This is a genomic window from Streptomyces sp. NPDC002676 (assembly GCF_053592455.1).
In genome coordinates this window covers 109,047-220,543 of the sequence record NZ_JBSFVT010000007.1, presented here as the reverse complement: position 1 = coordinate 220,543, position 111,497 = coordinate 109,047, and the positions used below count along the sequence as shown (strand labels likewise).

108 protein-coding genes and 1 tRNA gene (1 of these 109 only partly in view) are annotated in these 111,497 nt (G+C 71.4%); 33 read left to right on the top strand and 76 right to left on the bottom strand.

Annotated features, from left to right (window positions below; translation table 11 throughout):
• Nucleotides 1–282 carry the 3' portion of a serine/threonine-protein kinase gene (locus tag ACWD3E_RS21720; RefSeq protein WP_451389181.1) on the top strand. The gene continues 570 nt to the left of window position 1, outside the view, so the window shows 282 of its 852 coding nt (coding positions 571–852); its start codon lies off the left edge, out of view; it ends in the stop codon at nucleotides 280–282.
• 4 nt (nucleotides 283–286) lie between these two features.
• On the opposite strand, the gene ACWD3E_RS21715 is transcribed toward ACWD3E_RS21720, so the two are convergent.
• The 8 genes from ACWD3E_RS21715 to ACWD3E_RS21680 form a co-directional block, all read right to left on the bottom strand.
• Nucleotides 287–1,066, bottom strand: coding sequence for an anti-sigma factor family protein (locus ACWD3E_RS21715; protein ID WP_451389180.1), 780 nt, complete (start codon nucleotides 1,064–1,066; stop codon nucleotides 287–289).
• Nucleotides 1,056–1,643: an RNA polymerase sigma factor gene (locus ACWD3E_RS21710; protein ID WP_451389371.1), complete on the bottom strand. Its 588-nt coding sequence runs from the start codon at nucleotides 1,641–1,643 to the stop codon at nucleotides 1,056–1,058. The genes ACWD3E_RS21715 and ACWD3E_RS21710 overlap by 11 nt, the downstream gene beginning before the upstream one ends.
• A gap of 97 nt (nucleotides 1,644–1,740) precedes the next feature.
• Nucleotides 1,741–2,286, bottom strand: a complete 546-nt coding sequence (locus ACWD3E_RS21705) for an arginine repressor (protein ID WP_451389179.1) — start codon at nucleotides 2,284–2,286, stop codon at nucleotides 1,741–1,743.
• Nucleotides 2,287–2,293: 7 nt separating this feature from the next.
• Nucleotides 2,294–3,511, bottom strand: a complete 1,218-nt coding sequence (locus ACWD3E_RS21700) for an acetylornithine transaminase (protein WP_451389178.1) — start codon at nucleotides 3,509–3,511, stop codon at nucleotides 2,294–2,296.
• The gene (gene argB, locus ACWD3E_RS21695) at nucleotides 3,508–4,413 is read right to left on the bottom strand and encodes an acetylglutamate kinase (RefSeq protein WP_451389177.1); all 906 of its coding nucleotides are present in this window, start codon (nucleotides 4,411–4,413) and stop codon (nucleotides 3,508–3,510) included. Before argB ends, ACWD3E_RS21700 begins: the two co-directional genes overlap by 4 nt.
• Nucleotides 4,410–5,561 carry a bifunctional glutamate N-acetyltransferase/amino-acid acetyltransferase ArgJ gene (gene argJ, locus ACWD3E_RS21690; protein WP_451389176.1) on the bottom strand — a complete coding sequence of 384 codons (1,152 nt, stop codon included), beginning with the start codon at nucleotides 5,559–5,561 and terminating at the stop codon, nucleotides 4,410–4,412. The genes argB and argJ overlap by 4 nt, the downstream gene beginning before the upstream one ends.
• A complete protein-coding gene (gene argC / locus ACWD3E_RS21685) occupies nucleotides 5,558–6,586 on the bottom strand; it encodes an N-acetyl-gamma-glutamyl-phosphate reductase (protein WP_451389175.1) in 1,029 nt (342 codons plus the stop codon). The genes argJ and argC overlap by 4 nt, the downstream gene beginning before the upstream one ends.
• 268 nt (nucleotides 6,587–6,854) lie before the next feature.
• On the bottom strand, nucleotides 6,855–7,451 hold the full coding sequence (locus ACWD3E_RS21680) for an ABATE domain-containing protein (RefSeq protein WP_451389174.1): 597 nt from the start codon (nucleotides 7,449–7,451) through the stop codon (nucleotides 6,855–6,857).
• A 92-nt stretch (nucleotides 7,452–7,543) separates the two neighbouring features.
• Between ACWD3E_RS21680 and ACWD3E_RS21675 the strand changes: the two genes are divergently transcribed.
• Genes ACWD3E_RS21675 through ACWD3E_RS21665 form a run of 3 tightly spaced genes read left to right on the top strand, consistent with a single transcriptional unit; the run spans nucleotide 7,544 to nucleotide 9,501 of the window.
• A complete protein-coding gene (locus tag ACWD3E_RS21675; RefSeq protein WP_451389173.1) occupies nucleotides 7,544–8,776 on the top strand; it encodes a cysteine desulfurase in 1,233 nt (410 codons plus the stop codon).
• 30 nt (nucleotides 8,777–8,806) lie between these two features.
• The gene (locus ACWD3E_RS21670) at nucleotides 8,807–9,058 is read left to right on the top strand and encodes a hypothetical protein (protein WP_451389172.1); all 252 of its coding nucleotides are present in this window, start codon (nucleotides 8,807–8,809) and stop codon (nucleotides 9,056–9,058) included.
• Nucleotides 9,058–9,501 carry a DUF6314 family protein gene (locus ACWD3E_RS21665; protein ID WP_451389171.1) on the top strand — a complete coding sequence of 148 codons (444 nt, stop codon included), beginning with the start codon at nucleotides 9,058–9,060 and terminating at the stop codon, nucleotides 9,499–9,501. The genes ACWD3E_RS21670 and ACWD3E_RS21665 overlap by 1 nt, the downstream gene beginning before the upstream one ends.
• Here ACWD3E_RS21665 and ACWD3E_RS21660 read toward each other — a convergent pair.
• The 3 genes from ACWD3E_RS21660 to ACWD3E_RS21650 form a co-directional block, all read right to left on the bottom strand.
• Nucleotides 9,483–10,073 carry a histidine phosphatase family protein gene (locus ACWD3E_RS21660; protein WP_451389170.1) on the bottom strand — a complete coding sequence of 197 codons (591 nt, stop codon included), beginning with the start codon at nucleotides 10,071–10,073 and terminating at the stop codon, nucleotides 9,483–9,485. The two genes, ACWD3E_RS21665 and ACWD3E_RS21660, sit on opposite strands and share 19 nt — an antisense overlap.
• A 105-nt stretch (nucleotides 10,074–10,178) precedes the next feature.
• Nucleotides 10,179–10,616, bottom strand: coding sequence for a GNAT family N-acetyltransferase (locus ACWD3E_RS21655; protein WP_451389169.1), 438 nt, complete (start codon nucleotides 10,614–10,616; stop codon nucleotides 10,179–10,181).
• Between the two features lie 54 nt (nucleotides 10,617–10,670).
• Nucleotides 10,671–12,113, bottom strand: a complete 1,443-nt coding sequence (locus ACWD3E_RS21650) for an aminotransferase-like domain-containing protein (protein ID WP_451389168.1) — start codon at nucleotides 12,111–12,113, stop codon at nucleotides 10,671–10,673.
• Between ACWD3E_RS21650 and ACWD3E_RS21645 the strand changes: the two genes are divergently transcribed.
• Both ACWD3E_RS21645 and ACWD3E_RS21640 read left to right on the top strand, forming a co-directional pair.
• Nucleotides 12,112–13,029 carry a DMT family transporter gene (locus ACWD3E_RS21645; RefSeq protein WP_451389167.1) on the top strand — a complete coding sequence of 306 codons (918 nt, stop codon included), beginning with the start codon at nucleotides 12,112–12,114 and terminating at the stop codon, nucleotides 13,027–13,029. The genes ACWD3E_RS21650 and ACWD3E_RS21645 overlap by 2 nt on opposite strands.
• Before the next feature lie 19 nt (nucleotides 13,030–13,048).
• Complete coding sequence (locus ACWD3E_RS21640; protein WP_451389166.1) at nucleotides 13,049–13,246, top strand: DUF1918 domain-containing protein; 198 nt, start codon at nucleotides 13,049–13,051, stop codon at nucleotides 13,244–13,246.
• Nucleotides 13,247–13,248: 2 nt separating this feature from the next.
• On the opposite strand, the gene ACWD3E_RS21635 is transcribed toward ACWD3E_RS21640, so the two are convergent.
• Entirely contained in the window at nucleotides 13,249–14,481 is a 1,233-nt protein-coding gene (locus ACWD3E_RS21635; protein WP_451389165.1) for a glycoside hydrolase family 10 protein, read from the bottom strand.
• A gap of 167 nt (nucleotides 14,482–14,648) precedes the next feature.
• On the opposite strand from ACWD3E_RS21635, the gene ACWD3E_RS21630 reads away from it, so the two are divergent.
• Together ACWD3E_RS21630 and ACWD3E_RS21625 are read left to right on the top strand one after the other, a co-directional pair.
• A complete protein-coding gene (locus ACWD3E_RS21630) occupies nucleotides 14,649–15,509 on the top strand; it encodes a 3-hydroxybutyryl-CoA dehydrogenase (protein ID WP_451389164.1) in 861 nt (286 codons plus the stop codon).
• Between the two features lie 217 nt (nucleotides 15,510–15,726).
• On the top strand, nucleotides 15,727–15,984 hold the full coding sequence (locus ACWD3E_RS21625; RefSeq protein WP_451389163.1) for a hypothetical protein: 258 nt from the start codon (nucleotides 15,727–15,729) through the stop codon (nucleotides 15,982–15,984).
• Between the two features lie 28 nt (nucleotides 15,985–16,012).
• Here ACWD3E_RS21625 and ACWD3E_RS21620 read toward each other — a convergent pair whose 3' ends face one another.
• From ACWD3E_RS21620 to infC, 10 genes are all read right to left on the bottom strand, one after another.
• A complete protein-coding gene (locus ACWD3E_RS21620; RefSeq protein ID WP_451389162.1) occupies nucleotides 16,013–16,549 on the bottom strand; it encodes an NUDIX hydrolase in 537 nt (178 codons plus the stop codon).
• Between the two features lie 65 nt (nucleotides 16,550–16,614).
• A complete protein-coding gene (locus tag ACWD3E_RS21615) occupies nucleotides 16,615–17,955 on the bottom strand; it encodes a transcriptional regulator (protein WP_451389161.1) in 1,341 nt (446 codons plus the stop codon).
• A 209-nt stretch (nucleotides 17,956–18,164) separates the two neighbouring features.
• A complete protein-coding gene (locus tag ACWD3E_RS21610; RefSeq protein ID WP_451389160.1) occupies nucleotides 18,165–19,262 on the bottom strand; it encodes a PP2C family protein-serine/threonine phosphatase in 1,098 nt (365 codons plus the stop codon).
• A gap of 184 nt (nucleotides 19,263–19,446) precedes the next feature.
• Entirely contained in the window at nucleotides 19,447–21,969 is a 2,523-nt protein-coding gene (gene pheT / locus ACWD3E_RS21605; protein ID WP_451389159.1) for a phenylalanine--tRNA ligase subunit beta, read from the bottom strand.
• On the bottom strand, nucleotides 21,969–23,090 hold the full coding sequence (pheS, locus tag ACWD3E_RS21600; RefSeq protein ID WP_451389158.1) for a phenylalanine--tRNA ligase subunit alpha: 1,122 nt from the start codon (nucleotides 23,088–23,090) through the stop codon (nucleotides 21,969–21,971). The genes pheT and pheS overlap by 1 nt, the downstream gene beginning before the upstream one ends.
• Before the next feature lie 129 nt (nucleotides 23,091–23,219).
• On the bottom strand, nucleotides 23,220–24,401 hold the full coding sequence (locus tag ACWD3E_RS21595) for an ATP-binding protein (protein WP_451389157.1): 1,182 nt from the start codon (nucleotides 24,399–24,401) through the stop codon (nucleotides 23,220–23,222).
• A gap of 114 nt (nucleotides 24,402–24,515) precedes the next feature.
• Nucleotides 24,516–25,376, bottom strand: coding sequence for a TrmH family RNA methyltransferase (locus ACWD3E_RS21590; RefSeq protein WP_451389156.1), 861 nt, complete (start codon nucleotides 25,374–25,376; stop codon nucleotides 24,516–24,518).
• 92 nt (nucleotides 25,377–25,468) lie between these two features.
• Nucleotides 25,469–25,852: a 50S ribosomal protein L20 gene (gene rplT, locus ACWD3E_RS21585; protein ID WP_451349528.1), complete on the bottom strand. Its 384-nt coding sequence runs from the start codon at nucleotides 25,850–25,852 to the stop codon at nucleotides 25,469–25,471.
• Nucleotides 25,853–25,958: 106 nt separating this feature from the next.
• On the bottom strand, nucleotides 25,959–26,153 hold the full coding sequence (gene rpmI, locus ACWD3E_RS21580; RefSeq protein WP_004933563.1) for a 50S ribosomal protein L35: 195 nt from the start codon (nucleotides 26,151–26,153) through the stop codon (nucleotides 25,959–25,961).
• 137 nt (nucleotides 26,154–26,290) lie between these two features.
• Nucleotides 26,291–26,947 carry a translation initiation factor IF-3 gene (gene infC, locus ACWD3E_RS21575; RefSeq protein ID WP_451389370.1) on the bottom strand — a complete coding sequence of 219 codons (657 nt, stop codon included), beginning with the start codon at nucleotides 26,945–26,947 and terminating at the stop codon, nucleotides 26,291–26,293.
• Nucleotides 26,948–27,334: 387 nt separating this feature from the next.
• Here infC and ACWD3E_RS21570 point away from each other — a divergent pair, with 387 nt between their 5' ends.
• Complete coding sequence (locus ACWD3E_RS21570) at nucleotides 27,335–27,706, top strand: DUF1844 domain-containing protein (RefSeq protein WP_451389155.1); 372 nt, start codon at nucleotides 27,335–27,337, stop codon at nucleotides 27,704–27,706.
• A gap of 1 nt (nucleotide 27,707) precedes the next feature.
• On the opposite strand, the gene ACWD3E_RS21565 is transcribed toward ACWD3E_RS21570, so the two are convergent.
• From ACWD3E_RS21565 to ACWD3E_RS21555, 3 genes are read right to left on the bottom strand one after another with little or no spacing between them, the layout of a single operon-like run.
• On the bottom strand, nucleotides 27,708–28,439 hold the full coding sequence (locus tag ACWD3E_RS21565; protein WP_451389369.1) for an SseB family protein: 732 nt from the start codon (nucleotides 28,437–28,439) through the stop codon (nucleotides 27,708–27,710).
• Nucleotides 28,440–28,465: 26 nt separating this feature from the next.
• Nucleotides 28,466–29,653, bottom strand: coding sequence for a type VII secretion-associated serine protease mycosin (gene mycP / locus ACWD3E_RS21560; protein ID WP_451389154.1), 1,188 nt, complete (start codon nucleotides 29,651–29,653; stop codon nucleotides 28,466–28,468).
• A complete protein-coding gene (locus tag ACWD3E_RS21555; protein WP_451389153.1) occupies nucleotides 29,650–31,041 on the bottom strand; it encodes a hypothetical protein in 1,392 nt (463 codons plus the stop codon). Before ACWD3E_RS21555 ends, mycP begins: the two co-directional genes overlap by 4 nt.
• A gap of 295 nt (nucleotides 31,042–31,336) precedes the next feature.
• On the opposite strand from ACWD3E_RS21555, the gene ACWD3E_RS21550 reads away from it, so the two are divergent.
• Nucleotides 31,337–32,539: an amino acid deaminase/aldolase gene (locus ACWD3E_RS21550; protein WP_451389152.1), complete on the top strand. Its 1,203-nt coding sequence runs from the start codon at nucleotides 31,337–31,339 to the stop codon at nucleotides 32,537–32,539.
• A gap of 3 nt (nucleotides 32,540–32,542) precedes the next feature.
• Here the strand turns inward: ACWD3E_RS21550 and ACWD3E_RS21545 are convergent, their stop codons facing one another.
• From ACWD3E_RS21545 to ACWD3E_RS21535, 3 genes are read right to left on the bottom strand one after another with little or no spacing between them, the layout of a single operon-like run.
• Nucleotides 32,543–33,325 carry a 3-oxoacyl-ACP reductase gene (locus tag ACWD3E_RS21545; RefSeq protein WP_451389151.1) on the bottom strand — a complete coding sequence of 261 codons (783 nt, stop codon included), beginning with the start codon at nucleotides 33,323–33,325 and terminating at the stop codon, nucleotides 32,543–32,545.
• The gene (locus tag ACWD3E_RS21540; protein ID WP_451389150.1) at nucleotides 33,322–34,695 is read right to left on the bottom strand and encodes an aldehyde dehydrogenase family protein; all 1,374 of its coding nucleotides are present in this window, start codon (nucleotides 34,693–34,695) and stop codon (nucleotides 33,322–33,324) included. The genes ACWD3E_RS21545 and ACWD3E_RS21540 overlap by 4 nt, the downstream gene beginning before the upstream one ends.
• A 26-nt stretch (nucleotides 34,696–34,721) precedes the next feature.
• Nucleotides 34,722–36,086, bottom strand: a complete 1,365-nt coding sequence (locus ACWD3E_RS21535) for a glutamine synthetase family protein (protein WP_451389149.1) — start codon at nucleotides 36,084–36,086, stop codon at nucleotides 34,722–34,724.
• Between the two features lie 97 nt (nucleotides 36,087–36,183).
• Here ACWD3E_RS21535 and ACWD3E_RS21530 point away from each other — a divergent pair, with 97 nt between their 5' ends.
• Both ACWD3E_RS21530 and ACWD3E_RS21525 read left to right on the top strand, forming a co-directional pair.
• The gene (locus tag ACWD3E_RS21530; protein WP_451389148.1) at nucleotides 36,184–36,921 is read left to right on the top strand and encodes a FadR/GntR family transcriptional regulator; all 738 of its coding nucleotides are present in this window, start codon (nucleotides 36,184–36,186) and stop codon (nucleotides 36,919–36,921) included.
• A 53-nt stretch (nucleotides 36,922–36,974) separates the two neighbouring features.
• Nucleotides 36,975–37,661 (top strand): gamma-glutamyl-gamma-aminobutyrate hydrolase family protein, encoded by a 687-nt coding sequence (locus tag ACWD3E_RS21525; RefSeq protein WP_451389147.1) that lies wholly within the window; start codon nucleotides 36,975–36,977, stop codon nucleotides 37,659–37,661.
• A 9-nt stretch (nucleotides 37,662–37,670) separates the two neighbouring features.
• On the opposite strand, the gene ACWD3E_RS21520 is transcribed toward ACWD3E_RS21525, so the two are convergent.
• The 3 genes from ACWD3E_RS21520 to ACWD3E_RS21510 form a co-directional block, all read right to left on the bottom strand.
• Complete coding sequence (locus ACWD3E_RS21520; RefSeq protein ID WP_451389146.1) at nucleotides 37,671–38,594, bottom strand: LysR family transcriptional regulator; 924 nt, start codon at nucleotides 38,592–38,594, stop codon at nucleotides 37,671–37,673.
• A gap of 129 nt (nucleotides 38,595–38,723) precedes the next feature.
• A complete protein-coding gene (locus ACWD3E_RS21515; RefSeq protein ID WP_451389145.1) occupies nucleotides 38,724–39,443 on the bottom strand; it encodes a helical backbone metal receptor in 720 nt (239 codons plus the stop codon).
• On the bottom strand, nucleotides 39,443–40,015 hold the full coding sequence (locus tag ACWD3E_RS21510; RefSeq protein WP_451389144.1) for a helix-turn-helix domain-containing protein: 573 nt from the start codon (nucleotides 40,013–40,015) through the stop codon (nucleotides 39,443–39,445). Before ACWD3E_RS21510 ends, ACWD3E_RS21515 begins: the two co-directional genes overlap by 1 nt.
• Nucleotides 40,016–40,398: 383 nt before the next feature.
• On the opposite strand from ACWD3E_RS21510, the gene ACWD3E_RS21505 reads away from it, so the two are divergent.
• From ACWD3E_RS21505 to ACWD3E_RS21495, 3 genes are all read left to right on the top strand, one after another.
• Nucleotides 40,399–41,319, top strand: a complete 921-nt coding sequence (locus ACWD3E_RS21505) for a 5'-3' exonuclease (protein ID WP_451389143.1) — start codon at nucleotides 40,399–40,401, stop codon at nucleotides 41,317–41,319.
• 192 nt (nucleotides 41,320–41,511) lie between these two features.
• Complete coding sequence (locus ACWD3E_RS21500; RefSeq protein WP_451389142.1) at nucleotides 41,512–42,357, top strand: siderophore-interacting protein; 846 nt, start codon at nucleotides 41,512–41,514, stop codon at nucleotides 42,355–42,357.
• Nucleotides 42,358–42,454: 97 nt separating this feature from the next.
• Nucleotides 42,455–43,411, top strand: coding sequence for a pseudouridine synthase (locus tag ACWD3E_RS21495; protein WP_451389141.1), 957 nt, complete (start codon nucleotides 42,455–42,457; stop codon nucleotides 43,409–43,411).
• Nucleotides 43,412–43,423: 12 nt separating this feature from the next.
• On the opposite strand, the gene ACWD3E_RS21490 is transcribed toward ACWD3E_RS21495, so the two are convergent.
• The 16 genes from ACWD3E_RS21490 to ACWD3E_RS21415 form a co-directional block, all read right to left on the bottom strand.
• Nucleotides 43,424–44,923 (bottom strand): cytochrome P450, encoded by a 1,500-nt coding sequence (locus ACWD3E_RS21490; protein WP_451389140.1) that lies wholly within the window; start codon nucleotides 44,921–44,923, stop codon nucleotides 43,424–43,426.
• A 51-nt stretch (nucleotides 44,924–44,974) separates the two neighbouring features.
• A complete protein-coding gene (locus ACWD3E_RS21485; protein ID WP_451389139.1) occupies nucleotides 44,975–45,595 on the bottom strand; it encodes a GTP-binding protein in 621 nt (206 codons plus the stop codon).
• Nucleotides 45,576–45,992 (bottom strand): DUF742 domain-containing protein, encoded by a 417-nt coding sequence (locus ACWD3E_RS21480; protein ID WP_451389138.1) that lies wholly within the window; start codon nucleotides 45,990–45,992, stop codon nucleotides 45,576–45,578. The genes ACWD3E_RS21485 and ACWD3E_RS21480 overlap by 20 nt, the downstream gene beginning before the upstream one ends.
• Entirely contained in the window at nucleotides 45,989–46,393 is a 405-nt protein-coding gene (locus ACWD3E_RS21475) for a roadblock/LC7 domain-containing protein (RefSeq protein ID WP_451389137.1), read from the bottom strand. Before ACWD3E_RS21475 ends, ACWD3E_RS21480 begins: the two co-directional genes overlap by 4 nt.
• The gene (locus ACWD3E_RS21470) at nucleotides 46,390–48,060 is read right to left on the bottom strand and encodes a sensor histidine kinase (RefSeq protein WP_451389136.1); all 1,671 of its coding nucleotides are present in this window, start codon (nucleotides 48,058–48,060) and stop codon (nucleotides 46,390–46,392) included. The genes ACWD3E_RS21475 and ACWD3E_RS21470 overlap by 4 nt, the downstream gene beginning before the upstream one ends.
• Before the next feature lie 335 nt (nucleotides 48,061–48,395).
• Nucleotides 48,396–51,248, bottom strand: a complete 2,853-nt coding sequence (locus ACWD3E_RS21465) for a DEAD/DEAH box helicase (RefSeq protein WP_451389135.1) — start codon at nucleotides 51,246–51,248, stop codon at nucleotides 48,396–48,398.
• 105 nt (nucleotides 51,249–51,353) lie between these two features.
• The gene (gene tatC / locus ACWD3E_RS21460; protein WP_451389134.1) at nucleotides 51,354–52,295 is read right to left on the bottom strand and encodes a twin-arginine translocase subunit TatC; all 942 of its coding nucleotides are present in this window, start codon (nucleotides 52,293–52,295) and stop codon (nucleotides 51,354–51,356) included.
• Nucleotides 52,296–52,343: 48 nt separating this feature from the next.
• Nucleotides 52,344–52,628 carry a Sec-independent protein translocase subunit TatA gene (tatA, locus tag ACWD3E_RS21455; RefSeq protein WP_451389133.1) on the bottom strand — a complete coding sequence of 95 codons (285 nt, stop codon included), beginning with the start codon at nucleotides 52,626–52,628 and terminating at the stop codon, nucleotides 52,344–52,346.
• A 243-nt stretch (nucleotides 52,629–52,871) separates the two neighbouring features.
• Nucleotides 52,872–53,066 carry a hypothetical protein gene (locus ACWD3E_RS21450; protein ID WP_451389132.1) on the bottom strand — a complete coding sequence of 65 codons (195 nt, stop codon included), beginning with the start codon at nucleotides 53,064–53,066 and terminating at the stop codon, nucleotides 52,872–52,874.
• Nucleotides 53,067–53,108: 42 nt separating this feature from the next.
• Nucleotides 53,109–53,369: a hypothetical protein gene (locus tag ACWD3E_RS21445; protein ID WP_451389368.1), complete on the bottom strand. Its 261-nt coding sequence runs from the start codon at nucleotides 53,367–53,369 to the stop codon at nucleotides 53,109–53,111.
• A gap of 29 nt (nucleotides 53,370–53,398) precedes the next feature.
• Nucleotides 53,399–54,406, bottom strand: a complete 1,008-nt coding sequence (locus ACWD3E_RS21440; RefSeq protein ID WP_451389131.1) for a helix-turn-helix transcriptional regulator — start codon at nucleotides 54,404–54,406, stop codon at nucleotides 53,399–53,401.
• Nucleotides 54,407–54,424: 18 nt separating this feature from the next.
• Nucleotides 54,425–55,402: a helix-turn-helix transcriptional regulator gene (locus ACWD3E_RS21435; RefSeq protein WP_451389130.1), complete on the bottom strand. Its 978-nt coding sequence runs from the start codon at nucleotides 55,400–55,402 to the stop codon at nucleotides 54,425–54,427.
• Between the two features lie 140 nt (nucleotides 55,403–55,542).
• A complete protein-coding gene (locus ACWD3E_RS21430) occupies nucleotides 55,543–55,923 on the bottom strand; it encodes an FKBP-type peptidyl-prolyl cis-trans isomerase (RefSeq protein ID WP_451349556.1) in 381 nt (126 codons plus the stop codon).
• Nucleotides 55,924–56,038: 115 nt separating this feature from the next.
• Nucleotides 56,039–57,043, bottom strand: coding sequence for an FKBP-type peptidyl-prolyl cis-trans isomerase (locus ACWD3E_RS21425; protein ID WP_451389129.1), 1,005 nt, complete (start codon nucleotides 57,041–57,043; stop codon nucleotides 56,039–56,041).
• 144 nt (nucleotides 57,044–57,187) lie between these two features.
• Nucleotides 57,188–58,549 carry a Pup--protein ligase gene (gene pafA / locus ACWD3E_RS21420; protein ID WP_067050517.1) on the bottom strand — a complete coding sequence of 454 codons (1,362 nt, stop codon included), beginning with the start codon at nucleotides 58,547–58,549 and terminating at the stop codon, nucleotides 57,188–57,190.
• Between the two features lie 9 nt (nucleotides 58,550–58,558).
• Complete coding sequence (locus tag ACWD3E_RS21415; RefSeq protein ID WP_451389128.1) at nucleotides 58,559–59,818, bottom strand: MFS transporter; 1,260 nt, start codon at nucleotides 59,816–59,818, stop codon at nucleotides 58,559–58,561.
• A 117-nt stretch (nucleotides 59,819–59,935) separates the two neighbouring features.
• Here ACWD3E_RS21415 and ACWD3E_RS21410 point away from each other — a divergent pair, with 117 nt between their 5' ends.
• Complete coding sequence (locus tag ACWD3E_RS21410) at nucleotides 59,936–60,952, top strand: LacI family DNA-binding transcriptional regulator (protein ID WP_451389127.1); 1,017 nt, start codon at nucleotides 59,936–59,938, stop codon at nucleotides 60,950–60,952.
• Between the two features lie 62 nt (nucleotides 60,953–61,014).
• Here ACWD3E_RS21410 and prcA read toward each other — a convergent pair whose 3' ends face one another.
• The 6 genes from prcA to arc form a co-directional block, all read right to left on the bottom strand.
• Nucleotides 61,015–61,761: a proteasome subunit alpha gene (prcA, locus tag ACWD3E_RS21405; protein ID WP_451349561.1), complete on the bottom strand. Its 747-nt coding sequence runs from the start codon at nucleotides 61,759–61,761 to the stop codon at nucleotides 61,015–61,017.
• 61 nt (nucleotides 61,762–61,822) lie between these two features.
• Nucleotides 61,823–62,665: a proteasome subunit beta gene (gene prcB / locus ACWD3E_RS21400; RefSeq protein ID WP_451389126.1), complete on the bottom strand. Its 843-nt coding sequence runs from the start codon at nucleotides 62,663–62,665 to the stop codon at nucleotides 61,823–61,825.
• Nucleotides 62,617–63,210, bottom strand: a complete 594-nt coding sequence (locus ACWD3E_RS21395) for an endonuclease VII domain-containing protein (RefSeq protein ID WP_451389125.1) — start codon at nucleotides 63,208–63,210, stop codon at nucleotides 62,617–62,619. Before ACWD3E_RS21395 ends, prcB begins: the two co-directional genes overlap by 49 nt.
• Nucleotides 63,211–63,242: 32 nt before the next feature.
• Nucleotides 63,243–63,461, bottom strand: a complete 219-nt coding sequence (locus ACWD3E_RS21390) for a ubiquitin-like protein Pup (protein WP_030608326.1) — start codon at nucleotides 63,459–63,461, stop codon at nucleotides 63,243–63,245.
• Nucleotides 63,462–63,633: 172 nt separating this feature from the next.
• Complete coding sequence (dop, locus tag ACWD3E_RS21385; protein WP_451389124.1) at nucleotides 63,634–65,145, bottom strand: depupylase/deamidase Dop; 1,512 nt, start codon at nucleotides 65,143–65,145, stop codon at nucleotides 63,634–63,636.
• Nucleotides 65,146–65,376: 231 nt separating this feature from the next.
• Nucleotides 65,377–67,143 (bottom strand): proteasome ATPase, encoded by a 1,767-nt coding sequence (gene arc, locus ACWD3E_RS21380; RefSeq protein ID WP_451389123.1) that lies wholly within the window; start codon nucleotides 67,141–67,143, stop codon nucleotides 65,377–65,379.
• A gap of 624 nt (nucleotides 67,144–67,767) precedes the next feature.
• Between arc and ACWD3E_RS21375 the strand changes: the two genes are divergently transcribed.
• Complete coding sequence (locus ACWD3E_RS21375; RefSeq protein WP_451389122.1) at nucleotides 67,768–68,070, top strand: ferredoxin; 303 nt, start codon at nucleotides 67,768–67,770, stop codon at nucleotides 68,068–68,070.
• Between the two features lie 30 nt (nucleotides 68,071–68,100).
• Here the strand turns inward: ACWD3E_RS21375 and ACWD3E_RS21370 are convergent, their stop codons facing one another.
• From ACWD3E_RS21370 to ACWD3E_RS21360, 3 genes are all read right to left on the bottom strand, one after another.
• On the bottom strand, nucleotides 68,101–68,682 hold the full coding sequence (locus tag ACWD3E_RS21370) for a hypothetical protein (protein ID WP_451389121.1): 582 nt from the start codon (nucleotides 68,680–68,682) through the stop codon (nucleotides 68,101–68,103).
• Nucleotides 68,683–68,927: 245 nt separating this feature from the next.
• Complete coding sequence (locus ACWD3E_RS21365; RefSeq protein WP_451349568.1) at nucleotides 68,928–69,830, bottom strand: tRNA (adenine-N1)-methyltransferase; 903 nt, start codon at nucleotides 69,828–69,830, stop codon at nucleotides 68,928–68,930.
• 61 nt (nucleotides 69,831–69,891) lie between these two features.
• The gene (locus ACWD3E_RS21360; protein ID WP_451389120.1) at nucleotides 69,892–71,358 is read right to left on the bottom strand and encodes a site-2 protease family protein; all 1,467 of its coding nucleotides are present in this window, start codon (nucleotides 71,356–71,358) and stop codon (nucleotides 69,892–69,894) included.
• A gap of 179 nt (nucleotides 71,359–71,537) precedes the next feature.
• Between ACWD3E_RS21360 and ACWD3E_RS21355 the strand changes: the two genes are divergently transcribed.
• On the top strand, nucleotides 71,538–72,452 hold the full coding sequence (locus ACWD3E_RS21355) for a RecB family exonuclease (protein WP_451389119.1): 915 nt from the start codon (nucleotides 71,538–71,540) through the stop codon (nucleotides 72,450–72,452).
• Between the two features lie 14 nt (nucleotides 72,453–72,466).
• Nucleotides 72,467–73,138, top strand: a complete 672-nt coding sequence (locus ACWD3E_RS21350; protein ID WP_010045368.1) for a response regulator — start codon at nucleotides 72,467–72,469, stop codon at nucleotides 73,136–73,138.
• Between the two features lie 64 nt (nucleotides 73,139–73,202).
• On the opposite strand, the gene ACWD3E_RS21345 is transcribed toward ACWD3E_RS21350, so the two are convergent.
• The 4 genes from ACWD3E_RS21345 to metH all read right to left on the bottom strand — a co-directional run bounded on the left by ACWD3E_RS21345 (nucleotide 73,203) and on the right by metH (nucleotide 81,328).
• A complete protein-coding gene (locus tag ACWD3E_RS21345; RefSeq protein ID WP_451389118.1) occupies nucleotides 73,203–74,783 on the bottom strand; it encodes an ABC transporter substrate-binding protein in 1,581 nt (526 codons plus the stop codon).
• A 65-nt stretch (nucleotides 74,784–74,848) separates the two neighbouring features.
• Nucleotides 74,849–76,453: an ABC transporter substrate-binding protein gene (locus ACWD3E_RS21340; RefSeq protein ID WP_451389117.1), complete on the bottom strand. Its 1,605-nt coding sequence runs from the start codon at nucleotides 76,451–76,453 to the stop codon at nucleotides 74,849–74,851.
• A 399-nt stretch (nucleotides 76,454–76,852) separates the two neighbouring features.
• Nucleotides 76,853–77,593 (bottom strand): HAD family hydrolase, encoded by a 741-nt coding sequence (locus tag ACWD3E_RS21335; RefSeq protein WP_451389116.1) that lies wholly within the window; start codon nucleotides 77,591–77,593, stop codon nucleotides 76,853–76,855.
• Nucleotides 77,594–77,809: 216 nt separating this feature from the next.
• Nucleotides 77,810–81,328 (bottom strand): methionine synthase, encoded by a 3,519-nt coding sequence (metH, locus tag ACWD3E_RS21330; protein ID WP_451389115.1) that lies wholly within the window; start codon nucleotides 81,326–81,328, stop codon nucleotides 77,810–77,812.
• A gap of 294 nt (nucleotides 81,329–81,622) precedes the next feature.
• Here metH and ACWD3E_RS21325 point away from each other — a divergent pair, with 294 nt between their 5' ends.
• The 5 genes from ACWD3E_RS21325 (at nucleotide 81,623) to ACWD3E_RS21305 (ending at nucleotide 88,143) form a co-directional block, all read left to right on the top strand.
• Entirely contained in the window at nucleotides 81,623–82,387 is a 765-nt protein-coding gene (locus ACWD3E_RS21325; protein ID WP_451389114.1) for an IclR family transcriptional regulator, read from the top strand.
• Between the two features lie 365 nt (nucleotides 82,388–82,752).
• Complete coding sequence (locus tag ACWD3E_RS21320; RefSeq protein WP_451389113.1) at nucleotides 82,753–83,547, top strand: MIP/aquaporin family protein; 795 nt, start codon at nucleotides 82,753–82,755, stop codon at nucleotides 83,545–83,547.
• 98 nt (nucleotides 83,548–83,645) lie between these two features.
• Nucleotides 83,646–85,184, top strand: coding sequence for a glycerol kinase GlpK (gene glpK, locus ACWD3E_RS21315; RefSeq protein WP_451389112.1), 1,539 nt, complete (start codon nucleotides 83,646–83,648; stop codon nucleotides 85,182–85,184).
• 47 nt (nucleotides 85,185–85,231) lie between these two features.
• Nucleotides 85,232–86,848: an FAD-dependent oxidoreductase gene (locus tag ACWD3E_RS21310; protein WP_451389111.1), complete on the top strand. Its 1,617-nt coding sequence runs from the start codon at nucleotides 85,232–85,234 to the stop codon at nucleotides 86,846–86,848.
• 287 nt (nucleotides 86,849–87,135) lie between these two features.
• A complete protein-coding gene (locus tag ACWD3E_RS21305) occupies nucleotides 87,136–88,143 on the top strand; it encodes a PAC2 family protein (RefSeq protein WP_451389110.1) in 1,008 nt (335 codons plus the stop codon).
• 58 nt (nucleotides 88,144–88,201) lie between these two features.
• On the opposite strand, the gene mshC is transcribed toward ACWD3E_RS21305, so the two are convergent.
• The 4 genes from mshC to ACWD3E_RS21285 form a co-directional block, all read right to left on the bottom strand.
• Complete coding sequence (gene mshC / locus ACWD3E_RS21300) at nucleotides 88,202–89,431, bottom strand: cysteine--1-D-myo-inosityl 2-amino-2-deoxy-alpha-D-glucopyranoside ligase (RefSeq protein ID WP_451389109.1); 1,230 nt, start codon at nucleotides 89,429–89,431, stop codon at nucleotides 88,202–88,204.
• Between the two features lie 178 nt (nucleotides 89,432–89,609).
• Entirely contained in the window at nucleotides 89,610–90,467 is an 858-nt protein-coding gene (locus ACWD3E_RS21295) for an SCO1664 family protein (RefSeq protein ID WP_451389108.1), read from the bottom strand.
• Entirely contained in the window at nucleotides 90,431–91,021 is a 591-nt protein-coding gene (locus ACWD3E_RS21290) for a DUF3090 domain-containing protein (RefSeq protein ID WP_451389107.1), read from the bottom strand. Before ACWD3E_RS21290 ends, ACWD3E_RS21295 begins: the two co-directional genes overlap by 37 nt.
• Before the next feature lie 125 nt (nucleotides 91,022–91,146).
• Nucleotides 91,147–91,836 carry a histidine phosphatase family protein gene (locus tag ACWD3E_RS21285; RefSeq protein ID WP_451389106.1) on the bottom strand — a complete coding sequence of 230 codons (690 nt, stop codon included), beginning with the start codon at nucleotides 91,834–91,836 and terminating at the stop codon, nucleotides 91,147–91,149.
• Nucleotides 91,837–91,898: 62 nt separating this feature from the next.
• Here ACWD3E_RS21285 and corA point away from each other — a divergent pair, with 62 nt between their 5' ends.
• Nucleotides 91,899–92,894 (top strand): magnesium/cobalt transporter CorA, encoded by a 996-nt coding sequence (corA, locus tag ACWD3E_RS21280; RefSeq protein ID WP_451389105.1) that lies wholly within the window; start codon nucleotides 91,899–91,901, stop codon nucleotides 92,892–92,894.
• Between the two features lie 13 nt (nucleotides 92,895–92,907).
• On the opposite strand, the gene ACWD3E_RS21275 is transcribed toward corA, so the two are convergent.
• Together ACWD3E_RS21275 and ACWD3E_RS21270 are read right to left on the bottom strand one after the other, a co-directional pair.
• A complete protein-coding gene (locus ACWD3E_RS21275; protein ID WP_451389104.1) occupies nucleotides 92,908–93,696 on the bottom strand; it encodes a ferritin-like domain-containing protein in 789 nt (262 codons plus the stop codon).
• Nucleotides 93,697–93,943: 247 nt separating this feature from the next.
• Nucleotides 93,944–94,999 carry an LLM class F420-dependent oxidoreductase gene (locus ACWD3E_RS21270; protein WP_451389103.1) on the bottom strand — a complete coding sequence of 352 codons (1,056 nt, stop codon included), beginning with the start codon at nucleotides 94,997–94,999 and terminating at the stop codon, nucleotides 93,944–93,946.
• 150 nt (nucleotides 95,000–95,149) lie between these two features.
• Between ACWD3E_RS21270 and ACWD3E_RS21265 the strand changes: the two genes are divergently transcribed.
• Nucleotides 95,150–96,133: an aldo/keto reductase gene (locus tag ACWD3E_RS21265; RefSeq protein ID WP_451389102.1), complete on the top strand. Its 984-nt coding sequence runs from the start codon at nucleotides 95,150–95,152 to the stop codon at nucleotides 96,131–96,133.
• A complete protein-coding gene (locus ACWD3E_RS21260) occupies nucleotides 96,130–98,355 on the top strand; it encodes a helix-hairpin-helix domain-containing protein (protein WP_451389101.1) in 2,226 nt (741 codons plus the stop codon). Before ACWD3E_RS21265 ends, ACWD3E_RS21260 begins: the two co-directional genes overlap by 4 nt.
• A gap of 97 nt (nucleotides 98,356–98,452) precedes the next feature.
• Here ACWD3E_RS21260 and ACWD3E_RS21255 read toward each other — a convergent pair whose 3' ends face one another.
• Nucleotides 98,453–99,166, bottom strand: coding sequence for a hypothetical protein (locus tag ACWD3E_RS21255; RefSeq protein WP_451389100.1), 714 nt, complete (start codon nucleotides 99,164–99,166; stop codon nucleotides 98,453–98,455).
• 47 nt (nucleotides 99,167–99,213) lie between these two features.
• On the opposite strand from ACWD3E_RS21255, the gene ACWD3E_RS21250 reads away from it, so the two are divergent.
• A complete protein-coding gene (locus tag ACWD3E_RS21250) occupies nucleotides 99,214–99,402 on the top strand; it encodes a DUF5703 family protein (protein WP_043407302.1) in 189 nt (62 codons plus the stop codon).
• Nucleotides 99,403–99,471: 69 nt separating this feature from the next.
• On the opposite strand, the gene ACWD3E_RS21245 is transcribed toward ACWD3E_RS21250, so the two are convergent.
• The 3 genes from ACWD3E_RS21245 to ACWD3E_RS21235 form a co-directional block, all read right to left on the bottom strand.
• Nucleotides 99,472–100,278 carry a chaplin gene (locus ACWD3E_RS21245; protein ID WP_451389099.1) on the bottom strand — a complete coding sequence of 269 codons (807 nt, stop codon included), beginning with the start codon at nucleotides 100,276–100,278 and terminating at the stop codon, nucleotides 99,472–99,474.
• 114 nt (nucleotides 100,279–100,392) lie between these two features.
• Entirely contained in the window at nucleotides 100,393–100,626 is a 234-nt protein-coding gene (gene chpH, locus ACWD3E_RS21240; RefSeq protein ID WP_451349591.1) for a chaplin ChpH, read from the bottom strand.
• Nucleotides 100,627–100,773: 147 nt separating this feature from the next.
• Nucleotides 100,774–102,099 carry a M20/M25/M40 family metallo-hydrolase gene (locus ACWD3E_RS21235; RefSeq protein WP_451389098.1) on the bottom strand — a complete coding sequence of 442 codons (1,326 nt, stop codon included), beginning with the start codon at nucleotides 102,097–102,099 and terminating at the stop codon, nucleotides 100,774–100,776.
• Between the two features lie 216 nt (nucleotides 102,100–102,315).
• On the opposite strand from ACWD3E_RS21235, the gene ACWD3E_RS21230 reads away from it, so the two are divergent.
• Nucleotides 102,316–102,403, top strand: a tRNA-Leu gene (locus ACWD3E_RS21230).
• A 19-nt stretch (nucleotides 102,404–102,422) separates the two neighbouring features.
• On the opposite strand, the gene ACWD3E_RS21225 is transcribed toward ACWD3E_RS21230, so the two are convergent.
• On the bottom strand, nucleotides 102,423–103,559 hold the full coding sequence (locus ACWD3E_RS21225; protein WP_451389097.1) for a CapA family protein: 1,137 nt from the start codon (nucleotides 103,557–103,559) through the stop codon (nucleotides 102,423–102,425).
• 38 nt (nucleotides 103,560–103,597) lie between these two features.
• Nucleotides 103,598–103,882, bottom strand: a complete 285-nt coding sequence (locus ACWD3E_RS21220; protein ID WP_451389096.1) for a dsRBD fold-containing protein — start codon at nucleotides 103,880–103,882, stop codon at nucleotides 103,598–103,600.
• 157 nt (nucleotides 103,883–104,039) lie between these two features.
• Here ACWD3E_RS21220 and ACWD3E_RS21215 point away from each other — a divergent pair, with 157 nt between their 5' ends.
• Nucleotides 104,040–104,414: a YchJ family protein gene (locus ACWD3E_RS21215; protein ID WP_451389095.1), complete on the top strand. Its 375-nt coding sequence runs from the start codon at nucleotides 104,040–104,042 to the stop codon at nucleotides 104,412–104,414.
• Nucleotides 104,415–104,460: 46 nt separating this feature from the next.
• Here ACWD3E_RS21215 and ACWD3E_RS21210 read toward each other — a convergent pair whose 3' ends face one another.
• On the bottom strand, nucleotides 104,461–105,162 hold the full coding sequence (locus ACWD3E_RS21210; RefSeq protein ID WP_451389094.1) for a FadR/GntR family transcriptional regulator: 702 nt from the start codon (nucleotides 105,160–105,162) through the stop codon (nucleotides 104,461–104,463).
• A 143-nt stretch (nucleotides 105,163–105,305) separates the two neighbouring features.
• On the opposite strand from ACWD3E_RS21210, the gene ACWD3E_RS21205 reads away from it, so the two are divergent.
• Entirely contained in the window at nucleotides 105,306–105,824 is a 519-nt protein-coding gene (locus ACWD3E_RS21205) for a gluconokinase (RefSeq protein ID WP_451389093.1), read from the top strand.
• A gap of 59 nt (nucleotides 105,825–105,883) precedes the next feature.
• The gene (locus tag ACWD3E_RS21200) at nucleotides 105,884–107,281 is read left to right on the top strand and encodes a GntP family permease (RefSeq protein ID WP_451389092.1); all 1,398 of its coding nucleotides are present in this window, start codon (nucleotides 105,884–105,886) and stop codon (nucleotides 107,279–107,281) included.
• An 85-nt stretch (nucleotides 107,282–107,366) separates the two neighbouring features.
• On the opposite strand, the gene ACWD3E_RS21195 is transcribed toward ACWD3E_RS21200, so the two are convergent.
• The 3 genes from ACWD3E_RS21195 to ACWD3E_RS21185 form a co-directional block, all read right to left on the bottom strand.
• Nucleotides 107,367–107,993 carry a cytochrome b/b6 domain-containing protein gene (locus ACWD3E_RS21195; RefSeq protein ID WP_451389091.1) on the bottom strand — a complete coding sequence of 209 codons (627 nt, stop codon included), beginning with the start codon at nucleotides 107,991–107,993 and terminating at the stop codon, nucleotides 107,367–107,369.
• Nucleotides 107,977–108,711, bottom strand: coding sequence for a molybdopterin-dependent oxidoreductase (locus ACWD3E_RS21190; RefSeq protein WP_451389090.1), 735 nt, complete (start codon nucleotides 108,709–108,711; stop codon nucleotides 107,977–107,979). Before ACWD3E_RS21190 ends, ACWD3E_RS21195 begins: the two co-directional genes overlap by 17 nt.
• 112 nt (nucleotides 108,712–108,823) lie before the next feature.
• Nucleotides 108,824–109,846 carry a hypothetical protein gene (locus ACWD3E_RS21185; RefSeq protein WP_451389089.1) on the bottom strand — a complete coding sequence of 341 codons (1,023 nt, stop codon included), beginning with the start codon at nucleotides 109,844–109,846 and terminating at the stop codon, nucleotides 108,824–108,826.
• A 321-nt stretch (nucleotides 109,847–110,167) separates the two neighbouring features.
• On the opposite strand from ACWD3E_RS21185, the gene ACWD3E_RS21180 reads away from it, so the two are divergent.
• Nucleotides 110,168–111,061, top strand: a complete 894-nt coding sequence (locus ACWD3E_RS21180) for a DMT family transporter (protein ID WP_451389088.1) — start codon at nucleotides 110,168–110,170, stop codon at nucleotides 111,059–111,061.
• Nucleotides 111,062–111,497: the final 436 nt, after the last annotated feature.

Below are 111,497 nucleotides of genomic sequence, written 5' to 3'. Positions count from 1 at the left end.
CTCACGGCAGCCGCCGACGTGTGGGGCATCGGCATCACGTTGTACGAAGTCGCCTGCGGTGACGTGCCGTTCGACTGCGCTGGGACCGCGGAGGGGTCGGACGAGGCGGACCCGCCGGACAGCCGGTACCGGCAGCTGGAGCGCAGCGCCCCGCCGATCGCCTCCCGGCGGCGCCTGCCGCCCGCTCTCGCCGCCGCCGTCGACAGCTGCCTGCGGGCCGACGCCTCGTCCCGGCCGACGGTCGCCGAACTGACCGCGGCCCTCGCCGCGACCCCCCGTTGAGTCCCTACGCCGGGGTCACGACCTGGCCGAGCTCCAGGCGGGCCGTGGCGAGGACGGTGCCGTCGGGGGAGGTCAGGCGGGCGCCGGAGAGCCACGCGGAATCGACGGGGGCCGCCACGCCCCAGTTGCCCTGTCCGTCGCGCAGGGCGAAGTCGCCGAGGCGCATGGCTGTGCCGTCGGAGCGCTCCAGGAAGCAGGTGACCGTCCCGGTGTACCTGGTGGCGGGGCCGGTGAGAGCGACGGACACGAAGACCCAGCCGGGGGCGCCCGGACCGGTGCGCGGGTGGGCGTAGACCTCGCCGACGGGCTGCTTGCCGCCCGCGGCCGGCATCATGTCGCCGACCACCACGGGCTCGGTCTCGACGGCGGCCGGGGGCGAGGCCGTGATCGCCTGGACGGCGGTGCCGATCCCCCAGCCGGCGAACCCGCAGGCGATGGCGAACGCGGACGCGACGGCCGCGATCCGCAGCCGGGCCCGGCGGGCACGGCCGCGGAAGCCCTGGTACGCGAGGCCCGGCGTGCGGGCCCGCCGGTGTGCCTCCGCCGTCGCGTCCTGCGCCAGCTTGCGTGCCACCCTGGCGTCGAACCCGGCCGGCGGCTCGCTGTCCGGCAGCAGGCCGATCAGGCTGTCGCCGACGAGGGTCAGCTGCTCGACGTACTCCCGGCAGTCCGCGCACCCGTCCAGATGCGCGACCGCCTCTGCCCGCTCCCGGCCCGGCAGCACGCCCAGGGCCAGCTCGGCGCCGATCTCCCGCAGCTTCTCGCAGGTCATGTCACCGGACATGGTCGCCTCGCTTCGGAGCCGCGAGCGAGGTCCGCAGTTTGGCCATGGCCGCCCTGACCCGCGTCTTGGCGGTACCCAGCGGGATGTTCTCCGTGTCGGCGATCTGCTGGGCCGTCATGCCGTAGATGCCCGCCATCACCAGCGCACGGGCCTGTTCCCGCGGCAGCCGCGCCAGGGCGGCCCGGAGCTGGGACGAGGCCTCGTCGGCCAGCGCCCACTGCTCGGGGGTCTCGGTGACGACGCCGACGAGCGCGTCGAGGTCCTCGGGTGCCACGGGCTGCGTCCGGCGTGCGCGGACGGCGTCGATGGCGAGGTTGTGCGCGATGGTCGTCAGCCAGGTCGTCACCGAACCGCGGCGCGAGTCGTAGATCTGGGCATGCCGCCACGCTCGCTCGAACGTCTGCTGGGCGATGTCCTCGGCGAGCTGTGGATCCCTGGTAACGGCCATGGCGACCCCGTAGACCCTGTGCTGGAACCTCCGTACGAAGGTGGCGGCGAGCTCCGGATCGCCGGTCGCCAGCCCGGACAGCAGTGCTTCGTCCGGGAGGCGGCCGACGGGTGACCGGAAGCCCGACACACCTCTGTATACGGCCGGCCGCCGCCAGGAGATTGCCCGCCCAAAGCGGAAGATCACATTCCTATTCTCCGCCGCCGGGCCGGGCCCCGCACGCGGGTCAGTGACCGTTCTGCGCCAGCCGCAGCAGATGGTCCGCCAGGGCCTGCCCGCCCGTCGGGTTCCGGCTGATCAGCAGCAGCGTGTCGTCACCGGCGATCGTCCCCAGGATGTCGTGCAGCTCGGCCTGGTCGATGGCCGAGGCCAGGAACTGCGCGGCCCCGGGAGGGGTGCGCAGGACCACCAGGTTGGCGGAGGCCTCCGCGGAGATCAGCAGCTCCTGCGACAGCCGCCCCATCCGCTCCTCCTTCGCCGACTCCCCCAGCGGAGCGCGCGGCGTACGGAAACCGCCCTCGCTCGGCACCGCGTAGATGAGTTCGCCGTCGGTGTTGCGGATCTTCACCGCGTTCAGCTCGTCGAGGTCGCGGGAGAGCGTCGCCTGGGTGACGTTCAGCCCGTCGTCGGCGAGCAGCTTCGCCAGCTGGCTCTGCGACCGCACCGGCTGCCGGTTGAGGATGTCCACGATCCGGCGGTGCCGTGCGGTGCGGGTCTGCGGCACGGCGGGTCCCGCACCCGCCGCCTGCTCGTGGTCCTGCGCCTCGCTCATCGTCGTCTCATTCTCCGGATCGTCCGTCCCCATTCGCTGGGTTCGCTGCGTCGAGGATGCCGGGCAGCGCCCGGAGCAAGGCGCCTGCCTCGTCGTCGTCCAGGTTCAGCGGCGGCATGAGCCGTACGACGTCGGGGGCGGGCGCGTTCACCAGGAACCCGGCCTCCTGGGCCGCCTGCTGCACCTGCGGCGCGTGCGGCCCGGTGAGCACGATACCCAGCAGCAGGCCCGCACCCCGGACATAGTCGATCAACGGGTGGCCCAGCGCTTCGATTCCGTCCCGCAACGCCCCGCTCTGCCGCTTGACGTTCTCGAGCAACCCCTCGTTCGCGATCGTGTCGAGGACGGCGAGTCCGGCCGCGCAGGCGACCGGGTTGCCGCCGAAGGTCGTGCCGTGGTGGCCGGGCCGGAGCAGCTCGGCGGCCCGGCCGAAGGCGACGGTGGCGCCGAGCGGCAGCCCGCCGCCGAGCCCCTTGGCGAGCGTGACGACGTCGGGCAGCACGCCCTCGTGGGCCTGGTACTCGAACCAGGTCCCGGTACGGCCGATGCCGGTCTGCACCTCGTCCAGGACGAGCAGCGCACCCGTGGCGGCGGTGATCGCGCGGGCGGCCTTCAGATAGCCGGCCGGCGGCACGACGACGCCGTTCTCGCCCTGGATCGGCTCGATGACGACGAGGGCCGTCTCCTCGGTCACGGCGGCGGCCAGTGCCTGCGCGTCGCCGTACGGGACGTGGGTGACGTCGCCGGGCAGCGGCTGGAAGGGCGCCTGCTTGCCGGGCTGGCCGGTCAGGGCGAGGGCACCCATCGTGCGGCCGTGGAAGCCGCCGGTGGTCGCGACCATGTGGGTGCGACCGGTCAGCCGGCCGATCTTGAAGGCGCCCTCGTTGGCCTCGGCCCCCGAGTTGCAGAAGAAGACCCTGCCGTCCCGGCCGAAGAGCTGGAGCAGCCGCTCGGCGAGCGCGACGGGCGGCTCCGCGATGAACAGGTTGGAGACGTGCCCGAGGGAGGCGATCTGCGTGCTGACGGCCTCGACGACGGCCGGGTGGGCGTGGCCGAGCGCGTTGACCGCGATGCCGCCGACGAAGTCGAGGTACTCCTTGCCGTCGGCGTCCCAGAGCTTCGCGCCCGCCCCGCGCACCAGCGGCAGCCGCGGGGTGCCGTAGTTGTTCATGAGCGCGCCCTGCCAGCGCGCGGTCAGCTCCTGGTTGCCCGTCACGCCTGTCATGACTGCTCCCCCTCGGCTTCGTCGGGCACGACCATGGTGCCGATGCCCTCGTCGGTGAAGATCTCCAGCAGGATCGAGTGCTGGACCCGGCCGTCGATGACGCGGGCGGTGTTCACGCCGTTGCGCACGGCGTGCAGACAGCCCTCCATCTTCGGCACCATGCCCAAGGACAGCTCCGGCAGCAGCTTCTCCAGCTGGGAAGCGGTGAGGCGGCTGATCACCTCGTCGGAGTGGGGCCAGTCCTCGTAGAGGCCCTCGACGTCGGTGAGGACCATGAGGGTTTCGGCGCCCAGAGCAGCAGCGAGTGCCGCAGCCGCCGTATCAGCATTGACGTTGTAGACATGTCCGTCATCCTGGGAGCGGGCGATCGACGACACGACCGGGATGCGGCCGTCGGCCAGCAGGGCCTCGATCGCGCCCGTGTCGATCTTCGTGATCTCACCGACCCGGCCGATGTCCACCGGCTCGCCGTCGATCTCGGGCTGGTGCCTGGTCGCGGTGATGGTGTGCGCGTCCTCGCCGGTGAGGCCGACCGCGAGCGGGCCGTGCTGGTTGAGCAGTCCGACCAGCTCACGCTGCACCTGTCCGGCCAGCACCATCCGTACGACGTCCATGGCGTCCTCGGTGGTGACCCTCAGGCCCGCCTTGAACTCGCTGACGATGCCGTGCTTGTCGAGGGCGGCGCTGATCTGCGGGCCGCCGCCGTGCACGACGACCGGCTTGAGGCCGGCGTGCCGCAGGAAGACGACGTCCTGGGCGAAGGCGGCCTTCAGCTCCTCGTTCACCATGGCGTTGCCGCCGAACTTGATGACGATCGTCCTGCCGTGGTGCCGGGTCAGCCAGGGCAGCGCCTCGATGAGGATCTGGGCTTTCGGGAGGGCGGTGTGCTTACGAGTGCTCATGACGAATACGCGCTGTTCTCGTGGACGTAGTCGGCGGTGAGGTCGTTGGTCCAGATGGTGGCGGTCCCGGAGCCCGCGGCGAGGTCGGCGACGATGTGCACCTCGCGGTAGCGCATGTCCACCAGCTCGCGGTCCTCGCCGACCGAGCCGTTCTTGCACACCCAGACGCCGTTGATGGCGACGTTGAGCTGGTCGGGCTCGAAGGCGGCCTTCGTCGTGCCGATGGCGGACAGGACACGGCCCCAGTTGGGGTCCTCGCCGTGGATCGCGCACTTGAGGAGGTTGTTGCGGGCGATGGAGCGGCCCACCTCGACGGCGTCCTCCTCGGTCGCGGCGTTGATCACCTCGACCTTGATGTCCTTGCTGGCGCCCTCGGCGTCCCGGATGAGCTGCTGTCCGAGGTCGTCGCAGACGGCCCGCACGGCCTCGGCGAACTCCTCGAACCCGGGGGTGATGCCGGAGGAGCCGGAGGAGAGCAGCAGCACGGTGTCATTGGTGGACATGCAGCCGTCGGAGTCGACCCGGTCGAAGGTGACCTTGGTGGCCGCGCGCAGCGCCTGGTCGAGCACCTCGCCGTCCAGGTCGGCGTCGGTGGTGAGGACGACCAGCATGGTGGCGAGGCCGGGGGCGAGCATGCCGGCGCCCTTGGCCATGCCGCCGACGGTCCAGCCGTCCTTGGTGACGACAGAGGTCTTGTGGACGGTGTCGGTGGTCTTGATGGCGATGGCGGCCTTCTCGCCGCCGTGCTCGCTCAGGGCCGCTGCGGCCGTCTCGACTCCCTTGAGCACCTTGTCCATCGGCAGCAGCACGCCGATCAGGCCGGTGGAGCAGACGGCGACCTCGACGGCGCCCCGGCCGAGGACCTCGGCGACCTTCTCGGCGGTGGCGTGGGTGTCCTGGAAGCCCTTGGGACCCGTACAGGCGTTGGCGCCGCCGGAGTTGAGGACGACGGCGGTGACCTGGCCGCTCTTGAGGACCTGCTCGGACCACAGCACCGGGGCGGCCTTCACACGGTTGGAGGTGAAGACGCCCGCGGCGGCACGGCGGGGCCCGTCGTTGACCACGAGGGCCAGGTCGGGGTTGCCGTTCTCCTTGATCCCGGCAGCGATGCCCGCCGCCGTGAATCCCTTGGCTGCCGTGACGCTCACGGTGCGACTCCGATCGTGGAAAGCCCGGTGCTCTCGTCGAGTCCGAGGGCGAGGTTCATGCTCTGGACGGCACCGCCCGCGGTGCCCTTGGTCAGGTTGTCGATGGCGCTGATCGCGATGAGGCGGCCGGCCGCGGCGTCGTACGCGACCTGCACCTGTACGGCGTTGGAGCCGTAGACGGACGCGGTCGCGGGCCACCGCCCCTCGGGGAGCAGGTGGACGAAGGGCTCGTCGGCGTAGGCCTTCTCGTACGCGGCGCGCACGGACTCCTCCGTGACCCCCGCGACCGCCTTGGCGCTGCACGTGGCGAGGATGCCGCGCGGCATCGGCGCGAGGGTCGGCGTGAAGGAGACGGAGATCCGCTGCCCGGCCACCACGCTGAGGTTCTGGATCATCTCGGGGGTGTGCCGGTGGCTGCCGCCGACGCCGTACGGCGTCATGGAGCCCATGACCTCGCTGCCCAGCAGGTGGGGCTTCGGCGCCTTGCCCGCGCCGGAGGTGCCGGAGGCGGCGACGATCACGGCCTCCGGCTCGGCGAGCCGGGCGGCGTAGGCCGGGAACAGGGCGAGGGTGGCGGCGGTCGGGTAGCAACCGGGCACCGCGATGCGCTTGGACCCCTCCAGCGCGGCGCGGGCGCCTGGAAGTTCGGGGAGGCCGTAGGGCCAGGTGCCGGCGTGCGGGGAACCGTAGAACGTCTCCCAGTCGGCCGGGTCCGTGAGCCGGAAGTCGGCGCCCATGTCGACCACGAGGACGTCCGGGCCGAGCTGCTCGGCGACGGCGGCGGACTGGCCGTGCGGCAGCGCGAGGAAGACGACGTCGTGCCCGGCGAGGGCCTCGGCCGTGGTCTCGGCCAGCACGCGGCCGGCGAGTGGCAGCAGGTGCGGCTGGAGCGCGCCGAGCCGCCGGCCGGCGTTGGAGTTTCCGGTCAGGGCACCGATCTCGACCTCGGGATGCGCGAGGAGCAGGCGCAGAAGTTCTCCGCCCGCGTACCCGCTCGCTCCGGCCACCGCCGCACGTACCGCCATGTCCACCCTCCTCTTGATGGCATGACTATACGTATCGCTGCACGTTTATGCAATGTAGCCGTGGGGCTTCTCTGGCGATGCGCGCCTTGGGCATGGGTGCCCCTCCCCGGGACGTGAGTAGTTGATCAAGTGCCGATCTGCACAGCCTCAACTCGCCGCTTTCCCCTTGACGACCGGGATTCCGGACGGCTCACCGGGCGAAAATGAACCACATCAGCTGGGTCGAGGAACACCTGTACCGGCTCGTACGGGCCGTACAGGGGGAGGGTCAGCTGCCCTTGCGTGCCGCATACGCACGGGCCGCCCGAACCCGGTTGCCGCACTTGGTCGTGCACCAGCGGCGGGCGCCGTGGGAGCGCAGGAACCAGCGGGCGCAGCCCTGGGCGGCGCACTCGGTGAGCTGGTCGGCGTCGGGGCCGGTGAGCAGGTCGGTGGCGTCCTCGGCGACGAGGGAGAGCGCGGCGGCGGCCGGGTTGCCGGTGTCGGGGACGTCGGCGCGCCGGGGTCCGTCGGCCGTCCAGGCGAGGCGGGGTGTCGAGGGGGCGGCGGCGAGCGTGGTGTTGAGCGTGTCGAGAGCGTCGGCAGGCGGCAGCTGCCCGGCGCCGCGCGCCTCGAACAGGGCGCGCAGCACCTCCCGGAGAGTGCGCAGCCGGCCGGTCTGCCTGCCGTTGAAGGTCACCCGGTCCGGCAGCAGCTCGTGCCGGACGAGCCACAGGTGCGCGGCCTCGGTGTCGTCGAGCAGGTCGACCGGGCCGTGACTGACCGCGAAACGGGTGTTGACCAGCGCCAGCGAGACATAGCGGTCCTCTCCCGGGACCGGGAGCCGGTGCAGGTAGACGGGGGCCTCGTGATCCACGGCACTCATGGTAATCCTTGCGGTTCTCCGTGAGGAAGGCTTAGCGTGCCTCACGGAGAACCAACGAAAAAACCGTGAGAACCGCTGAGAGGTGAGACGTCGTGGCCTTCGACGTGGACGCACTGCGCGAGGACTTCCCGATCCTGCGACGCACGGTGGACAGCGGCGCCCCGCTCGTTTACCTGGACTCCGGGGCGACCACCCAGAAACCGCTCCGGGTCCTCGACGCCGAGCGGGACTTCTACCTGACGAAGAACGCGGCCGTGCACCGCGGCGCGCACCAGCTGGCCGGCGAGGCGACGGAGGCGTACGAGGACGCGCGGCACACGATCGCCCGGTTCATCGGCGCCGCCGACGACGAGGTGGTCTTCACCAAGAACACCACCGAGGGCATCAACCTCGTCACCCACTCCCTGGGCCACGGCCGCCGGCTCGGGCCCGGCGACCGGATCGTGGTCACCGAGATGGAGCACCACGCCAACCTCGTGCCCTGGCAGCAGCTTGCCGAGCGGACCGGGGCCACGCTGGACTGGTTCGGTCTCACCGACGACGGCCGGCTGGACCTGACCCGCACGGACGAACTCCTGGACGAGCGCACCAAGGTGCTCGCGCTCACCCACCAGTCCAACGTCCTCGGCACGATCAACCCGGTGCGTGAACTCGCCGACCGCGCCCATGAGTTCGGCACGCTCGTCGTCGTGGACGGCGCCCAGTCCGTGCCGCACCGGCCGGTCGACGTGACCGAACTGGGCGCGGACTTCCTCGCCTTCTCCGGGCACAAGATGCTCGGCCCGAACGGCATCGGCGTGCTGTGGGGTCGCGCGGAACTCCTCGCGGACCTGCCGCCGTTCCTCACCGGCGGCTCGATGATCGAGGTCGTGGAGATGGACCGCAGCACCTTCCTGCCGCCGCCGCAGCGCTTCGAGGCGGGCGTGCCGATGACGGCCCAGGCGGTGGGGCTCGCGGCAGCGGTCGAGTACCTGGAGGCCCTGGGTATGGCGGAGGTTGCGGCCCACGAGGACGCGCTCACCGCCCGCGCGCTGGAGCTGCTCACCGAGGTGCCCGGGGTACGGATCGTCGGCCCGCGCGAGCTCACCGACCGGGGCTCGGCGGTCTCGTTCACGGTCGACGGCATCCATCCGCACGACGTCGGGCAGGTGCTGGACGAGCGGGGCGTGGCCGTCCGCGTCGGCCATCACTGCGCCCGGCCGATCATGCGCCGGTACGACATCCCGGCGACCACCCGGGCGAGCTTCTACGTGTACAACACCCTGGCCGAGATCGACGCCCTCGTGGACGGCGTCCGTGCAGCTCAGAAGTACTTCGGCAGATAGGGGCGAACACCGGATCGTAAGCTCTATGCCATGGATGCCCTGCCGCCGTACCTGATCGTGTTCGGCTTCTTCGCCCTCACGCTGGGACTCCTCACCTGGCTCGCGCGCGCCATCCGACGCCGGGGAGCCGCCGGCGGCATGGGGGCGGCGCTGGCGGCCTACGAGGAGGCCTTCCGGGCCACCGGTCATGCCGCGCACCAGGAGCTCAGGGCGCAGGCGGAGCGCAAGTCGCCCACGGAGTCCCCGGACGGTCCGCATCGCCGGGAGGGAAGGGCGCGGTGATGGGCGAGTTCTGGCCCGTGCCTGACGCGCTGGCCTACCTCGCCGGGCGGTGGCGGGTCGAGCGGAGCGTGCGGGATCTGGCGGGCGGGGACGAGGGCGGCTTCGAGGGAGTCACCGTCTTCGGCCCGCTCGACGGCGGCGGGCTGCTGCACGAGGAGTCCGGGACCTTCACCTGGCAGGGCGTGGTGCGCCCCGCGACCCGGACGCTGTGCTTTCTGCCGGGCACTACGCCGGGCACGGCGGACGTGAGGTTCGCGGACGGGCGGCCCTTCCACGAGCTGGATCTCACGACGGGCCGGTACGTCGCCGAGCACCCGTGCGCGGCCGACCTCTACCGGGGCGAGTTCACCGCCCTGGACGCCGACCACTGGCGCTCGGTGTGGCGGGTCGGCGGCCCGGCGAAGGACCTGGTGCTCACCACGGACTACGTGCGCGAGGGCTGAGAGACGCCGTCCAGGCGGAGGTTCCAGCGGCCCGAGCGGCCCGTGACGGTGATCGTCGACAGCGGGCGGACGTCGATGTTCCAGTAGGTCGCGGGCGGGGCCTTCAGGGTGTAGACGAGGGCGGCGCGTATCACCGAGGGCTCGGCGACGGCGACGATCCGGCCGGCGTCCCCCGCCGGCCGCGTGTCGAGCCAGCCGCCGACCCGGGTGATGAAGGCCAGCAGCGACTCGCCGCCGTGCGGGGTGGAGCGCGGATCGGCGAGCCAGGCGTCCACCGCGTCGGGCTCGCGGGCCATCGCCTCGCCCAGCGTCAGCCCGCGCCAGCGGCCCATGTCGCAGTCGCGCAGGGCGAGTTGGACCAGCGGGGCATACCCGAGGACGTCGCCGGTGACCCGGCTGCGCGGGGTCGGCGAGCAGTAGCGCAGCTCGGCAGCCGCCAGCGGCAGCAGGTCCCCGGCGACGCGCTGCACCTCGTCCCAGCCCGCCTGGTCCAGCGGCCGGTCGTCCTCGAAGCGCTCCGCCAGCCGCGGGGAGCTGCGCGCCGCGGCCACGAACGTCACCCTCAGTGGCATGCGGTGATGGTGGGCCCCAGGTGTCCGCCGGTCAAGGGGTGTCACCTGTCGGTCACCTGGGGCGCACGCCCGGTGAGCGCAGGGTGCGGGAGTTGCGCGTCAGAGTTACTCGTAGTGGTGGATCATCCACTCCCCGGGACGGTCGAGCGGCCGGAAGCCGAGCTTCTGGTACACCCCGTGCGCGTCCGCCGTGGCGAGCAGGATGCGGCGCAGCCCGTACGGCCGCAGGTACTCGCGGATCTCGCCCACGAGCGCCGTGCCGAGGCCCTTGCCGCGCGCCGACGGGTCGACGTACACGTCGGCGAGCCAGGCGAACAGCGCCAGGTCGGTCACCACGCGCGCGTACGCCACCTGCTCCCCCGAGGCGGTGGCGTAGACGCCGAAGTTGATCGAGGAGGCCATCGCGCGCTCGTGCTTGTCGCGGGGCCGGTCGATCGCCCAGTACGCGTCGTTCGACAGCCAGCCGTGGACGCGTTCGACGTCGACGCGGTCGGCGTCGGCGGAGAACTCGTAGCCGTCGGGAAGGCCCGGTGCATCGCTCATGGCGTGATCATCACAGGTCGTGGACGCCGGAGTCGAGCGAGTACTCACGTCCGGTCACGGCGTCCCCAGCACCTCGTCGCACGCCTGGCGCAGCCGTCGTACGCCCTCCGCGATCTCCCCGGTGCCGGCGACCGCCGCGAAGCTCAACCGGAGGTGGGGGGCGGGGGGTTCGGCGCTGAAGTAGGGGCGGCCGGGGGTGAGGGCGACGCCCGCGCGCAGGCCGGCGGCGGTCAGGGCAGCCTCGTCCGTGCCCTCGGGGAGGCGCACCCAGAGCTGGTACCCGCCGGACGGCACGTGCGGGACGGCGAGTTCGGGCAGGTGCAGCGCGAGCGCGGCCGTCATGGCGTCGCGGCGGGCCTTCAACTCGGCCGAGAGCGCCCGCAGATGGCGGGGCCAGGCCGGGGAGCCGACGAGTTCCAGGGCCGCTTCCTGGAGTGGCCGGGGGACGAAGAAGCTGTCCACGACCTGGATGGCGCGCAGGCGTTCCAGTACGGGACCGCGCGCGGCCAGCGCGCTCACCCGGAAGCTGGGCGAGGTCGCCTTGGTCAGCGAGCCGACGTGGACGACGACGCCATCGGGGTCGTCGGCGGCCAGCGGGCGGGGCAGCCGGCCGCAGTCCGCGTGGACGAGGCGGCGTACGAAGTCGTCCTCGATGACGAAGGCACCGGCCGCGCGGGCGATGCGCAGCACCTCGGCGCGCCGGTCGGGGGCGAGCACGGCGCCGGTCGGGTTCTGGAACAGCGGCTGGCAGACGAACACCCGGGCGCCGCTGGCCTTGAAGGCGTCCGCGAGCAGCTGCGGCTTCACACCCTCGGAGTCGACCGGCACCGGCACCGGGCGCAGGCCGGCCGCGCGGGCGAGGGCGAGCATGCCCGGGTAGGTGGGCGACTCCACGAGCACCGGCGCGCCGGGCGGGGCGAGCGCGCGCAGGGCGGTGGCCAGCGCCGACTGGCCGCCGGCGGCGATCAGCACCTCGGCGGCGCTGACGGCCCCGCCGATGCCGCGCGCGAACCACTCGCGCAGCTCGGGCAGCCCCTCCAGGGGCGGCCTGCCCCAGGCGCCGGGCCGCCGTCCGGCGCGGGCCAGGGCCGCCGCCATCGCCCGCTCGGGCTGCAGGGACGGGTGCAGATAGCCGCCGCTGAACTCCAGCACGCCGGGCGGCGGCGCGGCGAGCGAGACGGTGACCCCGGAGGCGTCCACCGTGCGCGGTACGAGGTCGGGGGTGCCGTCGGCGCTCAGCGCGACCTCCTGCCAGGAGGTGTCCCCGGCGGGCGCGGGCGTCTCCTGTGGCCGGGCGCGGAAGGCGCCGGCGCCGGGCCGGGTGACCACCAGCCCCTCGGCGGCCAGCTGGGCGAGCGCCCGCGAGACGGTCACCGGGCTCACCCGGAACCGCTCGACCAGGGCCCGGCTCGACGGGAGCTTTCCACCTGGCGAGTAGCGGTCCAGCTCTCTCCGCAGCTGTTCCGCGAGCTCACCCACACTGCTACGCTCATGCATGAGAGCACAGAGTAGCGCTACTACCGCGAAGCCGATAGCAGTCACCACTCCCCGCGAGCACCGGGCCGCCGGCCTGGGCACCGTCCAGGCCGCCCTCGGTGTGACCGCCTTCTCGCTGACCTTCCCGTCGACCGCCTGGGGCCTGGAGAGCTTCGGCCCCTGGTCCCTGGTGGCCGTGCGCAGCGTGCTCGCCGCGCTCGTCGCGGGCAGTTGTCTGCTGGCCCTGCGGGTGCCGCTGCCCGCGCGGCGCCATCTGCCGGGTCTCGCCGTCGTCGCCGCCGGAGTGGTGCTCGGCTTCCCGATGCTGACCACGCTCGCCCTGCAGACCTCCACCACCGCGCACGCCGCCGTCGTCGTGGGCCTGCTGCCGCTGACCACCGCCGCCTTCTCCGCCCTGCGCATGGGCCACCGGCCCTCGCGCCGGTTCTGGCTGGCGGCCGTGGCGGGCGCGGCAGCCGTGCTCGCCTTCACGATCGGCCAGAGCGGCGGCGCGCTCACGGCGGCCGACGGCTATCTGTCCGCGGCGCTGCTGGTGTGCGCGGCCGGGTACACCGAGGGCGGCCGGCTGGCCCGGGTCATGCCGGGCTGGCAGGTCGTCGGCTGGGCGCTGGTGCTGTGCCTGCCGCTGACCGCGCCGGCCGCCGCGCTGGGGCTGTCGTTCGAGCCGGTGCACCTGACCGTCCACGGGGTGGTGGGCGTGCTGTGGGTGTCCGTGGGCTCGACCTTCCTCGGCCTGCTGGTCTGGTACCGGGGGATGGCGGCCATCGGCATCCCGCGCGCCAGCCAGTTGCAGTTGGCTCAGCCGCTGCTCACACTGGTGTGGTCGGCGCTGCTGCTGGGCGAGCACTTCACGGCGGCTGCTCCGCTGACCGCCGTCGCGGTGCTCGTGTGCATCGCCGTCACTCAGCGGTCGTGATCGTGAGGAGGGCCTCCAGATGCGCGCACGCAAGGGCGACCAGCTGATCCAGCACGGCAGGGTGGTCGGCCAACACGACAAGGTCGGCGAGATCGTCGAAGTGATGGGCCAAGAGGGCAACCCGCCGTTCCGCGTCCGCTTCCAGGACGGGCACGAGGGCGTCTGCTCGCCCGGTCCCGACACCGAGATCCGGCACACGGAAATCCGGCGGAAGTAGCCTCAGCGCGGTGGCGTCGCCGGCTTCCGGTAGTGGTCGGCGACCAGCCGCGCCAGCGCCCCGATCGGGTCCGCCGCCACGTCCCCGGCGGCGAAGAACACATGCCCGCGCACCTCGGGATATCGGGCGGCGAGCGTGAGGTGCCGGGACAGCTCGACCGGGTCCTGCCAGGCCGAGGGCTGTCCTGCGGCCCCTGCCTTGTACAGCGCCTCGCCCAGGTAGAGGTGTGTCTTCGTGCCCTTGGCGACCGACGCCCACCAGGCGGTCAGGGTCTCGTAGTCGGCGGGGCCGAAGCCGATGTGCCAGTACAGCTGCGGGACGATGTAGTCGATCCAGTGGTTGCGGACCCATTTCCGGGTGTCCGCGTGCAGGTCGTCGTACGTCTGTACGCCCGCGCGTGTGCTGGAGCCCCGCGAGTCGGTCGAGGCGTTGCGCCACACCCCGAAGGGGCTGATCCCGAACCGGGTGCCGGGCCGGACCCGCTTGATCCCGGCGGCCATCTCCTTCACCAGCTTGTCGATGTTGTCGCGCCGCCAGGCGGCCCGGCTGGAGAAGGCACCGCCGTAGGTGTCGTACGCCACGTCGTCGTCGAAGGTCTGTCCGGCGACCGGATACGGATAGAAGTAGTCGTCGAAGTGCACCGCGTCGACCGGGTACCGGGCGACCGCGTCGAGCATGGCCTTCTGCACGAAGGCACGGACTTTCGGCAGGCCGGGGTTGTAGTAGAGCCTGCCGCCGTAGGGCACCGCCCAGTCCGGGTGCCTGCGGGCCGGGTGCGCGGGGGCGAGGCGCTTCGGGTCGGTGTGCATCGCGATCCGGTACGGGTTGAACCAGGCGTGCAGCTGCAGGCCGCGCGCGTGGGCCTCCTTCACCGCCGTGCCGAGCGGGTCCCAGCCGGGACTCTTCCCCTGGGTGCCGGTCAGGTAGTGCGACCAGGGCTCGTACGGCGAGGGCCACAGCGCGTCCGCGCTGGGCCGCACCTGGAGGATCACCGTGTTGAGCCGGCTGCGGACGGCCCTGTCGAGGTGGGCGATCAGCTCCTGGCGCTGGACCGCGGCCGTGAGGCCGGGCCGCGAGGGCCAGTCCCGGTTGACGACGGTCGCGAGCCACACGCCCCGCATCTCGGCGGTCGCCCGCGGCCGGTCCGGCTCCCCGGCCATCCCCTGGGCTGCCGCGCCCGTGGCCAGCGTGGACAGCGCCGTCAGCGTGAAGGCCCGCCGTGACATGCGCCCCATCAGCACACCCCATACGCTCCGGACCCGCTCCATCACGGATCGTTTTCGGCCCTAGGATGCCTCCACCCGGACGATCGATCATCGATACTTGGCGGTAACGTGCACGTTTGGAGCAGGCGCCCACCCGGAGGTCCTGCCAGAGCCGGCAAACCAGCGAAGGGAACGATGTGACCGACATCGAGCGCGTCGGAGTCGTGGGCTGCGGCCAGATGGGCGCGGGCATCGCCGAGGTGTGCGCCCGCGCGGGACTGGACGTCAAGGTCGCCGAGACCACCGGCGAGGCCCTGGAGATCGGCCGTACCCGGCTGTTCAACTCCTTGGCCAAGGCTGCCGAGCGCGGCAAGATCAGCGAGGAGGAGCGGGACGCCACGCAGGCGCGGCTCAGCTTCACCACGGACCTCGGCGAGTTCGCCGACCGTGACCTGGTGATCGAGGCCGTGGTGGAGAGCGAGGCCGTGAAGACCGAGATCTTCCAGGTCCTCGACCAGGTGGTGACCCGGCCGGACGCGATCCTGGCCTCCAACACCTCCTCGATCCCGCTGGTGAAGCTGGCGGTCGCCACCTCCCGCCCCGACCATGTCGTGGGCATCCACTTCTTCAACCCGGCCCCGGTGCAGCAGCTCGTCGAGCTGATCCCGGCGCTCACCACCTCCGAGGGCACCCTCAGCCGCGCCCAGATGTTCGCCGAGAAGGTGCTCGGCAAGCACGCCATCCGCGCCCAGGACCGCTCCGGCTTCGTGGTCAACGCGCTGCTCGTGCCCTACCTGCTGTCCGCGATCCGCATGTTCGAGTCGGGCATCGCGAGCCGCGAGGACATCGACAACGGCATGGAGATGGGCTGCGCCCACCCGATGGGCCCGCTGAAGCTGTCCGACCTGATCGGCCTGGACACCATCGTCTCCATCGCCAACTCGATGTACGCCGAGTACAAGGAGCCGCTGTACGCCGCTCCCCCGCTGCTCCAGCGCATGGTCGAGGCGGGCCGGCTCGGCCGGAAGACCGGCTCGGGGTTCTACGTCTACAACTGATCAACGACCGACCAGCTGTCTGACTACAGGGAGCGACGTCCTGCGGGCCCGGCACCGGATGCGGTGCCGGGCCCGTCTGTTTCACACGCCGTGTGCGTGCCGGGCACGCATATGCCCGTCGCACACGCTCCCCACGCGCCCACCAGGCGAGTTCACTCATCATGCCCATGCAAGGGATGGGGAACGACCTCGTCCGGCTACAGAGGGGAACGAAACCGTGACCACCGATTCCGATCATTCCGTGGCCCAGGAGGAACTCGCAGAGTTACGTCGCCGCCTCGATGTGGCGTACGCCCGCGTCGAGGGCGGGCTGGCGCTGCTCAGTCACCGCACCAAGGAGACCGCCAAGGAAGTGGACGAGCTGAACTCCCGCATGATCTCCCTGGAACACGCACGCTGGCCGCTGCCGTCGGTCGCCGCGCTCGCGGCCCTGGGAGCGCTCGCCGTCACGGTCTGGCAGACGCTGGCCCACTAGCTCTCCGGCCTTCTCGCCCTCTGGCCCGTCAGCCCTCGGCGAGCCTGAGGTGATGCAGCAGGAGTAACGCAGCCGCCATGTTGGCGGCCGGTACCTCCCCACGGGCGATCAGGTCGGGGATGACTTTGAGGGGGACCCATTCCCGGCGGTCCGACTCGAAGTCGTCCACGGGATGCCCGACGTACTCACCCCGGTCGGACCAGTAGATGTGGTGCCGGGCGTCGGTGAGACCGTTGGACGGCTCCACGGTCATGAGGTGGTGCAGGGGCCCCGGCCGCCAGCCGGTCTCCTCCTCCAGTTCCCTGGCGGCGGCGCTCGCTATGTCCTCGCCGTCCTCCACGACGCCCGCGGCCAGTTCCCACCCCCAGCTGTCGGTGATGAAGCGGTGGCGCCACAACAGCAGGACTTCGCCCGCCTCGTTGACCACCGTGGCCACGGCCACAGGCCGCAGCCGGATCAGGAAGTGGTCGAGGTGCCGGCCGTCCGGCAGCTCGACATCTGCGAGATTGACGCTGAACCAGCGGTTTTCATACACAGTTTGTTCGTTCTGTTTCGTCCACTGCACGGTTCTGCCACCTTCCGCCGAGTAAGTGGCAATATCGCAGCAGGGACGGTGCAGTCACAGTGCGTCTACAGCGGCACGCGCAGTGCGCCGTCGATGAGTTCGGCGGCTTCGGCGGTTCCGGCGGAGCCGCTGCACACCAGGTGCTCGCGTACCGCGCGCAGTCTGTCGCGCAGCCGCTGGGACTCCATCCCGCGGGCCTGCTCGGCCATCTGCACGGCCGTGGCCACCGCCTTGTCGGCATGACCCTGGCGCAGTTCGATGGTGCTGAGCATGGCGAGCCGGTGCACCCGCCCCCGGTCGTGGGCCGGGTTGTCCACCGCCGCCGCGGCATGCTCCCCGGCGGCGGCCAGCTCACCGAGGCTGAGCAGCGCCTCGGCCACCTGGACGTTGACGAGGCCGGGCTGGACGTAGCCGGTCTCGTCGGGCTCGTACCCGCGCCGGATGCGCTCGGCTGCCGTCTCGGCCCGGCGGATGCAGGACAGGGCGCTGCCGGAGTCGCCGAGGTGGGCGTACGCCTTCGCCTGCATCGCGTACAGGTCGGAGGCGAGCGCCGGGGTGATGTGCTTTCCGGCGGCGCGCAGCGCGGCCTCCGCGAAGGCGACGGCCTGCCGGAACTCCCGCATGTACAGCGCCTGGTTGACCAGCAGCGCGATCACGTACGCACCAAGTCCCCGGTCGCCGCTGGCCTTTGCCAGCCTGAGCGCCTGGTGGAAGTAGCGCTGCGCGAGTCCGTGCGCGTCGGAGTCGTACGCGCAGATGCCGACGATCGCCACCAACCCGCCCGTGGCCCGGTGCAGTTGGCGGCCGGTGGCATCGGTGTAGCTGCCGCGCAGCAACGGCGCCGCCTCGGCGTTGAGGAAGCCGACGATGCGGGTGCGGGTCGCGATGCCGCCCGCCTTGCGGTACATCTGCTCGTAGTGGGTGCGGGCGGAGCGCAGCATCTCGATGTCGGCCGTCGTGACGCGGTGCCGGCCGCCCCGGGAGACGTCCACGTCCTCGGGCGGGTTCTCCCACTCCCACACCGGCATCACGGCCGGGGTGCCGGTGACGGCCGGGGCGCCCAGCACATGAGGCCGCTGCTGTTCGTCGGAGCGCCACAGCGCGGTGGCCCGCTCCACGAAGCCGGACAGCGAACCGGCGTGCGTGCTGCTCGGCTCACCGGGCACGCCGAGCCCGATGTCGTCCAGGGTGACGGACCGCTGCAGCCGGACCGCGAGCACCTCGCAGATCAGGTCGGGCACCTGACCTCGGGGCCGCTGCCCCTTCAACCACCGGGCGACAGCGGTGTGTTCGTACCGCAGTGTCAGCCCTCTCCTGCGGCCGGCCTGGTTGACGTGGGCGGCGAGACCGGCGTGCGAGATCCCCGCCTCGTCCAGGATCGCGTCGAGCAGAGTGTTGGGCTGCATGGGATGCCCCCCAAGTGGCGTGGTGGCAGTCAGACTAGTGCGGGTCCGTTCACACGGGGTGTGTACCGAGTGCGCGCATCCAGGGTGTGTGCACGCTGTTGCGGAGCGTGGTGGGTCGGTTGACTGGGGTGCCTCGCAAGAGACTGGCCAAGCCGCCGGCTCCCCCTCGAACAGCGGCGGCTTGGCCGGGGGCGGCCAAGAGGCTGCGGCTAACGGTTCGCTGTCGGCTGCGAGCCTGTGGGGGCTGATCGCGCCCCCGCGGCGGAGCCGTTGATGTCACCGTCCCGCGCCTTTGGGGAGTTGGACAGCGCCCGGCTCCGGTCGTTTCGGAGGACCAGTACCGCCACGTCGTCCGTGGGTCTGCCCGCTGTGTGGTGCAGGAGAGCCGTGAAAAAGGTGCGCAGGACCGTCTGGGGTGAGACCGGGGCCTCGCGCACGGCCTCGCGCAGCACTGTCGGCAGGGAGAAGAACCGGCCTCGGGCATCTCTCGCGTCCTCCGCGCCGTCCGTGTACAGGACCAGGGAGTCACCCGGCAGCAGCCGCCCGCAGGGGCAGTCCGTCAGCTCCGTCGGCAGGGGGAACGGGCCCAGTGGCGGGAGCGGATCCGCGAGGCTCAGCAGCTGCACGCTGGTGCCGCGGAGCAGATACGGCCACGGATGGCCGCAGTTGAGGGTGCGCAGCTCGCCGTCGTTGCCGATTTCCAGCAGCAGGAGGGTGACGAACTCCTCGGCGACCGGGTTGTCGGGGTCCGGGGCGCCGTTCGAGGGGTGTTCGGCGCGGGCCCGTTCACGCAGGTGCCGGGCCAGGGCACGCTCCAGTCTCCGGAGCACGAGCCCGAGTTCGGGCTCGTCGTGGGCCGCCTCGCGGAAGCTGCCGAGGACGGCGGCGACGGTGCCGAGCGCGCCGAGCCCGTGGCCTCGCACATCCCCCATGACGACCCGGACGCCGTACTCGGTGGCGACCGCCTCGTACAGGTCCCCGCCGATGCTCGCGCCCCGGTCGGCGGAGAGCTGGGCGGCGGCGAGATTCAGGCCGGCGAGCCGGGGCGGCGGGGGCCGTAGCACCACGCTCTGCGCGGCGCCCGCGACCCGTCGGGCCTGCCGGAGTTCGCGCAGCAGCGTGCGGCGGACGTGGAACATCAGCCCGGCGCCGACGGCGAAGAACACGGCGTACGTCACGATGCGCGCGCCGAGCCCGTTCTGCTGGGCGAGGGGGCAGCCGAACTTGTAGGCGACCGCCGCGGCTCCCCAGACCGTGGGCAGTACGGCTCCCCTCGCGGTGGGTGCCCGTGCCTTGATGCGGATCATGCCTCTGGTCCCCCATGTGGGCTCTGACAGAGCAGACGGACCGACCCCGAAAGGCCGGTCCGATTCTGTCGACGGCATGCCCCGGGGGCACCAGTTCACCCCGAGTTCCCACCCAAAAGAGTGATCCCACCCGGGTCAACCTGCATTTATGCAGGTTGACCCGGGTGGGATACCCCTACGGCGATCAGCCCCGAAGCACAGCCCCGGTCCGCTCGCCGGCGAGGGCCACAGCCGCATCCCGAGCGGCCGACGCCTCATCAACCGTCAGCGTCCGGTCCCCGGCCCGGAAGCGGAGCGCATACGCCAGGGACTTCTTGCCCTCGCCCAGGTGCTCGGCGTTCTCATACACGTCGAACAGCCGGATGGACTCCAGGAGTTCACCTGCTCCCTCGCGCAGCGCCGCCTCGACCTCCGTGGCCGGGATCGGCTTGTCGACGACGAGGGCGACGTCCTGCGTGGCGACCGGGAACGTGGAGATCCTCGGCGCCTGCGGGACACCGTCGCCCACCGCCTCGAGGGCGTCCAGGTCCAGCTCCATCGCGCAGGTGCGCTCAGGCAGACCCAGGGCCTTCACCACACGCGGGTGCAGTTCGCCGGCGTGGCCCACGACGCGCTCCGCACCGTCGGCGACGACCACCAGCTCGGCGCAGCGACCGGGGTGCCACGGGCCGTACTGACCCTTGCGGACGACCAGGTCGGCACCGGTCTCGCGGGCGACGGCACGCGCCGCCTCGATCGCGTCGGCCCAGCCGGCCGGGCGGCCTGCGCCCCACCAGCCGGCCTGCTCGCGGGCGCCCGTGAGGACGACGGCCACGTGCCGCGGCTGGTCGGGCAGCGCGGCGTTCAGCCGCGCGATCTCCTCGTCGGTGGGACGGCGGTCGACGGGCAGGTGCCCGGCGACGCGCTGCTCCTCGCGCGGCAGGAAGACCAGACCGGTCTCGAAGAGGGCCAGGTCGTGCGAGCCCCGGCCGTCGTTGCGCCGCAGGGCACCGAGCAGGCCCGGCAGCAGCGTCGTACGGAGCGCGGGCTCCTCGTCGTTGAGCGGGTTGACGAGCTTGACGACGCGGCGCTTCGGGTCGTCGGACTCCAGGCCGAGCTGGTCGAAGACCTGCTCGCCGAGGAACGGGTAGTTCGGCGCCTCGACGTAGCCGGCGCCGGCCAGTGCCCGGCCGACGCGGCGGTGCAGCCGCTGCCGGTGGGTGAGGCCGCGGCCCGAGGGGAGCTTGGGCAGCGTGGAGGGCAGGTTCTCGTAGCCCTCCAGGCGGATGACCTCTTCGGCCAGGTCGTTGGGATCGGCCAGGTCGGGACGCCAGGACGGGACGGTGACGACCAGCTCGTCCTGCCCGTCGACATGGCAGCCGACCTCCTGGAGACGGCGCACGACCGTCTCACGGCCGTAGTCGACACCCGCGACCTTGTCCGGGTGGTTGGCCGGGATGGTGACGGTCTGCGGCGCGGACGGAGCGACGACCTCGGTGACACCGGCCTCGGCGGTGCCGCCCGCGAGCAGCACCAGCAGGTCCACCGTGCGCTGGGCGGCGGCGGCCGCGGCCTGCGGGTCGACGCCGCGCTCGAAGCGGCGGGACGCCTCGGACAGCAGCTTGTGGCGGCGGGCCGTGCGGGCGATCGAGATCGCGTCGAAGTGGGCGGCCTCGATGACCACGTCCGTCGAGGCGTTCGCCCCGTTCTCGGTGGCATCGTGGTCGGCGATCTCCGTGTTGGCGCCGCCCATGACGCCGGCGAGGCCGATCGGGCCGCGCTCGTCGGTGATGACCAGGTCCTCGGCGTGCAGCTTGCGCTCGACGCCGTCGAGGGTGACGAGCTTCTCGCCCTCCGCGGCACGGCGGACGCCGATCGTGCCCTGGACCAGCGTGCGGTCGTAGGCGTGCAGGGGCTGGCCCAGCTCCATCATCACGTAGTTCGTGACGTCGACGGCGAGCGAGATCGGGCGCATGCCGACCTTCTGCAGGCGGCGCTGCAGCCAGATCGGGGAGCGCGCCTCGGGGCTCAGGCCGGTCACCGTGCGGACGGTGAAGCGGTCGCAGCCGTGGGCGTCGGAGACCTGGACCGGGTAGCCGAAGGCGTTCGGGGCCGGTACGTCGATCAGGGCCGGGTCGCGCAGCGGCAGGCCGTAGGCGATGGCGGTCTCGCGGGCCACGCCGCGGATGGACAGGCAGTCGCCGCGGTTGGCGGTGACGGCGATGTCCAGGACCTCGTCGACCAGCTCCAGCAGCTCGATGGCGTTCTTGCCGACCTCGGTCTCCGGCGGCAGCACGATGATGCCGTGGTTGCCGTCGTCGCCCATGCCCAGCTCGTCGCTGGAGCAGATCATGCCGTGGGAGGTCTTGCCGTACGTCTTGCGCGCGGCGATCGAGAAACCGCCCGGCAGCGTGGCGCCGGGGAGGACCACGACGACCTTGTCGCCGACCGCGAAGTTGCGGGCGCCGCAGACGATCTCCTGGGGCTCGCCGGTGCCGTTGGCCTGGCCGACGTCGACGGTGCAGAAGCGGATCGGCTTCTTGAAGCCCTCCAGCTCCTCGATGGTCAGCACCTGGCCGACGACCAGCGGACCCTTGAGGTCGGCGCCGAGCTGCTCGACGGTCTCGACCTCCAGACCTGCCGAAATGAGCTTGGCCTGGACGTCACGGCCGGTTTCGGTAGCCGGCAGGTCGACGTACTCCCGCAGCCAAGAAAGCGGGACCCGCATCAGATCTCCATCCCGAACGGCCGGGTGAAGCGGACGTCACCCTCGACCATGTCTCGCATGTCTTCGACGTTGTGGCGGAACATCAGCATCCGCTCGATGCCGAACCCGAAGGCGAAGCCGCTGTACTTCTCCGGGTCGACGCCGCAGGCGGTCAGCACCTTCGGGTTGACCATGCCGCAGCCGCCCAGCTCGATCCAGCCCTCGCTGGAGCAGGTGCGGCAGGGGCGGTCGGGGTTGCCGACGGACTCGCCCTTGCACACGTAGCAGAGCATGTCCATCTCGGCGCTCGGCTCGGTGAAGGGGAAGAAGTTCGGCCGCAGCCGGGTCTTCATGCCCTCACCGAACAGGGACTGGACCATGTGGTCCAGGGTTCCCTTGAGGTCGGCCATGGTCAGGCCCTCGTCCACCGCGAGCAGCTCGACCTGGTGGAAGACCGGGGTGTGGGTGGCGTCCAGCTCGTCGGTGCGGTACACGCGGCCGGGGCAGATCACGTAGACCGGCAGCTCGCGGTCGAGGAGGGAGCGGATCTGGACGGGCGAGGTGTGGGTGCGCAGCACGACACCGGACTCGGTGCCGCCGTCAGGGCCCTGCACGAAGAAGGTGTCGGCCTCGCCGCGGGCCGGGTGGTCCGGGCCGATGTTCAGGGCGTCGAAGTTGAACCACTCCGCCTCGACCTGCGGGCCCTCGGCGACCTCGTAGCCCATGGCCACGAAGATGTCCTCGATCCGCTCGGAGAGCGTGGTCAGGGGGTGGCGGGCGCCGGCCGGGACACGGTCGTGGGACAGCGTGACGTCGACGTCCTCCTCCACCAGCACTCGGGCGTCGCGCTCGGCCTCCAGCTCGCTCTGGCGGGCGGCGAGGCCCTTGTTCACCGCGCCGCGGGCCATGCCGACGCGCTTGCCGGCCTCGGCCTTGGCGTGCGGGGGCAGGGCGCCGATCTCGCGGTTGGCGAGGGCCAGCGGGGAGGCCGGGCCGGTGTGGGCGATCTTGGCCTCGTGGAGCGCATCGAGGGAGTCCGCGGCGGCGAAGGCGGCGAGCGCCTCGTCCCGCATGCGCTCGATCTCTTCCGGTTTCAACGCCTCGACCTCGACAGGGTCGTACGACTTATTCGGTGCCGACATCTCTTCCCGTGCTTCCGATTGGCTGGCTGAATGGTCCCCATGACCGGCGCTGAGGGCCGCGTGCAGGACACAAAGGTGCCAAAGGCCGAGTCTAACGGGGTTGGGGAATGCGAATGCGCCCGTGGCCCACTAGGCGAGATACGCCGGTGCGCTCACGGGCAGCGTAAATCGGAATTCCGCGCCGCCGCCGGGGGCGCGGCCGACCGTGATGAGGCCGCCGTGGGCCTCGACGATGCCCTTGACGATGTAGAGCCCGAGGCCCGTGCCACCGCGCTTGCTGCCCCGCCAGAAGCGGGTGAAGACGCGGTTCATGGACTCCTCCGGGATGCCGGGCCCCTCGTCGCTCACCGTGACCGACGTGCCGGTTTCCTCGCCCTCGCGGGGGGACGCCGTGGGCGTGATGTCAATGGTGACGGTTCCCTCGCCGTGCCGCACGGCATTTTCGATGAGGTTGCTCAGCACCTGGTCGACCTTGTCGGGGTCGGCCCACAGGTCGGGCAGCGGCTGGTCGATGCGGAGCAGGAAGCGGCCGGCGGGCTGGCCGGCGGCGACGTAGGCCTGGATGTGCCGGGAGACGGCCGCGCCTATGTCGACGGGCTGCCGGCGCACCTCCAGCCGGCCGCTGTCGATCCGGGAGATGTCGAGCAGCTCGGCGATGAGCCGGGTGACGCGGTCGGCATCGGCGTCGACGGTCTCCAGCATCAGCCGCTTCTGGTCGTCGGTGAAACGTTCCCACTTGGCGAGGAGGGTGGCGGTGAACCCCTTGACGGAGGTCAGCGGGGAACGCAGCTCGTGGGCGACGGTGGCGATCAGCTCGGCGTGGCTGCGCTCGGTGCGCCGGCGGGCCTCGGTGTCGCGCAGCGAGACGACGACGCGCCGTACGGGCCCCAGGGGCTCGGCGCGCACGTACCGGGCGGAGACCAGCACCTCCCGGCCTCCGGGCAGCAGCAGGTTGCGCTCGGGCTGCCGTACCCGGATCGCGAGCCCGCCGTACGGGTCGGTGAGCTGCCACCAGCGCCGTCCCTCCAGGTCCTCTAAGGGCAGGACCCGCTCCAGGGGCCTGCCGAGGGCCTCGGCGGCCGGTACGGCGGTGATGCGCTGGGCGGCGGCGTTGAAGCAGACGATCCGGCCGTGCTCGTCGGCGACGACGAGGCCGTCGGGCAGCTGGTCGGGGTCGATGCCGAGCCGGATCTCGGTGCGGTCCCCGACATCGGCGGGGCCGTCTGTCCCGGTGGGGGCAGCGGGCCGGGGCGCGGGCGTGCGGCGCATGTCCCGCCCTTCCGGCGCAGTGCTCGTGCCGACCACACTCATCCCCGTAGCCCACCTCTCAGACGGCGCAGGGCCCCGAGCCCGTCACCCTACAGGGCCCAGGGCCTCTCGTTCGGATCATGCCGGGCTCGCGAGGCCTGATCCGAACGGAAGACACTAGCTCCCGGTGACGGCGCGGCACCCTCCGTCGGCGCGCTGCGCACGGGCCGAGGCGTAGAGACATACGGCGGCGGCCGTGGCGAGGTTCAGGCTCTCGGCCATTCCGTGGATCGGGACGCGTACGACGGCGTCGGCGAGCGCGCGGGTCTCCTCCGGGAGCCCCCAGGCCTCGTTGCCGAACACCCAGGCGGTCGGCCCGCCCATGCTCCCCTTGTCCAGTTCCTCGTCCAGGTCGCGGTCCCCGGCCCCGTCGGCGGCGAGAATCCGCACCCCGGCGTCCTTCAGCCCGGCCACGGCCCGCTCGACGGGCACGCCCACGGCGACGGGCAGATGGAACAGCGAGCCCACGGAGGCGCGGACGGCCTTGGGGTTGTACAGGTCGACGGAGGCGTCGGTGAGGACCACGGCCTCGGCACCGGCGGCGTCGGCGCAGCGCAGCACGGTCCCGGCGTTGCCGGGGTCCCGCACGTGCGCGAGCACGGCGACCAGCTTGGGCCGGGCGGCGAGGATCTCCTCGAACGGGGTGTCCAGGAACCGGCACACTCCGACGAGGCCCTGCGGGGTGACGGTGGTGGAGATGTCGGCGATGACCTCTTCGGAGGCGAGGTGCACCCGGGCGCCCGCGGCGCGCGCCTCCCCGATGATGTCGGCGTACCGCTCCGCGGCCTCGACGGTGGCGAACAGCTCGACGAGCGTCGCCTCCCCACCGGCCCGATGCCCGGCCGCCTCCCGCACGGCCTGCGGCCCCTCCGCGAGAAACAGCCGGTCCTTGCCCCGGAAGTTCCGCTTGGCAAGCCGCCGGGCAGCGGCGACACGGGCGGACCGGGGGGAGATCAGCTCGGGGCTGACGGGGGGCATCGAAAGTCACCTCAATTTTTGTCCACACATAAACGGACCCGCAGGCACCAGCCCGCGGGTCCGAATCACGTCGGCCTAAAGCCGGCGCGGCGTCACGCAGCCTTGGGCGCGTTGACGTCCGCCGGCAGCGCCTTCTGCGCGACCTCGACGAGGGCGGCGAAGGCACCCGCGTCGTTGACGGCCAGCTCGGCCAGGATCTTGCGGTCGACCTCGACGTTCGCGGCCTTCAGACCCTGGACGAAGCGGTTGTAGGTCATGCCGTTGGCGCGGGCAGCGGCGTTGATGCGCTGGATCCACAGCTGACGGAAGTCGCCCTTGCGCTTCTTGCGGTCGTTGTAGTTGTAGACCAGCGAGTGGGTGACCTGCTCCTTGGCCTTGCGGTACAGGCGCGAGCGCTGACCGCGGTAGCCGGAGGCCTGCTCGAGGATCGCCCGGCGCTTCTTGTGGGCGTTGACTGCCCGCTTGACGCGTGCCACTTGTTAACTCCTTGTAGCGGGGCCGCGGTTGTCCTCACGCGGCCCGGAAACGATTGGGTCCCGGTCCTGACGTACGGCGCTCAGAGAAGGGCGAGCGCCGGGTGCGTCACTTGCCGAGAAGCTTCTTGATCTTCGCGGCGTCGCCCGGGGCCATCTCGGCGTTGCCGGTCAGGCGACGCGTCACGCGGGACGACTTGTGCTCGAGCAGGTGGCGCTTGCCGGCGCGCTCACGGAGCACCTTGCCGGAGCCGGTGACCTTGAAGCGCTTGCTGGCACCGCTGTGCGACTTGTTCTTCGGCATAGCGCCGTTCTCTCCTCGTCGGTGGCGCTCCGGTGCCCGGTCACGAAAACCGGGCACGGTGGAGCGTCGCTCTTGTTTCGGTTACATCCTGGGACTCGCGTCCCGGGTCTTGCGCCCGGGGCAAGCACACCCCGGGATCACGCCTCGGCGGGCTCCTCGGCGGGCACCTCGGCCTCGGCGGGCGCCTCAGCCTCGGCAGGGTTCTGCGAGCGACCGGGGTTGGCCTTCGCTTCGGCCTTGCGGGCCTCCTGCGCCTGACGGGCCTCGGCCATCGCCTCGGTCTTCTTCTTGTGCGGACCGAGGACCATGATCATGTTCCGGCCGTCCTGCTTCGGGTTCGACTCCACGAAGCCGAGGTCCTGGACGTCCTCCGCGAGACGCTGCAGCAGCCGATAGCCCAGCTCGGGCCGGGACTGCTCGCGACCACGGAACATGATCGTGATCTTGACCTTGTCGCCCTGCTTGAGGAACCGTACGACGTGACCCTTCTTGGTGTCATAGTCGTGCGGGTCGATCTTCGGCCGGAGCTTCATCTCCTTGATGACCGTGTGCGCCTGGTTCTTGCGCGCCTCACGGGCCTTCATGGCCGACTCGTACTTGAACTTCCCGTAGTCCATGAGCTTGCACACGGGCGGACGGGCGTTCGCCGCGACCTCGACCAGGTCCAGGTCGTACTCCTGCGCAAGCTCCAGGGCCTTGGCAAGCGGCACGATGCCGACCTGCTCGCCGCTGGGACCGACAAGTCGCACCTCGGGAACGCGAATCCGGTCGTTGATGCGGGGCTCGGCGCTGATGGATCCTCCTCGGTAGCACCACGCGGCGGTCTGGCGGACAGCCGCGTAACGTCTCTAGTTCGTTAGACCTAACCGCGCCGAAGCACAAAAAATGCCCCGGACGATCACAGGCGGGGCTCCTCGAACTACCGGAACACCGCCGCGATGCCGCGGGGCGCACTATCGGACGGATCCACGCCGCAAGGGGCGACGGAGCCGTCTGACCGGTGACCCGCCGCCCCGAGGGGCGGTCAGGTGGGAGTTCGAAGCCTCCACTTGTGGGCCGGTACGCTCACCGCAAGGCATGCGTCTCCGGCCGGTCGTCACACAAGGTTAGCAGCTCCGCGCAGGAAGGGCTAACCGAGGCCAACTGGGGCCCGGCCCCCGTCGCCGCCTATCGTGTGGGGCATGAGTGAGACCCCTCCTGAGCACCCCGGCCCCGTGAACGCCGACTACGACGCGATGACCCGGGACATCGCCGAGGTCCCCGCCGTCGAGGTGATCGTGACGGTCGCCGTCAACCTGATGAGCGCCGCCGCCGTGAAGCTCGGGCTGAGCGAGGAGGGCGAGAAGTACAAGGACCTCGACGAGGCCCGCAAGCTGATCTCCGCGCTCGCCGGTCTGCTGGACGCGAGCACGACCGAGGTCAGCTCCTTCCACGCGGCGCCGCTGCGCGACGGCCTGAAGTCGCTGCAGCTGGCGTTCCGCGAGGCGTCGATCGTCCCGGACGAGCCGGGCCAGGGGCCGGGCGAGAAGTACACCGGCCCGGTCTACGGCTGATCTATTCCTTCACGTACAGGGGCTCGCCCGGAGGGGTGGTCCCGGCCGGCAGCAGTGCCAGGTCGAGGCCGCGCACCAGGCGGGCCCTCAGTGTTTCGTCGGCGGCGAGCCGCGCGGCGACCGCGCGGGCGGCCTCGGCGGGCGCGGCGGCCGGGTCGAGCACGAGGGCGAGGGTGCCGTCGGCCTGTCCGGGCCCCAGGTGGGCGCGCAGCACGGCGGGCTCCGCCGCCACGGCCGTACGGACGGCCTCGACGACGGCCGGGTCGGTGAGCGGGTCGGTGCTGACGCGGCCCTCGGCGAGGGCGAGCAGCACCGGGCCGGTCAGCTCGAAGGGCACGGGCCCGGCCAGGTCCAGCACGACCGTGTCCGCCTTCTCGTGCGCGGCGGCCTGCAGCGCCTGGTGCAGGGGTACGGCGACCGGGCGGGCCTCGGGGTCCCAGCGGGCGAGGGAGTCGGTGGAGGTGAAGGCGGGCAGGGCGGTGCGCGGGCCGGCCTTCAGGGTGGGTACGGCCATGTCGCTGGTCTTCTCGCGGCGCAGCCCGTTCTCGTCCTCCTCGACCTCACCGAGCACGGCGACGACGGGGACGAGCAGGCGGGCGCCCTTGAGCGCCTCCAGCACGGGCCCGAGCGCGCTGCGGTCCTCGGCCCAGGCGGCGAGCGCGGCGCTCAGCCTCGGGTCGGCGGAGCCGTCGTCGTCGGAGAAGCCGGGGTCGGGAATGTTCTTGTTCGCCACGGTCACCGACCCTATCGTCACCGCTTTCAGAGGCCGGCCCTGCGGCCCCTCCACAGAACCACGGCCGCGACGAGCAGGACCGCCCCGGTGCTGCCCGCGAGGGGGCCCGCCCAGGCCGACGTACCCGCTGTCGACTTGGCCGCGTCCGGGCCCGGACCGAAGTACTCCTTGCCGTACGACGCCGGGCGCAGGCCCTTCGGCTTCAGTCGGCCGGCTGCCCTGAGGGCCGCCGCGGGGTCGATCATGCCGAAGCCCCGGGAGTCGTCCCGGCCGCCGACGGGGGCGTTACGGGCCGTGTCCTCCAGGAGTTTCTTGATCTGGGCCGGGGTGAGCGCGGGGTGGGCCGCCCTGATCAGGGCCACCGCTCCGGAGACGAAGGCGGAGGCCGCACTCGTGCCCCAGCCCGCGTAGTACTTGTGGTCGGGGTCGGCGATGACGACGTCGACGCCGGGCGCGCTGACCGTGGCGTACCAGCGGCGGGTGGAGAAGGAGGCGCGGGTGCCGTAGCGGTCGACTGCGGTGGCGGCGATGACGCCGGGGTAGGCGGCCGGGTAGGAGACGTGGTCGCCCTTGTCGCCGCCGTTGCCCGCGGAGGCCACGACGACCACGCCCTTCTTCAGGGCGTACTGCACCGCCTCGTCCTCGCTGGGCTCGGGGTGCGCGGAGGCGGAGTCGTCGCCGAGGGAGAGGTTGATGACGTCGGCGCCGTGGTCGGCGGCCCAGCGGATGCCGTCGGCGAGGGCGTTGCCGCGGGTGGTGCGGGCCTTGGCGCGGGCCGGGTCACTGTCCTCCAGGATGACCCGGACGGGCAGGATCTTCGCCTCGGGGGCGACGCCCATGACGCCGCCGGTGTCGCCGGGGCCGTGGCCGTGTCCCGCGATGATGCCGGCCATGGCGGTGCCGTGCCGGGCCCAGGTGCGGTCGCCGGGGCCCGAGCCGAAGCCGATCAGGTCCTTGGCGGGCAGGACGTTGCCGGCCAGGTCGGGGTGGTCGGCCTCGACTCCGGTGTCCAGGACGGCGACGGTGACGCCCCGGCCCTTGGTGGTCTGCCAGGCCTCGTCGAGGTGGAGGGCGGTCAGGCCCCACTGCTGTGCGCGGATGCCGTCGGCGTGGGCGGCGGCGGAGGGCAGCAGGACGAGGGAGCCGGTGAGCAGGAGGCTCACCGCGGCTCCGGCAGCGCGCCTGCGGCGGGGGCCGCTTGTCGATCGCCTCATGAGGGCTTCTCCGTGGCCGTGCCGACGGTCTGGCGCAGGCGTCGTTCGATGCGGTCGGCCAGGCCCTGGGCCTCGTTGCCGACGCCGGACTGGGCGGCGGGGGTGGTGGCGCCGGACCGTACGGCGTCCGCGGCGGGCTGGGGCGTGTCGACGGTGCGGGCGTCGGCCCAGCCGGAGACGGCGTAGGCGACGACGGGGGCGTCCGTCAGGACGGAGACGGTCCAGGAGGCGCGCTGCCGGTCGCCGAAGCCGGCCGCGGCGGTGCCCTTGGCCGGGTACGGGCGGGGCATCAGGTCGGCACGGCGGTCCAGGTGCTCGTCGCGGAAGCGGGCGGCGAGCGCGGCCATGCCGGCCGGGTCGGCCTTGGTGAACAGCAGGCCGACGGTGGTGACGTAGCTCTGGGTGGCGTCGGTGTAGGTGGCGCGCAGCAGCCGCTGGCAGCCGACAGGGGCGAGGGCCTTGTGCAGCAGCGGGTCGAAGGCGTGGGCGCAGCCCGTGTCGGGGGCGACGGCGATCCGCGTCCAGGTGCGGTCGGCGCCGCCGGGTCCGGCACCGGTGCCCTGGACGGTGGGCGGGAAGAGCTGGTCGACGGGCACGTTGTGCCACAGCGTCCCGGCGGTGGCGAACCCCTGCCGGGCGCCCCCGTCCCCGCCGTCTCCGGTGAGCCAGCTCCCGGTCACGGCACCGCCGATGAGCCCGAGCCCGAGCACGAGACAGACACCGGCAGCGGCGGTACGGGACCGCGCGCGGCTGCGCGGACCACGCGTCTCCGGCTCCGCGAACGACACGATGGGCCGCGCCGCCGCGGCGGCACTCCAGGACAGGGTGGGGTCCAAGACGACGGCGGCGGGCGGCAGGGGTCCGGGGTGGGCAGGAGCCGGGGCAGCCGGCCGCGCGGGCGCGGACATGGGGGGCCGCGGTGCGGGTGCCGAGGGCACGGGGCGCAGCCGGGTCGTCGTCTCCGACGGGGCTTCCGGCGGTGCCGTGGGGCGGCGGGTCTGCGGCCCCTGGCGGTGGGAGGGGCGCGGTGGCGCGTCGGGGAAGCGGGCCGAGGCGGGCGGCGGAGGCGGGCTCGCGGGGGCACCGGCCTCGGGCACGGCGGAGGGCTGCGAGGTCCGCGAAGCGCGCGGGGCGAAGACGGAGGGCTCCTCGTCGGCGTCGAGATCGAGAGCGGGATCGGGGGCGAGGTCGGGGGCCACCGGGGGCTGGGCGGGAGCGGGAACGCCGCGCCGGGCGGGCTCGGGCCCGGCTCCGACCGGCGGGAAGCTCGCGCCCGCTGCGGTGGGGTTCCCCGTCTCCCCCGGGCCCGAGGGCGCCGCAGGGATGTTGCTCGGGGGTGGAGTCGACGGGCGCGGCGGGACCGGGGCGCGGCGCGCTTCCGTGCTCATGCACCCCCCGTTTCCTCGTGCCCGGGCCGTTTCCTCGTACGCGGGCCGTCCTGCTGCTCGGCCGCACCCGGTGTGCAGACTCCGTCCGGGCACGCATACCCGTACGGCCGGACCGGCATCCCGGTTCACCGGACCGGCAGGCCGGTGCAGGTGATGCGGTGGGGCGCGTTCCGCCGTACGTGCGCGTCACTCTACGGGTTGTCGGGCGCCTACAGGGAACCAGTCCGCACCCCCGGTGGCATCTGCCCGGAACGTCCCCCTACCCTGCGGTAATCGGGTCTGGCACGCTTCGTTCATGACTGCGCGCGCCGCTGACAGGGCCCGTTACGACCGGGCCACCGCCCCTCTCGACGCCCCGCTCGCGATCGTGGATCTGGAGGCCTTCGACGCCAACGCGGCCGATCTGGTCCGCCGCGCCGCCGGCAAGCCGGTCCGGGTCGCCAGCAAGTCCGTGCGCTGCCGGGCCCTGCTGGAACGCGTGCTGGCGAAGGACGGCTTCCAGGGGATCATGTCGTTCACCCTGGCCGAGTCGCTGTGGCTCGCGCGCTCCGGCTTCGAGGACGTCCTGCTCGCCTATCCGTCCGCCGACCGGTCCGGCTTCGCGGAGCTGGCCGCCGATCCCAAGCTCGCCGCCGCGGTCACGGTGATGGTGGACGACGTCGCCCAGCTCGAACTCATCGACGCGTCCCGCGCCGGAGGACGCGAAGTGGTGCGCGTCTGCCTGGAGTTGGACACCGCGCTGAAGCTGCTCGGCGGCCGGGTGCGGGTCGGCGCGCGCCGGTCGCCACTGCACTCCCCCGCCCAAGTCGCCGACCTGGCCCGGGCGGTGGCCCGGCGACCGGGGTTCAGGCTGGTGGGGATCATGGCGTACGAGGGGCACATCGCCGGGGTCGGGGACGCGGTCGCCGGGCGCCCGCTGCGCTCGCGCGCCATCCGGCTGATGCAGGCCGCCGCGCGCCGTGAACTGGCCGAGCGGCGGGCCGCGGTGGTCCGGGCGGTGCGGGCTGTCGCCCCGGACCTGGAGTTCGTCAACGGCGGCGGCACGGGCAGCGTGCAGCACACCGCGGCCGAGGACGCGGTCACCGAGATCGCGGCCGGTTCCGGGCTGTACGTCCCCCGTCTCTTCGACAACTACACGTCCTTCAGCGGCCGTCCGGCCGCGCTCTTCGCGCTGCCGGTCGTACGGCGGCCGGGCGTCGGTGTCGTCACCGTGCTCGGCGGCGGCTACCCGGCCTCCGGCGCCGCCGGCCCCGACCGGCTGCCGGTGCCGTACCTGCCGGAGGGGCTGGCGTACGACCCCCAGGAGGGCCCCGGCGAGGTGCAGACCCCGCTGCTCGGCTCGCCCGCCGACGATCTGCTGATCGGCGACAAGGTGTGGTTCCGGCACGCCAAGGCGGGCGAGCTGTGCGAGCGCTTCGAGAAGCTGCACCTCGTCGAGGGGGACACGGTCACGGCGACTGTGCCCACCTACCGCGGCGAGGGGCAGACGTTCCTCTAGGGCCTACAGCGGGGTGACGTAGGCCCCGGAGATCCCGCCGTCCACCAGGAAGTCGGTGGCGTTGACGAAGGAGGAGTCGTCGCTGGCCAGGAAGGCGACGGCGGCGGCGATCTCCTCGGCCTCGGCGAACCGGCCCAGCGGGATGTGCACCAGGCGGCGGGCGGCCCGCTCGGGGTCCTTGGCGAACAGCTCCTGCAGCAGCGGGGTGTTGACCGGGCCCGGGCACAGGGCGTTGACCCGGATGCCCTCGCGCGCGAACTGCACGCCCAGCTCGCGGGACATCGCGAGGACGCCGCCCTTGGACGCGGTGTAGGAGATCTGGGACGTCGCCGCGCCCATCCGCGCCACGAAGGACGCCGTGTTGATGATGGAGCCCTTGCCCTGGCGGCGCATGTAGGGGATGGCGGCCTTGCAGCACAGGTAGACGGAGGTGAGGTTGACCTCCTGGACGCGCTTCCAGGCCTCCAGGCCGGTCTCCAGGATGGAGTCGTCGTCGGGCGGGGAGATGCCGGCGTTGTTGAAGGCGACGTCGACGCTGCCGTAGGTGTCGTACGCCGTCCTGAACAGCGCCTCGACCTGCTCCGGGTCGGTGACGTCGACCTTCACGAACAGTCCGCCGACCTCGTCGGCGACGGCCTTGCCGCGGGCCTCGTCCACGTCGGCGCAGACCACGTGGGCGCCCTCGGAGGCGAGCCGGCGGGCGGTGGCGAGGCCGATGCCGCTGCCGGCTCCGGTGACGACGGCGGTACGGCCGACCAGGCGGCGGCAAACATTGGTGTCGGTCACTGTGCGGTGCCCTCCGTGCTGATGAAGACGTTCTTGGTTTCGGTGAAGGCGGTCAGTGCGTCGGGGCCCAGTTCACGGCCGAGGCCGGACTGCTTGAAGCCCCCGAACGGGGTCCAGTAGCGGACGCTGGAGTGGGAGTTGACGGACAGGTTGCCCGCGCGGACGGCCTGGGAGACGCGCAGGGCGCGCCCGAGGTCCCGGGTCCAGACGGAGCCGGAGAGGCCGTAGGGGGTGTCGTTGGCGAGGCGGATCGCGTCCGCCTCGTCGGTGAAGGGGAGCAGGACGGCGACGGGGCCGAAGATCTCCTCGCGGGCCGCCGCGCTGCCCGGCCCCTCCCCCGTCAGGACGGTCGGCGGGAACCAGAAGCCGGGTCCGTCGGGGGCGCTGCCGCGCAGGGCGGGGGCGTCCTCGGGGACGAACGACCGTACGCGGTCGAGCTGCTGACGGGAGATCAGCGGACCCATCTGGGTCTTCTCGTCCGCCGGGTCGCCGACGACGACGGCGGCCAGCGCGTCGGCGAGGAAGGCGCGGGCCTCCTCGAACACCGACTCCTGGACGAGGATGCGGGTGCGGGCGCAGCAGTCCTGGCCGGAGTTGTCCAGGAAGGAGAAGGGGTCGAGGGCGGCCTTGAGGTCGGCGTCGGCGAAGACGAGGTTGGGGCTCTTGCCACCGAGTTCGAGGGTGACCGGCTTGACCAGCCGGGCGCAGCGCTCCATGACCTCACGGCCGGTGCGGGTGGAGCCGGTGAACACGAGCTTGGCGACATCGGGGTGGTCCACCAGGGCCCGGCCCGCGATGTGGCCGTAGCCGGGGAGAACCTGGAACAACCCCTGCGGCAGGCCCGCCTCCAGGGCGAGTTCGGCCAGGCGCAGGGCCGTCAGCGGGGTGGTCTCGGCGGGCTTGAGGACGACGGCGTTGCCCGCGGCCAGCGCCGGGAAGGAGCCCCAGGCGGCGATCGGCATCGGGAAGTTCCAGGGGGCGATCACACCGACGACCCCGAGGGGTTCCTGGAAGGTGACGTCCCAGCCGCCGGGGACCGGGATCTGCTTGCCGAGCAGGCGCTCGGCGCCGCCGGCCGCGTACAGCAGCAGGTCGCGGACGTTGCCGGCCTCCCAGCGGGCGTTGCCCACGGTGTGGCCGGCCTCGCGGACCTCCAGCTGGGCCAGTTCCTCGATGTGGGCGTCGACGGTGTCGGCGAAGCGGCGCAGCAGCCGGGCACGGTCGGCGGGCGGGAGGGCTGCCCAGGCCGTCTGGGCGCGCAAGGCCCGTACTACGGCGGCGTCCACGTCCTCGGCGGTGGCGGCGGGGACGGTGGCGACGACTTCCTCGGTGGCGGGGTTGAGGACAATCAGCTCGTGCGGGTCGGACACGTGATGACCTTTCACAGGCGTACGAATCACAGGCGTTCGAAGGAGCGGCGCAGCTCCCAGTCGGTGACCGCGGCGTCGAAGGCCTCCAGTTCGACGCGCGCCATGTTGCGGTAGTGCGCGACGACCTCGTCGCCGAAGGCGGCCTTGGCGATGGGGCTGTTCTCCCAGAGTTCGGCGGCCTCGCGCAGGGTGGTCGGCACGTGCTCGAAGCCGGCGGTGTAGGCGTTGCCGGGGCAGGCCTCGGGCAGTTCCAGCTGCTGCTCGATGCCGTACAGGCCCGCCGCGACCAGGCCGGCGACGGCGAGGTGCGGGTTCACGTCTCCGCCGGGCAGGCGGTTCTCGAAGCGCAGCGAGCGGCCGTGGCCGACCACGCGCAGCGCACAGGTGCGGTTGTCGTGCCCCCAGGCGACGGCGGTGGGGGCGAAGGAGCCCGGCTGGAACCGCTTGTAGGAGTTGATGTTCGGGGCGTAGAGGAGGGAGAAGTCACGCAGGGCGGCGAGCTGTCCGGCGAGGAAGTGCCGCATGACCGGCGACATCCCGCCGTCCAGGTCCCCGGCCATGGCGTTGTTGCCGTCGGCGTCCGCGAGCGAGAGGTGGATGTGGCAGGAGTTGCCCTCGCGCTCGTTGTACTTGGCCATGAAGGTGAGGGACACGCCCTCCTGGGCGGCGATCTCCTTGGCGCCGGTCTTGTACAGGGCGTGCTGGTCGCAGGTGACCAGGGCCTCGTCGTAGCGGAAGGCGATCTCGTGCTGGCCCGGGTTGCACTCGCCCTTGGCGGACTCGACGGTGAGGCCGGCGCCGGCCATGTCGTTGCGCAGGCGGCGCAGCAGGGGCTCGATGCGGCCGGTGCCGAGGACGGAGTAGTCGATGTTGTACTGGTTGACCGGGGTGAGGCCGCGGTAGTTGGCGTCCCAGGCCTGTTCGTAGGTGTCCTTGAAGACGATGAACTCCAGCTCGGTGCCGACCTGGGCGGTGTAGCCGAGTTCGGCGAGCCGGTCGAGCTGGCGGCGCAGGATCTGGCGGGGGGCGGCGACGACCGGGGAGCCGTCGTTCCAGGCGAGGTCGGCGACCAGCAGGGCGGTGCCGGGGTGCCAGGGCACGCGGCGCAGGGTGGACAGGTCGGGGTGCATGGCGAAGTCGCCGTAGCCGCGGTCCCAGGAGGACATCGCGTAGCCGTCGACCGTGTTCATCTCGGTGTCCACGGCGAGCAGGTAGTTGCAGCCCTCGGTGCCGTGGTCCAGGACCTCGTCGAGGAAGAAACGGGCGGCGAACCGCTTGCCCTGGAGCCGCCCTTGCATATCTGGGAAGGCCAGGACGACAGTGTCGATCTCACCGCTCGCGACGAGGGTATGGAGTTCCTCGACGCTCAGCGGGGGTGTGCGGTCTGCCACGGGAGAGCCTCCTTCGGCGTCCTCGGCGCTTTCTCGGCCGGGCCGGGAGCCATAAGGTATTGCCGAGAACCATTGCTTGGGAAGGGGGTACGGCCGGATGTCGCAGGACGCGGGTGCGCAGGAGGTCGACAGCCGGCTCGCTCCGGTGTTGCGGCCGGTGCGCGCCGGGAACGGCTTCGAGGAGGCACTGGAGCAGATCCTCCAGGTCGTACGGCTCGGCCTGGTGCCGGGCGGCGAGCGGCTGCCCGCCGAGCGGGAGCTGGCGGACCGGCTCGGGATCAGCCGGGTGACGCTGCGCGAGGTGCTGAAGGTGCTCCAGGACCAGGGCCTGGTGGAGTCGCGGCGCGGGCGCTACGGCGGAACGTTCGTGCTGCCGCGCGCGGACGCGGGCGGCGAGGACGAGCTGCGGCGGCGGATCGCCGAGGTCGACATCGAGGACGTACTGCGCTTCCGCGAGGTGCTGGAGGTGGGCGCGGCCGGGCTGTGCGCGGCACACGGGCTGACGGACGAGCAGGCGGAGCGGCTGCGCGAGGCGCTGGCCCGCACGCACGACGCGCCGCTCGCCGACTACCGGCGCCTGGACACGATGCTGCATCTGACGCTGGCCGAGCTGTGCGGGTCGCCGTCGCTGACCGCGCAGTACGCGGCGGTCCGGGCCACGGTGAACGAGCTGCTCGACTGCATCCCGCTGCTGGTGCGCAACCTGGAGCACTCGCAGCGTCAGCACATCGCGCTGGTGGAGGCGGTGCTGGACGGGGACGCGGACGGGGCGCGGGAGATGATGCGCGAGCACTGCGCCGGTACGGCGGCACTGCTGCGGGGCTTCCTGGCGTGAGCCTTATCTGCAAAGGTATGTTTCCACACCATTGAAGTCGAGGGGAGGCCCGAGTGACCGTACGACCGCTGATCGGGGTCAGCAGCTACCTGGAGGCCGGAACGCGCTGGGGCGTGTGGGAGCTGGACGCGGCGCTGCTGCCGGCCGGGTATCCGCGGCTGGTGCAGCGGGCCGGGGCGCTGGCCGCGCTGCTCCCGCCGGACGCGCCGGAACACGCGGCTGAGGCCGTGGCCCGGCTGGACGGGCTGGTGATCGCGGGCGGGCCGGACGTGGAGCCGGTGCGCTACGGCGCCGAGCGCGAGCCCCGCACGGGGCCGCCGGCGCGGGAGCGGGACACCTGGGAACTCGCCCTGATCGAGGCCGCGCTGGCCGCGGGGGTGCCGCTGCTGGGGATCTGCCGCGGCATGCAACTGCTGAACGTGGCCCTCGGCGGGACGCTCGTGCAGCACATCGAGGGGCACGTGGAGGTCCCCGGCGTCTTCGGGCGGCATGCGGTCAAGCCGGTGCCGGGGACCTTGTACGCCGGGATCGTGCCGGAGAAGACCTCCGTACCCACCCATCACCACCAGGCGGTGGAGCGGCTCGGCTCGGGGCTCGTGCCGTCGGCCTACGCGGAGGACGGGACCGTGGAGGCGATCGAACTGCCGCGGAGCGAGGGGTGGGTGCTCGGGGTGCAGTGGCATCCGGAGATGGGCGAGGACGTACGGGTCATGCGGGCACTGGTGGAGGCAGCGGCCTGACCGGTTCGCTCACCCCCGCGTGAGCGACAGCAGCTCCCGCGCCGGCCCCGCAGGGCGGTGTCCCGTCGGCCACACCGCCCGCAGGTCGCGGCGCAGGGACACGTCCTCCACCGGGATGCCGACCAGGCGACGCATCGCCAGCTCCTCCCCCACCGCCAGTTCACTCAGGACCGAGGGGCCCGCGCCGCTCACCGCGGAGGCCTTCACGGCCGTCGTCGAGGACAGCTCGATCAGCGGGCGGGCGAGGCCGCCCAGGGCCGCGTCCAGGACCTGGCGGGTGCCGGACCCGCGCTCGCGCAGGATCAGAGGCGTGGCCGCCAGCTCCTGCGCCGTCACCGGGCGCCTGCGGCGCGCCCAGGGATGGCCGGGGGCAGTGACCACGATCAGGCGGTCGTGGGCGATGACCACGGAGTCCAGGCCGGTGGGGACCGTCAGGCCCTCCACGAAGCCGAGGTCCGCCTCGTCCTGAAGCAGCAGCTCCGCGACCTTCGCCGAGTTGCCCGCGAGCAGCGACACCGCCGTGTCCGGACGTTCGGCGCGCAGCGCCAGCAGCCAGCCGGGCAGCAGGTACTCGGCGATGGTCATGCTCGCCGCGACCCGCAGCCGCGAGTCCCGCCGGTCCCGCAGGGCCTGTGCCCCCGCGTCGAAGGCCTCCGCGGCCTCCACCACCCGGCGGGCCCAGTCGGTCACGAGGGCGCCCGCGTCCGTGAGCCGGGAGCCGCGCGGGGAGCGGTCGACCAGGGCCACGCCCAGCTGTCGTTCCATGGAGCGGATCCGGCTGCTGGCGGCGGGCTGGGTGATGCCGACCTCCCGTGCCGCCGCGCCGAGGCTGCCCAGCCGCGCGACCGCCAGCAGCAGCTCCAGCGCGGCCAGATCGGGCACCCGGTGCGCCAGTGATCCCGCTGTGCCTCGCTGTCCCTCGACCTCGCTCATAAGACCAGCTTATGCCCTTCATAGAAGCGAAGTCCCTGGTCAGGGGCGGATGGATACGGGGGACGGTGGGACTCATGGTCACCGCAGCCCCTTCCCGCACGGCGGCCTGGGGCACGGTACGCGGGCTGCTCAGCGGTGAGCTGCCCGCAGGGCCCGCGCCAGCACCCGTGGCGCCTTTGCGAGCGAAGGGCCGTACCAAGTCAGGTACCGTCCGCTGACCAGAGCGCAGGGCAGCCCCGGGAACGCCTCCGGGCCGTCGTCGGCGGTGAACCGGTACGGCTCGTCCGGGAGGACGACGAGGTCCGGGGCCGCCGCGCGCAGCTCGTCGAGGGGGACGCGGGGATAGCGGTCGGGGTGGCCGGCGTAGAGGTGGTCCACGCCCAGCCGGGCCAGGACGTCACCGGCGAAGGTGTCCCGGCCCAGCACCATCCAGGGGCGCCGCCAGACGGGTACGACCGCCGTGCGCCGCTCGGCGGGTTCAGGGAGCGCGGACCAGGCCGCCTCCGCCTCGTCCAGCCAGCGGGGCCGCGCGGGCGCACCGCACGCGGCCAGCACCCGCTCCAGCTCGGCGAAGGCCTGCGGGACGGTACGCACCTCGGTGACCAGCACCTGAAAGCCCGCCGCCCGCAGGGCGTCGAGGTCGGGGGCGCGGTTCTCCTCCTCGTTGGCGAGCACCAGGTCGGGCGCGAGCGAGACGATCCGCTCCACGTCGGGGTTCTTGGTGCCACCGATCCGGGTGACAGCGAGGCTTTCGGGATGACTGCACCAGTCCGTGGCACCGGCCAGCGCCCCGGGCAGCGAGACGGCCACCGCCTCCGTCAGCGACGGGACGAGCGAGACGACCCGCACTAGCGCGCCCGGTCCTGGACGGCCTCGATGTGCTCGGCGACCGCGACCACGATCACCCGGGTGTCCGGGACCGTGGCGCGCCAGCGGTGGCGGACCCCGCCGGTCAGGTAGAGGGTGTCGCCACGGCCGAGGCGGTACGCACGGCCCTCGGCCTCGATCTCCACCGCGCCGTCCGCGACGTACATCAGCTCGTCGTTGCGGTGCTGGAACTCGCGGCCCGCGTCATGGTCGCCGGTGAACTCGGAGGCGTGCAGCTGGTGGTGGCCGCGGACCAGGGAGCGGGTGCGCTGGGCGAAGTCGTCCTCGGCACCGGGCTCGGCGCGCACGACGTCCACGGTGGCCGCCGGGTCGGCGGCGGCGAGGAGTTCCACCGCGGTGGTGCGCAGGGCGTCGGCCACCTTCTCCAGGGAGGTGCGGCTGGGGCGGGCCCGGTCGTTCTCGACCTGGCTGAGGAAGGGCACGGACAGTCCGCTGCGCTCGGCCACCGCGGCGAGGGTCAGTTCCAGCGCACGGCGGCGCCGCCGGACGGCCGCGCCCACCCGTACGGGCTGCTGCTCTTTGTGGTCGCCCATCGCTCCGGCTCCCTCCCTCACTCGTCGTACGGCCGTCCGGGTGCCCGGCGCCGGGCACACCTCGTCTTGTGACTTCTCTGCACCCTATGCATGTTCGTCAAACCGTTTCAGGCACCTGTCACATCCCTGTCATACCCAGGGACCGGCACCACCGGGGTTCGCGCCAGTGCGCCGGCGGGCCGCACGGCGGGGATGTCCCCTGGTTCAAGGCGCCGACGGGCTCCGGTGTTCCCCGCCCGACGCGCGTCCGTGGCGGTCTGTGGTTGGCCGGATCCGTTCCGTAGGGGTGAATACGCCAGGAGGGGCCGCCATCCTCCTTGGCTACCGGAGCCCTCTTTCGTTGACAAGGCGGTCGGGCAGCGGCCGTGCGGCATGATGCGATCGTGACCGGACGACTCATGCTTCTCGACACCGCCTCGCTCTACTTCCGCGCCTACTTCGGCGTCCCGGACTCCGTGCGGGCGCCGGACGGCTCCCCGGTGAACGCCGTGCGCGGGCTGCTGGACTTCATCGACCGGCTGGTCAAGGACCACCGGCCGACGCGGCTGGTGGCCTGCATGGACGCCGACTGGCGTCCGCAGTGGCGGGTGGACCTCATCCCCACCTACAAGGCCCACCGGGTCGCCGAGGAGCACGAGGGCGCGCCGGACGAGGAGGAGGTGCCGGACACGCTCTCCCCGCAGGTGCCGGTCATCGAGGCCGTGCTGGACGCTCTCGGCATCGCGCGCGTCGGCGTCGCGGGGTACGAGGCGGACGACGTGATCGGCACGTTCACGGCGCGCGCCGACGGCCCGGTCGACATCGTCACCGGTGACCGCGATCTGTATCAGCTGGTCGACGACGAGCGCGACGTCCGCGTGCTGTACCCGCTGAAGGGGGTCGGAACGCTCCAGCTGACCGACGAGGCGGTGCTGCGCGAGAAGTACGGGGTGGACGGGCGGGGTTACGCGGACCTGGCGCTGCTGCGCGGCGACCCGAGCGACGGTCTGCCGGGCGTGCCCGGGATCGGCGAGAAGACGGCCGCCAAGCTGCTCGCCGAGTTCGGCGACCTGGCCGGGATCATGGCGGCGGTGGACGACCCGGGTGCCAGGCTCACGCCCTCGCAGCGCAAGCGGCTGACGGAGGCGCGGCCGTATCTCGCGGTCGCGCCGAAGGTGGTGCGCGTGGCCGGCGACGTGCCGCTGCCGGACGTCGACACCACCCTGCCGCGCATCCCGCGGGACCCGGCCGGGCTGGACGCGCTGGCCGTGCGCTGGGGACTGGGCGGCTCGCTGCACCGGCTGCTGACCACGCTCGGAGAATGACGGCGGCGCAGGGCTGACGAGGGACCGACGAGGAACTGACGCGGGACTGACGCAGGACCGACGCGGGACTACCGTGAAGCAGGACCGGCAATTTTCCGGCAAAGCACAGAGCCGTGTCGCCGCGACGAAGATCCGGCACAGGAGCGGGATGGTAACTTAGGTAAACCTAACCAATGTCGCAGGAGGCCCGCGATGGCAGTGCGTCCGGAACGAAAGCCGCGTAAGCCCTACACCGCCCAGGTCGTGCGCACCGAGCGGCTGACACCGCACATGCAGCGCGTGGTGCTCGGCGGTGACGGCCTTCGCGGTTTCGCGGCGGACTCCTGCACCGACCACTACGTGAAGCTGCTGTTCAGCCCCGCGGGCGTGACCTACCCGGAGCCCTTCGACCTGGAGCGGATCCGCGCCGAGTTCCCGCGCGAGCAGTGGCCGGTGACGCGGACGTACACCGTGCGGGCCTGGGATCCCGAACGCCTCGAACTGGCCCTGGACTTCGTCATCCACGGCGACGAGGGCCTGGCCGGGCCGTGGTCCCTGCGGGCCCAGCCCGGCGACTCCGTGCGCTTCATGGGTCCCGGCGGCGCCTACGCGCCCGACCCGGGCGCCGACTGGCATCTGCTGGTCGGCGACGAGAGCGCGCTGCCCGCGATCGCCCGCGCCCTGGAGACGCTGCCGCGGGGCGCCAGGGCCCATGCCCTCGTGGAGGTGTCCGGCCCCGAGGAGGAGCAGAAGGTCGACTCCGACGTGGAGATCGCCTGGGTGCACCGCGGGGACCGGCCGGTCGGCGAGGCCCTGCTGGAGGCCGTCCGCGCGCTGGGGTTCCCCGAGGGCCGGCTGCACGCGTTCGTGCACGGCGAGGCGGGCTTCGTGAAGGAGCTGCGCCGGATGCTGCGGGTCGAAATGGAGATCCCGCGCGAGGACCTGTCCATCTCGGGCTACTGGCGGCTCGGCCACAACGAGGACGGCTGGCAGGCCTCCAAGCGCGAGTGGAACGCCCGCATCGAGTCCGAACAGGAGGGCACGCCGGCAGCCGCCTGAGCGAGCGCGGCGGCGGACCCTGACCGCGGCGGCACCCTCGGGCGCCGCCGCTTTCGCATGCTCACGTCGTGCCTGTGCCGCCGTACCCTTGACCCCGATGAGACGCCGTACCCCTCCCCCACCCGCCCCGCTCCCGCAGCGCGCCGGCGTCGACCCGGTGCGGGTGCGGCTGCCGTACGACGGCGCGTGGGCCACCGTGCGGGAGCATCTGGTGGCGCGGCTGACGGGGGCCGGTCCCGGGGTCGTCGAGGAGCTGTTCGCGCAGGGGCTGGTCGTGGGCGCCGACGGCCGCGCGGTGGCGCCGGACGCACCGTACGAACCGGGGATGTTCGTGTGGTTCCACCGCGAGCTCGCCCCGGAGGTGCCGGTGCCGTTCCCGGTGGAGGTGGTGTACCGGGACGAGCACATCGTCGTGGCCGACAAGCCGCACTTCCTCGCCACCACCCCGCGCGGCAGCCACGTCGCCCAGACCGCGCTGGCCCGGCTGCGACATGAGCTGGGCGTGCCGACGCTGACCGCCGCGCACCGCCTGGACCGGCTCACCGCCGGACTGGTGCTGTTCACGGTGCGGCCCGAGGAACGCGGCGCGTACCAGACGCTGTTCTCGGAGCGGCGGGTCCGCAAGGAGTACGCGGCGGTCGCGCCGTACGAGCCCTCACTCGCCCTGCCCCGGACCGTGCGCAGCCGGATCGTGAAGGAGCGCGGGGTGCAGGCCGCGCGGGAGGTCGAGGGCGAGCCGAACGCGGTGACCGGGGTCGAACTGGCGGAGTTCCGCGAGGGGTTGGGCCGCTACCGGCTGGTGCCGGAGACCGGGCAGACCCACCAGCTGCGGGTGCATCTGAACGCACTCGGCATACCCATCCTCGGCGATCCGCTGTACCCGGAGGTGACCGCTCCCGTGTCGGCCGGCGACTTCCGGCGTCCGCTGCAACTGCTCGCGCGGAGGCTGGAGTTCACCGACCCGGTCACGGGCACGGAGCACGCCTTCGTCAGCGGACGCACGCTCCAGGCGTGGTCCTCGTACGACGAGTGGGCCGCCGGACAGGAGCCGTAGCCCGCTTCCCGTTCACTCCCCGCGCCACCAGAGCAGCAGACGCCGCCACACACCCTTGCGGCCGGCCGGCGCCGGGGCCGTCGGCAGGGGGGCGTGGGCGGGCTGCGGGGGCTGGTGGGCGGGCATCGGCTGCGATTCGCCGGCCGGCATCGAGCCGGGGCGCCGGGTGCCGATGTGCCAGGCGGGCCGCGGCGGCGGGACCGGCATGGGGCTGGGCGAGACCTGCACGTCCTGTTGCGGCTTCGGTTCGAAGCACACCGGGAGCGCGACCAGGTGCCGGGAGGCGATGGAGGAGCGCCAGCTCAGCTCCTCCTCGGCGCAGTCGAGCCGGAGGTCCGGCAGCCGCGTCAGCAACGCGTCGACGCCGACGTCGGCGATGGCGCGGCCGATGTCCTGGCCGGGGCACTCGTGCGGGCCGCCGCCGAAGGCGAGGTGCGAGCGGTTGCCCTGCATGTGGGCGGACAGATCGGGCCGCACCCGCGGGTCGACGTTGCCGGGGGCGGGCGCGAACAGCAGCCCGTCACCCTTGCGAATGCGCTGGCCGCCCAGCTCCGTGTCCTGCTTGGCGAAGTAGCCGAGGACCGTGCTGAACGGCGGCTCGTCCCACAGGGACTGCTCGATCGCCTCGGGCACGGTCATCTGGCCGCCGTTGAGCTGGGCCCGGAAGCCCGGCTCGGTGAGGACCATGCGCAGCGCGTTGGCGAGGAGGTTCGCGGTGGCCTCGTAGGCGGCGAAGAGGACAAGCCGCAGGTGTTCGCGGACCTCGTCGTCGGTGAGCCGCGCCGGATGGGTGATGAGGTGGCTGGAGAAGTCCTCCTCGGGCCGGGCACGGCGGCGGGTGGTGAGCCGGCTCAGCGCGTCCATCACGTAGGCGTGGCTCTGGATGGCGGTCTCGGTGCCCTTCAGCGCGTCGCGGGCGGCCTGCACCATGCGGTCGTTGTACTCCTCCGGCATGCCGAGGATCTCGCACAGCACGGCCATCGGCAGATGCTCGGCGAACTGGGAGACCAGGTCGGCCCGGCCCCGCTCGCAGAAGCTGTTGACCAGCCCCTGCGTGTAGCGGCCGATGTCGCGGCGGACGCTGCGGTGGTCGATGGTCGACATGGCGCCGGTGACCGCCGCGCGCAGCCGCTGGTGCTCGTCGCCCTCGGCGTGCGAGCAGATGGGCTGCCAGGCGATGTGCGGCATGAGCGGGTGGTCGGGCTTGACCATGCCCTCCAGCAGCGGGGTCCAGACGCGGCTGTCGCGGGTGTACTGCGAGGGGCTGCGCACCAGGTGCAGGTTCTCGGCGTGCCCGAGGACCACCCACATCGGTACGTCGTCGTGGAGCAGGACGGGCGCCACCGAGCCGTGTTCCTCGCGCAGCCGCTCGTACAGGTCGCCGAGATCGTCCGCGTCGAGGCCGTAGAGCCGGTGCAGTCCCCCGGGGCCGAGGCCGTGTGCCGGGCAACCGGGGGGCGGGACGGGCGAGGGGTCGTGTGTGCCGGTCAGGGATGAGTGTTCAGGCGTCACAGTGGTCGCTCCGAAGCGGAAAAAGTGTGCGGTGAGTCGGTGGGCTGCGGGTCAGGTGAGAGCGCCGCTCATGGCGAGCGAGTGCAGGAAGCGCATCAGGGTCATCAGCACGTCCTTGCTGGAGGCCCGGCGGCGCACGTCGCACTCGACGATCGGGATGTCCGGGGCGAGGTCCAGCGCGGTGCGCAGCTCCTCGGCGGGGTAACGGGGCGCGTCCGGGAAGGAGTTGACGGCGACGACGAAGGGCACGCCGCGCTCCTCCAGGCGCCCCATGACGTCGAAGCTGACCTCCAGGCGCCGGGTGTCGACGAGGACGACCGCGCCGAGCGCTCCTTCGAACAGGCCGTTCCACAGGAACCAGAAGCGTTCCTGGCCGGGGGTGCCGAAGAGGTAGAGCACCAGCTTGTCGGTGATGCTGATGCGGCCGAAGTCCATGGCCACGGTGGTGGCCGTCTTGGACTCGGACCCGTAGTCGTCGTCCACGCCGATGCCGGCCTGGGTCATGGTCTCCTCGGTGGTCAGCGGTCTGATCTCGCTGACCGAACCGACCATGGTGGTCTTGCCGACGCCGAAGCCGCCCACGATCACGATCTTCACCGCGGCCTGGGCCGAGTGCGGAAGATGGTCCTCGGTGCGCGGGCCGGGGATGGTGTCAGAGCCTTTGAAGTCCATGCATCACCGCTTCGAGGAGTGAACGGTCGGGGAGCGCCTGGCGGACGATCGGGGCGCGCGCCTGCACCAGTTCGGCCGTGATCAGCTCGGTGATCAGTACGGTCATCACGCTGAACGGCAGATTGAGGTAGGCCGAGAGTTCGGCCACGGACAGGGGGGTCTGGCAGAGCCGGAGCAGCGCGGCCTGCTCGGGGCCGGCCGACGGCGACGGCGACGAGCGCGCCACGATCAAGGTCACCAGGTCGAGTTCGGCGCGCCCTCCGTCGGCGGCTCCGGTGATGGCGTACAGCCGTTCCGGGTTCTTGATCTCACCCTCGCCGCCCGGCTCCTGGGGAGGCGGGGGCGGCGGAGGCGGCAGGGGTTCGGGGTGGCGCCGTCGGCGTTGCGGAGGAGTCATACGGTCTGCCCGTTCCGCCGGGGCGGACTGGTCAGATGGGCGCCGATCCGGACGACGAGGTCGCGCATCATGCCGCTCATCCGGCCCGGTTCGCAGGTGACGTCGGCGAGCACGGCGAGGTAGGCGTTGGCGCCGGCGTTCATGAGGTAGAAGTAGCCGCCGTGGATCTCGAAGACGACGAGCTTCATCTCTCCGGCGCCTTTCATCTCCTGGATGATGGCACCGGCCAGGCTCTGGACTCCCGCGCAGGCGGCGGCCACCCGGTCGGCGGCGTCCGGCTCGCCGCCGTAGCGGGCGATGCGGAGGCCGTCGGCGGAGAGGACGACGATCATCTGGATGCCGGGTACGCCGTCGTTCAGCTGCTTGAGCATCCAGTCGAAGTTGCCTCGCTGCTGGATCACTTGAGGTCTCCCTGGTCGTCGGCGCCGGTGGCGGCCTCGGTGGCGGTGTCCGAATCGTTGAGCAGGTGCAGGTACTTGGTCGGGTTGAGCGTGAAGTCCGTCAGTTCGCTCGCGGTGGCGTCCTCGGGCATGCCCTTGCGCAGGCCGTCCCAGAAGGCCTCGACCCACATGCCCGGCGGCCGGTCCCGCAGCTTCTGGATCTCGGGGTCGGTCTCCGGCTCGGGCTCGGGTTCGGGCTTGGTCTGCGACCAGATGGTCGGCTTGCCCTCGCGCTCGGCGCGCTCGATGGCGGCCTGTTCGGCGATCCGCTGGCTGAGCGGGGTCTTCACGCGGCTGCGACGCTGCGGCAGCCCGTTCGCCGTCCACTCGGTGACCTCGGGGACGTCGTCCTCCATGGAGATCCCGGCGGGGATCTTGGGGCTGGTGGGGCGGCGCTTCTTGGGCGGGCGCTTGGGGCCTTCCACCGCGCCGAGTTCGGGCATCGGGGAGCCGGTGGCGCCGATGCCGTGGGCGGCGCCGACACCGGGCTCGGTGGTCGTCATGACGCGCGGCACGACGAGGATGGCGCGGACGCCGCCGTAGGCGGAGGCGCGCAGCGAGACCTCCATGTCGAACTGCTTGCACAGACGGCCGACGACGGCGAGGCCGAGGCGGGGCTGTTCGCCGAGGTTCTGCTCGTCGTCGCCCGCCTTGGCGTCCTCGATCATCTTCTCGATGCGGGCGCGGGACTCCTCGTTGAGGCTGACACCGGCGTCCTCGATCTCGATGGCGATGCCGGTCTGCACCTCGGCCGCGGTGACGTGCACCTTGGTCGACGGGGGCGAGTAGCGGGTGGCGTTGTCGAGGAGTTCGGCGGCGGCGTGGATGACCGGCTCGACGGCGGTGCCCTTGATGTTGATGTTGACGATGGAGTTCAGCTCGATGCGCCGGTACTCCAGGATCCGCGACATGGCGCCGCGCAGCACGCTGTACAGGGAGACGGGCAGCGGCCACTGGCGGCCGGGGCGCCCGCCGCCGAGCACGGAGATGGAGTCGGCGAGGCGGCCGATCAGCGCGGTGCCGTGGTCGAGCCGCAGCAGGTCGTCGAAGACCTCGGGGTTGCGGCCGTGGTCCTCCTCCATCTCCCGCAGTTCGTTGTTCTGCTGGTTGACGATCGCCTGGACGCGGCGGGCGATGCTCACGAAGGAGCGCTCCGTGGCGTCGCGCATCGAGATCTGCTGGTCGACGCCGCGCAGCGCGACGCGCATCAACTCGCGGTAGGACTCGGGGAGATGACGCAGCTCGGGGTCGGCGTCGTAGACGTTGCGCAGGACGTCTCGGAGCGGTTCACCCGCGCGCAGCCGGAACACTCCGGTGGGCAGGACCTGGCTGCCGAGGCGGGTGATCTCCGCGTCGTGGGCGGCGAGCCTGTGCTCCAGGTACGCGGTGTGCCGGTCGTGCTCGGCCTTGGCCGCCCGGAGCTGCCGGCCGCGGCGGACGACCTCCGTGGCGGTGCCGAGGACCAGCAGCACCGCCGCGGCCCCGAAGCCGGCGGCGGCCGTCCGGGCGTGGGCCGGGACCAGGGCCACAGCGGCTGCGGTGGCCGCCGCCAGCGCTATGGCGGGCAGCAACAGCACGCGCGCATAGGGACGTTCACGGCCACCGGGAGGCTTCTGAACACTCACCATGGATGCCTTCTGGGACGAATCGGCTGGGTGTCGGGAGAGCTTGCGAGGGGAAGGTTCATGGAACAGACGGGATTTTCCGCATGTTTGGGAACAGGCGCGCGAATTCATCTCAACTCGCTGCGCCGCGGGCGAGCTTAGTCCGACCGGATCATCGCCGTGTCATATTCGGCAAGCACCTGAAATCCCCCCTGCAACGGGAGTACGCTCGGCTCCATTTGTACGCTCAGCGGCTCTTCGCACACGTTCGGTGACGGCGTACGGGCATGCGAAAGGGCCCGGACGAACTCGTAGGACCGAGACCGTCCGGGCCCTCAGGGCGTGGGTGTGGTGCCGGTTCAGCCCACCGACGAGTAGGCCACCACTCCGCGCAGCAGTGCGTCGACCGCCTTGCGGGCGTTCTTCGCGACCGTGGAACCCTCGACGGGCGCCGCGGCGGAGATCTGCCCGAGGACGTCGATGACCTGCTTGCACCAGCGCACGAAGTCACCGGCCGGCATCTCCGCCTCGCGCAGCACCTCGTCGAGGCCCTTGCCGGAGGCCCACATGTACGCGGCCCACGCGAAGCCGAGGTCGGGCTCGCGCTGGCCCACGCCCTCGGTCTGGTTGATCCGGAACTCCTCCTCCAGCGCGTCCAGCCGGCCCCAGATGCGGACCATCTCGCCGAGCGCGGCCTTCGCCTTGCCGGAGGGCAGCTTCGGCGCCATCGCGTCGTCGCTGAGCCGGGCCTCGTACACCAACGCCGAGACACAGGCGGCCAGTTCGGCCGGGCCGAGGCCCTCCCAGACGCCCTCGCGCAGGCATTCGCTGGCCAGCAGGTCGAGTTCGCCATAGAGCCGGGCGAGCCGCCTGCCGTGCTCGGTGACCTCGTCGGCGCGCAGGTAGTCCAGCTCGGTCAGCAGCGCCACGATCCGGTCGAAGGTGCGGGCGATGGTGTTCGTCCGGCCCTCGATGCGGCGCTCCAGCTGCGAGGTGTCGCGCAGCAGCCGGTGGTAGCGCTCGGCCCAGCGGGCGTGGTCCTCGCGCTCGTCGCAGCCGTGACAGGGGTGCGCGCGGATGGCGGTGCGCAGCCGGGCGATCTCACGGTCGTCGGCGGCCTGCGAGCGCTTCTTGCGGGCCCGCTCCGGCGGGATGTGCCCGGCCTTGGTGCGCAGCGCGGAGGCGAGGTCCCGGCGGGACTGCGGGGAGCGCGGGTTGAAGGACTTCGGGATCCGCATCCGGTCCAGCGGCTCGACCGGTACCGGGAAGTCGATCGACGCCAGCCGCTTGACCTGCCGCTCGGCGGTGAGCACCAGCGGGCGCGGCCCGTCGTGCTGGTCGAAGCCGCGGTGGCCGTTGGAGCGGCCGGCGGGCAGGCCCGGGTCGAGGACCAGGGCGAGGCCCGCGTACTTGCCTGTGGGCACGTGGATGACGTCGCCCGGCTTCAGCTTCTCCAGGGCCACGGCGGCCTCGGCTCGGCGCTGGTTCGCGCCCTGCCGGGCCAGCTCGGTCTCGCGGTCCTTCAGCTCGCGGCGCAGCCGCGCGTACTCCTCGAAGTCGCCGAGGTGGCAGGTCATGGAGGCCTTGTAGCCCTCCAGGCCCTCCTCGTTGCGCTGCACCTGCCGGGAGATCCCGACGACCGACTTGTCGGCCTGGAACTGCGCGAAGGAGGTCTCCAGCAGCTCGCGCGAGCGGTGCCGGCCGAACTGCTCGACCAGGTTGACCGCCATGTTGTACGACGGCTTGAAGCTGGAGCGCAGCGGGTACGTACGCGTGCCCGCGAGACCGCCCAGGTGCTCCGGGCTCATCCCGCGCTGCCACAGCACGACCGCGTGGCCCTCGACGTCGATGCCGCGGCGCCCGGCACGGCCGGTGAGCTGCGTGTACTCGCCGGGGGTGATGTCGGCGTGCTGCTCGCCGTTCCACTTGACGAGCTTCTCCAGGACCACCGAGCGGGCCGGCATGTTGATGCCGAGCGCGAGCGTCTCGGTGGCGAACACGGCCTTGACCAGGCCGCGCACGAACAGCTCCTCGACGACCTCCTTGAAGGTCGGCAGCATGCCCGCGTGGTGGGCGGCGATACCGCGCTCCAGCCCCTCCAGCCACTCGTAGTAGCCGAGGACGTGCAGGTCCTCGGACGGGATGGCGGCGGTGCGCTCCTCGACGAGCGCGCGGACCCGTTCCCGCGCCTCCTCGTCGTTGAGCCTGAGGCCCGCGTACAGACACTGCTGTACGGCGGCCTCGCAGCCGGCACGGCTGAAGATGAACGTGATCGCGGGCAGCAGGCCCTCGGAGTCGAGCCGCTCGATCACCTCGGGCCGGCCCGGCGTCCACACGCGCGAGCGCTGCCGGCGCTCCCGCTCCCGGTCGGCCTCGCGCATGGCCCGGCCGCGCCGCCGGTCCTGGTACGACGGCCTGGTGGCCTCCATGCGGGCGAGGCGGACGAGGTCGGGGTTGACGGCCTTCTTGTGGCCCTCGCCCTCCTCGAACAGGTCGTACATCCGGCGCCCGGCGAGCACGTGCTGGAACAGCGGGACCGGCCGGTGCTCGGAGACGATCACCTCGGTGTCGCCACGGACGGTGTCCAGCCAGTCACCGAACTCCTCGGCGTTGGACACGGTCGCCGACAGCGACACCAGGGTCACGGACTCGGGAAGGTGGATGATCACCTCCTCCCAGACGGCGCCACGGAAGCGGTCGGAGAGGTAGTGCACCTCGTCCATGACCACATAGCCGAGGCCGAGGAGGGTCTGCGAGCCCGCGTACAGCATGTTCCGCAGGACCTCGGTGGTCATCACGACCACCGGGGCGTCGGAGTTGATGCTGTTGTCGCCGGTGAGGAGGCCGACCATGCCGTCCCCGTAGCGGCGGCACAGGTCGGCGTACTTCTGGTTCGACAGCGCCTTGATGGGTGTCGTGTAGAAGCACTTCTTGCCCTGCCTCAGGGCGAGGTGGACGGCGAACTCGCCCACGATCGTCTTGCCCGAGCCGGTGGGGGCGGCCACCAGCACGCCCTTCCCCTCTTCGAGCGCCTCGCAGGCCTCGATCTGGAAGGGGTCGAGGCCGAAGTCGTACATCTCGCGGAAGGACGCGAGCGCGGTGGCCTGCTCGGCTGCCCGTCTGCGGGCTGCCGCGTACCGCTCGGCCGGAGAGAGGTCCTCTGTCATCGTGCTTTCGAGCGTACCGGGCCGCACTGACAACAGGACGATCATTATCCGGAACGTGGACCGATCGACGGCCGGCGCCCCCCGGACACGAAAGACCCCGGCCCGGAAAAGCCACCCGGGCCGGGGTATCGCATGTCCGCGCGGTGACGGTCAGGTCACGTCGTCGTAGCCGTTGACCCGGTCCGTACCGGACAGTTCGGGGGTAGCGCTCGCGGTCACGGCCTCCACCTCGCCGATCTCCTCGGGCGTGAGGTCCAGCTCGGACGCCTCGTCGTCCCCGGGGCCGTCGGCCTCGCGGCGGGCCCGGCGCCGGTCGTTGAGCAGCGCGATGGCCACGGCGATGAAGTACAGCGCCCAGATCGGCGCCGCCAGCGCCAGCATCGTCATCGGGTCCGGGCTGGGCGTGGCCACGGCCGCGAAGGCGGTGATGCCGACGATCATGCCGCGCCACCAGCCCAGCATGCGCCGTCCCGACAGGACACCGGTGAGGTTGAGCATGACCAGCAGCAACGGCATCTCGAAGGCGAGGCCGAAAACGACGATCATGCGGGTGACCAGGTCCAGCAGGTCGTCCAGCGGCAACAGGTTCTCAGCACCGTTGGGTGTGAGGTCGATCATCACCTTCGCCGTGGTGGGCAGCACGTGGAACGCGAGGTAGCCGCCGCCGAGGAAGAGCGGGAAGCCGAAGCCGACGAAGGCGTACGCGTACTTCTTCTCGCTGCGGTGCAGGCCCGGCGCGACGAACGCCCACAACTGGTAGAGCCAGACCGGCGACGCCAGCACGACACCGGCCATCAAGGCGACCTTCAGGGCCAGGGTGAACGGCGCCAGCAGGCCGCTGACGGTGATGTGCGCGCAGTGGACGTTCTTGGCCTTGGCCAGCTCCCCGAAGGACTGGTGGCAGCCGATCTCGTCGAGCACCGGCTGGGTGATGACGTTGATGATGTCTCTGTAGAAGAAGGCCGCGATGATCGTGACGGCAAGGATCGCCAGGACACCCTTCGCGAGCCGGTTACGCAGCTCACGCAAGTGATCCACGAGCGGCATCCGCCCCTCGGGATCCCTCTCCTTCTTGCGGGCAGACTCGAGCAACCCACATCCTCATCTCGTGCAGCGGACCGGATGCCCCCGGCCCTCGCGTCAGCGCTGGGTCGTGTCCGTCGGCTCGTTGACCGGGCGGGAGCTGGTCACGTCGCCGGGGGCGGCCTGGATCGTGCGCTGAGCCGGAGCGGGCTCCTCGGAGGACTGGGCGGTTTCGGCGGACTGCTTGCCGTCGTCCTTCATCGCCTTCGCCTCGCTCTTCAGGATGCGCGCGGACTTGCCGAGCGAGCGCGCCATGTCCGGGAGCTTCTTGGAGCCGAACACGAGGAGGATCACGAGAGCGAGCAGCAGCAGGTGCCACGGCTCAAGTCCGTTGCGGAACATAAGTTTCACCTTCTCACTGAGGCGGGCGGCGGAGCGTGCAGCGATCGTATCGCCCCGGGATGAACGTGGGACAAGCCCGGTGCGTACTCCTGCTCTGCGGACCGCGCCTCGTTATCCGGGCCGCGATCAGAGCGTACCTGGCCCGACCGGCAAGGTGACAGGGCGAAGTGACCCAATGCGCATCACAGAAAAGCGCACCACAAGCGGGGCCCGAGCGCGGCACAAGCGCAGCACGGACGAGACTCACAGGGTGTCCACGGCCCGGGCCGCGCTCACCGCCGCCCGCTCCAGATCCTCGGCCGCCCTGTTGATACGGCGCGCGGAGACCGCGACCTGCTGCCCCAGCCGCCGCGCCTCCAGGAACACCCGGACGGCGAGCACCCCCAGGACAGCGAGACCCAGGAAACCCACGGCTACCGCGAACATCGGCCAGAACATGACGTCGAGACTAGACCGTCCCGCTCCGTGGAACGCAGCCGCCTACACCGTGGAGTGCAGCCGCAAGGTCCGGACCCCGCCGCCGGTGAGCAGCTCGACGATCCGCTCCCCCGCGGGCTTGCGCACCGAGGCCCCGCACTCGGGGCAGGTGAAGGAGTAGAACGTCGTCCGGCTGGTCGCGCCGATGGCCAGCCGCAGGGCGCTCGCCGCGAGTTCGAAGCGGCCCCGGCAGTCCGGGCAGCCGGCCTTGAACACCACGGGGACCACCCGCTTCATCCCGGCGAAGGCCGCCGCCACCGTCATCTGACCCGCACCGGACACCGGAGACTCGCTCAACGCTCCTGCTCCTGCCTGTCGTGGACCCTGTCGTACGCCGCCAGCGCCTCGCGGGCCGCCCGGCGGGCACTGTCGGCCAGATCGGGCGGCGAGACGATCCGGCCGTCACCGCCGAGCCGCAGCGCGAGCCGCCTCAGCGAGGCCGGATCGGGGGTGCGCAGGGTGATGCGCAGCCCGCCGTCGGGAAGCTCGTCGGCACTGTCGTGCGGGTAGTACTCGGCGACCCAGCGGCCGGCGGGACCCACCTCGACCACCACCTCAGGGTCCTCGGCGGCCGGCTGCACCAGGCCCTCCGACAGGTCACGCGGCTCTATCTCGGGCGGCGCGGACGGCTCGTCCAGGATCCTGATCTCGGCGACCCGGTCCAGCCGGAACGTGCGCCGGGCCTCGGAGCGACGGCACCACGCCTCCACGTACGTGTGCCCGACGCTGACCAGGCGGATCGGGTCGATCTCGCGCTCGGTCAGCTCGTCCCGCGCGGGCGAGTAGTAGCGGATCCACAGCCGGCGGCGCTCGGAGATCGCCCGGTCGACGTCGGCGAAGACACCGCCCTCGGACTCGAAGGTCACGGACAGCCGGGAGCTGGCGCCCGCGGCCTCGCCGGCCGCGGTCTCCACCTTGGCCGTGGCCCGCAGCAGCGCCTGCCGGTCGCCTTCCCTGAGGCCGGGCAGCGTCGACACCGCGCGGGCCGCCACCAGCAGCGCGGTCGCCTCGTCGGCGGCCAGCCGCAGCGGCTCGGCCGCCTCCTCGCCGAGCGCGGCCGGGTTGTGCCACCAGATGCACTCGCCGTCGGTGTCGATGTCCAGCAGGTCGCCGCCCCGGAAGCTGGTGCCGCACATGGGCAGCAGATCCAGGTCGGAGACCAGCTCGTCCTCGGTGATGCCGAAGGCGCGCGCCACGTCCGCGATCCGCGCGCCGGGCCGCTCCCGCAGATACGTCACCAGGGACAGCATCCGCCGGGTCTGGTCGATGGCGTTCACGGGCCTCGCCGGTTTGCCTGCCATGATCGTGCTCCGCTCCCCTCAGCCCTTGGCCACGGCCCGTAGCCGGTCCACCACGTCGGCCCGCAGCTCGGCCGGCTCCAGGACCACCACGTCCGGCCCGAACTCCACCAGCCAGGCGTCCAGACCGTGCCCGTACGGGATCTCCAACTCGTCCCAGCCGTCGCCGAGTTCCCTGACGCGGGTGGCCTTCGCCCGAAGGGGGTAACCGGCGCCGGAACGCAGCCGGATCAGCGCCGAACGGTCCGCTATCTCGCCGGCCCAGCCCGCGACCGTCTCACGCACGGTGACGACGTCCGGCACGGGCGCGGTGAAACCGGTGCCCCGGGAACGGACCCGGCCGGTGATCCGGGAGAGCCGGAAGACCCGCTCGGCACCCCGGTCGCGGTCCCAGCCCGCCAGGTACCAGTGGCCGCGCCAGCACTCCAGCGCCCACGGCTCGACATGCCGGGTCTCGGGGTGCGCGGCGGTGGCCTTGCGGTAGTCGAAGACGACCGGGCGGCGGTCGCGGCACGCCAGCATCAGCGGTTCGAAGGCCGCCTCGTGCACCGGGATGTGCGGCTCCAGCGCGCCGTGCGCCTCGTACGGGTCGACGTCCTCGGGCAGTCCCGCGGCGCGCAGCTTCTGCAGAGCACCGCTGGCGGCGCCCGCGAGCCGGGCCTGCTGCCACACCTTCGCGGCGAGCCCGAGGGCGGCAGCCTCCTCGGCGTCCAGGGTGATGGGCGGAAGACGGTTGCTGTCCCGGCGGGCCAGGTAGCCGACCTCGCCGTCGATGTTCTCGACGGTCTCGATCACCAGGCCCAGCTCGCGCAGGTCGTCCTTGTCCCGCTCGAACATGCGGTTGAAGGAGTCGTCGCTGCCTGCTGCGCCGCTTTCCGGCCTGAAGGCCTCGACGTACGCCTCGATGGACTCGCGCAGCTCGCGCTTGCTGAGCGGACGCCGCGTCCCCAGCAGACACAGCGCCAGGTTCATCAGCCGCTCGGCCTTGGCAATGGCCATCGACGCCCTTCGCCTCCCTATGGTGCTTACGACCGATGACCGTACCGCTCCGGGGTGTCGAGGCAAAAGCCGGAGCAAAGATGGGCGCAAACAAGAAGGGCCCATGCGGACAGCATGGGCCCTTTCCCGACCGGAACCGGTCAGCGCTTGGCAACGCCCTCGAGGTCGCAGACGAAGATCAGCGTCTCGCCCGGGGCGATCGCGTTACCGGCGCCACGGTCGCCGTAGGCCAGGTGCGCCGGGATGGTCAGCTGGCGACGGCCGCCGACCTTCATGCCCTGCACGCCCTTGTCCCAGCCCTGGATGACCTGGCCGACACCGAGCTGGAAGTCCAGCGGCCGACCCCGGTTCCAGGAGGCGTCGAACTCCTCACCCGTGGAGAACGCGACACCCACGTAGTGGACCTTGACGAAGTCGCCGGCCTCGGCCACCTCGCCGTCGCCCTCCCAGATGTCCTTGATCTCAAGGTCCGCCGGGGGCTCGCCGCCCGGGAAGTCGATCTCGGGCTTGTCCTTGTTCACGTCACTTGCTCCTGCATGTGTACGACACGAAACACGAACAGTCTTTCATCCCCGCAGGCCTCCCGCCCGCCACCGGCCACCCCACGCGCGCGCCACGGCGCGTCCACCGCGCGGGCTACATCGTCGCGAGGATGTCCACCGTGAACACCAGCGTGGAGCCCTTCTTGATCACACCGCCGCTCGGCGGGGTGTTGCCGTAGCCCAGGTCCGGCGGCACGACGATCAGGACCCGGCTGCCCACCTTCTTGCCGGTCAGTCCCTGGGCCAGGCCCTTGACGGCCTGCTGCATCTGCGCGATCGAGAACTGGCTGAGCCGGCCCGAGCCGTACGTCCGCTGGAACGTCTTGCCGCTGTCCCACACCAGGCCCTGGAACTGGCACAGGATCGCCTGCTCGGCCGTGACCTCGGGCCCGTCGCCCTCCAGGACGTACTCCGACACGAGCTTGGTCGGCGGGGCCACCTTGGGCACGGTGACCTTGGGCACCAGACCGTCGGTGTTGGTGGCGACCTTGGGCAGCGCCGCGTCGCTCTGCGCGACCGGCTTGCCCTGCGCGGAGCTCTTGGAGTCGTAGACCTCCATCAGGTCGATGACGAAGACCAGCGTGTCGTCGCCCTTGATGCCCGCCTGCGGGTTGCCCGCCTTGCCGTACCCCAGGTTCGGCGGGACCGAGATCAGGACCCGGCTGCCCACTTTCTTGCCCATGAGGGCATACCGCCAGCCGTCGATGATGCTGCCCTGCGCGAGCTGCATCAGCAGGGGCTTCTTGCGGTCGTAGGAGTTGTCGAAGACCTTGCCGCTGCTCCAGATCTGGCCCAGGTAGTTCGCCTGGATGAAGACGTTCTCCGCGACCGCACGGCCACTGCCCGCGATCACCGTCTTCACCGCCAGGTTCTTCGACGGCTCCCCCGGCCCCTTCGCGACCTTCGGCTTCTCGCCGAACTTCGTGCCCGCCGTGATCGTGGGCAACGGCCCTTCCACGATCTTGGGCGGCGGCGGAGCGGACGCCGAGCCCGACGGCGACGCGCCGGCCTTGCTGGATCCGGACTTGCCGTCACCGCACCCGGCGAGCGTGACCAGTCCTGCGGGAGCGGCGGCGAGGAGAAGTGAACGTCGGCGCACGGAGAAGCCTCGTAATCGGTCGATCTTGCGGAATGGCGTGCGCGCAACTCTACGACGCCACACGGGCGCCGTACGGGAAACGTACGGCGCCCGTGTGGCGTTCCCGCATAACCGCGGCGAAACGCTTGACAGACGAGCCCGGCGCTACATTCCGGCGATCAGCTTCTCCACCCGGTCGTCCACCGAACGGAACGGGTCCTTGCACAACACCGTGCGCTGCGCCTGGTCATTGAGCTTCAGGTGCACCCAGTCGACCGTGAAGTCCCTGCGCTGTTCCTGCGCCCTGCGGATGAAGTCACCACGCAGCCGGGCCCGAGTGGTCTGCGGCGGAACAGACTTGCCCTCGAAGATCTTCAAGTCGTTGCAGATCCGGGTGGCTTGGCCCTTCTTCTCCAGCAGGTAGTACAGGCCACGACGACGGTGGATGTCGTGGTACGCGAGGTCTATCTGAGCCACCCGCGGATGCGACATCGTCATGTTGTGCTTGGCCCGGTACCGCTCGATGAGCTTGTACTTCATCACCCAGTCGATCTCGGTGGCGATGCGGTCCAGTTCCTCGGTCTCGATCGCGTCGAGCGTACGGCCCCACAGCTCCAGCACCTGCGCGACCGTGCCCGTACGGATCCCGCGGCGGTCGCAGAAGTCCACCGCCTTGTCGAAGTACTCCCGCTGCACCTCCAGCGCCGACGCCTCCCGGCCGCTGGCCAGCCGCACCTTGCGCCGCCCCGTGATGTCATGGCTGACCTCACGGATCGCCCGGATCGGGTTCTCCAGCGTGAGATCACGCATCACCGTGCCCGCCTCGATCATGCGCAGCACCAGATCGGTCGCGCCGACCTTGAGCAGCATCGTCGTCTCGGACATGTTCGAGTCGCCCACGATCACGTGCAGCCGGCGGTAGCGCTCGGCGTCCGCGTGCGGCTCGTCCCGGGTGTTGATGATGGGCCGGGACCGGGTCGTCGCCGAGGAGACGCCCTCCCAGATGTGCTCCGCGCGCTGGCTGACGCAGTACACCGCGCCGCGCGGCGTCTGCAGGACCTTGCCCGCACCGCACAGCAACTGCCTCGTCACCAGGAACGGGATGAGAATGTCCGCGAGCCGGGAGAACTCCCCGTGCCGCGCCACCAGATAGTTCTCGTGGCAGCCGTAGGAGTTGCCCGCCGAGTCGGTGTTGTTCTTGAAGAGGTAGACGTCGCCCGCGATTCCCTCCTCGTGCAGGCGTCGTTCCGCGTCCACCAGGAGTCCCTCGAGAATGCGCTCGCCGGCCTTGTCGTGGGTGACCAGTTCGATCACGTTGTCACATTCGGGTGTCGCGTATTCCGGATGTGACCCCACGTCGAGATAGAGGCGGGCGCCGTTTCGCAGAAAGACATTGCTACTGCGACCCCATGACACGACACGGCGGAAGAGGTACCGCGCCACCTCGTCAGGAGACAGGCGCCGCTGTCCCCTGAACGTGCACGTGACGCCGTACTCGTTCTCCAGCCCGAAAATGCGGCGGTCCATGAGGGAACATTACGCCCGATCCCCCGAGCTGAAACGGGGTTCGACAGCACGATTTGGATCAGTTTCCGATGAAGCCGCAACGACCCCGCCCCGCGCGGGAGCTGCGAGGACCCGCCCCGTGGCCAGCAGGACCAGCAACGACACCGCACCCGCCGCACCCGGCACCGCGAAACCCCACAGCGCCCCGCCGGTCTCGACCACCGGCCCCGCCAGGGCCGTTCCCACCGACGCACCCACCGTGAACGTGGTCACAAGCCAGGAGAAAGCCTCGGTGACCGTCCCGCTCGGCGCATGCCGGTCGACGATGATGAACGCACAGGCGATGGCCGGCGCCAGGAACAGCCCCGAGACCGCGCTCAGCCCCACCATCACCACCGCGCCCGGCATCAGCATCAGCGGCAGGTAACACACCGCCAGAAGTGCCACCAGCACCCGCAGTCGCCGCTCCGGCGCTCCGCTCCACTGCCGCGCCCCGTACACCGCGCCGCCCACCAGCGCCCCGAGGCCCAGCCCGGCCATCAGCCAGCCGTACACCGCATCCCCGCCGTGCGCGTCCGCGTACGGCACCGAGGCCACGGCGATCGAGCCGAGCGCCATGCCGATGAACAGGAAGGAGCCGAGCAGCGCCAGCAGCCCCGGCGAGCGCAGCGCACCCAGCCAGTGCGCCTCGCGCGGCTCCGAACGCCACGCGCGCGAGGGCGGCGAGACGACCACCGAGAGCGCGCCCAGCACACCCAGGGCGTTCAGCACGAGCAGCGCCGCCCGCTCCGACCACAGCGACACGCACAGCGTCACCAGCAACGGGCCGACCGTGAACATGATTTCCTGCGCGATGGCGTCCATGGCGTAAGCGGTGTGCACCTGCTCCTCACGGCGCAGCACCGAGGGCCACAGGGCACGCAGACCGCCCTCCAGGGGCGGCGTGAACAGACCGGCCGCCCCCACGGCGACGCACGCCGGCGGAAGCGGGTCGGTGCCCGAGAAGGCGAAGAGGGACATGGACAGCGCCGACAGCAGGGCCGCCGGCAGCTGCACGCGCGGCTGACCGTACAGGTCGACCAGCCGGCCCAGCAGCGGCTGCCCCACGGCGTTGGCGAGGCCGTACACCGCCGCCAGGAGGCCCGCCAGGCTGTACGTGCCGCCCTCGGCGCGCACGAACAGCACCAGGGCGATCGAGGCGGTCGCGTTGGGCAGCCGGCCCACCAGGGTGCCCGTGAGCAGCCGGAGCGCGTGTCTCGCCCGGAGGATCTCCAGGTATCCCGTGGCCATGTCCTGCCCTTCAGCAGCTCACCGGGACACCTCGGCGCCCCACGTGTTACGTATAACTTCCTCTCTCATACGTACCATGTGCGCTGTTCACACGTCCAGAGAAGGAGCGCATCCGCGGTGGCACGCAGCAGCACGCGCCCGACCAGCCGTGACGTCGCCCAGGCGGCCGGAGTCTCCCAGGCTGCCGTCTCCCTCGTGCTGGGCGACAAATGGCGCGGCCGGGTCTCCGAGGCCACGGCCGAGCGCGTCCGCGAGGCCGCGCGCGAGCTGGGCTACCGGCCCAACCTCGCCGCCCGCAACCTGCGCCTCGGCCGCACCCGCACGGTCCTGCTCGTCGTCCCCGCCCTGACGACGGAGTTCTTCGCCGGCGTCTACACGGGCGCCGCGCGCGTGGCCGCCCAGCACGGCTTCGGAGTCGTCCTCTACCCCTCCCCCGAAGGCATCGGCCCCGCCCGCGACCCCTTCGCCTCCGCACAGGCCGCCCTGGACGGCGTCATCGCCTCCTCCATGGCCGCCGACGCCCTCACCGCCATCCGCGGCGACCAGCTGCCCCTGGTGATGCTCGACAGCGACCCCGAGGGCAGCCTCGGCGCCGCCACCGTGAACCTCGACATCGCCGACGGCGTCCGCCAGGTCACCGAGCACCTCCTCGGCCTCGGCCACCGGCGCATCCTCCACCTGGCCGCCGACGTGCCCTCCTGGACCTTCGAGATGCGCGCCCGGGAACTGGCAGCGCACATGACCGCCGTCCCCGGCACCCAGGTCCGCACGGCCCGCGCCCCGATCTCGATCGAAGGCGCCCTCGCCGCCACCGAGACCGCCCTCACCGCTCCCGGCCCCCGCCCCACCGCGATCGTCTGCGACGACGACAAACTGGCCGCCGGCGCCTACAAAGCCCTCCGCCGCCTCGGCCTGCGCGTCCCCGACGACGTCTCCGTCACCGGCCTCGACGACCTCGCCCTCGCCACCGCCATCGACCCCGAGCTGACGACCGTACGCCTCGACGCCGAGCTCTTCGGCGAACGCGGCATGCACGCCCTCCTCGCCGTCCTGGACGGCCGCGAGCCGGACCGCGGCGACATCCCCGTCGAACTGATCGTCCGCGGCTCCACGGCACCGCCTCGCACGCCCTGAGACGCGGGCAGGCCCCGGCCGGAACACCGGCCGGGGCCTGCCCGCGGAGCAGAACGCGAGGACTACTCCTCCTCGGACTCCTCCGAGGACTCCGCCTCGTTCGCCGCACCCTCCGCCTCCAGCAGACGCGACAGCTGGCGGCCGACGATGCGCTTGAACTTGCGCTTCTGCGGACGCGTACGGTCCAGGACCGCGACCTCCAGACGCTCCGCCGGAATCTCCCGCTGCGAACCGTTCGACTCACGGGACAGCGCCTGCACGGCCAGCTTGAGCGCCTCGGCCAGACTCATGCCGTCCTGATGACGCTGGTCCAGATAGTTGCTGATCAGCTCGGCGTTGCCGCCGACCGCGACCGAACCGTGCTCGTCCACGATCGAACCGTCATGCGGCAGCCGATAGATCTGGTCACCCTCCGGGGTCTCTCCCACCTCGGCGACCACCAGCTCCACCTCGTACGGCTTCTCCGCCGCCGACGAGAAGATCGTGCCCAGAGTCTGCGCGTACACGTTCGCCAGACCACGCGCGGTCACATCGTCGCGGTCGTACGTGTACCCACGAAGATCGGCATACCGCACACCGCCGATCCGCAGATTCTCGTACTCGTTGTACTTACCGGCCGCCGCGAAACCGATCCGGTCGTAGATCTCGCTGAACTTGTGCAGCGCACGGGACGGGTTCTCACCGACGAACACAATGCCGTCGGCATACTGCAGCACGACCAGGCTGCGGCCACGGGCGATGCCCTTGCGGGCGTACTCCGCCCGGTCGGCCATGGCCTGCTGGGGTGAGACATAGAACGGCGTCGACACCGGTTATCCGTCCCTTTCTGTCATGGTCACTGGATCACCTTCAGAAGAACCGGGCCCGCGCTCAGAGCAGGGCGGCCTTCGGGCCGTCCGGCTCCTCCAGACGCCGCTGGAGCACCGCGCGGGAGAGCTCGGAGGACTCGCCCTCCGTCAGCCTGCGGAAACCGTCCTCGGTGATCACGGTGATGATCGGGTAGATCCGGCGGGCGACATCGGGACCACCGGTCGCCGAGTCGTCGTCAGCCGCGTCGTACAGAGCCTGGACCACCAGCGTCGTGGCCTGCTCCTCGGTCAGATCGTCACGGAACAGCTTCTTCATCGCACCACGCGCGAAGATCGAACCCGAGCCCGTCGCCGCGAAGTTGTGCTCCTCGGAACGGCCGCCCGTCACGTCGTAGGAGAAGATACGGCCCCTCTCCCGGTCCAGGTCGTACCCGGCGAACAGCGGCACCACCGCCAGGCCCTGCATGGCCATGCCGAGGTTGGAGCGAATCATGGTCGACAGCCGGTTCGCCTTGCCCTCCAGCGACAGCTGAGCACCCTCGACCTTCTCGAAGTGCTCCAGCTCCAGCTGGAAGAGCTTCACCATCTCCACGGCGAGACCGGCGGTGCCGGCGATACCCACGGCCGAGTACTCGTCCGCCGGGAACACCTTCTCGATGTCCCGCTGGGCGATGACGTTCCCCATGGTCGCCCGCCGGTCACCGGCCAGCACGACGCCTCCGGGGAAGGTGACGGCGACGATCGTCGTGCCGTGCGGCGCCTCGATCACACCCTGCACGGGCAGCTGCCGCTTGCCGGGCAGCAGCTCGGGCTGGTGCTCCGAGAGAAAGTCCATGAAGGAGGAGGACCCAGGCGTCAGGAAGGCAGCTGGTAGACGCCCGGTGCTACGAGTGTTGGCTTCCACAAGTTTCCTTCCAGGTAAGCAGCGGCACGGCGCACGGCGTCGGGATCGTCTCCCAACTTTCCGATGGCCGAATTGCAGTTGAAGCACAGTACGCCACGGACCCTACCCGTCTTGTGGCAGTGATCCACATGCACGGCGGGGGCGACCAGGCAGATCGCACACAGGCCCCGCTGGGAGGCGACCATCGCCTCGCGCTCGGCTTCGGTGAGGCCGTAGCTGCGCTTGAGATGATGCTGTCGACCCTTTACGGCCTTGCAGGCTTTGCAAAGAGTCGCCAGGCCGTCGGAAGCGCTGCTATTCCGAGTCCACTCGCTGTGCGGCTTGGTCTCGCCGCAAGTACGGCAGTACTTGTGGCCCGGCGGCACTTCCACTCTCGGCCGAACATTGCGCCCCTTGGCCACCTGCCGCTGCTGGTGGTACGCCGCCGCGCACTCACGGCAATAGCACTGCAGCCCATCGCGCATAGCCTTGTTCCGCGCGAACGCTGCCCGCGGCTTGTGCTGCTTACACCGCGAGCAGCGCTTCACACCCTCTTCGCTTTCCAAGCCAGAATCCCCCACAGCCTTCAATTCGAAGGCTACTGGCCGCCTTTTTGAACGAAACTTCGAACGAAGTCCTCTGCGTTCTCCTCGAGCACATCATCGATTTCGTCCAGCACCGAGTCCACATCATCGCTCAGCTTCTCGTGCCGCTCCTTGAGGTCCTCGGAAGCCTGCGCGTCCTGCGCCTGCTCCTCGACCTCTTCGGTGGAACGTGTGGCCTTCTGCTGGCCGCCGCCGGTGTCCTTGGTCGCCATAACCCTCACCCCGCTCAGTTCGCCTGCCGATCGGTGATGATCAGACCCTACAAGCCGGGTCCGACATCGGCCCCGCAGTTTCTCCAACGTACGGGGGCCACCTCGATGATTCCCGGGCGGTGGGATTTCCACCCTGTCCGCCCGGGGTGGTACGCGTGCCCACTGAGCGCGCTCAGCCGCCGGACAGGACCCTGACCAGGTCTTCCGCGGTGCGGCAGCGGTCCAGCAGCTCCTTGACGTGATTTCGCGTTCCGCGTAGTGGTTCGAGGGTTGGAACGCGCTGGAGGGAGTCCCGGCCGGGGAGATCGAAGATCACCGAATCCCACGATGCCGCCGCCACGTCGTCCGCGTACTGCTCCAGGCAGCGTCCCCGGAAGTACGCGCGTGTGTCCTCCGGCGGCTTCGTGCGGGCCCTGTCGACCTCGGTCTCGTCCAGCAGCCGCTTCATACGTCCACGGGCCGCCAGGCGGTTGTAGAGGCCCTTCTCGGCACGTACGTCGGCGTACTGGAGGTCGACGAGGTGCAGCCGGGCCGCGTCCCAGTCGAGGCCGTCGCGGCGGCGGTAGCCCTCCATGAGTTCGCGCTTGGCGACCCAGTCCAGTTCGCCGGCGAGGCTCATCGGGTTGTTCTCGAGCCGGTTCAGAGTGTCTTCCCAGCGGGCGAGGACATCCTTGGTCTGTTCGTCGGCGTCGGCCCCGAAGCGTTCCTCGACGTACTTGCGGGACAGTTCGAAGTACTCCATCTGGAGTTGTACGGCGGTGAGCGTCCGGCCGCTGCGGAGGGTGATGAGGCGCTTCAGGGTCGGGTCGTGGGAGACCTGGTGGAGGGTGCGTACGGGCTGGTCCACGGCGAGGTCCACCGCGATGAAGCCGTCCTCGATCATGGAGAGGACGAGGGCCGTCGTGCCCAGCTTGAGGTACGTCGAGATCTCGGAGAGGTTCGCGTCCCCGATGATCACGTGCAGGCGGCGGTACTTCTCGGCGTCGGCGTGGGGCTCGTCCCGGGTGTTGATGATGGGCCGCTTCAGTGTCGTCTCCAGGCCGACCTCGACTTCGAAGTAGTCGGCGCGCTGGCTGAGCTGGAAGCCGTGTTCGTGTCCGTCCTGGCCGATGCCGACGCGGCCGGCTCCGGCGAAGACCTGGCGGGAGACGAAGAAGGGGGTGAGGTGGCGCACGATGTCGGAGAAGGGGGTTTCCCGCTTCATCAGGTAGTTCTCGTGCGTGCCGTAGGAGGCGCCCTTGTTGTCGGTGTTGTTCTTGTAGAGGTGGATGGGCTGGGCGCCGGGGAGCTGGGCGGCCCGTTCCGCGGCCTCGGCCATGATCCGCTCGCCGGCCTTGTCCCAGAGGACGGCGTCGCGGGGGTTGGTGACCTCCGGGGCGCTGTATTCGGGGTGGGCGTGGTCGACGTAGAGGCGTGCTCCGTTGGTGAGGATCACGTTGGCGAGGCCGATGTCCTCGTCGGTGAGCTGGCTGGCGTCGGCGGCCTCGCGGGCGAGGTCGAAGCCTCGCGCGTCCCGCAGCGGGTTCTCCTCCTCGAAGTCCCAGCGGGCCCGGCGGGCCCGGTGCATCGCCGCCGCGTAGGCGTTGACGATCTGGGACGAGGTGAGCATGGCATTGGCGTTGGGGTGGCCGGGGACGGAGATGCCGTACTCCGTCTCGATGCCCATTACTCGCCGTACGGTCATGCGGCCCTCCTTGCCCGGCGGCGCCCTCGGTCGTGGGTGCCGCTGACGTACCGCTGGCGCTCCGGTGCGTGTGCGGTGCCCGTCCCCGCACTGCGCGTTTCGGCGGTAGGAAAGAGCCTAGAGCGCCTTTGCGCTGGTGGGGAGATCATTTGCGTCATTGACTGCTCCGGTCGTGGGCGGAAAAGCAGCGGCTGCGGGTACCCGGTGTGGGCACCCGCAGCCGCCCCGCCGTTACAGGTACTGACCGGTATTCGCCACCGTGTCGATGGAGCGTCCGGTGTCGGCGCCCTGCTTTCCGGTGATCAGGGTGCGGATGTAGACGATCCGTTCGCCCTTCTTTCCGGAGATGCGGGCCCAGTCGTCCGGGTTGGTGGTGTTGGGGAGGTCCTCGTTCTCCTTGAACTCGTCCACGCAGGCCTGGAGGAGGTGGGAGACGCGGAGGCCCTTCTGGTTCTTCTCCAGGAAGTCCTTGATCGCCATTTTCTTGGCGCGGCCCACGATGTTTTCGATCATGGCGCCGGAGTTGAAGTCCTTGAAGTAGAGGACTTCCTTGTCGCCGTTGGCGTAGGTGACTTCCAGGAAGCGGTTCTCCTCGGTTTCGGCGTACATGTGCTCGACCGCCGTCTGGATCATGCTCTGGACGGTGGTGGCCTTGTCGCCGCCGTGTTCACCGAGGTCGTCCGTGTGGAGCGGGAGGCGCTCGGTGAGGTACTTGCCGAAGATGTCCTTGGCTGCTTCGGCGTCGGGCCGCTCGATCTTGATCTTCACGTCGAGGCGGCCGGGGCGCAGGATGGCGGGGTCGATCATGTCCTCGCGGTTGGAGGCACCGATGACGACCACGTTCTCCAGGCCTTCCACGCCGTCGATCTCGGCGAGCAGCTGGGGGACGATGGTGTTCTCCACGTCCGAGCTGACGCCGGAGCCGCGGGTGCGGAAGAGGGATTCCATCTCGTCGAAGAAGACGATGACGGGTGTGCCCTCGCTGGCCTTCTCGCGTGCACGCTGGAAGACGAGACGGATCTGCCGCTCGGTCTCGCCGACGTACTTGTTGAGCAGCTCGGGGCCCTTGATGTTGAGGAAGAAGCTCTTGCCGGCGGCCTGGCCGGTGACTTCGGCGACCTTCTTGGCCAGCGAGTTGGCGACGGCCTTGGCGATGAGCGTCTTGCCGCAGCCGGGGGGTCCGTAGAGGAGGACTCCCTTGGGCGGGCGCAGCTCGTGTTCCTTGAAGAGGTCGGGGTAGAGGTAGGGCAGTTCGACGGCGTCGCGGATGGCCTCGATCTGGTTGCCGAGGCCGCCGATGGCCTCGTAGCCGATGTCGGGGACTTCCTCGAGGACGAGTTCTTCGACCTCGCTCTTGGGCACGACCTCGTAGACGTAGCCGGAGCGGGGTTCGAGCAGGAGGGCGTCGCCGGCGCGGATGGTGACGTCCAGCAGCGGCTCGGCGAGCCGTACCACCCGTTCCTCGTCGGTGTGCCCGAGCACCAGGGCGCGTTCGCCGTCCTCGAGGATCTCCTTGAGGGTGACGATGTCCCCGACGCGCTCGTACTCCATGGCTTCGACCACGTTGAGGGCTTCGTTGAGCATGACCTCCTGGCCGCGCCTGAGGTCGTCGAGGTCGACGCTCGGGCTGACGTTCACCCGGAGTTTGCGGCCTCCGGTGAAGATGTCGGCGGTGCCGTCCTCGTTGGCCTGCAGGAAGACTCCGAAGCCGGCCGGCGGCTGGGCGAGGCGGTCGACCTCTTCCTTGAGGGCCACGATCTGGTCGCGGGCCTCGCGGAGCGTGTTGGCCAGTCGTTCGTTCTGGGCGGAGACGCCGGCCAGGTTGGTCTGCAGCTCGACGATCCGCTCTTCGAGAATCCTCGTGTGTCGCGGAGAGTCGGCGAGCTTGCGTCGCAGGACGGCGATCTCCTGCTCAAGGTAGGCGATCTGCCCGGCCGGGTCTTCGGACCCTCGTCCCGGGCGGATGCCGCGGTTCATGTCGTCGTCGTGGGCTGCCACGGTCCTCACCTCCTCCAAGGGGAGCTGGACGCTTCCAGACCCTACCTGGGTGGGTGTCGATTGAAACCCCTAGATCACATGGACTGTCAAGGTGTGTCGTCGGTCACCCGGTGCGCTCCCTCTCGCACGGAGGGGATACCCACTCAACGTGATTCGGAAGCGGGTTGTTCCATGTCGGGGGAGGTCAAATCCCTTCCGGACTGGCCGGAGTTGTCCGTTGCGGGCCGGTGCGCCCGTGCCGGGGCAGCCCGGTGGGCGCTCGCGCGATCATCACGCAGAGCGACGGTTCGGGCGGTCGATGTGACGGCGGGTGCGGCGTGAAGTGGCCGTCCCGGTGTCCGGCGTCCCCTCCTGGTCGGGCGTCGGCTGCCCTGCCGGGCGGGCGCTGGTGTGCCTTTCCGGTCGGGCGGTCGTACCCGGGCCGGGGTGGGCGGAAACCCGGCGGCTGCCGGTCCGGGTGGCCGGATGCGGTCGATCAGACCAGGAAGGGCAGAGGACAGGGCGGAGAAAGGCGGGGAAGGGCGGGAAGAGCGGCGGAGGTAGGGTCGAGGTGTTCAACAGCCGCTGGTGCGGACCTGGCCGGCCATCGCGCCGGGGCCGTCCGGCGAACCTACGGCAGGAGAGATGACCGTGCAGCAGGAGGCCCTGGGCGGCGAGGCGCTGGAGGTCTGGATCGACCAGGACCTGTGTACCGGCGACGGGATCTGCGTCCAGTACGCGCCCGAGGTGTTCGAGCTGGACATCGACGGGCTGGCGTATGTGAAGGGCGCGGACGACGAGCTGCTGCAGTCCGTGGGGGCGACGACGCCGGTGCCGCTGCCGCTGCTGACGGATGTGGTGGACTCGGCGAAGGAGTGTCCCGGCGAGTGTATTCACGTGCGCCGGGTCGCGGACAGGGTCGAGGTGTACGGACCCGACGCGGAGTGAGCTCCGGCCGGGTCCGTCCGGATCCGGTGGTCAGACGCTGTGGGCCGCGGCGGGTGTGGAGCGGATGAAGGCGCTGCCGTTCCACTTCCATGCCGTCGCGGTCTTCACGTCGGGGCAGCAACTGGGCACGTCGTCCGAGGAGTAGCCGAGCAGGGTGGCCGAGACCGTGCGCTCGCGCAGGACGAAGTCGGTGACGGTGAGCCGCTCCTTGGGGTCGACGAGGGTGGCGACGACGCGGGCCTTGCCGTTGTCGGTGCCCCGGGTGAGGACGTAGACGCCGTCGGGCGGGGTGCCCATGGGGGCGTTGCAGTGCACGACGGCGACGGTTTCCGGTCGGCCGTCCCCGTCGAGGTCTCCGGTGGCCTTCTTCACGACGATCGCCTTGACCGGTCCGCAGTTCAGCGGGAAGGCGACGCCCGTGGTGCTGGGCGCGGCGACGGCCGCGGGGGCGGATCTGGTCTCCGTCCCTGGGGTGGGCTGGGCGGCGGTGGCCGAGCCGGGCTGTACGAGGGCGGAGAGGGCGACCACGCCTGCGACGGCTGTGGCGGTGGCGACCCAGTGGATGGGCCGGGTGTGGGCGTGAGCTAGCTCCGGAACGGCGGATGGCTGCACTAGGAGTGTCTCCTGTGAGGGCTGTGCCGGTGGGGTGGCCAGCATGGTGCCACACGTCACAGTGCGGGGGAACGGCGGGGTCGGGGATTGCCGCAGGCGGGCAGCCCGCGCGGGGTGAGCCGCGGGGGGCGAGGGGGCCTTGGGGGCCCTGGTGCCCTGTCAACGCAAGGGCGCCGTGGCCGAGTTCCCGGTTCGGTTCGGGAACTTCGGCACGGCGCCCTTGCGTTGTGCTGGTGCGGGACCGGTCAGCGGCCGGCGCCGCCGTCGGCGTTGGGTCCGGCGTAGTCCTCGCCGTAGGCGCCCTTGGCGGGGCGGCGGCGGCGCATGGGCGGCTCGACACCGTCTGCGAGGCGACGGGCGGTGAGCAGGAAGCCGGTGTGGCCGATCATCCGGTGGTCCGGGCGGACGGCCAGGCCCTCGATGTGCCAGTTGCGGATCATGGTCTCCCAGGCGGTCGGCTCGTTGAAGCAGCCGATCTCCCGTATGGACTCGACGGTCCGGGCGAGCTGGGTGGTGGTGGCCACGTAGCAGCACAGGATGCCGCCGGGAACGAGCGCCTTGGAGACGGCGTCCAGGCACTCCCAGGGGGCGAGCATGTCGAGGATGACGCGGTCGACGTCGGTGTCGGACAGGTTGTCCTGGAGGTCGCCGACGGTGAGCTGCCAGGCGGGGTGCGGGCCGCCGAAGTAGCGCTCGACGTTCTGCTGGGCGATCTCGGCGAAGTCCTCGCGGCGCTCGTAGGAGTGCAGCATGCCCTGGTCGCCGATGGCGCGCAGCAGGAAGCTGCTGAGCGAGCCGGAGCCGACGCCCGCCTCGACTACGCGGGCGCCGGGGAAGATGTCGGCGAAGGCGAGGATCTGCCCCGCGTCCTTCGGGTAGACGACGGCTGCCCCGCGGGGCATGGACAGGACGTAGTCGGGGAGCAGGGGGCGCAGCGCGAGGTAGGCCACGTTGCCGGTGGTGCGGACAACGCTGCCCTCGGGAGCGCCGATCAGTTCGTCGTGCGGGAAGGAACCCTTGTGGGTGTGGAAGTTCTTCCCGGCTTCGAGCGTGAACGTGTAGTGGCGGCCCTTGGGGTCGGTCAGCTGTACCTGGTCCCCGACCTTGAAGGGCCCGCGCCTGCGGGCGGCACCGGTCGGTTCGGACATGTGACCAGCCTACCGGCACCGGAGGGGGCCGCCGACCACAGCTGAGCGGGTGCGGGCGGGGTCAGCTGGGGCGGGCCATCGCCTTGACGAAGGCCCGCTCCACGTCCGCCGCCGACAGCACGCCGTAGATCTCGCCCGTCTCCTCGACGACCAGGTACTCGGTGGCCGGGGTGGCGCGCAGGGCGTCGAGGAGGTCCTCTCCGGCCAGTTCGGCGGAGACACGCATGCCGTCGGTGAGGTCCTGGGCGAGGCCGCCGACGGCGACCCAGGGGCGCCGGTGTTCGGGTACGCCGACGATGGCGGCCTCGCGGACGAGGGAGAGGGGGTTGCCGTCGGCGTCGACGACGACGAGGGCGCGGGCGCCGGCGGCGTTGGCGCGGCGCAGGGCTTCGGAGAGGGGGGTGTCGGTCTGGACGGGTACGGCACGCCGGGTGAGGGTGCGGGCGCGCAGTTCGGGGAGGTGTTCGCGCAGCCGGGCCATGCGCAGGCTGTTGCCGGCGCCGGTCCAGATGATCGCGGCGAGGATGGCGGCGAGCAGGGCGTCGGTGACGGTGTCCATGCCGCCGCTGGTCTCGCTGCCGCCGCCTAGGGAGCCGGACTGGTTGAGCAGGGGCAGGCCGATGAGGACGGAGATGGCGAGGGCGCGGCCGACCCAGGCGGCGGCGACGGTGCCGCTCATGGGCCTGCCGGTGATCTTCCAGACGACGGCGCGGAGCATCCGGCCGCCGTCGAGGGGCAGTCCGGGCAGCAGGTTGAAGATCGCCACGATGAGGTTGGAGACCATGAGGCCGGCCAGCAGGACGCCGGGTACGGTGCCGGGCTCGACGGGCTGCATCGCGAGGTAGAACAGTCCGGCGAGGACGAGGGAGAGCAGGGGTCCGACGAAGGCCAGGACGAATTCGCGGCCGGGGGTCTCGGCTTCCTTCTCGATCTCGGAGACTCCGCCGAAGAACTGGAGCTGGATGCGGCGGACCGGGAGCTTGAAGCGGATCGCGGCGACCGTGTGGGCGAGTTCGTGGACGAGGACGGAGGCGTAGAAGGCGACCGCGAAGAAGAGGGAGACGAGGTAGCGGGCGGCGCCGAGCTCGGGCAGGATGCGGTCGAGCTGGCCGCCGAAGACCCAGGTGATCAGGGCGGCGACGAGGAACCAGCTCGGGGCGACGTAGACGGGGACGCCGAAGGGGCGGCCCATGAGGATGCCGCCGCCGGGTTCCTTGGGGCGCGGCTGCGGCGGTTCGCCCTTGGCGATGCCGGAGTGGGCGAGGGTGCGGTGGTGCTCGGTGGGCTCGGCCCCGCCGGTCCCGGTGTCGGCGCCGGCTTCGGCATCGGCGCCGGTCTCGGTGTGGGTGTCGTTCGTGCCGTCCGCGTCGGCCTGCGGGTGGTCGGGGGCCTCGTCGCGCTCCGGCCCGGGGTGGTCGGTGGATCCGGGGTCGGGGGATCCGGTCGTCGGGGCCGCAGGACCTGCGGTGTGCTCGTCCGGCTCGTTCTTGCCGGGCCGCGGCTGTCCGCTCCCGCCGCTCACGTCCACGGTGTCCCCTCGTTCGAAGCGTCCTCCGCGCCTGCCGGGGCGGAAGGGTCTCGGGTCGATGGTATGCGGCCGTGGCGGCACGTTCCGCCCCGGCACCCCTTGTGTTCGGCGCGTGGTCACACGGCCTCCACGGCCCGTGGTTGGGTCACTGTCAGTGGTGGGCCGTATGGTCTGTGGTCATGGAGAGCAGCATCGAGGACGGCGGGGCCGACAGCGGCACGGCCGGCGGCACGCAGCGCGTGCCGATCGCGCCCACGTCGCTGTCGCCGTCGCGCGCCAGTGACTTCATGCAGTGCCCGTTGCTGTACCGGTTCCGGGTGATCGACCGGCTGCCGGAGAAGCCGAGCGAGGCGGCGACGCGCGGCACGCTGGTGCATGCGGTGCTGGAGCGGCTGTTCGACGCGCCGGCCGGGGAGCGCACGGCACCGCGGGCCAAGGCGCTGATCCCGGGGCAGTGGGACCGGCTCAGGGAGAACAAGCCGGAGCTCGCGGAGCTGTTCGCCGACGATCCGGAGGGCGAGCGCCTGGCACGGTGGCTCGGTGAGGCCGAGCGGCTGGTGGAGCGCTGGTTCACGCTGGAGGATCCGACGCGTCTGGAGCCGGCCGAGCGTGAACTGTTCGTGGAGGCCGAGCTGGCCTCGGGGCTGCGGCTGCGCGGCATCATCGACCGGGTCGACGTGGCGCCCACCGGTGAGGTGCGGATCGTCGACTACAAGACGGGGAAGGCTCCGCGCCCGGAGTACGCGGAGGGCGCGCTGTTCCAGATGAAGTTCTACGCCCTGGTGGTGTGGCGGCTGAAGCGGGTGATCCCGCGCCGGCTCCAGCTGGTGTATCTGGGCAGCGGGGACGTGCTGACGTACGACCCGGTCCTCGCGGACCTGGAGCGGGTGGAACGCAAGCTGCTCGCGCTGTGGGAGGCGATCCGGCAGGCGACGGAGAGCGGTCAGTGGCGGCCCCGGCCGACGAAGCTGTGCGGCTGGTGCGACCACCAGGCGCACTGCCCGGAGTTCGGCGGTACTCCCCCGCCGTACCCCTTGGCGGTGAGGGCGGCCGAGTCGGGTGAGCTGGCGCAGGGCAGAATGGGGCCGGACTAGCGAAGGAGTGTCACGTGGCCATCCGCGTCCTACTGGTCGACGACCAGCCGCTGCTGCGTACCGGGTTCCGGATGATCCTGGAGGCCGAGCAGGATCTCGCGGTCGTGGGCGAGGCCGGTGACGGCCTGCAGGCTCTCGACCAGGTACGGGCCCTGCAGCCGGATGTCGTGCTGATGGACATCCGTATGCCCCGGATGGACGGGGTGGAGGCCACCCGGCAGATCACCGGGCCCGGCCGGGACGGTCCGGCGAAGGTGCTGGTGCTGACCACGTTCGACCTTGACGAGTACGTGGTGGAGGCGCTGCGCGCGGGGGCGAGCGGCTTCCTGCTGAAGGACGCGCCCGCCAACGAGCTGGTGCAGGCGATCCGGGTCGTGGCGGCGGGCGAGGCGATGCTGGCGCCGAGCATCACGCGCCGGCTGCTGGACAAGTACGCGACGCATCTGCCCTCGGGCGAGGAGCCGGTGCCGGACACCCTGCACACGCTCACCGACCGCGAGGTGGAGGTGCTGAAGCTGGTGGCGCGCGGCCTGTCGAACGCGGAGATCGCGGCGGACCTGTTCGTCAGCGAGACCACCGTCAAGACGCACGTGGGGCATGTGCTGACGAAGCTGGGCCTCAGGGACCGGGTGCAGGCCGCGGTGTACGCGTACGAGAGCGGGCTGGTGCGTCCCGGCGCCCAGTAGAGACGGCACGGACGCGCGAGGGCGCCCCTCCCAGGTGGGAAGGGCGCCCTCGGCGCATGCGGCGTCAGCCCTTGCTGAGTTCCCAGAACCGGAACACCGTCGAGGCGTCCAGGCAGTACTCCAGGCCGTAGACGCCGTCGCGGACGACCGCGTACTGCTTGGCCTGCCAGACCGGCAGGACGGGCAGTTCGTCGGCGACGATGTCCTGAAGCCGGCTGAAGTCCTTGTCGGTCGCGCCGCGGTCGCTCTGTGCGGCCGTGTGCGGGATGAGGGCGCCGGTGATGGTGCGGTTGTCGTAGTTGTTGTCCAGCACGTTGCCCTTGCCGAAGAAGGGCGCGGTGAAGTTGTCGGCGTCCGGGTAGTCGGGCACCCAGCCCTTCACGTAGACGCCGTACTTGCCGGCGGCGATGTCCTTCTCGTACTGGTCGAAGGAGACGGACTTGACGTCGGCCTCGAACAGCCCGCTGGCGTTGAGCTGGCCGGCGATGGCCTTCAGCTCCTCGTCGGTGGCGGGGCCGTAGCGGGAGGGCGTGGACCACAGGGTGAGCTTCACCTTGCCGGTGATGCCGTCGGCCCGCAGCGCGGTGGCGGCCTTGTCCCGGGAGGGGCGGGCGCCGTAGGTGTCGAAGAAGGCCGTGTTGTGGCCGGCGATGCCCGCCGGGATGATCGAGTACAGCGGGGTGGCGGTGCCCTGGTAGACGTTCTTGATCAGGGCGTCGCGGTCGATGAGGTAGGCCATGGCCTTGCGCACGCCGAGCTTGCCGACGACCGGGTCCTTCATGTTGAAGACCAGGTGCTGGACCTCGGCGCTGCTGCCCTCGATGACCTCGGCGCCCTTGCTGCCGTCCTGGTTCTCGATGTCGGCGACGTCGGAGGCGGTCAGGCCTCGGTAGGCGATGTCGATGTCGCCGTCGAGGAGGGCCTTCTTCAGGCCGCTGCGGTCGCCGTGGAAGAACTTCATGGTGACGCCGGAGTTCTTGGTGTCGGCGGTGCCCTTGTAGTTGCCGTTGACGGAGAAGACGGCCTTGTCCTTGTCGAAGGAGTCCAGCTTGTAGGGGCCGGAGCCGACCGCCTTGCCGTCGCTGCGCAGCCCGTTCGCGTCGTACTGCTGGTGGTCGACGATGGAGCCGGCACCGGAGGCGATCTTGCTGGGGAAGGTGGCGTCGGGGGCCTTCATCTTGAAGACGACGGTCTTCGCGTCCGGCGTCTCGACCTTGTCGAGCAGCGGGAACATGATGGCGGGGCCCGCGGAGTCGTTGATCTTCAGCATGCGGTCGAAGGAGAACTTCACGTCCTCGGAGGTGAGGTCGTCACCGTTGCTGAACTTCAGGTCGTCCTTGAGCACGCACTTGTAGACCGTGGCCTGGGAGTCGGTGAAGGCACAGTCCTTCGCCGCCTCGGGCTGGGGTTGCGTGGCCCCCTTGGGGAAGCTGAGCAGGGACTGGAAGACGTTGTTGAACAACAGCCAGGAGCCGGGGTCGTAGCCGGACGCCGGGTCCGTGGCGAGGACGTCGTCGGACATCCCCATCACCACGGTGGAGCCGGTACCCCCGGAGCCACCGGTCTCCGAGCCGCAGCCGGTCAACAGGCCGGAGGCCAGCCCTGCCACGATGGGCAGGACCGGCCACTGGTTGCGCATGTTCACTGCATGTGCCTTGTCGTCGGTTCGTCAGGTCCGGGGCCGCCGTCCTGGCCCCGAGGAGAGAGCCGTCAGCCGCTCACACCGCGGCCGAGCCCCCACAGCTGAAGCGTCGAGGAGGAGTTGAGCGCGTAGGCGACGCCCGTCACATCGCCCCGTGCGGCGACGTACTGCTTGCCCTGCCACAGGGGCAGCACGGGGACGTCCTCGGCGACGTTGTCCTGAATCTGGGTCAGGCTCCTGGTGGCGCTGAGCCGGTCGGCGTCGCGACGGGACTCCGGGATCAGCGTCCGCTGGATCGTGGTGTTGGAGTACGGCGAGCCGAGGAAGTTGTCCTTGTCGAGGAAGGGCGCCAGGAAGTTGTCGGCGTCCGGGAAGTCGGGGAACCAGCCCATGCCGTAGACGTCGTACTGGCCCTTCCGCTCGGCGGGCCGGAAGGTCTCCCAGGGGTGGCCCTGGATGCTCGCGTCGAACAGACCGCTGTCGTTGAGCTGCTTCTGCAGGACCTCGAACTCCTGCTTGGTGGCCGAGCCGTAGTGGTCGGTGGTGTAGTGCAGGGTCAGCTTCACCGGGGTGGTGATGCCGGCCCGGGTCAGCAGGTCCTTGGCCTTGGCGGCGCTGGGGTTGCCGTACTTGTTGAAGAACGAGTTGGAGTGGCCGGTGACCGTGGCGGGGACCAGCGAGTACAGGGGCTCGGCCTGGGTGCCGTAGACCTTGGAGACGAGTTCGCCGCGGTTGATGAGCTGGGCCATGGCCTGGCGGACGGCCTTGGTCTTGACCGTGGGCGCGTTGGTGTTGAAGGCCAGGTAGCGGATTTCCAGGCCGGGCATCTCGACCAGGTCGACCTTGTCGTCGGTGCCCGCGTCCAGCTTCTGGATCTGCGCCGGGGACATGGTGCGGGTCATGACGTCGATGTCGCCCTTGTCGATGGCGTCGCTCATGGCGTCCGCGTCGGCGTAGGAGCGGATCACGACCTTGTCGTTGTTGACCTTCACGGCGCCCTTGTAGTCCGGGTTCCTGGTGAAGGTGGCGCTGACCATCGCGTTGTCCTTGACGTCGGCCTCGAAGGTGTAGGGGCCGGAGCCGTCGGCCTCGAAGCCGTCGCGCAGCTTGTCCTGGGCGTAGTCCTTGGGGTCGACGATGCCGGCGACCGGGGTGGACAGCTTGTACGGGAAGGTGGCGTCGGCCGTCTTCAGGTGGAAGATGACCTCGCGGTCGCCCTGGGTCTCGATCGTGTCGATGGTGTTCAGCAGGGCGGAGACGCCACTGTCGGCCTTGAGGTGCAGGGCACGCTCGATGGAGTACTTGACCGTGTCGGCGGTGACCTTGTCGCCGTTGGCGAACTTCAGGCCGTCGCGCAGCTTGCAGGCGTAACGCTCGCTGCCGCTGTCGGTGAAGGCGCAGCTCTCGGCGGCGTCCGGCACGGGTTCGCCCTCGCCCTTGGGCTGGGCCATCAGGGTCTGCACCGTCTGGCGCAGGACGTTCCAGGTGCCGACGTCGTAGGCGTAGGCGGGGTCGAGGGGTGCAGGGGCGTCGTGGGTGACGGTGAACCGGTCCGTGGTACCTACGACGATGGCGTCGCCGCTCTTGCTCCCGCTGCCGGATCCGCCGCACGCGGCGAGAACCGGCGTGAGCAGGCCGGCCATCGCCGGCAGCACCAAAGTCTTGCGGTTCATGCGGGAGTTTCTCCAGAGCTGTTCGGGTCCGTGTACCCGGCATGCAGGGGTGGTGCGGCGGATCACGGGGGTTGCTGCGATGTTCTCGCGATGAGATTAGTCCGCGCCCGCACGGCGGTTCACAGTCGTGTGAGTCGAGCCCCCATCACGCAGTGAAACCGGGTGTGGACAGACCGAATACCCGACAGCGGCAGGATTCGTGCAGCTTTCCACCAATCGGGACACAAGGGCACGCCCCTTCCCCTGGAGCGGGGCCGGGCAGCACACTTGGGCAACGTTGTCGAGGCTGTCCGGAGTGGGGAACGTCACACCTTTCAACTGGCCCGGCGGCTACCGGAATTCGGCCGGTCGCCCGGCTTGGGAATTCCCGTGGGTGTACTTCTCCGGAATTCTGTCCAGCTAGCGCATTTCCGTCATCAGGCCGCGCAGAAATGGCAGGTCGACCTCTTCGAGTGAGGTGACGACGGTGCGCCGCTCGGCCGGGGCGATGGGGGCGACGGACGGTACGGCGACCACGCGGCAGCCCGCGGCCTCGGCGGCGGTGACGCCGGTGAGGGTGTCCTCGACGACGGCGCAGCGGACCGGGTTCACGCCGAGTCCGGCGGCGGCGAGCAGATAGGGGTCCGGGTAGGGCTTGGTGCGCGAGACCTCGTCGCCGGCGATGGACAGGTCGAAGTGGTGCGGGCCCAGCACGGTGAGCACGCGGTCGATGATGCGCCGGTGGGAGGCGGAGACCAGTGCGGTCGGGACGGCGTGCTCGCGGAGTTCGGCGAGCAGCCGGGCGGCGCCCGGCATCAGCGGCAGGGCGCGGCCGATACGGTCCTCGAAGCCCTCGTTGAGCAGCACGGTGAGGTCGTCGAGCGTGATGTCGGCGCCGGTGGCCTCGATGAGGAAGCCTGCGCTGCGGGTCATCGGGCCGCCGACCACGACATGCCGCCAGGAGTCGTCCAGGGGGTGGCCGAGGGCGGCGAACACCTCGACCTCGACGTCCCACCAGAAGCCCTCGGTGTCCACCAGGGTGCCGTCCATGTCGAGGAGAACCGCTTCCAGGGTGGAGTCCTCGGCGGTACGGGGCTCGGCTGCCCGAGCGGTGCCGACAGACTGGGGAAGGGTTCCTTGCGCGGGGACCGTGCTGGTCATCCGGGCGCACCTCCTTGAGGGACGATCAGGCCGGCTCCCTAGCGGGAACCGGCCTGCGATGGGCCGACCAGTGTACGTCCCAGGACGCCGAAACGCCCTTGTTTATCCCTGGAAGCCCCGGGGTACACCTGAAAACCCCCGCCGCAGGCCAGGAGGGCCTTCGGCGCGCCCTCGACGGCCTGGGCGGAGGGGTGCCGGCGGGGGGTCGCAGGGGTGTCAGCGGGCGTTGAAGTACTTCGCCTCGGGGTGGTGGATCACGATCGCGTCCGTGGACTGCTCGGGGTGCAGCTGGAACTCCTCGGACAGGTGGACGCCGATCCGCTCGGGCTTGAGGAGTTCGGCGATCTTGGCGCGGTCCGCCAGGTCGGGGCAGGCGCCGTAGCCGAGGGAGAAGCGGGCCCCCCGGTACTTGAGGTCGAACATGTCCTCGATGGCGCTCGGGTCCTCCCCGCCGAAGCCCAGCTCGGCGCGGACCCGGGCGTGCCAGTACTCGGCGAGGGCCTCGGCCAACTGGACGGACAGGCCGTGCAGTTCGAGGTAGTCGCGGTAGGAATTGGCCTCGAACAGCTTGGCCGTCTCCTCGCCGATGCGGGAGCCGACGGTGACGACCTGGAGGCCGACGACGTCGGTCTCCCCCGACTCCTCCGGGCGGAAGAAGTCCGCCAGGCACAGCCGGCGGCCCCGCCGCTGGCGCGGGAAGGTGAAGCGGGTGCGTTCGTTGCCGTCCTCGTCCAGGATGATCAGGTCGTCGTCCTTGGACACGCAGGGGAAGTAGCCGTAGACGACGGCCGCCTCCAGCAGGTTGTCGGTCTGGAGCCGGTCGAGCAGGCCGCGCAGCCGCGGCCGGCCCTCGGTCTCGACCAGTTCCTCGTACGTCGGCCCCTCACCGGTGCGGGCCTGCTTGAGGCCCCACTGGCCCTTGAACAGGGCGCCCTCGTCCAGCCAGGAGGCGTACTCCTTGAGCTGGATGCCCTTGATGACGCGGGTGTCCCAGAAGGGCGGGGTGGGGACGGGGTTGTCGGTGGCGACGTCGGAGCGGACGCTGCCCTCCTCCGGGCGCTCCTGGACCTCGACGGCGGGGGTGGCGCGGACCCGGCGCTGCTTGAGCTCGGGCAGCTTGGCGCCGGGCACGCCCCGCTTGACGCCGATGAGGGCGTCCATCAGGCGCAGGCCCTCGAAGGCGTCGCGGGCGTAGCGGACCTCGCCCTCGTAGATCTCGTGCAGGTCCTGCTCGACGTAGGCGCGGGTGAGGGCGGCACCGCCCAGGATGACCGGGAAGCGGGCGGCGAGGCCGCGCTGGTTCAGCTCCTCCAGGTTCTCCTTCATGATCACCGTGGACTTGACCAGCAGGCCGGACATACCGATGACGTCCGCGCGGTGCTCCTCGGCCGCCTCCAGGATCGCCGAGACCGGCTGCTTGATGCCCAGGTTGACGACGTTGTAGCCGTTGTTGGACAGGATGATGTCGACCAGGTTCTTGCCGATGTCGTGCACGTCACCGCGCACCGTGGCCAGCACGATCGTGCCCTTGCCCTCGGCGTCCGACTTCTCCATGTGCGGTTCGAGGTGGGCGACGGCGGCCTTCATGACCTCGGCGGACTGGAGGACGAACGGCAACTGCATCTGGCCGGAGCCGAACAGCTCGCCGACGACCTTCATGCCGTCCAGCAGGGTGTCGTTGACGATGTCGAGGGCGGGCCGGTCCTGGAGGGCCTCGTCCAGGTCGGCCTCCAGGCCGTTGCGCTCGCCGTCGATGATGCGCCGCTTCAGGCGCTCCTCCAGCGGCAGCGCGGCCAGCTCCTCGGCCTTGCCGGCCCTGAGGGACTTCGCGGTGGCGCCCTCGAAGAGCTGCATGAGCTTCTGGAGGGGGTCGTAGCCCTCGGCCCGGCGGTCGTAGATCAGGTCGAGCGCCGTGTGGACCTGCTCCTCCTCGAAGCGGGCGATCGGCAGGATCTTGGAGGCGTGCACGATGGCCGAGTCCAGGCCCGCCTTCACGCACTCGTCCAGGAAGACGGAGTTGAGCAGGATGCGGGCGGCCGGGTTGAGGCCGAAGGAGATGTTCGACAGGCCCAGCGTGGTCTGCACCGCAGGGTGACGCCGCTTCAGCTCGCGGATCGCCTCGATCGTGGCGATGCCGTCCCTGCGGGACTCCTCCTGGCCCGTGCAGATGGTGAAGGTGAGGCAGTCGACGAGGATGTCCTCCTCACGGATGCCCCAGTTCCCGGTCAGGTCGTCGATCAGCCGCTCGGCGATCTCGACCTTCTTCTCCGGGGTGCGGGCCTGGCCCTCCTCGTCGATCGTCAGCGCGATCAGCGCGGCACCGTGCTCACGGGCCAGCGTCGTGACCTTCGCGAAACGGGACTCCGGACCGTCACCGTCCTCGTAGTTCACCGAGTTGATGACCGCACGGCCGCCCAGCTTCTGCAGACCCGCCTCGATGACGTCGACCTCGGTGGAGTCCAGCACGATCGGCAGCGTGGAGGCGGTCGCGAACCGGCCCGCCAGCTCCGCCATGTCGGCGACGCCGTCACGGCCGACGTAGTCCACGCACAGGTCCAGCAGGTGCGCACCCTCGCGGATCTGGTCGCGCGCCATCTCCACACAGTCGTCCCAGCGGGCCTCCAGCATGGCCTCGCGGAACTTCTTGGAGCCGTTGGCGTTGGTCCGCTCGCCGATGGCCAGGTAGGACGTGTCCTGGCGGAACGGCACCGACTGGTAGAGGGAGGCGGCGCCCGGCTCGGGGCGGGGGTCGCGCGCGGGCGGGGTGAGGCCCTGGACGCGCTCGACGACCTGGCGCAGGTGCTCGGGGGTCGTCCCGCAGCAGCCGCCGACGAGCGAGAGGCCGTACTCGCGGACGAAGGTCTCCTGGGCGTCGGCCAGCTCGGGCGCGGTCAGCGGGTAGTGGGCGCCGTCCTTGCCGAGGACCGGCAGGCCCGCATTGGGCATGCAGGACAGCGGGATGCGCGCGGTGCGGGCGAGGTAGCGCAGGTGTTCGCTCATCTCGGCCGGACCGGTGGCGCAGTTCAGGCCGATCATGTCGATGCCGAGCGGCTCCAGGGCGGTGAGGGCCGCGCCGATCTCGGAGCCGAGGAGCATGGTGCCGGTGGTCTCGACGGTCACCGAGACGATCAGCGGCAGGTTCAGGCCGAGGGCGTCGAGGGCGCGGCGGGAGCCGAGGACGGCGGCCTTGGTCTGGAGCAGGTCCTGGGTGGTCTCCACCAGGAGCGCGTCGGCGCCGCCGGCGGCCAGGCCCTCGGCGTTCTGCTGGTAGGCGTCGCGCAGGGTGGTGTAGGGCGCGTGGCCGAGGGTGGGCAGCTTGGTGCCGGGGCCGATGGAGCCGAGGACCCAGCGGTTGCGGCCGTCCTTGGCGGTGAACTCGTCGGCGACCTCGCGGGCCACCCGGGCGCCCGCCTCGGACAGCTCGTACACGCGCTCGGAGATCTCGTACTCGCCGAGCGCGGAGTGGTTCGCCCCGAAGGTGTTGGTCTCGACGCAGTCGACGCCCACGGCGAAGTACGCCTCGTGGACGGAGCGGACGATGTCGGGGCGGGTGAGGTTGAGGATCTCGTTGCAGCCCTCGAGGTGCTGGAAGTCCTCGAGCGTCGGTTCCTGCGCCTGGAGCATCGTGCCCATGGCTCCGTCGGCGACCACCACACGTGTGGCGAGCGCCTCCCGGAGTGCGGACGCACGGGTCCGGCTGTCGGCGGCGGAAGGGGACGGTGGCAACGCGGCCATGAAGGGCTCCCTGGGATGCGACGGCTGTCGGCTATGCGGCTTCCCGGAACATGCCGGGTTGCCGCACGGCGTCAGAGTAACCGGGAGTGGGCTTGGATGGGGACCGGCGTCCACGAGGCGGACGCGTGGCATGCGCGGAGGTGGCCGCTGTGGCACGCCCAGGTCACGTGTGAGGGAACAGGGGTCGGCCGACCTATTAGCGGGAGGTCGCCAAGGAACGATAGTGTTCGACATTGCCGAACGGCGCTGACGAAAACTCCGTCGGCAGTCGAAGGGGACGGAGGCAGGACGGCGATGGCACGGAACATCCAGTCGCTCGAACGGGCGGCGGCGATGCTGCGGTTGCTCGCGGGCGGCGAGCGGCGGCTCGGTCTGTCGGACATCGCCTCGTCGCTGGGCCTCGCCAAGGGCACGGCCCACGGCATCCTGCGCACCCTCCAGCAGGAGGGGTTCGTGGAGCAGGACGACGCCTCCGGGCGCTACCAGCTGGGCGCGGAGCTGCTGCGCCTGGGCACCACCTACCTGGACGTGCACGAGCTGCGGGCGCGGGCCCTGGTGTGGACGGACGACCTGGCCCGGTCCAGCGGGGAGAGCGTGTACCTGGGCGTCCTGCACCAGCAGGGCGTGCTGATCGTGCACCACGTGTTCCGGCCCGACGACAGCCGGCAGGTGCTGGAGATCGGGGCGATGCAGCCGATGCACTCCACGGCGCTGGGCAAGGTGCTGTCGGCGTACGACCCGGTGGCGCACAGCGAGGCCCTGGACAGCGACCGGAAGGCGTTCACGGACCGCACCGTGTGCGACCTGGGCGACTTCGAGCACATCCTCGACATCACGCGCGCGCGTGGGTACGCGTCGGACGTGGAGGAGACCTGGGAGGGCGTGGCGTCCATCGCCGCACCCATCCACGACCGGCGACGCATGCCCGTGGGGGCGGTCGGGATCACGGGCGCGGTGGAGCGGCTGTGCCGGGACGGACAGGTGCGCCCCGAGCTGATCGCGGCGGTGCGCGACTGTGCCCGCGCCGTCTCCAGGGACCTGGGCGCAAGCCGGTTCTGAGCGCCGCCCGCTCGTTTTGCAGGATGACCAAATCCTTTCGGGGTTGACCGGGGCGCCGGGTGGCGTTCCGGCTCTCGCCATACCCTGAAACGTGCCAAAAGGGATATATCGCACGTCCGTGCACGAAGACCGATAAGCCTCGGCGATCAATAACGATCCTGTTTTCGACAACAGAACCCTTGACGCATACGTAACGCCGAAGCAAGACTCCCGTCCATCGGTCGGCATTGTCGAACACCTACCGGCAATACGCGCTAGAGTGTGGCAACGCCAGAGGCCGGATTCGCTCTCACCCCCGAGGGCGCCAGACCCCCGGAGGGACCCGGGGTACGGCTGACCCTGGACGAAGGACAAAGGAGTCGCGGGTGTCCAGCTCCGACATCTTCATCGGCGAGACCATCGGTACCGCCATACTCATCCTGCTCGGCGGCGGCGTCTGTGCCGCCGTCACGCTGAAGGCCTCCAAGGCCCGTAACGCCGGTTGGCTCGCCATCACCTTCGGGTGGGGTTTCGCCGTTCTGACGGCCGTTTACACCTCGGCGCCGCTCTCCGGCGCCCATCTGAACCCGGCCGTGACGCTCGCGCTCGCGATCAAGGACAAGGACTTCAGCAACCTGCCCACCTACTGGGGTGGTCAGCTGCTCGGCGCCATGATCGGCGCGACCCTGGTCTGGATCGCCTACTACGGCCAGTTCCACGCCCACCTCACCGACAAGGAGATCGTCGGCGGTCCGGGCGCGCAGGCCACGGCGGCCAAGGCCGTCGAGGCCGCGGAGAAGGGCGCAGGCCCGGTCCTCGGTGTCTTCTCCACCGGTCCGGAGATCCGGAACGTGGTGCAGAACCTCGCCACGGAGATCATCGGCACCATCGTGCTGGTGCTCGCCGTCCTCACGCAGGGCCTGAACAACAACGGCAACGGCCTGGGCACCCTCGGTGCCCTGATCACCTCGCTGGTGGTCGTCGGCATCGGCCTGTCGCTCGGCGGCCCGACCGGCTACGCGATCAACCCGGCCCGTGACCTCGGTCCGCGCATCGTGCACGCCCTGCTGCCCCTGCCCAACAAGGGCGGCTCCGACTGGAGCTACGCCTGGATCCCGGTGGTCGGTCCGCTGATCGGCGCCGCCATCGCCGCAGGCATCTACAACGTCGCCTTCGCTTAAGAAGCCGGTTCACAAGGCCGAGAAGCCCAGAAGCACCGATCCTTCGAGCACGCGCCGTACGTAAAGCCCCACCACCACGGATCTTTCAGGAGCACACAGTGACCGACGCCCACACCGCAGGCCCCTTCATCGCCGCAATCGACCAGGGCACGACCTCTTCGCGCTGCATCGTCTTCGACCGGGACGGCCGCATCGTCTCCGTCGACCAGAAGGAGCACGAGCAGATCTTCCCGAAGCCGGGCTGGGTCGAGCACAACGCCAACGAGATCTGGACCAACGTCCAGGAAGTCGTCGCCGGGGCCATCCAGAAGGCCGGCATCACCCGTGACGACATCAAGGCCATCGGTATCACCAACCAGCGCGAGACCACCGTGCTGTGGGACAAGAACACCGGTGAGCCCGTCCACAACGCCCTTGTCTGGCAGGACACCCGCACCGACGGCCTCTGCCGGGAGCTGGGCCGCAACGTCGGGCAGGACCGTTTCCGCCGCGAGACCGGTCTGCCGCTCGCGTCGTACTTCTCCGGCCCGAAGGCCCGCTGGCTGCTCGACAACGTCGAGGGCCTGCGCGAGCGCGCCGAGGCGGGCGACATCCTCTTCGGCACCATGGACACCTGGGTCATCTGGAACCTGACCGGCGGTGTCAACGGCGGCCACCACGTCACCGACGTCACCAACGCCTCCCGCACCCTTCTCATGAACCTGCACACGACGCAGTGGGACGAGAAGATCGCCGAGTCCATCGGCGTGCCGCTGCAGATCCTGCCCGAGATCCGGTCCTCCGCCGAGGTCTACGGCGAGGTCACCGGCGGCAAGCTGGGCGACCTGATCGGCGGCATCCCGGTCGCCTCCGCACTCGGCGACCAGCAGGCGGCCCTGTTCGGCCAGACCTGCTTCGCCGAGGGCGAGACCAAGTCCACCTACGGCACCGGCACCTTCATGGTGATGAACACCGGTGACAAGATCATCAACTCCTACGCGGGCCTGCTGACCACGGTCGGCTACAAGATCGGCGACCAGCCGACCGTGTACGCCCTGGAGGGCTCGATCGCCGTCACCGGCTCGCTGGTGCAGTGGATGCGCGACCAGATGGGCCTGATCTCCACCGCCGCCGAGATCGAGACGCTCGCGCTCTCGGTCGAGGACAACGGCGGCGCCTACTTCGTGCCGGCCTTCTCGGGCCTGTTCGCCCCGCACTGGCGCTCCGACGCCCGCGGTGTGATCGCCGGCCTGACCCGGTACGTCACCAAGGCGCACCTCGCGCGCGCCGTCCTGGAGGCGACCGCCTGGCAGACGCGGGAGATCGCCGACGCCATGGTCAAGGACTCCGGCGACGAGCTGGTGGCCCTGAAGGTCGACGGCGGCATGACCTCCAACAACCTGCTGATGCAGACCCTGGCCGACGTCCTGGACGCACCGGTGGTGCGCCCGATGGTCGCCGAGACCACCTGCCTCGGCGCCGCCTACGCCGCCGGTCTCGCCGTCGGCTTCTGGTCCAGCACCGACGAACTGCGTGCCAACTGGCGCCGGGCCGCCGAGTGGACCCCCCACATGGACGCGGAGACCCGCGACCGTGAGTACAAGAACTGGCTCAAGGCCGTCGACCGGACCATGGGCTGGATCGAGGACGAGGACTGAGCGGCCCGAACCGCTCAGACAGCTCTGACGAGGAGTAAGTACCCGACATGACCAGTCAGACCACCCTGATGTCCGTGCCTGCCCTGGGGACGCACCCGGCCTCCGGCTCGAACCCGAGCCGGGCCGAGACCAGGGAGCAGCTCTCCAAGGCGTCGTACGACCTTCTTGTGATCGGCGGCGGCATCCTGGGCATCTCCACCGCCTGGCACGCCGCGCAGTCCGGGCTCAGGGTGGCGCTGGTCGACTCCGGCGACTTCGCCGGTGCCACCTCCTCCGCCTCCTCCAAGCTCCTCCACGGCGGCCTGCGTTACCTGCAGACCGGTGCGGTGAAGCTGGTGGCGGAGAACCACTTCGAGCGCCGTGCGGTCTCTCACCAGGTGGCCCCCCACCTGGCGAACCCGCTCACCTTCTACCTCCCCGTGTACAAGGGCGGGCCGCACGGCGCGGCGAAGCTCGGGGCGGGCGTCTTCGCCTACTCCGCGCTCTCCGCCTTCGGTGACGGCGTGGGCCACCTGCTCTCCCCCGCCAAGGCGGCGCAGGACGTGCCCGAGCTGCGCACCGAGAACCTCAAGGCCGTGGCCGTGTACGGCGACGGTCAGATGAACGATGCGCGCATGGCGCTGATGACGGTCCGCGCGGCCGTCGACGCGGGCGCGGTCGTGCTCAACCACGCCGAGGTCACCGGGCTGCGCTTCACCAAGGGCCGGGTGACGGGCGCGGAACTGCGCGACCGGCTGTCCGGCGAGGAGTTCGGCGTGGGCGCCCGGCTCGTGCTGAACGCGACCGGCCCCTGGGTCGACCACCTGCGCCGGATGGAGGACCCGAACGCGGCTCCGTCCATCCGCCTGTCCAAGGGCGCGCACCTGGTCCTGAAGCGGACCTCGCCGTGGAAGGCCGCTCTTGCGACCCCCATCGACAAGTACCGCATCACCTTCGCCCTCCCCTGGGAGGACATGCTGCTGCTCGGCACCACCGACGAGGGGTACGAGGGCGACCCGGCGGACGTCGCGGTCAACGAGAAGGACATAGCCCAGATCCTGGACGAGGCCGCCTTCTCCATCCGCGACCAGCAGCTGAGCCGTGACCTGATCACCTACTCCTTCGCGGGTCTGCGCGTGCTGCCGGGCGGCCCCGGCGACACCGCCAAGGCCAAGCGCGAGACCGTGGTGACCGAGGGCAGGGGCGGCATGCTGTCCATCGCGGGCGGCAAGTGGACCACCTTCCGGCACATCGGCCGCACGATCATGAAGAAGCTGGAGGCGCTGCCCGGGCACCCGCTCGGCGACGACTTCGAGCCCGTCTCCTCGCTGCCGAAGCGGCTGCCGCTGCCCGGTGTCGCCAACCCGCGCGCGGTGGCCCACCGGCTGCTGGTGGACCACCCGGCGCCCGGCCCGCGCATGGCCGCCGACACCGCCAGGCACCTGGCCACCCACTACGGCTCCCTGTCCTTCGACATCGCCCGCCTGGCGAACGAGAACCCGGAGCTGGCCGAGCGCGTCCACCCGGACGCCCCGGAGATCTGGGCGCAGGTCGTCTACGCCCGGGACAACGAGTGGGCCGAGACGGCGGACGACGTGCTGCGCCGCCGTACGACGCTGACCATCCGCGGTCTTGCCACCGACGAGGTCCGCACCAAGGTCCAGGACCTGCTCGACAAGAAGTAGGACCTGCCTGCAGAAGCACCGGAAGGTCCCTCGAAGCGGGATCCGAGGGCAGCAAGCGGGACCTGACAGTCTGTCAAGGGCGGCCCCCTGCCGACGGGGCCGCCCTTGGCGTGCGCCTGCGCCGAGGCCGTGACCGTCTCCGGGGCTCCCGGTCGGCGACGGGTGTTCCGAGGCGGCGATCGGGGCAGTGATCCGGTCACTGCCCCGCGCAAGGGGGCTGCGGGCGCCCCCGCCGGACGCCGTAAGGTTGGGACGTCAAGCGAGGGCACGTCGGAAGGAGGCACTGGGTGATCGAGCTGGAGGGGGTTCCCGAGCTGATCGACCCAGTCATGGTGGCCGCGTTCGAGGGCTGGAACGATGCCGGCGACGCCGCCTCCACGGCGGTCGCGCATCTGGAACGCGAGTGGAAGGGCGAGGTGTTCGCGGCGCTGGACGCCGAGGACTACTACGACTTCCAGGTGAACCGCCCCACGGTGTTCATGGACGCCGGAGTGCGAAAGATCACATGGCCGACGACACGGCTGTCGGTGGTCCGGGTCGGCGGCGACAAGCCCCGCGACCTGGTGCTGGTGCGCGGCATCGAACCGTCCATGCGCTGGCGCTCGTTCTGCAACGAGCTGCTCGGTTTCGCGCACGAGCTGGGAGTGGAGCTGGTGGTCATCCTGGGCGCCCTGCTCGGTGACACCCCGCACACGCGTCCGGTCCCGGTGAGCGGGGTCACCTCCGACCCGGACCTGGCCCGCCGGATGGACCTGGAGGAGACCAAGTACGAGGGCCCGACGGGCATCGTCGGCGTCCTGCAGGAGGCGTGCACGCACGCGGGCGTCCCGGCGGTGTCGCTGTGGGCGGCCGTGCCGCACTACGTCTCCCAGCCGCCCAACCCGAAGGCCACTTTGGCGCTGCTCAACCGTCTGGAGGACCTGCTGGACCTGCGGATCCCGCAGGGCGAGCTGCCCGAGGACGCGCGGGCCTGGCAGGTGGGCGTGGACCAGCTGGCCGCCGAGGACAGCGAGGTCGCCGAGTACGTCCAGACGCTGGAGGAGGCCCGGGACACCGCGGAGCTGCCTGAGGCGTCGGGTGAGGCGATCGCCCGCGAGTTCGAACGGTATCTGCGGCGCCGGGACGTGAACCCGCCCGGCGGACACGCCACGGCGGACGGCGCGGACGGCGGCTCCTACCTGCGGGACAACCCGAGCGGCCGGAGCCGGCCGCCGAAGCCAGGGCCTGGGCCGGGGCCGGGGCCAGGGCCGTCCGGCGGCTCGGAGGGCAACGACGAGGACGGCTCGGAGGACTGAGCAACGCGAAGGGGCGGTTCCCCGCGGTGGGGAACCGCCCCTTCGTCATGCAGTACGGCTACAGGGCCACGCCCAGCAGCGCGTCCACGGCCCGGCTGACCAGGCCGGGGGCGCCGATGTCGGTGCCGCCCTCCTGCTCCTGGCGGGCCGCCCAGCGGTCCACGGCGGCGAGCGCTGCGGGCGCGTTCAGGTCGTCGGCCAGGGCCTCGCGGATCTCCTCGACGAGCGCGTCGGCGGACGGCCCGTCGGGGCGGGAGACGGCGGCACGCCAGCGGCCGAGGCGGGCCACGGCGTCCTCGAGCACCTGGTCGGTCCACTCCCAGTCCGCACGGTAGTGGTGGGCGAGCAGGGCCAGCCGGATGGCGCCCGAGTCGACGCCGTCGCGACGCAGCTGCGAGATGAAGACGAGGTTGCCCTTGGACTTGGACATCTTCTGGCCGTGCAGGGCGACCATGCCGGCGTGGACGTAGGCCTTGGCCATAGGGAACTCGCCGGTGAGCACCTGGGCGTGCGAGGCGCCCATCTCGTGGTGCGGGAAGGCGAGGTCGGAGCCGCCGCCCTGGACGTCGAAGCCCATGCCGAGGTGGTCGAGGGCGATGGCCACGCACTCGATGTGCCAGCCGGGGCGCCCGGGGCCGAGCGAGCCGCCGTCCCAGCTGGGTTCGCCCTCGCGGGCCGCCATCCACAGCATCGGGTCCAGCGGGTTCTTCTTGCCCGGACGGTCCGGGTCGCCGCCGCGCTCGGCGGACAGCAGTCGCATCGCCGCCGCGTCGAGGTTCGAGACCTCGCCGAAGTGCGGGTCGGACTCGACGGAGAAGTAGATGTCGCCGTCCAGCTCGTAGGCCGCGCCGAGTTCACGCAGCCGCTCCACGAGCGGGACGATGCCGGGTATCGCCTCGACGGCGCCTATGTAGTGCCGCGGCGGGAGCATCCTGAGGGCGGTCATGTCCTCGCGGAAGAGGGCCGTCTCCTGCTCGGCGAGGGCGACCCAGTCGACGCCGTCGCGGTTGGCGCGCTCCAGCAGCGGATCATCGACGTCGGTGACGTTCTGGACGTAGTGGACCTGCCGCTTGGTGTCGAGCCACACGCGCTGAACGAGGTCGAACGCGTTGTAGGTCGCCGCGTGCCCCATGTGGGTGGCGTCGTACGGCGTGATGCCACAGACGTAGATACGGGCGACGGGACCGGGGTCCAGGGTGACGGGACCGCCGGTCGCGGTGTCGTGGATCCTCAGGTCGCGGCCCTGACCAGGCAGGGCGGGGACCTCGGAAGCGGGCCAGGCATGCATGTACATGAGCGTAACCGGACCGGAGTTGCGGATACGAACCGGACGGGCTGGTTGGCCGGTAGGGCACTCTTGCGCATCCGCGGCCGATGTGATCGCACCGGCGTGCTCGGACCAGTGTTCTCACACCGTTCCTGACACCGGCATACCACCGTCATCCGCGCACCGCATGCCACCGTTCTCACACCGGCGGCCACGGGATGGCCGGCCACTGTCCGTTCGGCTCCGGGTGCAGCCCGGTGGCGAGCAGCGCCTCGGCACGCACGCGCGTGGCGGCGATCTCGGCCGGGGTGATCAGTCCCGTCAGCCGCGCGGCCAGGTCGCCGCCCTCGCTGAGGCTCTCGCGCAGCCCCTGGAGCACGTCGACTGCCTCGTCCGTCAGCGGTTCCCCGGCCCACCCCCACAGGAGGGTGCGGAGCTTGTCCTCGACGTTGAAGGCGACCCCGTGGTCGATGCCGTAGAGCCGGCCCCGGGCGGTGGGGAGCAGGTGGCCGCCCTTGCGGTCGGCGTTGTTGATCACCGCGTCGAGGACGGCGAGCCGGCGCAGCCGTTCGTCGTCGGCGTGTACGAGCAGCGCGGTGCGGCCCTCGCCGACCTCGGCGAGACCGATCGCCTTCCAGCCCGGCTCCGGCTCCTCTGCATCGACCAGCGCGAGCAGCTCGGCCTCGGCGCTCGCCTCGATCCACAGCTGGCACATGCCCTCGCCGTACGGCCCGTCGCGCAGCACGGTCGGCGGCACGAGTCCCCAGCCGGTGGCCTCGGAGACCTCGTAGGCGGCCACCTCGCGGCCCGCGAGGGTGCCGTCGGGGAAGTCCCACAGCGGGCGCTCCCCGGCCACGGGCTTGTACACGCAGGCGGCTTCCTGGCCGTCGTACGCGACCGAGCAGAACAGCGCCGCGTTGGAGGCCTCGCGGATCCGGCCGCGGACGGTCAGCTCACCGCGGGCGAGCAGCTCGGCGGCGGCTGCGTCGGCCGCCGCGTCAGCCCCTGCCTCGGCAGCGGTCACGCTCCGCGGCGGTATCCGTTCTGGCGCGGACATACGTGTCCTTCCGGATCGAGCGGGAGGCTGCACAGCGGGCACGGCGGCCTTCCGGCGTTGACGACGTCGAGGGCGCGCTTGGCGAAGGCCCTGGCCTGCGCGCCGGTCAGCCGGACCCGCAGCATGGGGGGCCCGTTCTCCTCGTCCTGGAGCAGCCGCTCCTCGGCCTCGGCGAGGTCCTCCTCGGTCTCGGCGTCCAGCTCCACGAGGGCCTGCGCCTCGACGATCATGCGCTGTTCCTCGCCGTCCCAGGCCAGGGCCATCGTGCCGACGCGGAACTCCTCCTCGATGGGGGTGTCCAGCGGGGCGGTGTCGGCGATCTCCGTGGGCGCCACGGCGGGCACGGCGGCGCTGCCGCCGCTGCGCCGTACGACCTCGTCGAGCAGCTCGTCCATGCGCTCGGCGAGCGCGGCGACCTGGGTCTTCTCCAGGACCACGCTGGTCACCCGGGAGCCTGCGGCGGCCTGGAGGAAGAACGTACGGCGTCCGGGCAGTCCGACCGTGCCGGCCACGAAACGGTCCGGCGGGTCGTAGAGGAACACCTGACGGGACACGTCCTGTCTCCATTGGATTCGAGAGTTGCGGGAGTTGCGGGAGTTTCAGCAGTCGGGGGTTTTGGCAGCACGGGCCGCGTGTGAGCGCGGCTGTGCGGACCGCTTCACCCTACTGCGGGCGACGATCACGGTGCGCCCGCACCGCCTCCGACGGGAGCGTCGCCTCCCGGGGGTGCTTCCTCGCGGGGGGCGAGGGAGGCGAGGTCGCCGGTGTCCCCGAGGCGGACGAGGAACGGCCTGAGGCGGGTGTAGCGGATGGCGGTGATGGAGCACGGTTCCACGGAGATCCGCTGGAAGAGGTCGAGGTGGAGCCCGAGCGCGTCGGCGACGAGGGACTTGATGATGTCGCCGTGGGAGCACATGAGGTAGACGGCGTCGGCGCCGTGGTCGCGCTCCACGCGCGCGTTCCACTCGCGTACGGCCTCGGCGGCGCGGGTCTGCATGGCCCGCATGGACTCCCCGCCGGGGAAGGCGGCGGCCGACGGGTGCGCCTGTACGACCTCCATCAGCGGTTCGTCCGCCAGCTCGGCGAGCTTGCGGCCGGACCAGTCGCCGTAGTGGCACTCGCCGATGCGCTCGTCGGTGTGGGCGCGCAGTCCGGGGCGGGCGTCGAGCAGTGGCCGGATGGTCTCCTGGCAGCGCTGGAGGGGGCTGGCGACGACCTCGGCGATCGGCAGCGCCCGGAGGCGTCCGGGCAGTGCGGCGGCCTGTGCGGCCCCGCGCTCGTCCAGGGCGACGCCGGGGGTCCACCCGGCGAGCACACCCGAGGTGTTGGCGGTGGAACGTCCGTGCCTTACGAGGATCAGCGTGGGCATGCGGCCCAGGGTAGGGGCACTCCGAGATGCGGGCGCGGGCGGGCGACGGGAGAATGCGCTGCGTGATCGTCGACTGCGCCGTCTACCGGCATGGGCACCGCACCGAGGCCCCGGACGACCTGTCCGACGCGCTCGCCGAGGCGCGGGCGGCCGGCGGGTTCGTGTGGATCGGGCTGTACGAACCCTCGGAGCGGGAGTTCGACCTGGTCACCGAGGAGTTCGGACTGCATCCGCTGGCGGTCGAGGACGCGCTCAAGGCGCATCAGCGGCCCAAGCTGGAGGTGTACGCCGACTCGTTGTTCATGGTCCTGAAACCGGTCGTGTACGAGCCCCACAGCGACACCGTCACCACCGGCGAGATCATGGTCTTCATCGGCGACTGCTTCGTGGTGACCGTCCGGCACGGCGAGGCCTCCCCGCTGGCCGCCGTACGGCACCGGCTGGAGGAGGAGCCGGAGATGCTGGGCAAGGGCACCACCGCCGTGATGTACGCGATCTCCGACGCCACCGTCGACCACTACCTGGAGGTGGCGACGGAGCTGGCGACCGACCTGGAGGAGCTGGAGGCGGAGGTGTTCCGGCCGGAGGGCGGCCGCTCACGGCACACCGCGTCCCGGATCTACACCTTCAAGCGGCAGATCCTGGAGTTCCGGCGGGCGACCGGGCCGCTGGCACTGCCGCTGACCCGGCTGGCCGGCACCGGCCAGTTCGGCGCCGGGCTGCCCTTCGTGGACGAAAAGGCGCGGCCGTTCTTCCGTGACGTGCTCGACCACCTCGCGCGCGTCAACGAGTCCATCGAGGCCCTGGACCGGCTGGTGTCGGACATCCTGGCGGCGCATCTGGCGCAGATGAGCGTGCGGCAGAACGACGACATGCGGAAGATCTCCGCGTGGGCGGCCATGGCGGCGATCCCCACGATGATCGCGGGGATCTACGGCATGAACTTCGACCACATGCCCGAGCTGCACTGGCTGTGGGCGTACCCGGCGGTGATCCTGGCGATGGCCGCCCTGGAGGTGCTGCTGTACCGCATGTTCAAGCAGCGCGGCTGGCTGTGACCCGTGGCATGTCCTAGGCGTACTCGTGCGCGGGGGCGGCGGGTCCGCCGAGTGGGTCGCGGCGCTCGGGGATGCGGAGGGTGACCATGCGGTGCCAGCCCAGGAGGCGTTCGTAGGCGTACACGGCGTGGATCGCGGCGGCGAGGAGCGCGGACTTGGCCTTCGGCCAGCCGAGGATGCGGCCCATGTGGGCCATCACGGCGAGGCTGACGTCGCGGTAGACGCGGATCTCGGCGAGCGCGCACGCGCGCAGGGTGCGCTGGATGAGCCGGCCGTGCCCGGCGGCGGCGAAGCGCAGCAGCTCCTCGTGGGTGTAGGCGAGGTGGTTGTCCTCGTCGTGGGAGATCATGCGGACGGCCCTGCCGACCTCGGGGTGGTCGGAGAAGTGCCTGCGGAGCATCACCATCTGGTCGGCGGCGCGCTGTTCGGTGACCCGGCTGTGCGCGAGGTAGACGATGAGGTCCCGCACGGTGAGCGGCTCGTCCCGCTTCAGCTTGTCGTGGGCGAGGCCGATGCCGCGCCGTTCCAGCAGCATCGTGTAGTCGGTCTCGGGCGGGACGGCGACCGGTCGCACGCCGCGCTTCTTCATGAGGGCGTTGAAGATGCGCCCGTGCTTGTCCTCGTCGGCGCCGTGCCGGCTGATCTTGGGGACGAGTGCGCGCTCGCTCTGCGGTACGAGGGCGGCGATCCGTCCGTTCTCCCAGCCGCCCTGGGCCTCCCCGCCGGCCGCGATGGAGCAGAAGAGCCGGAAGGACTCGTCGTTGTCGAGGATCTCCTGGAACAGACTCTTGGCCGAAAGCATGGAAGCCGCCTCTCCGCACGATTCCGCAGGTTTACGCAGATTCCGCAGGATCCCGCAAAGACCGAGTCAAATGCGGACAGAGAGGGGCCGCAACAGCTGTGCACGCCGACTGGGCCGAAAGGGGGAACCCCCGGGGGCGTAACCGCCCGGCGGCAGACGCGTTGTTACCCGTGACGGCCGTGGCGGGGAAGACCCCCGAGCCCCCACCACGGCCGCTGAAAACTCCCCCCGCCACAAGGCGACAGGGCTACGCCAGTCCGGCGCGCTCCAGGGCCTCGGTGCCCGCCCGGAGGGAGGCGAGCCGCTCGTCCAGCGTGAAGCCGGCCGGGGCGAGGCTGAGGGTGGTGACACCGGCGGCGGCGTACGCCTTCATCCGGTCGGCGATGCGGTCGACGGAGCCGAGCAGCGTCGTCCTGTCGATGAGGTCCTGCGGAATCGCCGCCGCGGCACCGGCCTTGTCGCCGGACAGGTACTTCTCCTGGATCTCGGCGGCCTCCTTCTCGTACCCCATGCGCTTGGCGAGCTGGTTGTAGAAGTTCTGCTTGGCGCTGCCCATGCCGCCGACGTACAGCGCGGTGTAGGGGCGGAAGGTGTCGGCGAGCTTCGCCACGTCCTTGTCGTCGCCGACGGCGAGCGGCAGGGTCGGGCAGACGTCGAACCCGTCGAGGGTCTTGCCCGCCTTCTCCCGGCCCGCGCGCAGGTACGTCATCGTGGTCTCCTCCAGGTGCTCGGCGGAGGGGAAGATGAGCAGGGCGCCGTCGGCGATCTCGCCGGTCTGCTCCAGGTTCTTCGGGCCGATCGCGGCGATGTACAGCGGGATGTGCTCGCGCTCCGGGTGCACGGTCAGCTTGATGGGCTTGCCCGGGCCGCCGGGCAGCGGCAGCGTCCAGTGCTCGCCCTCGTACGACAGCCGCTCCCGCGACATCGCCTTGCGGACGATCTCCGCGTACTCGCGCGTGCGCGCCAGCGGCTTGTCGAACTTGACGCCGTACCAGCCCTCGGAGACCTGCGGGCCGGAGACGCCGAGGCCGAGCCGGAAGCGGCCCTTGGACAGCGAGTCCAGGGTCGCCGCGGTCATCGCGGTCATCGCGGGCTGCCGGGCCGGGATCTGGAAGATGGCCGAGCCGATGTCGATCCGCTCGGTCTGCGCGGCGACCCAGCTGAGCACCGTGGCCGCGTCGGAGCCGTACGCCTCGGCGGCCCAGCACACGGAGTAGCCCAGCCTGTCGGCCTCCTGCGCCACGGCCAGATTGTCCGCGTCCATCCCGGCGCCCCAGTAGCCGAGGTTGATCCCGAGCTGCATGGCCGATTCCCCTTACCCATGAGTAACGTCCTGTGGCGCAGACCTTAGCGCGCGGGTGGGGGCCGGGGGCAGGGGACCCGCGCGGCCGTGAGCCGGTCAGTTGTCCACAGGCAACCCACCGCACCGGCTATGGCCAGTAATCTCGCGGGCATGGAGCAGAGGCAACTCGGCCGCACCGGCCTGCGTGTGTCCCGGATCGGGCTCGGCACCCTCACCTGGGGGCGGGACACCGACGAGCACGACGCCGCGGACATGCTGAAGGCGTTCTGGGAGGCCGGCGGCACCCTCGTCGACACCGCCGACGTGTACGGCGACGGGGAGGCGGAGTATCTGCTCGGGCATCTGACAGACGGCCTGGTGCCGCGACGGGACCTGGTCATCTCGACCAAGGCGGGCAGCGTGCCCGATCCCGACCGCCGCTTCGACGGCTCCCGGGGCCATCTGCTCGCCGCGCTCGACGCCTCCCTGGCCCGCCTCGGCACGGACTACGTCGACCTGTGGCACGTCCACGCCTACGACCCCGGCACCCCGCTGGAGGAGACCCTCCAGGCCCTGGACCTCGCGGTGAGCAGTGGCCGCGCCCGCTACGTGGCGGTCTCCAACTTCTGCGGCTGGCAGCTCGCCAAGGCGGCCACCTGGCAGCTGGCGGCTCCGGGCGCGCGCACCCGGCTCGCCGCCACGCAGCTGGAGTACTCGCTGCTCCAGCGCGGCGCCGAGCGCGAGGTGCTGCCCGCCGCGCTCGACCTGGGCGTCGGCCTGCTGCCCTCCTCCCCGCTGGGCCGGGGCGTGCTGACGGGAAAGTACCGGCACACCACTCCCCCGGACTCACGCGGCGCCTCCGAGCACCTGGCGCCGTTCGTCGCGCCCTACCTGGACGACACGGCGGCGCGCATCGTGGACGCGGTGACGACCGCCGCGGACGGGCTCGCGGTCACCCCGCTCCAGGTCGCCCTCGCCTGGGTCCGGGACCGGCCCGGCGTGGCGGCGCCGATCGTCGGCGCACGCAACGCGCAGCAGCTCACGGCGGCATTGTCAGTGGAGGCGCTTAGTCTTCCTGACGAGATCTGCCGGGCCCTCGACGACGTGTCGGCGCCCGTGCACCGCTATCCCGATCACGACTGGAGCACGCTGTGAGCACGGAGCCGGAGACGACGGACGAAGCCGGGCCGGGGACCCCGGACACCCCGGAGCGCCCGGACGCCCCCGAGCAGGACACGGCGGACGGCGCGAAGGGCGCCGAGGGCGTCGGTGAGCGCACCGGCGAGGGCGAAGCCGACGGCAGGGGCTCCGGTGAGGGCGAGGGTGACGGCTCCGGCGATGCCGCCCCGTCCGGAGCGGAGGCCGAGCTGGCCGCGCAACGGCTCGAGCGGGAGCGCATCGAGCGGCGCAAGGCCGAGAAGAAGGGCCCGATCGAGAGCGGCGCCAAGCTGAGCGGCAAGGCCGCCGACCTGCTCGCGGCGGTCCGCGCGGTGGAGAGCGGCGAGAAGCCGGTGGCCACGGTCTTCGCCGAGCCCGCGCCCGCCCCGCGCCGCCCGGCCCCGGAGCCCGTCCGCCGGGCGCAGCCCGCCCCCGCCGTCGCGGCGCCCGCCGCGCCGGCTCCGGAAACCGTCGAGGCCGTGCGCCGCGTGCTGGCCGAGGGCGGTGCACCCGAGGCGCTGGCGCCCCAGGCGGCCGCGGCCCTGGGCGAGGGCGCCGACACCGCGCTGCGCGAGGACCCCTGGCAGCTCCTCCGGGTCGGCGGGGTACGGCCCGAGCAGGCCGACGGGTTCGCGCGGGCGCTGCTCGGCGCCGAGTGCCGCCCGGACGACGAGCGGCGGGGCCGTGCCGTGACCGGCTGGCTCCTGGAGCAGGCGGCCCTGGCCGGGCACACCGCCCTGGAGCTGCCGGCGCTCACCCAGGCACTCGCCCAGCGCGGGGTGCCCGACCCGGACGCGGCCGTACAGAGCGCGCTCGCGGAGGGCGAGGCCCTGGTCTTCCAGGACGCCCTGGAGGAGCCCGGCGCCCCGGCCCCGCAGGCGTCACAGGCGTCGGAGGTGTCGGAGGAGGAAGAGGGCGAGGAGGCGGAGCGGCCGGTGCGGGTCCTCGTCGGCCTGGAGCGGTACGCACTCGCCGAGGAGAGCCTCGCCGACGGCCTGGCCCGCCTGCTCAACTCCCTGCCCAAGGAGGCCGCGGAACCCTGGGAGGCAGCCGTCGCCGGGGCGACGGGCGGCGCGGCCGAGCTGGCGCGCGCGGTCGGTGGGCACGGCCTGGTGCTGCACACGGGCGGCGAGGCGGCCCGCGCCGAACCGGCCGCGCTGCTCGGCGCCGCCCGCGCCGCGGGGCTGCGCGCCTGGGCGGCCTGCCACACCCCGGACGGAAGCCGCCGCTTCGCCGGGCTGCTCGGCGCGGCCGACGAGTCCGCTCCCGTCGGCACGGTCGCCGGTCTGCTCTCCGGTGCGCAGGCGCCGGGCCGGGACGCGGACGGCGCCCTGGACCTCGACCTGCTGATCGTCCTGGACGCTCCCCAACTCGACGTGGAGAGCGCCGCGATGCTGGTGGAGTCGCTGCCCGACGGAGCGCGGCTGGTGCTGAGCGGCGACCCTGCGGTGCTGTGGTCGGCCGGGCCCGGACGGGTCTTCGCCGACCTGCTCGCGGCCCGCGCGTGCCCGCTGCTCGCCTCCCGCACCCCCGACCCCGGCCCGCTCGGCGAGCTGGTCTCCGGCATCGGCATCGGAGAGCTGAACCAGGTCGAGGCGCCCGGCAAGGAGCTGGTCATCGTGCCGGTGCGGGACGCGGGCGAGGCTGTGCACCGGACCGTGCAGCTGGTCGCCGACTCGGTGCCGCGCGCGATCGGCGTCCCGGCCGAGCAGACGGTGGTGATCACCCCGGGCCACGGGGGCACCGCGGGCACCCGCGCCCTCAACATCGCCCTCAAGGAACGTCTCAACCCGGGCCCCGGCCGCTTCGGCGGCTTCGACCCCGGCGACCGGATCGCGTACTCCTCCGCCGCGGGCCGTACGGTGCCGGGCACGGTCGTGCAGGCCGACGCCGACGGGCTGCACCTGTCGTGCGCGGGCGCCCGGGTCGTCGTACCGCGGGAGCGGGTGGAGCAGTGCGTGCGGCACGGCTGGGCGCTGACCGCGCACCAGGCGGTGGGCGGCCGGTGGCCGGCGGCGGTCGTCGTCCTGCCCGGCGACGCCGCGCAGGCGCTCAGCAGACCGTGGGTGTACACGGCGTTCGGCCGGGCCGAGCGTCATCTCTCGGTGGTGCACGGCGTGGAGCAGGCCCTGCCCAGGGCGGTGGCGGAGGTCCCGGCGAAGCCCCGCACGACGCGCCTGCAGACGTTGCTGCGGACGCAGGTCGCGTCGACGAGCTGACCTGCTCGCTCTCTTCCGCCTTCTTTGCCGCGAAAGCGAAGGACGGCGGTGCCGTGGGGCCGGCCTCGGACCGGTCCCACGGCACCGCCGTCCCGTCTCACCTCTCCGCGTCCAGCGGCTCCAGATCGTCGTCCTCGTCCAGCTCTTCGAGACCGTCGTCGTCGATCTCGTCGGACTCCTCGTGCGCGTCGTCCTCGTCGTCCTCTTCGTCGAACACCGCGCTGACGTCGAACCGGCACACCACCCGCTGCGGATCGATCTGCTCGAACGGCGCCTCCAGCCACTCACCGGCCTCGGCGGGCTCCTCCGCGGCGGTGACCCAGAGCGTGGAGTCGCCCTCCTCCAGGCCGAACTCCTTGTGCCGGGAGGCGATCTCGTCCGGCTCGAACTCGCCGAAGAGGACACCCAGCGCCCCGGGAACCGAACCGGCGGCATCCTCGCTCTCGCCGCCGTCCTCGTACTCCGCAGCCTCGACCCGCTGGGCCTGCGCCAGCAGCCGCTGGGGTTCCGCCACCGTGTAGTCGCGGCGGATCAGGACGCTGATCGCGTTCGGCTCGTCGGGGCCGGCGTACGGCGGCAACGAGTCGTCCGCACCGGGGATCTCGAAGGGTGTGACCTCGTCGTAGCGGTCGTAGAGCAGCTCGTCGTACACCTCGGCGGCAGCGGCCAGCTGGTTGAACGCCTCGTAGACGGCGGGGTCGTCCTCTCCCGACCTGCGTTCGACCGCGGCCAGATGACGGTCGAGCGCGGTCTTGATCGCCTCGGCGGCGGCGCGTACCTCGGCAGCGGTGGGCTGCGCAGCATCAGACATAGTGCAGACGCTATCCGTACCGGGCACCAGCCCGCACAATAGATGCGATGCCGGAATACGAATTTGTCGACGTGTACGTGCCACGCGGGGTCTCCCGCAAGGAGGCGACGCGTCTGCTGACGGACCATGCCGAGTACGGACACTGGGAGTTGGACCGACTGAGCCTGCTGCGCGACGGCAGCCGGAAGGTGCGGTTGCGACGGCGGATCATCCGCCAGGTGCGGGCCACATGGTGAGGCGGGACGCATGAACGCAGCGGGCCCCGCCGCCGTGGCGGGGCCCGCTCGGTTCACCGCGCTCCTGTACTACGCGGACGCGCGCGCCTTGCGGTAGAGCACCGTGCCCGCGAGCAGCGCGCCCGCGCCGGCCGGCAGCACGACGCCCAGCGGCAGGTCACTGCCGGTGTGCGCGAGCTGGGCGACGGTCGAGGGCAGGCCGGAGCCTCCGCCCTGCTGACTGACGTGGTGGGTGCCGCCCGGTGTCCCCGGGTGGTGCGGGGTGCCGGTCTGGCCGTGACCCGGGTGGCCGTGATGGCCGTGGCCCGGATGCCCCGGATGCCCCGGATGACCGGGGTGGCCAGGATGGCCTGGATGGCCCGGGGTGCCTGGGTGCCCCGGGTTCCCGGGGGGGTTGCCGTGTCCGCCGCCGCCGGGTGGCTGCTCGTGCCGATCGCCGCCGTTGGCGCAGTCGTTGCCCGTGGTGGCGTTGCCCGCGCCGATGACGTCCACGCTGTTGCCGCACACGTTGACCGGCACGTCGATCGGCACCTGCACGGTGTTGCCGGAGCCGACGCCGGGCGAGCCCCCGGTGTGCCCGCCCGCGTGCGAGCCGCCGGAGCCGCCGTGGCCTCCCGAGGTGCCGCCCCCCGCGCTGTGGTCGGCGCAGCTGTTGCCCACCGCCGGGTTGAGCAACCCGACGACGTTCACCGTGTTCCCGCAGACGTTCACCGGCACGTGCACCGGCGCCTGTACCGTGTTGCCGGACAGTACGCCGGGCGAGCCGACGGCGGATCCGGACGCGCCCGAGTCGGCGTGGGCGTAGCCGCCCGCGACGGCGATCACCCCGGTCGCGGCGGCCATCGTCATCAGGCTCTTACGAGTGCTCTGTCGCATGCTGAATGCCCCCTGCTGTCGCTTCTCCTGGAAAGAAAAGGCCGGTCGGCCCCGGAGCGCATGGGACGCGCTCCGAGGCCGACGGCTTGTCACAGACGCCTCAGAGAGCCCGCGTCACTTGTTGACGCAGGCGTTGCCGAAGGCGGGGTTCAGGAGCCCGATCACGTTGATCGTGTTGCCGCACACGTTCACCGGGACGTGGACGGGCACCTGGACGACGTTGCCGGAGATGACGCCCGGCGAGTGCACGGCGGCACCCTGGGCACCCGAGTCGGCTACGGCCAGGCCCGCGCCCGCGAGAACCAGCCCACCGGTGGCAGCCGCAGCAGCGACGACCTTCTTGATCATTGTTCCTCCTTGTTGGCAATGCGATCCCAAGGTGCGGGATCGCATCACGTGCAACGAGGAGGGAGTAATGAAGCTACGAGCTTATGGTCGCATTCACCCTTCTCAGTCGGTCTCGCACGGCTGCCCGATTGCGCGAGGGCCATGCCCTCACGACGCGTCGATGAACCGGTCGAGCACGCGCACGCCGAACTTCAGCCCGTCCACCGGCACGCGTTCGTCCACGCCGTGGAACATGCCGGCGAAGTCCAGCTCCGGCGGCAGCTTGAGCGGGGCGAAGCCGAAGCCTCGGATGCCGAGGTCGTCGAAGGACTTGGCGTCGGTGCCGCCGGAGAGCATGTACGGGACCGCCTTGGCGGTCGGGTCCTCGGCCAGCAGCGCGGACTGCATGGCCTGCACCAGGTCCCCGTCGAAGCTGGTCTCCAGCGCCTTGTCGGAGTGCACGTCCTCGCGCCGGACGTGCGGGCCGAGGAGCCGGTCGAGCTCGCCGAGGAACTCCTCCTCGTGGCCCGGCAGGAAGCGCCCGTCGATGTGGGCGCTCGCCTCGCCCGGGATGACGTTGACCTTGTAACCGGCGTTCAGCTGGGTGGGGTTGGCGGTGTTGCTCAGGGTGGCGCCGATGAGCTTGGCGATGCCGCCGAGCCTGGCGAGGGTGGACTCCATGTCCTCCGGGTCCAGCTCGGTGCCGAGCGCGTCGCCCAGTTCGTCGAGGAAGGCCCGGGTGGTCTTGGTGACCCGCACCGGGAACTTGTGCCGGCCGACGCGGGCCACCGCCTCGGACAGCTCGGTGATCGCGTTGTCCCGGTGGATCATCGACCCGTGGCCTGCCGTACCGGCCACGGTGAGCTTCATCCAGTGCATGCCCTTCTCGGCCGTCTGGATCAGGTACAGCCGCCGCTGGTCGTTCACGGTGAACGAGAACCCGCCCACCTCGCTGATCGCCTCGGTGACGCCCTCGAACAGCCCGGGGTGGTTGTCGACCAGGTACCGGGCGCCGTACGTGCCGCCGGCCTCCTCGTCGGCGAGGAAGGCGACCACGATGTCCCGCGGCGGGCGCCGGCCGCTGCGCAACCGGTCGCGCACGACCGCGAGGGTCATCGCGTCCATGTCCTTCATGTCCACGGCACCGCGCCCCCAGACGCAGCCGTCCGTGACCTCGCCGGAGAACGGGTGGTGGGTCCAGTCGTCGGCGTTGGCCGGTACGACGTCCAGGTGGCCGTGGATGAGCAGCGCGGGCCGGGACGGGTCCTCGCCCTCGATGCGGGCCACCGTGGAGGCGCGGCCCGGGTGGGACTCGAAGATCTCCGGTTCCAGCCCGACCTCGGCGAGCTTCTCGGCGACGTACTCGGCGGCCTTGCGCTCGCCCGGGCCGGAGTGGTCGCCGTAGTTGCTGGTGTCGAACCGGATCAACTCCCGGCAGAGGTCGACGACCTCGTCCTCGCCGGTGACGCCCTTGGCCGTGTGCGTGTCGCTCACGCTGCATCCTCCCGCTGTGGCTGCTGTGGTCCTCCTCATCCTGCCCCCGCGCCCGCCCGGACCCAAGACCGGTCCCGGCCCGTCACACGCCGTTCACGCCGGACCGGCCACCGGGGACGGGAGGTGATCAGCCACCCCCGAAAGCCTGGTAATGTTCTCTTCGTCGCCGCGAGGGAAACCCCGCCGAAGGGAAAAACCTCGCACGACAGACACCTTGTCCGGGTGGCGGAATGGCAGACGCGCTAGCTTGAGGTGCTAGTGCCCTTTATCGGGCGTGGGGGTTCAAGTCCCCCCTCGGACACCAGCTGAGAGACCCCTGTTCATCAGGGGTCTTTCGCATTTCCGGCGTCCAGGGGCCGGGCCGTGAGCATGCCGTCGTCCGTCTGCTCGACGCGGGTGCCGAGGCCGCGGGCGTGGCTGTCGAGGACAGTGCTCAGCCAGGCGGTGTCCTCGGCCGACGCGTGCTCCAGGCGCATCCGGCGCGCCTGGAGGGGCACCATGCGCAGTCCGGCGAGCCGGCCGGTTCCGGGGTCGAGCGAGACCAGGTACAGCAGCCGCAGGTCGTCGCGGTAGCGCTCGTAGCCGCCGATCCCCTCGTAGTCGTCCACGAGGTCGCCGCAGCCGTACAGGACGAGCCTGCCCCGGTACACCTCCAGGGGGCGCGGGTGGTGCGAGGAGTGGCCGTGGACGAGGTCGGCGCCGGCGTCGACGAGCGCGTGCGCGAAGCGGGACTCGGTGTGGGAGACGTCGTATCCCCAGTTGGCGCCCCAGTGGACGGAGGCGACCACACGGTCGCCCGGTCGCACGATTCTGCGCACGCGGTCGGCGAAGTCGGCCGCCGCGGCGGCGGTCAGCGCGGGCACGAGGGCCACCCCGGCCCGTTCGGCGGTCGCCGCCCAGCCGCGCGGGATCCCGCTGGAGGGCAGTCCGAAGGAGAAGACGAGCACGCGTCCGCCGGTCCGCAGCGGGACGATCGCCGGCTGCCAGGCCTCCCGCTCGTCCCGGCCCGCTCCCGCCGTGCGCAGCCCGGCCTCGGCGAGGGAGTCCAGGGTCTCCTCCAGGCCGGCCGGCCCGAAGTCGAGGACGTGGTTGTTGGCGAGGGCGCAGACGTCGGGGCGGACCGCGGCCAGGGAGGGCAGGTTGGCCGGGTGCATCCGGTAGTGGACGGCCTTGCCCGGTGCGAAGTGGCCGCCCCCGGTGACGGCGGTCTCCAGGTTGACGACCCGTACGTCCGGCGCGGCACGGTCGAGGATGGTGAGGGCCTCGCCCCAGGGCCAGGCGGGGTCGACCGGCCGGGGTATGGGGCCGTTCGCCTGCTCCGCGAGGGCGACGTACTCCCGGGCGTCGCGTACGTAGTCCTCTCGCAGGACGGGGTCGCCGGGGTGCGGGAGGATCTGGTCGACGCCCCGGCCGAGCATGACGTCGCCGGCGAGGAACAGGGTGAGGGCGCCCTCGGACATGTTCCCAAGCTACTCGCGGAGGTCCGGGACCGGTTGGGTCATTCCAGGGGCTGCCAGAGGGGGGCGGGGGCGGCCTCGTCGGGCGGGCACGCCGCCTTGATGTCGCCTTCGGCGGCGTTCAGCAGCAGGCGGCCCATGGCGATCAGCGCGCGTCCGGCCGCGAGTTCGTCGCCGATCTCCGGTATGTCCGTGTCCCGGGGGTTGCGGCGGGCCTCCGCGTGGCTCTCCAGGACGTTGTCGCCGGTGTCCAGGACGATCCGGGCGGTGGTGTCCGGGTCGTGCTCGGACAGGTACAGGTTCAGCCGCCATTCCTTGCCGGACACTGGACGACTGCTCGCGGGTCGGGACATCGTCCGTCTCTCCTCACTGCCTGGTGAGACCGGGTCTGTTGGGACTGCGGGTCGCCTCCTCTACGGTGCCGCTTCCACTGTGCCTCGCGGGGGCGCCGGGCGCCTCCCCGGGGCCGGGCAGAATGGGGCCATGACCACGCGTACCTGCCCCTGCGGCCTTCCCCAGCCCTACGACGCCTGCTGCGGGCGCTTCCTCATCGGGGCAGCCGCGGCGCCGACCGCCGAGGCGCTCATGCGGTCCCGGTACAGCGCGTTCGTGAAGGGGGACGCGGAATATCTGCTGCGCACCTGGCATCCGCGGACCCGGCCCGCGCGGCTGGAGCTGGATCCCGGGATGCGGTGGACGGGCCTGGAGATCCTCGGCGGTACCGGCGGGTCCGCCTTCCACCAGAACGGGACCGTGACCTTCCGGGCCTCGTACCGGGGCGGCTCGCTGCACGAGCGCAGCCGGTTCGAGCGGGTCGACGGGGCATGGGTGTACGTCGACGGGGACTTCCTGGAGTAGCCGGGAACTCCCCGGAGCGGCCGGGGAGTTCGTGAAGCAACGAGGGCTATGGCGCCAGGATGTCCAGTTCCTGGAGGGCACCCACGGTGATCTCCCTGGTCAGCTCCTCGGCGCGCAGGGCGTCGCCCTCGCGGACCGCCTCCGCGACCTGGACGTGCAGGGTGACGGCCGCCGGGTCGGGGTCCTCGAACATGACCTCGTGGTGGGTGCGGCCGGCCAGTACCTCGGCGACGACGTCACCGAGACGAGCGAACATCTCGTTGCCCGAGGCCGCGAGGATCACCCTGTGGAAGGCGATGTCGTGGATCAGGTAGCCCTCCAGCCTGTGGCCGCGTGAGTTGGCCACCATGCCGAGCGCGCACTCGGTGAGTTCGGCGCACTGCTCCGCCGTGGCATGTTTCGCCGCCAGGCCCGCCGCCACCGGTTCGATCGCGGAGCGCAGCACGGTCAGGGAGCGCAGCTGGTGCGGGCGGTCGGCGCCCGCGAGGCGCCAGCGGATGACCTGGGGGTCGTAGACGTTCCACTCGGCCTTCGGACGGACCGTCACGCCCACACGGCGGCGGGACTCGACCAGGTGCATGGACTCCAGGACGCGCACGGCCTCGCGCATCACGGAGCGTGACACCTCGAAGTGCTGTGCCAGTTCGTCGGTGCGCAGGATGCTGCCCGGCGGGTACTCGCCGGCCGTGATCGCGGGCCCAAGGGTGTCCAGTACGTGGCCGTGCAGCCCCCGGCCCGGATTGCTCATGCACTCAGAGTACGGGGCGGGTCACGGGAACAAAAAGTCAGACTTATTTGTCACAGAGCCTTGAATTCGTCGTACCTAATGGGTTTCATCTACGCGACGTCGGATGTCAGACGTCATGCGTCGATGAAGACAGCGAGGCAGTCATGCGTACCCCCCACGTCGTCGTGGTGATGGGCGTCGCGGGCACGGGCAAGACCACCATCGGTCCGCTGCTCGCCGCCCGGCTCGGCGTCCCGTATGCCGAAGGCGACGACTTCCACCCACAGGCCAACATCGACAAGATGACGGCCGGAATCCCGCTGGACGACGAGGACAGGTGGCCGTGGCTCGACGCCATAGGCAGCTGGGCTCACGGACGGGCCGGGCTCGGCGGGGTGGTCAGCAGCTCGGCGCTGAAGCGGTCGTACCGTGACCGCCTGCGCGCGCAGGCCCCCGGTGTCGTGTTCGTGCACCTGACGGGCGACCGGGGACTCATCGAGGACCGGATGTCCCACCGGCAGGGTCACTTCATGCCGACCAAGCTGCTGGACTCCCAGTTCGCCACGCTCCAGCCGCTGGAGGCGGACGAGGCGGGAGTCGCCGTGGAGGTCTCCGGCACCCCCGAGGAGATCACCGAGCGGGCCGTCAAGGCACTCGCGACGCTTCCCGACGCACAGCGGTAACTCCCCCTACCGCCGCAACAAGACACCCTCCCCACTCCCCATCTCTGCAAGGGAAACCCGTGACCAGACTCAGCGTCGAGATGCTGGCAGCGGACGCGCCTCCGCCGATCACCTCCGCCGGCCACGCTCAGCTCGGCATCGCCGTCCTGGTGGGCATCGCCGTCATCGTCGTGCTCATCACCAAGTTCAAGCTCCATGCGTTCCTGTCCCTGACCATCGGGTCGCTGGTGCTCGGGGCGGTCGCGGGGGCGCCGCTCGACAAGGTCATCACCAGCTTCACCACCGGCCTCGGTACCACGGTCTCCGGCGTGGGCGTCCTGATCGCGCTCGGGGCGATCCTGGGCAAGCTGCTCGCCGACTCCGGCGGCGCCGACCAGATCGTGGACACGATCCTCGCCAAGGCCGGCGGGCGGGCGATGCCGTGGGCGATGGTGCTCATCGCCTCGGTGGTCGGTCTGCCGCTGTTCTTCGAGGTCGGCATCGTGCTGCTGATCCCGGTCGTGCTGATGGTCGCCAAGCGCGGCAACTACTCCCTGATGCGCATCGGCATCCCCGCACTCGCCGGTCTGTCCGTGATGCACGGCCTGATCCCGCCGCACCCCGGCCCGCTGGTCGCGATCGACGCGGTCAAGGCCAACCTGGGCGTGACCCTGGCGTTCGGCATCCTGGTCGCCATCCCGACGGTGATCATCGCCGGTCCGCTGTTCTCCAAGGTCGCGGCCCGCTGGGTGGACGTCCCGGCACCCGACCGGATGCTGCCGCAGCGCCCCTCGGAGCAGCTGGAGCGCCGTCCGAGCTTCGTCGCCACGCTGGGCACCGTGCTGCTGCCGGTCGCGCTGATGCTGTCCAAGGCGCTGGTGGACATCGTCGTCGACGACCCCGCGAAGTTGACGCAGCGTGTCTTCGACATAGCCGGCTCCCCGCTCGTCGCCCTGCTCACCGCCGTCCTCGTCGGCATCTTCACGCTGGGCCGGCCCGCCGGGTTCAGCAAGGAGCAGATCTCGCAGACCGTCGACAAGGGCCTGATGCCCATCGCCGGCATCCTGCTGATCGTCGGCGCGGGCGGCGGCTTCAAGCAGACGCTGATCGACTCCGGTGTGGGCCAGATGATCCTGGACATCTCCAAGGACTGGTCGATCCCGGCGGTGCTGCTGGCCTGGCTGATCGCGGTCGGCATCCGGCTCGCCACCGGTTCGGCGACCGTGGCGACGGTGTCGGCGGCCGGCCTGGTCGCCCCGCTGGCCGCGGACATGTCGACCCCGCACGCCGCTCTGCTGGTCCTCGCCATCGGCTCCGGCTCGCTGTTCTTCAGCCACGTCAACGACGCCGGGTTCTGGCTGGTGAAGGAGTACTTCGGGCTGAACGTGGTGCAGACCCTCAAGACCTGGTCGGTCATGGAGACGATCATCTCCGTGGTCGCCGGCTCGCTGGTCATGCTGCTGTCGCTCGTGGTCTAGGAACCTCCTGATCCAGGACCCTCGCGGTCCAGGAGGAGTACGGCGACGAGGGCCCACCCGTTCGAGAAGCGGGTGGGCCCTCTCGTCATGGGCGCCAGAGCGGGTGCTCCCGCTCGGCCCACTGCCTGCTCACCGTCCCCGTCCGCAGCCCCCTGCGCGCCTCCGGGTCGCCGAGCGCCATGCCGATGTGCCCGGCCAGGACCACGCCCATGGTCAGGGCCAGCCAGTCGTGGACGAACGTCGCCGACGTGCGCCACATCAGGGGGGTGAGGTGGGTGAACCACATGATCAGGCCCGTGCCGAGCATGACCAGGGTCGCTCCGGAGATCCAGGCGGCGTAGATCTTCTGCCCGGCGTTGAACTTGCCCGCCGGGCGGGAGGCGCGCCGTTTGTCGCGCAGGAGCGCGGCGCGCAGCCAGACCCGGTCGTGCGGGCCGAAGCGGTTGAGGAAGCCGAGGTCGGCCCGGAAGGCGCGGGAGGCCAGGCCCAGCAGGACCGGCACGGGCAGGGCCAGGCCCGCGCACTCGTGGACACGGACGACCAGTTCGCGGCGGCCGACCAGTACGGCCAGCTGCGGGATGTAGAGGATGGCCGCCGTCGCCACGCAGATCCCCATCAGTACGGCCGTGGTGCGGTGCACCCACCGCTGGGCCCGGCCGAAGCGGCGGATCCGGGCGCTCGGGGGCGCCGGGGTGTCAGCTTGTAGGGACATCGGTCCGTCCGTTCGAACGGCCGACCCAGGCGTCGACGTCGTAGCCGAGCTTCTCCCAGTAGCCGGGCTGGACGTGGTCGGTGACGGTGATGCCGGAGAGCCATTTGGCGGACTTGTAGAAGTACATCGGGGCCACGTAGAGGCGGACGGGGCCGCCGTGGTCGTGGCTGATGTCCTTGTCCTGCATGCGCAGCGCGACCAGGACGTCGGGGCGGCGGGCCTGCTCCAGGGTGAGGCTCTCGGTGTAGGTGCCGTCGAAGCAGGTGAAGCGGATGGCCTTGGCGGAGGGGCGGACGCCCGCCAGGTCCAGTAGGTGGGAGAGGCGTACGCCCTCGAAGGGGGTGCCCGGGACGCGCCAGCCGGTGACGCACTGGACGTCCTTGACCAGCCGCGTCCTCGGCAGGGCGTGCAGCTCGGCGAGGGTGAAGGTGCGCGGGTGGTCGACGAGGCCGTCGACGGTGAGCCGGTAGTCACCGGGACCCTTGTCCGGGACGGACGCGGCGACCGAGTAGTAGCGGAAGCCGCCGCCGTTGGGCAGGAGTCCGGTCAGGCCCGTGGGGTCCTTGCCGGCGATGCTGCCGAGGAAGTCCTCCAGGCCGCGTTGCAGGGTCGGTGCGGCGGCCATGCCCAGGGCGCCCAGGCCGAGCGTGCCGAGGAAGATGCGGCGGCCTATCGGCCTGCCTTCGGGCTCGGACGCCTCGGATCGTTCAGGGTTCACAGCATCATTCGAGCACTCGGGCGCCCCGAGGGCCAGGGAGTACGGCCGTCGGTCAGGGTTCCGTAAGGATTGGCCCGCGTGGCTCTGAGAGTGGCTCCGAGAGGTGAGTGCCTCACGCGTTCAGGGCGCGGTCGCGGGCCGTGCGGAAGGCCGTCTGCGGGTCGTGGTGCGGGTAGGACCAGGGCGCCCGGGTGGCGTACGGGCCGATGTGCTGGAACAGAGCCGCAGCCTCGGCGGGGCGGCCGGCACAGGACATGGCGAACGCGAGGTGGTTGAGGTCGACGTGGCGGCGGGGGTGGCCGTCGTGCTCCCACTCCAGCCACCAGTCGAAGGAGGCACGCAGGATCCGGCGGGCCCGGGGGCCCGACCAGTGCCCGGAGGCGGCGGGGTCGGCCGGGGCCAGGCCGGTGGCGGCCAGGACCCGGTAGCGCTCGGCGTAGGCGATGACGGGCAGGACTGCCAGCGGGGAGTCCGCGGGAGCCTCGGCGGCGGCTTGCTCGGCGAGGTCGTACACCTCGTGGGCCTCGGCGGCGCCGCCCGCGGGCCGCTCGGCGAGGCGGGCGATCAGCAGGTGGTGGGCGTGGTGGTGCTCGGGGTGGCGGCGGCGCAGCTCGGCGAAGGCGGCGAGCAGCTCGGGTTCGGGGCCCAGGGTGCGGGCCAGCAGGAGCAGGCCGAGCCACGGGGTGGGGTCGGCGGGCGCGAGCGCGGCGGCGGTGCGGCAGGCCTCGCGGGCCCGGTCGGGCTCCTCCTTACCGCCCAGGGCGCGGTGGACCAGGGCCAGGGCGAGCAGGCCGGCGGCGTCGGCGGAGCCGGGTTCGGCGAGCAGCCAGTCGCGGGCCCAGGCGGCGGCGTACGGCTCGGTCGCGAGGACGGTGAGGCGGTGGCCGCGGCGGTCCCAGTCGTCGCCGGTGTGCACCAGCAGTGCGCGGGCGGCCTGGCGGCGGCCCTGGGCCAGGGCGGCGCGCGCGGTGTGCAGTTCGGCGTCGTCGAGGGCGCCGTCGAAGGAGCCGTCGAGCGCGGGGTCGTAGGCGCTGCCCGAGGAACGGGCACCGGAGGCGTCCGGGGCGCCCGCGGCCGGGTCGGGGTCGGGTCCGGGGTCGGCCTCAGGGTCGAGCAGAGACGGGAGTGGGGGCACCGCGGAACTTCCTGTATCTCGGGCTGCCATCGGCCGATCACTCACAGCAAACCCCCAGCCAAGGAACGCGTCAAGCCGGACGACGGCTTTACAGGCTTCAACTACGGCGAGAGAAGGGGAACTTGAGGTGAACGAGGCGGACCGGCAGGGGTGTGGATACCCTGCTTTGGGCTGATTCTGTGGCGTGTGCCATGGCGTCGTGCCGCCGGGCGGCGGACGATGGCCATACGGTCCCGTCGTCACCGGGGCAATGCCGTCCCGGGAGCACTACAGTCGGCCACTAGGCACCCGTGGTCCGGCCCGATGATCGAGGTTCGCAGCGTGTCCGTACTGGTTCTCCTTCTCGCCGTGAGCGCAGCCTGCTGTCTGGGCTTCGGGTTCGTGCTCCAGCAGAACGCCGCCCAGCAGGCGCCGCTCAGCGACTTCCTCTCCCCCCGGCTGCTGCTGGACCTGATGAAGGTGCCGCGCTGGCTGGGCGGCATCGGGCTGATGGTGGCCGGCATGATCCTGGGCGCGGTCGCCCTGGGCAACGGCCAGATCTCGCTGGTGGAGCCGCTGCTGGCGACGAACCTCCTGTTCGCCTTCGCGCTCTCCCGGCACCAGACCAAGCACAGACTGAGCCACCAGGGCGCGACGGGCGTCGTACTGCTCGCGGGTGGCGTCTCGGCGTTCATCCTCGCGGGCCAGCCGCACGGCGGCACCGCCGTCACCGCTCCACTGCGCCACTGGCTGATCATCGGCCTGGTGGTCGGCTCGGCGCTGGTCCTGACGGCCTACGCGAAGCGCTCCCGCCTGATCTGGGCCCCGGTGCTGCTGGGGCTGGCGGCCGGGCTGCTCTACGGCGTGCAGGACGCGCTGACCCGGGTGAGCAGCACCCGCTTCTCCGACGGCGGCTTCGCGGAGCTGTTCACCGGCTGGCAGCCGTACGGCGTGCTCGCGCTGGGCGTCACCGGCCTGATCCTGGTGCAGAGCGCGTTCGAGACCGCTCCCCTGCGCATGTCCCTGCCCGCCCTCACCGCGGCCCAGCCGCTGGCGGGCATCCTGTGCGGCGTGGGCTTCCTCGGCGACCGGCTCCGCACCGACACCGGAGCCCTGGCCTGGCAGGCGGCAGGCCTCGCGGCCGTCGTGGCAGGCATCGTCCTCCTGAGCCTGCACCCGGCGATGCCCCGCGGCCAGGCAGAGGAGGAACCGGCCCGGGACCTCCAGCCACACTGAGCCCTCGCGGGACCTCGGCCGCACCGAGCCCGACCCGCCGACACCCGTCGGCCCTGCCGAGGCCGACCCAGAGCACAGCCCACGCCGAACCCGCCACGGCCTCCGCCCAACCGAGCCACACCCGGCGATCCCGCCGGCCCTGCCGAGGTCGATCCAGGGCACAGGCCACGCCGAGCCCGCCACGGCCTCTGGCCATCCGAGCCCGACCCGGCGACACCCACCGACCCCGGCGAGACCGGTCCAGGGCACAGGCCACGCCGAGCCCGCCACAGCCTCCGCCCAACCAAGCCCCACCCGACGACACCCGCCAGCCCCGCCGAGGCCGACCCAGAGCACAGCCCACGCCGAGCCCGCCACAGCCTCCGCCCAACCAAGCCCCACCCGACGACACCCGCCAGCCCCGCCGAGGCCGACCCAGAGCACAGCCCACGCCGAC

Bases quoted from the DNA above. Each gene is read 5' to 3' on its own strand.
- ACWD3E_RS21715 (WP_451389180.1), bottom strand. From the start codon at position 1,066: ATGTCCGGTGACATGACCTGCGAGAAGCTGCGGGAGATCGGCGCCGAG.
- ACWD3E_RS21705 (WP_451389179.1), bottom strand. From the start codon at position 2,286: ATGAGCGAGGCGCAGGACCACGAGCAGGCGGCGGGTGCGGGACCCGCC.
- ACWD3E_RS21700 (WP_451389178.1), bottom strand. From the start codon at position 3,511: ATGACAGGCGTGACGGGCAACCAGGAGCTGACCGCGCGCTGGCAGGGC.
- argB (WP_451389177.1), bottom strand. From the start codon at position 4,413: ATGAGCACTCGTAAGCACACCGCCCTCCCGAAAGCCCAGATCCTCATC.
- argC (WP_451389175.1), bottom strand. From the start codon at position 6,586: ATGGCGGTACGTGCGGCGGTGGCCGGAGCGAGCGGGTACGCGGGCGGA.
- ACWD3E_RS21680 (WP_451389174.1), bottom strand. From the start codon at position 7,451: ATGAGTGCCGTGGATCACGAGGCCCCCGTCTACCTGCACCGGCTCCCG.
- ACWD3E_RS21670 (WP_451389172.1), top strand. From the start codon at position 8,807: ATGGATGCCCTGCCGCCGTACCTGATCGTGTTCGGCTTCTTCGCCCTC.
- ACWD3E_RS21665 (WP_451389171.1), top strand. From the start codon at position 9,058: ATGGGCGAGTTCTGGCCCGTGCCTGACGCGCTGGCCTACCTCGCCGGG.
- ACWD3E_RS21660 (WP_451389170.1), bottom strand. From the start codon at position 10,073: ATGCCACTGAGGGTGACGTTCGTGGCCGCGGCGCGCAGCTCCCCGCGG.
- ACWD3E_RS21655 (WP_451389169.1), bottom strand. From the start codon at position 10,616: ATGAGCGATGCACCGGGCCTTCCCGACGGCTACGAGTTCTCCGCCGAC.
- ACWD3E_RS21645 (WP_451389167.1), top strand. From the start codon at position 12,112: ATGAGAGCACAGAGTAGCGCTACTACCGCGAAGCCGATAGCAGTCACC.
- ACWD3E_RS21650 (WP_451389168.1), bottom strand. From the start codon at position 12,113: ATGCATGAGCGTAGCAGTGTGGGTGAGCTCGCGGAACAGCTGCGGAGA.
- ACWD3E_RS21640 (WP_451389166.1), top strand. From the start codon at position 13,049: ATGCGCGCACGCAAGGGCGACCAGCTGATCCAGCACGGCAGGGTGGTC.
- ACWD3E_RS21635 (WP_451389165.1), bottom strand. From the start codon at position 14,481: ATGGGGCGCATGTCACGGCGGGCCTTCACGCTGACGGCGCTGTCCACG.
- ACWD3E_RS21615 (WP_451389161.1), bottom strand. From the start codon at position 17,955: ATGCAGCCCAACACTCTGCTCGACGCGATCCTGGACGAGGCGGGGATC.
- ACWD3E_RS21610 (WP_451389160.1), bottom strand. From the start codon at position 19,262: ATGATCCGCATCAAGGCACGGGCACCCACCGCGAGGGGAGCCGTACTG.
- pheT (WP_451389159.1), bottom strand. From the start codon at position 21,969: ATGCGGGTCCCGCTTTCTTGGCTGCGGGAGTACGTCGACCTGCCGGCT.
- pheS (WP_451389158.1), bottom strand. From the start codon at position 23,090: ATGTCGGCACCGAATAAGTCGTACGACCCTGTCGAGGTCGAGGCGTTG.
- ACWD3E_RS21595 (WP_451389157.1), bottom strand. From the start codon at position 24,401: ATGAGTGTGGTCGGCACGAGCACTGCGCCGGAAGGGCGGGACATGCGC.
- ACWD3E_RS21590 (WP_451389156.1), bottom strand. From the start codon at position 25,376: ATGCCCCCCGTCAGCCCCGAGCTGATCTCCCCCCGGTCCGCCCGTGTC.
- rpmI (WP_004933563.1), bottom strand. From the start codon at position 26,153: ATGCCGAAGAACAAGTCGCACAGCGGTGCCAGCAAGCGCTTCAAGGTC.
- ACWD3E_RS21570 (WP_451389155.1), top strand. From the start codon at position 27,335: ATGAGTGAGACCCCTCCTGAGCACCCCGGCCCCGTGAACGCCGACTAC.
- mycP (WP_451389154.1), bottom strand. From the start codon at position 29,653: ATGAGGCGATCGACAAGCGGCCCCCGCCGCAGGCGCGCTGCCGGAGCC.
- ACWD3E_RS21555 (WP_451389153.1), bottom strand. From the start codon at position 31,041: ATGAGCACGGAAGCGCGCCGCGCCCCGGTCCCGCCGCGCCCGTCGACT.
- ACWD3E_RS21550 (WP_451389152.1), top strand. From the start codon at position 31,337: ATGACTGCGCGCGCCGCTGACAGGGCCCGTTACGACCGGGCCACCGCC.
- ACWD3E_RS21530 (WP_451389148.1), top strand. From the start codon at position 36,184: ATGTCGCAGGACGCGGGTGCGCAGGAGGTCGACAGCCGGCTCGCTCCG.
- ACWD3E_RS21520 (WP_451389146.1), bottom strand. From the start codon at position 38,594: ATGAGCGAGGTCGAGGGACAGCGAGGCACAGCGGGATCACTGGCGCAC.
- ACWD3E_RS21510 (WP_451389144.1), bottom strand. From the start codon at position 40,015: ATGGGCGACCACAAAGAGCAGCAGCCCGTACGGGTGGGCGCGGCCGTC.
- ACWD3E_RS21500 (WP_451389142.1), top strand. From the start codon at position 41,512: ATGGCAGTGCGTCCGGAACGAAAGCCGCGTAAGCCCTACACCGCCCAG.
- ACWD3E_RS21495 (WP_451389141.1), top strand. From the start codon at position 42,455: ATGAGACGCCGTACCCCTCCCCCACCCGCCCCGCTCCCGCAGCGCGCC.
- ACWD3E_RS21485 (WP_451389139.1), bottom strand. From the start codon at position 45,595: ATGGACTTCAAAGGCTCTGACACCATCCCCGGCCCGCGCACCGAGGAC.
- ACWD3E_RS21480 (WP_451389138.1), bottom strand. From the start codon at position 45,992: ATGACTCCTCCGCAACGCCGACGGCGCCACCCCGAACCCCTGCCGCCT.
- ACWD3E_RS21470 (WP_451389136.1), bottom strand. From the start codon at position 48,060: ATGGTGAGTGTTCAGAAGCCTCCCGGTGGCCGTGAACGTCCCTATGCG.
- ACWD3E_RS21465 (WP_451389135.1), bottom strand. From the start codon at position 51,248: ATGATCGTCCTGTTGTCAGTGCGGCCCGGTACGCTCGAAAGCACGATG.
- tatA (WP_451389133.1), bottom strand. From the start codon at position 52,628: ATGTTCCGCAACGGACTTGAGCCGTGGCACCTGCTGCTGCTCGCTCTC.
- ACWD3E_RS21450 (WP_451389132.1), bottom strand. From the start codon at position 53,066: ATGTTCTGGCCGATGTTCGCGGTAGCCGTGGGTTTCCTGGGTCTCGCT.
- ACWD3E_RS21445 (WP_451389368.1), bottom strand. From the start codon at position 53,369: ATGACGGTGGCGGCGGCCTTCGCCGGGATGAAGCGGGTGGTCCCCGTG.
- ACWD3E_RS21440 (WP_451389131.1), bottom strand. From the start codon at position 54,406: ATGGCAGGCAAACCGGCGAGGCCCGTGAACGCCATCGACCAGACCCGG.
- ACWD3E_RS21435 (WP_451389130.1), bottom strand. From the start codon at position 55,402: ATGGCCATTGCCAAGGCCGAGCGGCTGATGAACCTGGCGCTGTGTCTG.
- pafA (WP_067050517.1), bottom strand. From the start codon at position 58,549: ATGGACCGCCGCATTTTCGGGCTGGAGAACGAGTACGGCGTCACGTGC.
- ACWD3E_RS21415 (WP_451389128.1), bottom strand. From the start codon at position 59,818: ATGGCCACGGGATACCTGGAGATCCTCCGGGCGAGACACGCGCTCCGG.
- ACWD3E_RS21390 (WP_030608326.1), bottom strand. From the start codon at position 63,461: ATGGCGACCAAGGACACCGGCGGCGGCCAGCAGAAGGCCACACGTTCC.
- dop (WP_451389124.1), bottom strand. From the start codon at position 65,145: ATGACCGTACGGCGAGTAATGGGCATCGAGACGGAGTACGGCATCTCC.
- ACWD3E_RS21375 (WP_451389122.1), top strand. From the start codon at position 67,768: ATGACCGTGCAGCAGGAGGCCCTGGGCGGCGAGGCGCTGGAGGTCTGG.
- ACWD3E_RS21365 (WP_451349568.1), bottom strand. From the start codon at position 69,830: ATGTCCGAACCGACCGGTGCCGCCCGCAGGCGCGGGCCCTTCAAGGTC.
- ACWD3E_RS21355 (WP_451389119.1), top strand. From the start codon at position 71,538: ATGGAGAGCAGCATCGAGGACGGCGGGGCCGACAGCGGCACGGCCGGC.
- ACWD3E_RS21340 (WP_451389117.1), bottom strand. From the start codon at position 76,453: ATGAACCGCAAGACTTTGGTGCTGCCGGCGATGGCCGGCCTGCTCACG.
- ACWD3E_RS21335 (WP_451389116.1), bottom strand. From the start codon at position 77,593: ATGACCAGCACGGTCCCCGCGCAAGGAACCCTTCCCCAGTCTGTCGGC.
- metH (WP_451389115.1), bottom strand. From the start codon at position 81,328: ATGGCCGCGTTGCCACCGTCCCCTTCCGCCGCCGACAGCCGGACCCGT.
- ACWD3E_RS21325 (WP_451389114.1), top strand. From the start codon at position 81,623: ATGGCACGGAACATCCAGTCGCTCGAACGGGCGGCGGCGATGCTGCGG.
- ACWD3E_RS21310 (WP_451389111.1), top strand. From the start codon at position 85,232: ATGACCAGTCAGACCACCCTGATGTCCGTGCCTGCCCTGGGGACGCAC.
- mshC (WP_451389109.1), bottom strand. From the start codon at position 89,431: ATGCATGCCTGGCCCGCTTCCGAGGTCCCCGCCCTGCCTGGTCAGGGC.
- ACWD3E_RS21295 (WP_451389108.1), bottom strand. From the start codon at position 90,467: ATGTCCGCGCCAGAACGGATACCGCCGCGGAGCGTGACCGCTGCCGAG.
- ACWD3E_RS21285 (WP_451389106.1), bottom strand. From the start codon at position 91,836: ATGCCCACGCTGATCCTCGTAAGGCACGGACGTTCCACCGCCAACACC.
- ACWD3E_RS21275 (WP_451389104.1), bottom strand. From the start codon at position 93,696: ATGCTTTCGGCCAAGAGTCTGTTCCAGGAGATCCTCGACAACGACGAG.
- ACWD3E_RS21270 (WP_451389103.1), bottom strand. From the start codon at position 94,999: ATGCAGCTCGGGATCAACCTCGGCTACTGGGGCGCCGGGATGGACGCG.
- ACWD3E_RS21265 (WP_451389102.1), top strand. From the start codon at position 95,150: ATGGAGCAGAGGCAACTCGGCCGCACCGGCCTGCGTGTGTCCCGGATC.
- ACWD3E_RS21255 (WP_451389100.1), bottom strand. From the start codon at position 99,166: ATGTCTGATGCTGCGCAGCCCACCGCTGCCGAGGTACGCGCCGCCGCC.
- ACWD3E_RS21250 (WP_043407302.1), top strand. From the start codon at position 99,214: ATGCCGGAATACGAATTTGTCGACGTGTACGTGCCACGCGGGGTCTCC.
- ACWD3E_RS21245 (WP_451389099.1), bottom strand. From the start codon at position 100,278: ATGCGACAGAGCACTCGTAAGAGCCTGATGACGATGGCCGCCGCGACC.
- chpH (WP_451349591.1), bottom strand. From the start codon at position 100,626: ATGATCAAGAAGGTCGTCGCTGCTGCGGCTGCCACCGGTGGGCTGGTT.
- ACWD3E_RS21225 (WP_451389097.1), bottom strand. From the start codon at position 103,559: ATGTCCGAGGGCGCCCTCACCCTGTTCCTCGCCGGCGACGTCATGCTC.
- ACWD3E_RS21215 (WP_451389095.1), top strand. From the start codon at position 104,040: ATGACCACGCGTACCTGCCCCTGCGGCCTTCCCCAGCCCTACGACGCC.
- ACWD3E_RS21210 (WP_451389094.1), bottom strand. From the start codon at position 105,162: ATGAGCAATCCGGGCCGGGGGCTGCACGGCCACGTACTGGACACCCTT.
- ACWD3E_RS21205 (WP_451389093.1), top strand. From the start codon at position 105,306: ATGCGTACCCCCCACGTCGTCGTGGTGATGGGCGTCGCGGGCACGGGC.
- ACWD3E_RS21195 (WP_451389091.1), bottom strand. From the start codon at position 107,993: ATGTCCCTACAAGCTGACACCCCGGCGCCCCCGAGCGCCCGGATCCGC.